110 protein-coding genes, 1 tRNA gene and 2 pseudogenes are annotated in these 108,661 nt (G+C 36.3%); 50 read left to right on the forward strand and 63 right to left on the reverse strand.

Features of this window, described 5'->3' with window-relative positions:
• Together QNJ66_RS04255 and lipA are read left to right on the forward strand one after the other, a co-directional pair.
• A pseudogene (locus QNJ66_RS04255) lies at positions 1-1,843 on the forward strand (hypothetical protein); the annotation flags it as partial.
• A gap of 132 nt (positions 1,844-1,975) precedes the next feature.
• Positions 1,976-2,872, forward strand: coding sequence for a lipoyl synthase (lipA, locus tag QNJ66_RS04260; protein ID WP_300503354.1), 897 nt, complete (start codon positions 1,976-1,978; stop codon positions 2,870-2,872).
• A gap of 110 nt (positions 2,873-2,982) precedes the next feature.
• Here lipA and QNJ66_RS04265 read toward each other — a convergent pair whose 3' ends face one another.
• The 6 genes from QNJ66_RS04265 to QNJ66_RS04290 all read right to left on the reverse strand — a co-directional run bounded on the left by QNJ66_RS04265 (position 2,983) and on the right by QNJ66_RS04290 (position 6,596).
• Positions 2,983-3,417, reverse strand: coding sequence for a DUF29 domain-containing protein (locus QNJ66_RS04265; protein ID WP_300503356.1), 435 nt, complete (start codon positions 3,415-3,417; stop codon positions 2,983-2,985).
• 522 nt (positions 3,418-3,939) lie between these two features.
• Positions 3,940-4,272, reverse strand: coding sequence for a DUF86 domain-containing protein (locus QNJ66_RS04270; protein WP_300503358.1), 333 nt, complete (start codon positions 4,270-4,272; stop codon positions 3,940-3,942).
• Positions 4,269-4,562, reverse strand: a complete 294-nt coding sequence (locus QNJ66_RS04275; RefSeq protein ID WP_300503360.1) for a nucleotidyltransferase domain-containing protein — start codon at positions 4,560-4,562, stop codon at positions 4,269-4,271. The genes QNJ66_RS04270 and QNJ66_RS04275 overlap by 4 nt, the downstream gene beginning before the upstream one ends.
• A 263-nt stretch (positions 4,563-4,825) precedes the next feature.
• On the reverse strand, positions 4,826-5,947 hold the full coding sequence (gene wecB, locus QNJ66_RS04280) for a UDP-N-acetylglucosamine 2-epimerase (non-hydrolyzing) (RefSeq protein WP_300503362.1): 1,122 nt from the start codon (positions 5,945-5,947) through the stop codon (positions 4,826-4,828).
• Positions 5,948-5,984: 37 nt separating this feature from the next.
• Positions 5,985-6,371 (reverse strand): type II toxin-antitoxin system death-on-curing family toxin, encoded by a 387-nt coding sequence (locus tag QNJ66_RS04285; RefSeq protein ID WP_300503364.1) that lies wholly within the window; start codon positions 6,369-6,371, stop codon positions 5,985-5,987.
• Positions 6,372-6,596, reverse strand: a complete 225-nt coding sequence (locus QNJ66_RS04290; protein WP_300503366.1) for a hypothetical protein — start codon at positions 6,594-6,596, stop codon at positions 6,372-6,374.
• A gap of 112 nt (positions 6,597-6,708) precedes the next feature.
• On the opposite strand from QNJ66_RS04290, the gene QNJ66_RS04295 reads away from it, so the two are divergent.
• Entirely contained in the window at positions 6,709-7,137 is a 429-nt protein-coding gene (locus QNJ66_RS04295; protein WP_300503368.1) for a DUF29 domain-containing protein, read from the forward strand.
• Between the two features lie 38 nt (positions 7,138-7,175).
• On the opposite strand, the gene QNJ66_RS04300 is transcribed toward QNJ66_RS04295, so the two are convergent.
• Together QNJ66_RS04300 and def are read right to left on the reverse strand one after the other, a co-directional pair.
• Complete coding sequence (locus QNJ66_RS04300) at positions 7,176-7,508, reverse strand: glutamyl-tRNA amidotransferase (protein WP_300503370.1); 333 nt, start codon at positions 7,506-7,508, stop codon at positions 7,176-7,178.
• Between the two features lie 94 nt (positions 7,509-7,602).
• The gene (gene def, locus QNJ66_RS04305; protein ID WP_300503371.1) at positions 7,603-8,124 is read right to left on the reverse strand and encodes a peptide deformylase; all 522 of its coding nucleotides are present in this window, start codon (positions 8,122-8,124) and stop codon (positions 7,603-7,605) included.
• A gap of 222 nt (positions 8,125-8,346) precedes the next feature.
• Here def and dnaA point away from each other — a divergent pair, with 222 nt between their 5' ends.
• Entirely contained in the window at positions 8,347-9,714 is a 1,368-nt protein-coding gene (gene dnaA / locus QNJ66_RS04310) for a chromosomal replication initiator protein DnaA (protein WP_300503373.1), read from the forward strand.
• Here dnaA and QNJ66_RS04315 read toward each other — a convergent pair.
• The 3 genes from QNJ66_RS04315 to QNJ66_RS04325 all read right to left on the reverse strand — a co-directional run bounded on the left by QNJ66_RS04315 (position 9,705) and on the right by QNJ66_RS04325 (position 12,008).
• A complete protein-coding gene (locus QNJ66_RS04315) occupies positions 9,705-9,974 on the reverse strand; it encodes a hypothetical protein (protein ID WP_300503375.1) in 270 nt (89 codons plus the stop codon). The two genes, dnaA and QNJ66_RS04315, sit on opposite strands and share 10 nt — an antisense overlap.
• A gap of 133 nt (positions 9,975-10,107) precedes the next feature.
• Positions 10,108-10,851 (reverse strand): alpha/beta hydrolase, encoded by a 744-nt coding sequence (locus tag QNJ66_RS04320; protein WP_300503377.1) that lies wholly within the window; start codon positions 10,849-10,851, stop codon positions 10,108-10,110.
• 125 nt (positions 10,852-10,976) lie between these two features.
• Positions 10,977-12,008, reverse strand: coding sequence for a chlorophyll a/b binding light-harvesting protein (locus QNJ66_RS04325; protein ID WP_300503541.1), 1,032 nt, complete (start codon positions 12,006-12,008; stop codon positions 10,977-10,979).
• A gap of 237 nt (positions 12,009-12,245) precedes the next feature.
• On the opposite strand from QNJ66_RS04325, the gene QNJ66_RS04330 reads away from it, so the two are divergent.
• The 5 genes from QNJ66_RS04330 (at position 12,246) to QNJ66_RS04350 (ending at position 15,681) form a co-directional block, all read left to right on the forward strand.
• On the forward strand, positions 12,246-12,674 hold the full coding sequence (locus QNJ66_RS04330; RefSeq protein ID WP_300503379.1) for a hypothetical protein: 429 nt from the start codon (positions 12,246-12,248) through the stop codon (positions 12,672-12,674).
• A 189-nt stretch (positions 12,675-12,863) separates the two neighbouring features.
• Positions 12,864-14,210, forward strand: coding sequence for a 3-phosphoshikimate 1-carboxyvinyltransferase (gene aroA / locus QNJ66_RS04335; protein ID WP_300503381.1), 1,347 nt, complete (start codon positions 12,864-12,866; stop codon positions 14,208-14,210).
• A gap of 87 nt (positions 14,211-14,297) precedes the next feature.
• Positions 14,298-14,516 carry a type II toxin-antitoxin system HicB family antitoxin gene (locus QNJ66_RS04340; protein ID WP_300503383.1) on the forward strand — a complete coding sequence of 73 codons (219 nt, stop codon included), beginning with the start codon at positions 14,298-14,300 and terminating at the stop codon, positions 14,514-14,516.
• The gene (locus QNJ66_RS04345) at positions 14,516-14,734 is read left to right on the forward strand and encodes a type II toxin-antitoxin system HicA family toxin (protein WP_300503385.1); all 219 of its coding nucleotides are present in this window, start codon (positions 14,516-14,518) and stop codon (positions 14,732-14,734) included. Before QNJ66_RS04340 ends, QNJ66_RS04345 begins: the two co-directional genes overlap by 1 nt.
• Positions 14,735-15,024: 290 nt before the next feature.
• On the forward strand, positions 15,025-15,681 hold the full coding sequence (locus QNJ66_RS04350; RefSeq protein ID WP_300503387.1) for a type IV pilin-like G/H family protein: 657 nt from the start codon (positions 15,025-15,027) through the stop codon (positions 15,679-15,681).
• A 101-nt stretch (positions 15,682-15,782) separates the two neighbouring features.
• On the opposite strand, the gene QNJ66_RS04355 is transcribed toward QNJ66_RS04350, so the two are convergent.
• From QNJ66_RS04355 to QNJ66_RS04365, 3 genes are all read right to left on the reverse strand, one after another.
• Complete coding sequence (locus tag QNJ66_RS04355) at positions 15,783-16,406, reverse strand: Uma2 family endonuclease (protein WP_300503389.1); 624 nt, start codon at positions 16,404-16,406, stop codon at positions 15,783-15,785.
• 109 nt (positions 16,407-16,515) lie between these two features.
• A complete protein-coding gene (argJ, locus tag QNJ66_RS04360) occupies positions 16,516-17,757 on the reverse strand; it encodes a bifunctional ornithine acetyltransferase/N-acetylglutamate synthase (protein WP_300503391.1) in 1,242 nt (413 codons plus the stop codon).
• A gap of 43 nt (positions 17,758-17,800) precedes the next feature.
• Complete coding sequence (locus tag QNJ66_RS04365) at positions 17,801-18,346, reverse strand: universal stress protein (protein WP_300503393.1); 546 nt, start codon at positions 18,344-18,346, stop codon at positions 17,801-17,803.
• 152 nt (positions 18,347-18,498) lie between these two features.
• On the opposite strand from QNJ66_RS04365, the gene QNJ66_RS04370 reads away from it, so the two are divergent.
• Positions 18,499-18,765, forward strand: coding sequence for a MoaD/ThiS family protein (locus QNJ66_RS04370; protein ID WP_300503395.1), 267 nt, complete (start codon positions 18,499-18,501; stop codon positions 18,763-18,765).
• Between the two features lie 54 nt (positions 18,766-18,819).
• On the opposite strand, the gene QNJ66_RS04375 is transcribed toward QNJ66_RS04370, so the two are convergent.
• Positions 18,820-19,638: a tetratricopeptide repeat protein gene (locus QNJ66_RS04375; protein ID WP_300503396.1), complete on the reverse strand. Its 819-nt coding sequence runs from the start codon at positions 19,636-19,638 to the stop codon at positions 18,820-18,822.
• A 300-nt stretch (positions 19,639-19,938) separates the two neighbouring features.
• Here QNJ66_RS04375 and chlP point away from each other — a divergent pair, with 300 nt between their 5' ends.
• Positions 19,939-21,159, forward strand: coding sequence for a geranylgeranyl reductase (gene chlP, locus QNJ66_RS04380; RefSeq protein WP_300503398.1), 1,221 nt, complete (start codon positions 19,939-19,941; stop codon positions 21,157-21,159).
• Positions 21,160-21,309: 150 nt separating this feature from the next.
• On the opposite strand, the gene psb28 is transcribed toward chlP, so the two are convergent.
• The gene (gene psb28 / locus QNJ66_RS04385) at positions 21,310-21,645 is read right to left on the reverse strand and encodes a photosystem II reaction center protein Psb28 (RefSeq protein WP_300503400.1); all 336 of its coding nucleotides are present in this window, start codon (positions 21,643-21,645) and stop codon (positions 21,310-21,312) included.
• A 200-nt stretch (positions 21,646-21,845) separates the two neighbouring features.
• Between psb28 and QNJ66_RS04390 the strand changes: the two genes are divergently transcribed.
• Positions 21,846-23,360 carry a helicase C-terminal domain-containing protein gene (locus tag QNJ66_RS04390; RefSeq protein ID WP_300503543.1) on the forward strand — a complete coding sequence of 505 codons (1,515 nt, stop codon included), beginning with the start codon at positions 21,846-21,848 and terminating at the stop codon, positions 23,358-23,360.
• A gap of 39 nt (positions 23,361-23,399) precedes the next feature.
• Positions 23,400-24,749 (forward strand): 2-succinylbenzoate--CoA ligase, encoded by a 1,350-nt coding sequence (locus tag QNJ66_RS04395; RefSeq protein ID WP_300503545.1) that lies wholly within the window; start codon positions 23,400-23,402, stop codon positions 24,747-24,749.
• A gap of 85 nt (positions 24,750-24,834) precedes the next feature.
• On the opposite strand, the gene QNJ66_RS04400 is transcribed toward QNJ66_RS04395, so the two are convergent.
• Both QNJ66_RS04400 and QNJ66_RS04405 read right to left on the reverse strand, forming a co-directional pair.
• Positions 24,835-25,134 carry a ferredoxin gene (locus tag QNJ66_RS04400; protein WP_300503547.1) on the reverse strand — a complete coding sequence of 100 codons (300 nt, stop codon included), beginning with the start codon at positions 25,132-25,134 and terminating at the stop codon, positions 24,835-24,837.
• 109 nt (positions 25,135-25,243) lie between these two features.
• Positions 25,244-25,543, reverse strand: coding sequence for a ferredoxin (locus tag QNJ66_RS04405; RefSeq protein ID WP_300503402.1), 300 nt, complete (start codon positions 25,541-25,543; stop codon positions 25,244-25,246).
• 426 nt (positions 25,544-25,969) lie between these two features.
• Between QNJ66_RS04405 and QNJ66_RS04410 the strand changes: the two genes are divergently transcribed.
• The 3 genes from QNJ66_RS04410 (at position 25,970) to QNJ66_RS04420 (ending at position 28,889) form a co-directional block, all read left to right on the forward strand.
• On the forward strand, positions 25,970-26,962 hold the full coding sequence (locus QNJ66_RS04410) for a Gfo/Idh/MocA family oxidoreductase (RefSeq protein ID WP_300503404.1): 993 nt from the start codon (positions 25,970-25,972) through the stop codon (positions 26,960-26,962).
• A gap of 199 nt (positions 26,963-27,161) precedes the next feature.
• Positions 27,162-28,121, forward strand: coding sequence for a PRC-barrel domain-containing protein (locus QNJ66_RS04415; RefSeq protein WP_300503406.1), 960 nt, complete (start codon positions 27,162-27,164; stop codon positions 28,119-28,121).
• 81 nt (positions 28,122-28,202) lie between these two features.
• A complete protein-coding gene (locus QNJ66_RS04420) occupies positions 28,203-28,889 on the forward strand; it encodes a Uma2 family endonuclease (protein WP_300503408.1) in 687 nt (228 codons plus the stop codon).
• 149 nt (positions 28,890-29,038) lie between these two features.
• Here the strand turns inward: QNJ66_RS04420 and QNJ66_RS04425 are convergent, their stop codons facing one another.
• The 5 genes from QNJ66_RS04425 to QNJ66_RS04445 form a co-directional block, all read right to left on the reverse strand.
• Positions 29,039-29,674 (reverse strand): hypothetical protein, encoded by a 636-nt coding sequence (locus tag QNJ66_RS04425; RefSeq protein WP_300503409.1) that lies wholly within the window; start codon positions 29,672-29,674, stop codon positions 29,039-29,041.
• A 15-nt stretch (positions 29,675-29,689) separates the two neighbouring features.
• The gene (locus QNJ66_RS04430; protein ID WP_300503411.1) at positions 29,690-31,669 is read right to left on the reverse strand and encodes a pentapeptide repeat-containing protein; all 1,980 of its coding nucleotides are present in this window, start codon (positions 31,667-31,669) and stop codon (positions 29,690-29,692) included.
• Positions 31,670-31,761: 92 nt separating this feature from the next.
• The gene (locus QNJ66_RS04435) at positions 31,762-31,995 is read right to left on the reverse strand and encodes a hypothetical protein (RefSeq protein WP_300503413.1); all 234 of its coding nucleotides are present in this window, start codon (positions 31,993-31,995) and stop codon (positions 31,762-31,764) included.
• Positions 31,988-32,785 (reverse strand): uroporphyrinogen-III C-methyltransferase, encoded by a 798-nt coding sequence (gene cobA / locus QNJ66_RS04440; protein WP_300503415.1) that lies wholly within the window; start codon positions 32,783-32,785, stop codon positions 31,988-31,990. The genes QNJ66_RS04435 and cobA overlap by 8 nt, the downstream gene beginning before the upstream one ends.
• Positions 32,786-32,837: 52 nt before the next feature.
• Positions 32,838-33,614, reverse strand: coding sequence for a sirohydrochlorin chelatase (locus QNJ66_RS04445; protein ID WP_300503417.1), 777 nt, complete (start codon positions 33,612-33,614; stop codon positions 32,838-32,840).
• 497 nt (positions 33,615-34,111) lie between these two features.
• Between QNJ66_RS04445 and dxs the strand changes: the two genes are divergently transcribed.
• Positions 34,112-36,022, forward strand: coding sequence for a 1-deoxy-D-xylulose-5-phosphate synthase (gene dxs / locus QNJ66_RS04450; protein ID WP_300503418.1), 1,911 nt, complete (start codon positions 34,112-34,114; stop codon positions 36,020-36,022).
• 113 nt (positions 36,023-36,135) lie between these two features.
• On the opposite strand, the gene QNJ66_RS04455 is transcribed toward dxs, so the two are convergent.
• Positions 36,136-36,474 (reverse strand): hypothetical protein, encoded by a 339-nt coding sequence (locus QNJ66_RS04455; protein ID WP_300503420.1) that lies wholly within the window; start codon positions 36,472-36,474, stop codon positions 36,136-36,138.
• A 146-nt stretch (positions 36,475-36,620) separates the two neighbouring features.
• Between QNJ66_RS04455 and QNJ66_RS04460 the strand changes: the two genes are divergently transcribed.
• The gene (locus QNJ66_RS04460; protein WP_300503422.1) at positions 36,621-38,609 is read left to right on the forward strand and encodes a bifunctional serine/threonine-protein kinase/formylglycine-generating enzyme family protein; all 1,989 of its coding nucleotides are present in this window, start codon (positions 36,621-36,623) and stop codon (positions 38,607-38,609) included.
• A 157-nt stretch (positions 38,610-38,766) separates the two neighbouring features.
• Here QNJ66_RS04460 and QNJ66_RS04465 read toward each other — a convergent pair whose 3' ends face one another.
• The 3 genes from QNJ66_RS04465 to QNJ66_RS04475 form a co-directional block, all read right to left on the reverse strand.
• The gene (locus QNJ66_RS04465; RefSeq protein WP_300503424.1) at positions 38,767-39,099 is read right to left on the reverse strand and encodes a shikimate dehydrogenase; all 333 of its coding nucleotides are present in this window, start codon (positions 39,097-39,099) and stop codon (positions 38,767-38,769) included.
• A 99-nt stretch (positions 39,100-39,198) separates the two neighbouring features.
• On the reverse strand, positions 39,199-39,558 hold the full coding sequence (locus QNJ66_RS04470) for a DUF5615 family PIN-like protein (RefSeq protein ID WP_300503426.1): 360 nt from the start codon (positions 39,556-39,558) through the stop codon (positions 39,199-39,201).
• Entirely contained in the window at positions 39,536-39,835 is a 300-nt protein-coding gene (locus QNJ66_RS04475; RefSeq protein WP_300503428.1) for a hypothetical protein, read from the reverse strand. The genes QNJ66_RS04470 and QNJ66_RS04475 overlap by 23 nt, the downstream gene beginning before the upstream one ends.
• Before the next feature lie 209 nt (positions 39,836-40,044).
• On the opposite strand from QNJ66_RS04475, the gene QNJ66_RS04480 reads away from it, so the two are divergent.
• Complete coding sequence (locus QNJ66_RS04480; RefSeq protein ID WP_300503430.1) at positions 40,045-40,269, forward strand: DUF2281 domain-containing protein; 225 nt, start codon at positions 40,045-40,047, stop codon at positions 40,267-40,269.
• A 56-nt stretch (positions 40,270-40,325) separates the two neighbouring features.
• On the forward strand, positions 40,326-40,664 hold the full coding sequence (locus QNJ66_RS04485; protein ID WP_300503548.1) for a type II toxin-antitoxin system VapC family toxin: 339 nt from the start codon (positions 40,326-40,328) through the stop codon (positions 40,662-40,664).
• Positions 40,665-40,676: 12 nt separating this feature from the next.
• Here QNJ66_RS04485 and QNJ66_RS04490 read toward each other — a convergent pair whose 3' ends face one another.
• On the reverse strand, positions 40,677-42,500 hold the full coding sequence (locus QNJ66_RS04490) for a glycosyltransferase (RefSeq protein WP_300503432.1): 1,824 nt from the start codon (positions 42,498-42,500) through the stop codon (positions 40,677-40,679).
• A 49-nt stretch (positions 42,501-42,549) separates the two neighbouring features.
• On the opposite strand from QNJ66_RS04490, the gene QNJ66_RS04495 reads away from it, so the two are divergent.
• Positions 42,550-44,382: a sodium:solute symporter family protein gene (locus QNJ66_RS04495; protein ID WP_300503434.1), complete on the forward strand. Its 1,833-nt coding sequence runs from the start codon at positions 42,550-42,552 to the stop codon at positions 44,380-44,382.
• Positions 44,383-44,433: 51 nt separating this feature from the next.
• Here QNJ66_RS04495 and QNJ66_RS04500 read toward each other — a convergent pair whose 3' ends face one another.
• The 11 genes from QNJ66_RS04500 to QNJ66_RS04550 form a co-directional block, all read right to left on the reverse strand.
• Positions 44,434-44,700 carry a Txe/YoeB family addiction module toxin gene (locus QNJ66_RS04500; protein WP_300503436.1) on the reverse strand — a complete coding sequence of 89 codons (267 nt, stop codon included), beginning with the start codon at positions 44,698-44,700 and terminating at the stop codon, positions 44,434-44,436.
• A complete protein-coding gene (locus QNJ66_RS04505; protein WP_300503438.1) occupies positions 44,676-44,945 on the reverse strand; it encodes a type II toxin-antitoxin system Phd/YefM family antitoxin in 270 nt (89 codons plus the stop codon). Before QNJ66_RS04505 ends, QNJ66_RS04500 begins: the two co-directional genes overlap by 25 nt.
• A 522-nt stretch (positions 44,946-45,467) precedes the next feature.
• Complete coding sequence (locus tag QNJ66_RS04510; protein WP_300503439.1) at positions 45,468-46,028, reverse strand: Uma2 family endonuclease; 561 nt, start codon at positions 46,026-46,028, stop codon at positions 45,468-45,470.
• Between the two features lie 19 nt (positions 46,029-46,047).
• The gene (locus QNJ66_RS04515; RefSeq protein ID WP_300503441.1) at positions 46,048-47,166 is read right to left on the reverse strand and encodes a DegT/DnrJ/EryC1/StrS family aminotransferase; all 1,119 of its coding nucleotides are present in this window, start codon (positions 47,164-47,166) and stop codon (positions 46,048-46,050) included.
• A 47-nt stretch (positions 47,167-47,213) separates the two neighbouring features.
• Positions 47,214-47,669, reverse strand: a complete 456-nt coding sequence (locus QNJ66_RS04520; protein ID WP_300503442.1) for a hypothetical protein — start codon at positions 47,667-47,669, stop codon at positions 47,214-47,216.
• A 90-nt stretch (positions 47,670-47,759) separates the two neighbouring features.
• Positions 47,760-49,589: a dolichol-phosphate mannosyltransferase gene (locus QNJ66_RS04525; protein ID WP_300503444.1), complete on the reverse strand. Its 1,830-nt coding sequence runs from the start codon at positions 49,587-49,589 to the stop codon at positions 47,760-47,762.
• Between the two features lie 470 nt (positions 49,590-50,059).
• Positions 50,060-50,764 carry a PEP-CTERM sorting domain-containing protein gene (locus QNJ66_RS04530; protein WP_300503446.1) on the reverse strand — a complete coding sequence of 235 codons (705 nt, stop codon included), beginning with the start codon at positions 50,762-50,764 and terminating at the stop codon, positions 50,060-50,062.
• Between the two features lie 403 nt (positions 50,765-51,167).
• Positions 51,168-52,658, reverse strand: a complete 1,491-nt coding sequence (gene pap / locus QNJ66_RS04535) for a polyphosphate:AMP phosphotransferase (protein WP_300503447.1) — start codon at positions 52,656-52,658, stop codon at positions 51,168-51,170.
• Positions 52,659-52,729: 71 nt separating this feature from the next.
• Positions 52,730-53,761 carry an oxygen-dependent coproporphyrinogen oxidase gene (hemF, locus tag QNJ66_RS04540; protein ID WP_300503448.1) on the reverse strand — a complete coding sequence of 344 codons (1,032 nt, stop codon included), beginning with the start codon at positions 53,759-53,761 and terminating at the stop codon, positions 52,730-52,732.
• A gap of 577 nt (positions 53,762-54,338) precedes the next feature.
• A complete protein-coding gene (locus tag QNJ66_RS04545; protein ID WP_300503450.1) occupies positions 54,339-55,880 on the reverse strand; it encodes a pitrilysin family protein in 1,542 nt (513 codons plus the stop codon).
• Positions 55,881-56,018: 138 nt separating this feature from the next.
• Complete coding sequence (locus tag QNJ66_RS04550) at positions 56,019-56,522, reverse strand: hypothetical protein (RefSeq protein WP_300503452.1); 504 nt, start codon at positions 56,520-56,522, stop codon at positions 56,019-56,021.
• 345 nt (positions 56,523-56,867) lie between these two features.
• On the opposite strand from QNJ66_RS04550, the gene QNJ66_RS04555 reads away from it, so the two are divergent.
• The 9 genes from QNJ66_RS04555 (at position 56,868) to QNJ66_RS04595 (ending at position 66,698) form a co-directional block, all read left to right on the forward strand.
• Entirely contained in the window at positions 56,868-58,847 is a 1,980-nt protein-coding gene (locus tag QNJ66_RS04555) for an amylo-alpha-1,6-glucosidase (protein WP_300503454.1), read from the forward strand.
• Between the two features lie 34 nt (positions 58,848-58,881).
• Positions 58,882-60,051, forward strand: a complete 1,170-nt coding sequence (chrA, locus tag QNJ66_RS04560) for a chromate efflux transporter (protein WP_300503456.1) — start codon at positions 58,882-58,884, stop codon at positions 60,049-60,051.
• Positions 60,052-60,357: 306 nt separating this feature from the next.
• Positions 60,358-61,785, forward strand: a complete 1,428-nt coding sequence (locus tag QNJ66_RS04565; protein WP_300503457.1) for an FAD-dependent oxidoreductase — start codon at positions 60,358-60,360, stop codon at positions 61,783-61,785.
• A gap of 216 nt (positions 61,786-62,001) precedes the next feature.
• A complete protein-coding gene (lptC, locus tag QNJ66_RS04570; protein ID WP_300503459.1) occupies positions 62,002-63,171 on the forward strand; it encodes an LPS export ABC transporter periplasmic protein LptC in 1,170 nt (389 codons plus the stop codon).
• 1 nt (position 63,172) lies between these two features.
• Positions 63,173-63,853: a response regulator transcription factor NblR gene (nblR, locus tag QNJ66_RS04575; RefSeq protein ID WP_300503461.1), complete on the forward strand. Its 681-nt coding sequence runs from the start codon at positions 63,173-63,175 to the stop codon at positions 63,851-63,853.
• 217 nt (positions 63,854-64,070) lie between these two features.
• Positions 64,071-64,583 carry a DUF192 domain-containing protein gene (locus QNJ66_RS04580; protein WP_300503463.1) on the forward strand — a complete coding sequence of 171 codons (513 nt, stop codon included), beginning with the start codon at positions 64,071-64,073 and terminating at the stop codon, positions 64,581-64,583.
• Between the two features lie 445 nt (positions 64,584-65,028).
• Positions 65,029-65,244 carry a DUF2949 domain-containing protein gene (locus QNJ66_RS04585; protein ID WP_300503464.1) on the forward strand — a complete coding sequence of 72 codons (216 nt, stop codon included), beginning with the start codon at positions 65,029-65,031 and terminating at the stop codon, positions 65,242-65,244.
• 261 nt (positions 65,245-65,505) lie between these two features.
• The gene (locus QNJ66_RS04590; RefSeq protein ID WP_300503466.1) at positions 65,506-65,751 is read left to right on the forward strand and encodes an HNH endonuclease; all 246 of its coding nucleotides are present in this window, start codon (positions 65,506-65,508) and stop codon (positions 65,749-65,751) included.
• 23 nt (positions 65,752-65,774) lie between these two features.
• The gene (locus QNJ66_RS04595; RefSeq protein WP_300503468.1) at positions 65,775-66,698 is read left to right on the forward strand and encodes a nucleoside hydrolase; all 924 of its coding nucleotides are present in this window, start codon (positions 65,775-65,777) and stop codon (positions 66,696-66,698) included.
• 221 nt (positions 66,699-66,919) lie between these two features.
• On the opposite strand, the gene QNJ66_RS04600 is transcribed toward QNJ66_RS04595, so the two are convergent.
• The gene (locus QNJ66_RS04600) at positions 66,920-68,161 is read right to left on the reverse strand and encodes a competence/damage-inducible protein A (protein ID WP_300503470.1); all 1,242 of its coding nucleotides are present in this window, start codon (positions 68,159-68,161) and stop codon (positions 66,920-66,922) included.
• A gap of 3 nt (positions 68,162-68,164) precedes the next feature.
• Positions 68,165-68,704 (reverse strand): bifunctional pyr operon transcriptional regulator/uracil phosphoribosyltransferase PyrR, encoded by a 540-nt coding sequence (gene pyrR / locus QNJ66_RS04605; RefSeq protein WP_300503550.1) that lies wholly within the window; start codon positions 68,702-68,704, stop codon positions 68,165-68,167.
• A 216-nt stretch (positions 68,705-68,920) separates the two neighbouring features.
• Between pyrR and QNJ66_RS04610 the strand changes: the two genes are divergently transcribed.
• Positions 68,921-69,385 (forward strand): two pore domain potassium channel family protein, encoded by a 465-nt coding sequence (locus tag QNJ66_RS04610; RefSeq protein ID WP_300503472.1) that lies wholly within the window; start codon positions 68,921-68,923, stop codon positions 69,383-69,385.
• Here QNJ66_RS04610 and QNJ66_RS04615 read toward each other — a convergent pair.
• Positions 69,382-69,720, reverse strand: a complete 339-nt coding sequence (locus tag QNJ66_RS04615; RefSeq protein ID WP_300503474.1) for a hypothetical protein — start codon at positions 69,718-69,720, stop codon at positions 69,382-69,384. The genes QNJ66_RS04610 and QNJ66_RS04615 overlap by 4 nt on opposite strands.
• 380 nt (positions 69,721-70,100) lie before the next feature.
• On the opposite strand from QNJ66_RS04615, the gene QNJ66_RS04620 reads away from it, so the two are divergent.
• The 4 genes from QNJ66_RS04620 (at position 70,101) to QNJ66_RS04635 (ending at position 72,457) form a co-directional block, all read left to right on the forward strand.
• Positions 70,101-71,042, forward strand: a complete 942-nt coding sequence (locus tag QNJ66_RS04620; protein ID WP_300503476.1) for a hypothetical protein — start codon at positions 70,101-70,103, stop codon at positions 71,040-71,042.
• Positions 71,043-71,143: 101 nt separating this feature from the next.
• Positions 71,144-71,266, forward strand: a complete 123-nt coding sequence (locus QNJ66_RS04625) for a hypothetical protein (RefSeq protein WP_300503478.1) — start codon at positions 71,144-71,146, stop codon at positions 71,264-71,266.
• Between the two features lie 182 nt (positions 71,267-71,448).
• On the forward strand, positions 71,449-71,934 hold the full coding sequence (locus QNJ66_RS04630) for a hypothetical protein (RefSeq protein ID WP_300503480.1): 486 nt from the start codon (positions 71,449-71,451) through the stop codon (positions 71,932-71,934).
• A 19-nt stretch (positions 71,935-71,953) separates the two neighbouring features.
• Positions 71,954-72,457 (forward strand): hypothetical protein, encoded by a 504-nt coding sequence (locus QNJ66_RS04635; RefSeq protein ID WP_300503482.1) that lies wholly within the window; start codon positions 71,954-71,956, stop codon positions 72,455-72,457.
• Between the two features lie 346 nt (positions 72,458-72,803).
• Here QNJ66_RS04635 and QNJ66_RS04640 read toward each other — a convergent pair whose 3' ends face one another.
• The 3 genes from QNJ66_RS04640 to QNJ66_RS04650 form a co-directional block, all read right to left on the reverse strand.
• Positions 72,804-73,298 (reverse strand): pentapeptide repeat-containing protein, encoded by a 495-nt coding sequence (locus QNJ66_RS04640; RefSeq protein ID WP_300503552.1) that lies wholly within the window; start codon positions 73,296-73,298, stop codon positions 72,804-72,806.
• Between the two features lie 73 nt (positions 73,299-73,371).
• Entirely contained in the window at positions 73,372-74,307 is a 936-nt protein-coding gene (locus QNJ66_RS04645) for an NAD-dependent epimerase/dehydratase family protein (protein ID WP_300503484.1), read from the reverse strand.
• A 106-nt stretch (positions 74,308-74,413) separates the two neighbouring features.
• A complete protein-coding gene (locus QNJ66_RS04650; RefSeq protein ID WP_300503486.1) occupies positions 74,414-74,572 on the reverse strand; it encodes a hypothetical protein in 159 nt (52 codons plus the stop codon).
• A gap of 19 nt (positions 74,573-74,591) precedes the next feature.
• On the opposite strand from QNJ66_RS04650, the gene QNJ66_RS04655 reads away from it, so the two are divergent.
• Positions 74,592-75,155, forward strand: a complete 564-nt coding sequence (locus QNJ66_RS04655; protein WP_300503487.1) for a hypothetical protein — start codon at positions 74,592-74,594, stop codon at positions 75,153-75,155.
• A 17-nt stretch (positions 75,156-75,172) separates the two neighbouring features.
• Here the strand turns inward: QNJ66_RS04655 and QNJ66_RS04660 are convergent, their stop codons facing one another.
• Positions 75,173-75,700, reverse strand: a complete 528-nt coding sequence (locus tag QNJ66_RS04660; protein ID WP_300503489.1) for a phycobiliprotein lyase — start codon at positions 75,698-75,700, stop codon at positions 75,173-75,175.
• Positions 75,701-75,793: 93 nt separating this feature from the next.
• Complete coding sequence (locus tag QNJ66_RS04665) at positions 75,794-76,465, reverse strand: HEAT repeat domain-containing protein (RefSeq protein WP_300503491.1); 672 nt, start codon at positions 76,463-76,465, stop codon at positions 75,794-75,796.
• A gap of 144 nt (positions 76,466-76,609) precedes the next feature.
• On the opposite strand from QNJ66_RS04665, the gene QNJ66_RS04670 reads away from it, so the two are divergent.
• Positions 76,610-76,879, forward strand: coding sequence for an AbrB/MazE/SpoVT family DNA-binding domain-containing protein (locus QNJ66_RS04670; RefSeq protein WP_300503492.1), 270 nt, complete (start codon positions 76,610-76,612; stop codon positions 76,877-76,879).
• Positions 76,876-77,313, forward strand: a complete 438-nt coding sequence (locus QNJ66_RS04675) for a PIN domain-containing protein (RefSeq protein WP_300503494.1) — start codon at positions 76,876-76,878, stop codon at positions 77,311-77,313. Before QNJ66_RS04670 ends, QNJ66_RS04675 begins: the two co-directional genes overlap by 4 nt.
• A gap of 42 nt (positions 77,314-77,355) precedes the next feature.
• On the opposite strand, the gene bchH is transcribed toward QNJ66_RS04675, so the two are convergent.
• On the reverse strand, positions 77,356-81,078 hold the full coding sequence (gene bchH / locus QNJ66_RS04680; RefSeq protein WP_300503496.1) for a magnesium chelatase subunit H: 3,723 nt from the start codon (positions 81,076-81,078) through the stop codon (positions 77,356-77,358).
• A gap of 48 nt (positions 81,079-81,126) precedes the next feature.
• Positions 81,127-82,353, reverse strand: coding sequence for a potassium/proton antiporter (locus tag QNJ66_RS04685; protein ID WP_300503498.1), 1,227 nt, complete (start codon positions 82,351-82,353; stop codon positions 81,127-81,129).
• A 207-nt stretch (positions 82,354-82,560) separates the two neighbouring features.
• Between QNJ66_RS04685 and QNJ66_RS04690 the strand changes: the two genes are divergently transcribed.
• A complete protein-coding gene (locus QNJ66_RS04690; protein ID WP_300503500.1) occupies positions 82,561-82,671 on the forward strand; it encodes an NAD synthetase in 111 nt (36 codons plus the stop codon).
• Positions 82,672-82,740: 69 nt separating this feature from the next.
• Here QNJ66_RS04690 and QNJ66_RS04695 read toward each other — a convergent pair whose 3' ends face one another.
• On the reverse strand, positions 82,741-83,877 hold the full coding sequence (locus QNJ66_RS04695) for a succinylglutamate desuccinylase/aspartoacylase family protein (protein WP_300503502.1): 1,137 nt from the start codon (positions 83,875-83,877) through the stop codon (positions 82,741-82,743).
• A 122-nt stretch (positions 83,878-83,999) separates the two neighbouring features.
• Here QNJ66_RS04695 and QNJ66_RS04700 point away from each other — a divergent pair, with 122 nt between their 5' ends.
• From QNJ66_RS04700 to QNJ66_RS04715, 4 genes are all read left to right on the forward strand, one after another.
• Entirely contained in the window at positions 84,000-84,428 is a 429-nt protein-coding gene (locus QNJ66_RS04700; protein WP_300503504.1) for a peptidylprolyl isomerase, read from the forward strand.
• Positions 84,429-84,545: 117 nt separating this feature from the next.
• Positions 84,546-87,752 (forward strand): PAS domain S-box protein, encoded by a 3,207-nt coding sequence (locus tag QNJ66_RS04705; protein WP_300503554.1) that lies wholly within the window; start codon positions 84,546-84,548, stop codon positions 87,750-87,752.
• A gap of 158 nt (positions 87,753-87,910) precedes the next feature.
• On the forward strand, positions 87,911-89,044 hold the full coding sequence (locus QNJ66_RS04710) for a hybrid sensor histidine kinase/response regulator (RefSeq protein WP_300503505.1): 1,134 nt from the start codon (positions 87,911-87,913) through the stop codon (positions 89,042-89,044).
• Between the two features lie 311 nt (positions 89,045-89,355).
• Positions 89,356-90,570, forward strand: coding sequence for a DUF4912 domain-containing protein (locus QNJ66_RS04715; protein WP_300503507.1), 1,215 nt, complete (start codon positions 89,356-89,358; stop codon positions 90,568-90,570).
• A gap of 6 nt (positions 90,571-90,576) precedes the next feature.
• Here the strand turns inward: QNJ66_RS04715 and QNJ66_RS04720 are convergent, their stop codons facing one another.
• The 3 genes from QNJ66_RS04720 to alr all read right to left on the reverse strand — a co-directional run bounded on the left by QNJ66_RS04720 (position 90,577) and on the right by alr (position 92,936).
• Positions 90,577-91,269, reverse strand: a complete 693-nt coding sequence (locus tag QNJ66_RS04720) for a YdcF family protein (RefSeq protein WP_300503509.1) — start codon at positions 91,267-91,269, stop codon at positions 90,577-90,579.
• Between the two features lie 156 nt (positions 91,270-91,425).
• The gene (locus QNJ66_RS04725) at positions 91,426-91,596 is read right to left on the reverse strand and encodes a hypothetical protein (RefSeq protein ID WP_300503511.1); all 171 of its coding nucleotides are present in this window, start codon (positions 91,594-91,596) and stop codon (positions 91,426-91,428) included.
• Positions 91,597-91,730: 134 nt separating this feature from the next.
• On the reverse strand, positions 91,731-92,936 hold the full coding sequence (alr, locus tag QNJ66_RS04730; RefSeq protein WP_300503513.1) for an alanine racemase: 1,206 nt from the start codon (positions 92,934-92,936) through the stop codon (positions 91,731-91,733).
• A 260-nt stretch (positions 92,937-93,196) separates the two neighbouring features.
• Here alr and QNJ66_RS04735 point away from each other — a divergent pair, with 260 nt between their 5' ends.
• Positions 93,197-95,155, forward strand: a complete 1,959-nt coding sequence (locus QNJ66_RS04735) for a cation:proton antiporter (RefSeq protein WP_300503515.1) — start codon at positions 93,197-93,199, stop codon at positions 95,153-95,155.
• Positions 95,156-95,254: 99 nt separating this feature from the next.
• On the opposite strand, the gene QNJ66_RS04740 is transcribed toward QNJ66_RS04735, so the two are convergent.
• Complete coding sequence (locus QNJ66_RS04740; protein ID WP_300503517.1) at positions 95,255-95,875, reverse strand: hypothetical protein; 621 nt, start codon at positions 95,873-95,875, stop codon at positions 95,255-95,257.
• 78 nt (positions 95,876-95,953) lie between these two features.
• On the opposite strand from QNJ66_RS04740, the gene QNJ66_RS04745 reads away from it, so the two are divergent.
• Positions 95,954-96,244 (forward strand): DUF427 domain-containing protein, encoded by a 291-nt coding sequence (locus tag QNJ66_RS04745; protein WP_300503519.1) that lies wholly within the window; start codon positions 95,954-95,956, stop codon positions 96,242-96,244.
• Between the two features lie 40 nt (positions 96,245-96,284).
• Here QNJ66_RS04745 and QNJ66_RS04750 read toward each other — a convergent pair whose 3' ends face one another.
• The 4 genes from QNJ66_RS04750 to QNJ66_RS04765 all read right to left on the reverse strand — a co-directional run bounded on the left by QNJ66_RS04750 (position 96,285) and on the right by QNJ66_RS04765 (position 98,202).
• Positions 96,285-96,827 (reverse strand): hypothetical protein, encoded by a 543-nt coding sequence (locus tag QNJ66_RS04750; protein WP_300503521.1) that lies wholly within the window; start codon positions 96,825-96,827, stop codon positions 96,285-96,287.
• Between the two features lie 190 nt (positions 96,828-97,017).
• Positions 97,018-97,830 (reverse strand): tetratricopeptide repeat protein, encoded by an 813-nt coding sequence (locus QNJ66_RS04755; RefSeq protein WP_300503522.1) that lies wholly within the window; start codon positions 97,828-97,830, stop codon positions 97,018-97,020.
• 47 nt (positions 97,831-97,877) lie between these two features.
• The gene (locus QNJ66_RS04760; RefSeq protein ID WP_300503524.1) at positions 97,878-98,033 is read right to left on the reverse strand and encodes a hypothetical protein; all 156 of its coding nucleotides are present in this window, start codon (positions 98,031-98,033) and stop codon (positions 97,878-97,880) included.
• A 96-nt stretch (positions 98,034-98,129) separates the two neighbouring features.
• Positions 98,130-98,202 (reverse strand) — tRNA-Ala (locus QNJ66_RS04765).
• Positions 98,203-98,381: 179 nt separating this feature from the next.
• Here QNJ66_RS04765 and QNJ66_RS04770 point away from each other — a divergent pair.
• Positions 98,382-99,269, forward strand: coding sequence for a rhodanese-related sulfurtransferase (locus tag QNJ66_RS04770; RefSeq protein ID WP_300503526.1), 888 nt, complete (start codon positions 98,382-98,384; stop codon positions 99,267-99,269).
• A gap of 2 nt (positions 99,270-99,271) precedes the next feature.
• A complete protein-coding gene (cbiD, locus tag QNJ66_RS04775) occupies positions 99,272-100,399 on the forward strand; it encodes a cobalt-precorrin-5B (C(1))-methyltransferase CbiD (RefSeq protein WP_300503528.1) in 1,128 nt (375 codons plus the stop codon).
• Here cbiD and QNJ66_RS04780 read toward each other — a convergent pair.
• Positions 100,396-100,818: a DUF29 domain-containing protein gene (locus QNJ66_RS04780; protein ID WP_300503530.1), complete on the reverse strand. Its 423-nt coding sequence runs from the start codon at positions 100,816-100,818 to the stop codon at positions 100,396-100,398. The two genes, cbiD and QNJ66_RS04780, sit on opposite strands and share 4 nt — an antisense overlap.
• 464 nt (positions 100,819-101,282) lie before the next feature.
• On the opposite strand from QNJ66_RS04780, the gene QNJ66_RS04785 reads away from it, so the two are divergent.
• Entirely contained in the window at positions 101,283-102,962 is a 1,680-nt protein-coding gene (locus tag QNJ66_RS04785) for a transglutaminase family protein (protein WP_300503532.1), read from the forward strand.
• 257 nt (positions 102,963-103,219) lie between these two features.
• Here QNJ66_RS04785 and QNJ66_RS04790 read toward each other — a convergent pair whose 3' ends face one another.
• Positions 103,220-104,458, reverse strand: a complete 1,239-nt coding sequence (locus QNJ66_RS04790; RefSeq protein ID WP_300503534.1) for a pentapeptide repeat-containing protein — start codon at positions 104,456-104,458, stop codon at positions 103,220-103,222.
• 287 nt (positions 104,459-104,745) lie between these two features.
• Between QNJ66_RS04790 and QNJ66_RS04795 the strand changes: the two genes are divergently transcribed.
• Together QNJ66_RS04795 and QNJ66_RS04800 are read left to right on the forward strand one after the other, a co-directional pair.
• Positions 104,746-104,991: an AbrB/MazE/SpoVT family DNA-binding domain-containing protein gene (locus tag QNJ66_RS04795; protein WP_300503535.1), complete on the forward strand. Its 246-nt coding sequence runs from the start codon at positions 104,746-104,748 to the stop codon at positions 104,989-104,991.
• Positions 104,978-105,367: a type II toxin-antitoxin system VapC family toxin gene (locus QNJ66_RS04800; protein ID WP_300503536.1), complete on the forward strand. Its 390-nt coding sequence runs from the start codon at positions 104,978-104,980 to the stop codon at positions 105,365-105,367. Before QNJ66_RS04795 ends, QNJ66_RS04800 begins: the two co-directional genes overlap by 14 nt.
• Positions 105,368-105,513: 146 nt before the next feature.
• Here the strand turns inward: QNJ66_RS04800 and QNJ66_RS04805 are convergent, their stop codons facing one another.
• The 3 genes and pseudogenes from QNJ66_RS04805 to QNJ66_RS04815 form a co-directional block, all read right to left on the reverse strand.
• Positions 105,514-106,854 (reverse strand): TMEM143 family protein, encoded by a 1,341-nt coding sequence (locus QNJ66_RS04805; RefSeq protein WP_300503537.1) that lies wholly within the window; start codon positions 106,852-106,854, stop codon positions 105,514-105,516.
• A gap of 21 nt (positions 106,855-106,875) precedes the next feature.
• Positions 106,876-108,030 (reverse strand): S-layer homology domain-containing protein, encoded by a 1,155-nt coding sequence (locus tag QNJ66_RS04810; protein ID WP_300503539.1) that lies wholly within the window; start codon positions 108,028-108,030, stop codon positions 106,876-106,878.
• A 211-nt stretch (positions 108,031-108,241) separates the two neighbouring features.
• A pseudogene (locus tag QNJ66_RS04815) lies at positions 108,242-108,661 on the reverse strand (hypothetical protein); the annotation flags it as partial.

The raw sequence follows: 108,661 nt of genomic DNA on the forward strand, positions 1-108,661 counted from the left end.
TATTAATAGTTATTTCTTGCCTCATTTTTCAACAGCATTTATGACGATAGGGATGACTATATTTTGTCGTTCTATTGTGGGTTTAAAAGTTATAGAAATTCTCAAATTACCCACCATTCCTATCTGGATACTAACCGAGAGTTTAACCTTAACTTTGTTCTGGTTAATTTGGAGTTATTTAAAGCAAAAGACTCAACCATTAGCTACTATTTATGCAAAAGTATTTGATACCTATGCAATCATTTTATCTGGGTTTATTTTAGCAGCTTTAACTTTACATTCAATCGCTATTTACTGGGGATATACCACTCCTTCTTTTCTGGTTATAATAACCATACTTCTCTTATTTTTAGGACTTTTATATCGTACTATAAAAAAGCCTAATAATTTTATTTTTTATACATTAGGATGGTCATTAGAGTTATTGACAATTAATATTACAACCAAGTTCAGTCAATCTCTATTTTTATTAGCTATTGTCAATATTATTTTAGGAATTTTATTGCAATTAATTGGAAAATGGTGGCAAAGAAGAACAGGAGAAAGACACTTTTTAAGCAGTTTACAAATTCTACCACTTTTATATGGAGGGTTAGGAACAGCATTAAGATACAATTCATTTAATAGTTTTACAGGATTGACATTTCTTGGTTTTGGTTTAATTATAATTGGGTTTGTTCGCGATAAAAGAAACTTAAAACCTTTAATATATCTAGGAATTGTTTTTATTTCTTTTTCTGCTTATGAACTATTATTGTATCAAATTACTAATTTTTCTTGGGCAGATAAATACTTAAGTATGGCAGCATTAGCAACAACAATAATGTATGCTTATCGTCTTGCCGCACCTTGGTTATCTTCTTATTTTGATTTAACACTAAGAGAGTTGAAAATTATTGCTCATTCACACTGGAGTTTAGGTAGTATTTTTTTAGGATTATCTTTATTATATCCTCCAGCATCACAGCAATTAATTGGATTAAGTGTTGGTTTATTTTTAACCCAATATGCTATTTTAGGAGGACGTAATTCACTCAACAAAATTAAAGGGGAAATTTGGGTTTACTTAGGATTTATGCAAGCAGGAGTAACTTCTATATATGGGTTTTTCATATTTCCTTCTACTTTCTTATCCAATACAATAGGAGCAATTTTTTCTTTATTCAGTATTGTGGTTTATACTCTTCCTTGGAGACAATGGGGGTGGTCAAAAAGACCTTGGAATTTATTAGCTTTCACCCTGCCTTTAATCGGAGTAATTAGCGATTTTAATTCTCTTACTTTGCTAGTTGTTTCTATTAGTTATGCTATTTTGGCTAAACTTTCTAATAAGTCCCGTTTATTTTATCCCAGTTTACTTTTCATTAATATTGCTGCTTATAATTACATAAGTCAATTTAACCAACTATCTCCGTTATTATATTCAATTTCATTATGTTTATCTCTATTATTATTCATTGTGATTGAACCTTACTGTCAAGGAGAAGTAAGAAAATCTCTAAGACATTCTCTCCGTATAATAGCAACAGGAATTTTAGGTACTGTTTCCTTATTGTTTTATCAACAAACAGGTATAATTCCAGGAGTAATAGGGCTAATTTTTATTGCTCTAGGTTTAGGATTAAAAACCCGTGCTTTTCTATTTACAGGAACAATCACTTTTCTAATTACAGTTTTCTATCAATTAGTTATATTTAGTTTTACTTACCCTCTCTTAAAATGGATGTTCGGATTCTTATTAGGTTTAATGTTTATTTGGATTGCTGCTAGTTTTGAAAATAGACGAACTCAAATTAATACTATCATTAATCATTGGATAGAAGAATTTGACAGATGGGAATAAGTTAATAAATTAAAACATTATAACCTCCCAGGAGGGGAAGTTATAATACTGCTAGGATAAACTAGAAAATGTATTGACAAGAAATCAGTAATAACGGATAATCAATAATAATTAATTTGAGTTGGTTAGATAATGAATAAAAATTCTTTAAAAGACGAAATTAATCTACAACCAATACCCTCTTGGTTAAAAAAATCAATCGGAAAAGCAAGTGAAATTTCTACTGTTCAAAAAATTATTAAAAGCCGAAATATTTATACTATTTGTGAGGAAGGTCGTTGTCCTAACCGTGGAGAATGTTATAGTAAGAAAACAGCGACATTTCTATTAATGGGTCAAACTTGCACCCGTGCTTGTGCCTTTTGTCAAGTAGATAAAGGTCATGCACCCATGGATTTAGACCCAAAAGAACCCCAAAAAGTGGCCGAATCTGTTAGTATATTAGGGCTTAGTTACGTTGTCCTTACCTCTGTCGCACGGGATGATTTAGAAGACGGTGGAGCGCAATGGTTCGTTAAAACCATGCAAGCTATTCGCACTCTTAACTCCCAAACTCAAATCGAAGTCTTAACCCCGGACTTCTGGGGAGGTAAACAAAGGGAAATAGCTCAAAAACAACGAGTTAGTACAGTTGTTGCAGCTAAACCTGCTTGTTATAACCATAATCTGGAAACTGTGCAACGTTTACAAGGTCCAGTGAGAAGAGGAGCAAAATACGAGCGATCACTTGATGTCCTGCGATGGGTCAAAGAAATCGATCCAACCATACCCACCAAGTCAGGGTTAATGTTGGGTCATGGAGAAACCGAAGCAGAAATTATCGCAACCCTAAAAGACTTAAGAAATGTTCAATGCGATCGCCTTACATTAGGCCAATATATGCGTCCTTCTTTGGAACATCTATCAGTACAAAAATATTGGACTCCTGAAGAATTTGATAAATTAGGAGAAATAGCGCATTCTCTTGGGTTTTCCCATGTTCGTTCGGGCCCCTTGGTTCGCAGTTCCTACCATGCAGGGGAAGAGTAGGGAGTATTTTTGTGATAACAATAGTCTTTAGAGTCTGACTGGGAGATGGGGATACGGGGGGAAATTTATAGGTTTGAAGAGTTGATGACAAGATTAACAGACAATGAAAGTTAATCATTTACTTCCATATAAGTAATTAATTCATCCAGAGAATAAGGACAATCTTGTGGTAGATTAATATTATATTGTTCTAAAACTGCACGTCTAGCTCTAGTGTAAGGCTTTTTTAGGTCAATTTTATTAAGGATAGCATTGGTTAATTTATCTTCTAGAGCATCAATAAAAGCATTAATTTCACACTTCCAATGATGTCTAGAATAAATATTAGAAGTATAATCAAGTTTTAAACGATGGATAATAATTTGTTTAAGAAGACTATTAACCGCATTAATTTGTTCTCTACCCAAATACTCTATTTCCTCTAATAAATTTTCCCAGTCCAAACCGTCAAGATCACGATTTTTAATTGCGATCGCTTGTTTCTCTAACCATAAAAAATAGTCAGTTTCATACAATGAGTTACTGACTGTAAGAGGTTGATTCATAATATCATTTCTAATATAGAGAGAATAGTTAACAAAAATCCCTATTTTCCAGTTAAAGGAACTTTATTGTCTAATCTAGCAACAATTTCACTATTGATGGTTAACAGTAGAGACATCTTCAGCTTACCTAAATTACTAGGTATTTTAACTTATAACTAACCTCATCCTACCGTTACTTTCTCCATAATGATATAAAAAAGTAGTATGTTTTGTCAACCCCCATTCTTCCGTTTTTTATTGAGAAATATTCTCACACTTTCAGGGTAAAATTCGGGTCTTTTGGTATAAAATGTTACCATTTTGCTCTAAAAATAAATATTTTTAATACAAATATAATACATTTTAATAAATAAGCTTAACTTAATTATCAGACATAATGCTAATTATCTCTACATTTGAGGAGTTTCAGATAATTTTTAGCGTATAACTGTAATTTTTAAAATCTTTCTGGTGTTTTTTGAGATATGCATTCACCGTCTTTAAAAGATTTAATAATCTCTTGTTCTTGTTGACTAAATTGATTCATTTTTCTCCTAAAACCTGTTGAATTTGTTCTTTTAAACTAGGTAAATCATTGGTAATAATTCGCCAAATAATATCTAGATTAACTCTAAAATACTCATGAGCAATAATATTCCTAACATCAATTGTTCCCACCCAAGGAATATGAGGATAACTCTGTCGTGTTTCCTCAGTCATTTTACTTGCTGCTTCTCCAACAATCATTAAATGGTGAATCATCCAAGTTTGAATTAATTCATCCTCTGTAAACCTATCTTGTCCTTGAATTGCGTACTTTTCTATTTGAGAAATAGCTTCTAACATATCTCTCAATCTTTCCCTATCATCCCTCATAATTTTATGGCCTCTTCTAACACCTTTTCGCGAATTCGTTCTTTTAATCCTTCCACGGTAACAATATCAACCTTACGACCTAAAATAGATTCTAAATCTTGCATTAATCCCGAAGGAAACCAAGGACTAATTTTGCTTAAATCATAATCAATCAAAAAATCAATATCGCTTTTTTCGTCATCTTCTTCCCTTGCAACTGAACCAAAAATACGAAGATTATACGCTCCATGTTTTTCGGCAATATTGATAATTTCTTTTCTTTTTTCTAATAGTAGTTGCTTAAGCTTCATTATCAAAAATCCCTTGTATTTTTTGCATACAACTGTAATTGTTTTATTCTTTCTGGTGTTTTTTCAGAAATTCATTCACTGTTTAAACGGTTTTATTACTATTCCATGATATTGTATCTTTAAGAAAAGGAGTAAGTAGTAATAACCGAATAGCCTCTTAGAGATTATTTATAAAGAAAAAATAAAGTCTAATTTGTTTTGTATTATGAGGTTGGTAGAAGTCTTTTATTGCTTTTTAGAGTTGACTGGGGATTGTGTAGAGATTAATTATCCCTAATTAAATAACGTTGTACATTTTCTAAAATGCGATCGCTTGCCTTACCATCTCCAAAAGGATTAACTGCATTAGCCATCTTTTCATAAGCTACTTTATTACTCAATAATTCACTACTATTACTAACAATATTTTGATAATTTGTTCCCACTAATTTAGCCGTCCCTGCGTCCACAGCTTCAGGACGTTCCGTTGTTTCTCGCAAAACTAAAACAGGTTTACCCAAACTAGGTGCTTCTTCCTGTAAACCACCAGAATCAGTCAATAATAGATCACAGCGTTGAATTGCTCCCACTAATTCCCCATAGTCCAAAGGTTCCGTTAAAAATACCCTGGGATGGTTGCCTAATGATTCTTTTATCGGTTCTCTCACCGTTGGGTTGCGGTGCATGGGCAATAACAGGGCTGTATCAGGAAATTTGTCTAAAATAAGGTGAAACCCTTTTAAGATGTCTTCTAGAGGCTTTCCCCAGTTCTCTCGTCGATGAACAGTAGCCAATAGCACCCTGTATTGATTCCAATCTAACCCTTCAACATCACAGTTAGGTTGTTTATCAGCAACGGTTAACAACGCATCTATGACGGTATTTCCGGTTAAATGGACTTCTCCTGTAACACCGGAACGGCCTAGGTTTTCAACGGCCAACCTTGTAGGAGCAAAATGTAACTGGGCCAGTTGAGAAATAAGACGACGGTTAGCTTCTTCGGGGTAAGGATTATAGATATTATCCGTGCGTAAACCGGCTTCTACATGACCGATGGGAATTTGTTGATAAAATGCAGCTAAAGTGGCAGCAAAAGCCGTTGTGGTGTCTCCTTGGACAATAACACAATGGGGTTGTATTCTTTTAAAAATGCCTTCTAAACCCTGCAAACTGCGATAAGTAATATCTGTTAGGGTTTGTTTCGGTTGCATGATATTTAAGTCTTCATCAGCAGTTATCTCAAACAGTTGCATCACCTGCTCCACCATTTCTTTATGTTGTCCGGTGAGGATAACATGGGTATCAAATGCTTCTGAATTACGAAATTTTTGGATTACAGGAGCAAGTTTTATGGCTTCGGGACGGGTTCCAAGGGTGATACAAACTTTATAGGGAGATGAAGTCATAAGTAGAACAGTTGAAGACTTGATCTATTGTACAAGATTAGGTGTTAACATTATTTGCGATCCAAATTGTTAATTCTGATTCTGTTATTTCACTATTTGCTACTTTTAACATAATTGCTGTTGCATCTTTTGGACTAGCTACTAATGTAAACCCATTAAGACGAAGAAATAAACCAATGGCTAAAAAAGCTGTTCTTTTGTTACCATCTAAAAAGGCATGATTCTTGGCTATACCTATCCCATAAACAGCAGCTAATCTAAATATATTTGTCTCATTTTCATAGGCATTAACATTTAAGGGACGGGTCAAAGCAGAATCGAGTAAGCCTTGATCTCTAATACCATTAAGACCTCCATGAAGTCTTATTGTTTCAGAATGTAGGAAGATTAAAGCCTGTTTATTAATCCAGTATATATCAGCCATTTATTCTGCTAGTTCCTGGAAAGTTTCATTATAGTCATTCATAAATTCTAATCCTAATTTTATCTGTTCTTCAACTTCCTCAGAATTCGAGGTTAATAAATAACCGTTAGCAGTGGGAATAATAGTAATTGTATCCCCTTCTTTAAGATTAAGATGGTCTAACATAAATTCTGGTAAGACGGTTGTGTTAGCTTTGTTTCCTCTTGTTACTGTAAGCTTATACATAATTTACTAATCGTTGATTCTGTCTTAAAGGTTGAATCGGACTGTGAAATGATTTTTCTATTATATTATAGTTAGTGATACAGAAAATAATACTTTCTCTGGGAGTTACTTTATGAGTTTATATGAAACTGATATCAATGAATGGGTTGAACAACAACTTAAACTAATTAAACAAAAACAGTATGATCAAGTAGACTGGAATAATGTTATTGAGGAAATAGAAGACTTGAGTAAACGAGAAAGAGATAAATTTTTATCAGCTATTCGTCTAATTGTTCACCATCTTTTAAAATGGGAATACCAACCAGAAAAACGCTCTAATTCTTGGTTGAATACCATTCGCAGAGAAAGAAATAATCTTATTTTTTATCTTGAAGATATTCCTTCCTTAAAAAAATATTGGTCAGGGAAAGAATTTGAGAGAAATTATCGTCGCGCTAAAGCAGATGCAGTCAACGAAACAGGTTTATCAGAATGGAGTTTTCCTGAAAAATGTCCTTATTCCGTTGAAAAAATAAAATCAAATTGGTTACCTGATTAATCAAAAAAACATATTTATTAAAAACAATAATTTTGTATTTAAAATGCTCCTCTGTTTAATTGATTTCCAATCTCGACAATGCGACTAGGGCAAATTTCAGACATTTTATAAGCAACTTCTGTCCCAACTCTGGCCATAGTAGCTTCATCTTTCACCTCTGCCATAGTCAAATTCCCTTGATTTAACCATCCTCCCATCTCCTTGGCCATTTCAGCTATCATTGTTTGCTGAAATTGTTCAGGAGACTGACTGGGAAGTCGACAGATTCTTTGAGCTAATTGATTAATTTGAGGTGAGGTAGGATAGGCATTAACAGACCCAGGAAATAATGCGATCGCTAATGGCATTAACCAGATAAAACGACGAAACATAAAAAAACCATTATCTAAGATACTTTACTTAAAATTGTAAAGTAAATATCTCTCATTTGCATTAGTGTGATTACTGATTATTGCTTAAGAAAAGTTAAGACACTGACAAGGATTTTTTCTCTACTAAATCCTCAGATTTTTCCACCCGATCAATAAACAAAATACCGTTAAGATGATCCAATTCATGCTGAAAAATTCTCGCCACAAAATCCCTTAATTCTTGCTGCTGGAACTTACCATAACGATCCAAATATTCAACTGTAATCATCTTATATCTAGGTACTAAACCCCTTAGTCCCGGAACACTCAAACACCCTTCCCAATCTTTGACTATTTCATCGCTATGGGAGACGATACGGGGGTTAATCATGATGGTAGGTTCCATCATGGGTGCATCAGGATAACGGGGGTTGGGATGAGAACAAATGACAAATAAACGGTAAGATTCAGATACTTGCGGTGCAGCAATACCGACACCATTGGCATCCCTAGCTATGCTTAATAGGTTATCCATGAGTTGCTGTAATTTTTCGTCAGTAATATCCTGCACGAGTTGAGCTTGTTGTCTTAAGATAGGATTACCAACTTGAGCGATTTCTAAATCAAGGTTTATCATAGATTTCTATGTATTTTAAAATTTCTATATCTATTATGACTTTTTTCTTTGATAATTGGGTAATCTTCGTGAAACTGATATAATCTTATTTTTTGAAACCTTCTACATTAAAGGAGAAAATACTTGTGTCCATAACTGTTTTTCAAACCTCTTCCCTTAACCGAAGAGATAATTATCCATTGTCCATTATCCATTATTAGATGCCAAGGTCTTATTTTAAGAATGACTATCTCACCTCAGTATATTTGGAATCAAGTTCTTGATCGTCTTAAAATACGATTAAATTCCACTGCTTATGAAACTTGGTTTGCTTCAGCAACCGTACAAAATTTACAAGATAATTGTTTAATTATTCAAGTAGAAAACAGTTTTATTGTTAATCATTTACGAAAAACTTATTATACTTTGCTTATGGAAGAAGTTGAAGCAATTGTTGGTTACTCTTTAGAAATAAAATTAACCACTACTCAAGAACAAAACCTAAATTTTTTTGATAAAAAAAGTAAAAAATCAACTCCCAAAGAAACTGATTATCAGTCCCTTAAAGACTCACCCAAACTAAGTCAATTAAACCCCAACTATAATTTTTCTCGCTTTGTTGTTGGTCCAACTAATAGAATGGCTCATGCTGCCTCTTTAGCCGTTTCTGAATCACCAGGAAGAGAGTTTAATCCCTTATTTTTATGTGGTGGCGTTGGCTTAGGAAAAACCCATTTAATGCAAGCAATCGCCCATTATCGTCTAGAATTGTACCCTAATGCTAATGTTTTTTATGTTTCTACAGAACAATTCACTAATGATTTAATTGCTTCTATTCGTCAAGATAGTATGGAAATTTTCCGAGAACATTATCGTACTGCTGACATTTTATTAGTCGATGATATTCAATTTATTGAAGACAAAGAATATACTCAAGAAGAATTTTTTCATACCTTTAATACCTTGCACGAAGCAGGAAAACAAGTGGTAATTGCTTCTGATCGACCACCCCAAAGAATTCCAACTTTACAAGATAGATTAGTCTCGCGTTTTTCTATGGGATTAATCGCCGATATTCAAGTACCAGACTTAGAAACAAGAATGGCTATTTTACAAAAGAAAGCCGAATATGAAAACATTAGATTACCCCGTGAAGTAATTGAATATATCGCCACGAATTACACATCAAATATTCGAGAATTAGAAGGGGCATTCATTAGGACAGTTACCTATATTTCTATTTCTGGACTGTCAATGAACGTGGAAAACATTGCCCCTGTTTTAAATCCTCCTATGGAACAAATTACTATTTCTCCTGAGATTATTATCACCATTGTTGCCGACAATTTCCACCTATCGGTCGAGGATTTAAAAAGTAGTTCACGCCGTCGAGAAATTAGTTTTGCCCGACAAATTGGAATGTATTTGATGCGCCAACATACCGATTTAAGTTTACCAAGAATTGGAGAAGAATTTGGCGGAAAAGATCACACAACCGTTCTATATAGTTGTGACAAAATCTCTAAATTACAGAAAAAAGATTGGGAACTTTCTCAACAATTATCCACCTTAAGCGATCGCATTAATCTTGCGAGTCGAAATCAAGAATGACGAATATAGTTTGCTTCCCAATCTTCACAAGTAATGGCCTCTTCTGTAAAAGCTTTATAGGGATGAACAGTACACTTTAAACAGGTTTCTCCTGTATGAAATAAACAGCGATCACAAGGTATTTGATGCAGTCTTTGTAGATAGAGAAATCCATCCTCCATAGCAAAGAAAATAGCACAGAAAAAACATAACAAAACTAACCAAATAAGTAGAGGAAAAATCCAACCAATTTGGATCATCAGAATTTTGGGTAATATCATAAACACTCTCTAGATCAGATAAGAGGAGACGGGGAGATGGGGAGACGGGGGGAAATTAATCAGCTCAACTATTATCAATCAAGGACAATTTGCGACTTTGGGATGCTCCCTTCTCCATAGACAAAAACAATAACTATGAAACCGATTGAACCATTTTATAATCTACCTTTGATTCGTCCAAACTTTGCCAAAATTCTCTAATTTTCTCAGACACTAATTCTGAATTCAGATAATGGAAAAAATGCCGTCCTTGGTCGCATTCCCATAAAATGTCCTCCGACTTTAACCAAGGTTTCCAAGCATTTAATTGATAAGGAGAAATCACCAAATCATCTCGACTCCCCCCAATAAACAAAGGAACAGAAATCAATTCAGGTGTAACACCAACTTGTTCTATCAACGTATTAGGAGAAGGAGAAGACAATAAATCTTGTTCTAACAAATAAATTAATAACTCGTTTTTAAACGGACATTGACGACCAAAAAGCGTAGAAACCATCTGGCTCAAAATAGTATACCGCTCGCAAGGCAAAGTCTTAAACATCGCGTAATAATGACTCTGCCAATCTACCGCTAAATTAGCACCTACCGATAATAACGTCAAAGACTTAACCCTCTCAGGATGACGTTGTGCATAGATCATCCCTAACCACCCACTGGTACTATGACCAATGAGATGTACAGGTTCCTCCAGTTGCTTAAGATAGTCGTGTAACAAGACAAAAGCAACGTCAAGAGTTATTGGTTCATCTGGGGTTTGATTATATTCCCATAAAGCGACCGCATGATCTTGGCACAGTTGACTAATTAAAGGACGGTTAAACCTCTGTAAAACTGGACTGACACTTAACCATAAAGCATTAGGAACAGAAGACATAACAAACTCCAAATTGAGGACAATTTAAGGCACAATGAAAATAGAGTTCAACAGGAAAGTTAAGCGGATGTCTATGTAGTGTCTCTCTAAACGCCTTAGACACCCCTTAACTCCTTTTTATTTACTTACACTTTTTCCAAGTTATTGAGCCCAGTTTCTACTTGTTTAAAGTCAAAACCAATAGCGCGTAAAGCGTGCCATAAATGACCCTGTAAGAAGAAAAAGGCTAAGAAGAAGTGTGTATTAGCTAACCAGCAACGTGCGGTATGAGTCCCAAACTCTAAGGATGCTGTATCAGCAAAATAAGGGGTTACTCCTAACTTCACCTCTAAAACAGGACCGTAAAATTCGGGGGGATAAGCTAAGGTGTTAACTGCACAGAAATAAGCTGCGACAAACCCTGCTAAAGCAATACCGCCCAAAGAGTAGGAAAGAATAGCTTCTCCTGAGAAAATAAGGGATTTTTTTGCCCATGCCATCGGAGGAACAATAATATGCCAAATACCACCAGCAACCAGTAAAGCACCCACATAAATGTGACCACCCACTAAGTCTTCAAGACTGTTAACGGTAGCAAAATGGGTTTGATAGCCATAGATCACTAAGGGATCTAAAGTGGGTTGGGTGACTAAACGAACCCCTTCCATAGTAGAGTCGTATAAACCACCCCAGTACATGGCTTTTCCTGCCAATAACAGCGCACCGATACCCAAAAATAAGAGATGATGACCTAAGATAATGCCTAATTTTTTGGGGTCGTCCCATTCAAAATGAAAGCGACTTGCACGCCCTTCTGTGGTTTTTAGATCCTGTGGGGCCTTTAAAAGATGAAATAAAGCACCAGCACCTAACACCGCAGATGAGATCAGATGTAATACCCCAATAACAAAAAAGGAATATGTATCAATAACATCTCCTCCTTGTCCCACACCAAAGCCTAAAGTGGCTAAATGGGGTAATAAAATTAACCCTTGTTCTCCCATAGGTAAACTGGGATCATAGGTAGAAAGTTCAAACAAAGTGAACGCGCCAGCCCAAAACATGATTAAAGCACCTTGAGCAGCGTGAGCAACGATAAATAAACCTGACTTTTCGGCAAATCGGGCATTTCCTGCCCACCAGTCATAACTGACATTGGGATTGTCGTAAGTTTGCATCATGGTTTTCACTGAAACAACAAAATTATCACTTATTGATAATATATAGCAATAAGCTTACCCTTAATTTATGAAGATTGGCAAGGAAATACTATTAAGAAATGTTTAATTGTAGAATGATAACTCAGAAAAATATTCTGGTAATTTTATAAAGATTTAATTATTTTTCGTTGATTTCTGATGATTTTTCTTTTACATTTAAGCTGTCTTTGCAACATTTTTTCGGAATAACAAACCATGATTAAGGATTTATTAAAAGTAGCAGATTTATCAGTAACAGAGACTCATAGTCCAGGAGATAATGACCATAAAAAGTTAGCGTTTCAGTTAGAAACAGTCGCTGATCGCTTAGAATTAATTATGGAAAATATGACAACAGGTAAAAACTTAGATAAGGAGTGCTTAAGCTTGGAACAGGATTGTAAAAAATTGACCACATATCTCTATAGAGAAACTATCAAAGATAGAATTCCTCGCTATCAGCAAATTCTGACCCTTATATTTGCCAGCAAAGTTGCTCTCTCAGAGATATATTTTGGCTCATCTTTAACAAGTAAGTTCGAGTTGAACCAGGATGATAACAAAAAAGTTCAGAAAAACCTATTAACTGTTAAAAATAATAGCCAGAAAATGAAAACAATTTCAGAAGTTTTAGCAGTTTCATAAACATCACAACAAAACTGTATAGGAGCAGGAAGGAGTCAGTTATCTGTGATTGACAGCAGTTGCCATTTTTTGTATCTTAAAAATGTCATGGCGAGGGAATTGCGAATCTGATGAACCCTCAAACACTGATGGGTATTGCCGTGTGTCAGTATTTTGCCCATCTGACTCCTAACTCCTGAGTCCTAATATATGTCTAAATCGATTATTGAGCTTCAAACGCTAGAAAATCAGCAAATCTTGACAATAACTCCTCCCGAGAGAGGATTATCCTTACAAGGAACCCTACAGATACCCGGGGATAAATCTATCTCTCATCGCGCCTTGATGTTAGGAGCGATCGCAGAAGGAGAAACCATCATTGAAGGATTATTATTAGGAGAAGATCCCCGTAGTACCGCCGACTGTTTTCGGGCTATGGGAGCGAAAATATCTCCCTTAAACAGTCAAAAAGTGACAGTACAAGGTATAGGGTTAGGACAGTTACAAGAACCATCAGACGTGCTAAATGCAGGGAACTCCGGCACCACCATGCGCTTGATGTTAGGCTTATTAGCATCTCACCCCGATCGCCTCTTTTGCGTCACAGGAGATGGTTCCTTGCGATCGCGCCCCATGTCCCGTGTCATCAAACCCTTACAAACAATGGGGGCGCAAATATTGGGGCGCAATAACAACAGTTTAGCCCCCTTAGCTGTTAAAGGACAAACCCTGAAACCCATCCACTATCATTCCCCCATCGCCTCAGCACAAGTAAAATCTTGTATCTTATTAGCAGGGTTAATGACAGAAGGACAAACCACCGTCACCGAACCAGCTTTATCCCGTGATCACAGCGAACGGATGTTACAAGCTTTCGGCGCAACTTTAGATATTGATCCTACAACTCACAGTGTGACCATCACAGGGTATCCTAAATTAACCGGTCAAAAAGTAATTGTTCCAGGGGATATTAGTTCTGCTGCTTTTTGGTTGGTGGCCGCCTCCATTGTAGAAGGAGGAGAATTATTAGTTGAAAATGTCGGTATCAACCCCACCAGAACCGGTATTTTAGAAGCATTAGAAATGATGGGGGCAAATATTAGCCTAGAAAATGAACGGGTGATCACAGGGGAACCAGTAGCGGATCTCAGGGTAAAATCTTGCCAGTTAAAAGCTTGTACTATTGAAGGGGAGATCCTTCCCCGTCTCATCGATGAAGTACCTATTTTAGCCGTGGCCGCCTTGTTTGCTCAAGGGACAACCATTATTAAAGACGCTGCCGAGTTGAGAGTAAAAGAAAGCGATCGCTTAGCCGTCATCGCCTCACAATTAAACAAAATGGGGGCTAATATTACCGAGTTACCCGACGGGTTAGAAATTACCGGAGGAAACCCCTTAAACGGTGCTGAGGTAGATAGTTGTGGAGATCATCGTATTGCCATGAGTTTAGCGATCGCAGCTTTAACTGCAAAAGGGAAAACCATCATTAACGGTGCCGAAGCAGCCGCTATTTCTTACCCTGAGTTTGTGCAAAGTTTGCAAGCGATCGCCGGATGATCATAGTTTGAGATACAGGAGTGTGAGCATCCTGTTCACTTAATAAGAAGCATTTTGCTCACTGGACTAATAATGAGGCAATTTTACATGAAATTTCAGGTTATTTTTACTTATGATTCAGAATATGAGGGTTATGTTGCTGAAGCCGTATCCTTACCTGGTTGTGTTAGTCAAGGTAAAACTATGGATGAGGCGATCTCCAATATAAAAGATGCCATTCAAGGTTATCTTTATGTAGAAGAAAAGCATGGTAATTATAGTTTTTCTGAGGAATCGCAATCATTTATAGGAGAAGTAGTAATTTAATGGGCAGATTGTCTAATATATCTGGGAAAAAAGCTATTAGCATTTTTGGGAAGTTCGGTTATGTTAAAGATCATCAAACTGGAAGTCATGTAATTCTCTGGCATCCAGAAAAATTAACATTATCAGTCCCTAATCACAAAGAATTAGCTCCTGGTTTACTCAGAAGTTTAATTCGACAAGCAGGAATCACAGTTGATGAGTTTTTGAGTTATAAGTAACGAACCGTTCAAAACATCTTCCCGTACCTTCTACGCTTAACACTCCAAAACCTTATCAAATCAACCTTTTAACCCTTGCCGAAAGAAAAAAATATAGCAATAGACAGGCTAGTTAGGACACATAAATTATATTTTAAGGGAACAGGCAACAGAAAAATATCCTAATAGCCTTGGCGACTGCTATAAAAAAAATTTTTTCCAAAGTGATATGTTTTTTGAGCCAGGTGGGTATGTTCCTTCTAGAAGCAAAAAAACACATTGACCTCTACCAAACAAGGAACATTCGACCAATGAATAATACATTTAAAGCTAACCTCATCAAAACTCTCGCTAACAAAAAAGGAAACAAAGGTTTCACCTTAATCGAATTATTAGTTGTTGTAATTATCATCGGTGTATTAGCAGCGATCGCTCTTCCTAACCTCTTAGGACAAGTTGGTAAAGCTCGTGAATCTGAAGCTAAGAGTACCCTTGGTGCAATGGTTCGCGCTCAACAAACCGTCTTCGCTGAAAGAGGTGGATTTGCTGACAGTATCGCTAACATAGAAGTACCCGTGGGTAACGAGAAATTCTATGGTATCTTCGTAGATGATAATACACCAGGTATTATGGGAGCTGTTGGTATCACAAGAGACCCTGCTAATGGAAATATTGTCGCTGCTGACGTTGGTGCTGTTGCTAACGGTCGAAATGGAACCCGTGACTACGCCGCCGCTATCAACTATGATGATGTCGATCGTACCTTCTCCACTGTAGTTTGTCGTGCTACTAATGATGCTCTTAACCAGGATGCTCAATATAACCTTCACGGTAATCTTGCTGCAACTGACAAAGTTATTAATCCCGCTCCTGTTGTAGGTATTGGCAGTGGTGGTGTAACCGATGAAGTCACTTTGGCTTCTTGTAACGATACTGCTGGTTTAGGTCAAACCGAAGAAGTTAAGTAATTTCTGAGTCAGATAGTATTCACTTAATTCAAAATAATCTCAGGTGGTTTGATTACGGTTGCCACCTGTTTTTATTGTTTTTGGTATGTTATGGTCATAAATTAACCTTGACCAGCTTTAAAGATTTGATTAGCTGTTTGTTGAAAAGCTGGAAATGTCGGTGAAATAATAATATCATCATCACTAAATTGCTGGATCTGATATTCCCCCTCAATTAATTGATAAATTGACAACTTTGGTTGTTTAGGATTACCCAAAAAGTTCCGCCCTCCTAATGCTGCATAGTCAACGATCCAATACTCAGTAATCCCTAGTTCTTCGTAATCTGCGCGTTTTTTAAAGTAGTCATCGCGCCAGTTTGTACTGACGACTTCCACTATTAGTTTAACTGAGGAAGCATTTTCTATAATTGATTCACTAGCCCAACGGGGTTCAGTAGAGATCGCCTCTTGATCAATAACAATTATGTCTGGTTCATATCCTGATTTGCTGTTACTGGATTTGACAATTGATTCTCTGGGAATTATCCACATTCCCCGTTTGCCCATTTGAATAATTGTGAGGATCAATTCTTCGATCAAAAAACCAGTAACTATTGAATGTTTTCCCTTCGGTTTGGGCATTTCCGCGATTATTCCATCATGTAGTTCATAGCGTCCCCCTGTGTTGGGATATTGGGCAACAAAATCATCAAATGTAATTAATTCTGTTAACGTCTGAATCATAGTACATAATAGTAAAAAGAATTGGGATTGGAAGTTAAATAATGGATAATTTATTGATTATCAATTATCCATTATTAATCGCTTATCAAACAAGCGATCGCTTAATTATCTAAGTGGTATATTCGGCGTTAATCTTGACGTAATCGTAGCTTAAATCACAACCCCAAGCGATACCATTACCAGAACCATTGCCAACACAAACGGTTATCAAAACCGTATCTTCTTGTAAATAAGCACCTTGTGCAGCTTGTTTCATATAATTGCTGGCAGCATTGCGATCATACTCCAAAGGTTGTCCGTTTTCCATCATCACATATTCACCCAATGTAATACGTAATTCTTCTTGACGAAATTTAACCCCGGCACGGCCAGCAGCACCAGCAATACGCCCCCAGTTGGGATCACGGCCAAAAATAGCCGACTTAACCAAAGAAGATCCCACAATGGTTTTAGCAATACGTCTTGCTGCTTGATCATCCGGCGCACCAGATACTTGCACTTCCACTAAACAAGTAGCACCTTCTCCATCTCTGGCGATCGCTTTAGCCAAATGTTGACAAACCGCAGTTAACATTTTCTGCAAGGTTTGAGCATTTTTACTATTGAGATCCGTAATGGCCGGAGTACGGGATTGACCATTAGCCAAAGCGATTAAACTATCATTGGTACTGGTATCCCCATCTACGGTAATCTGATTGAAACTTTCATTGGCCGCTTTGCTCAACATTTCTTGCCATAACCCGGTTGATACAGCAGCATCACAGGTAATAAAGGCTAACATAGTAGCCATATCAGGATGAATCATCCCCGATCCCTTGGCAATACCTCCAACCCTAACGGGACGGTTATCGATCATGGTTTCTAGGGCAATTTCTTTGGTCACTAAATCTGTGGTAATAATGGCTTTAGCGGCTGCTTCGTTGCCATTTTCTGCTAAATTTTCCACTAAGGGAGCAATTCCTGCTCGCAAACCCTCCATTTTTATCCTTTGTCCGATCACCCCAGTAGAAGCTAAAAGAACCGCTTCTGAGGGGATGTTTAAGGCTTCGCTTACTAATTGGGATGATTCTAGGGCATCTTGCCACCCTTGTTCCCCTGTTCCTGCATTGGCTTGCCCTGCATTACAAAGGATGGCTTTAGCGATGGCTTTTTCTTGTAGTTTTTGACGGCAATAATCAACACAAGCAGCCCTGACTTGAGATGTGGTAAATACTCCGGCTGCGATCGCTTCTACTTCTGAGACAATTAAGGCTAAATCAGGTTTTCCTGAAGGTTTTAAACCTGCTGCTATCCCCGACGCTTTAAACCCTTTGGCGGCGGTTATTCCCCCCGCAATTTTTACATAATCCATAAATTAGATGTTCCTGTTTCCTCAGACAAATTCTTTACAGAGGTCATTGTACTACTAAGATAGAACAGGGTGCATGATGAATTATATAGTTACTGACACTACCTAATAATAGTTCTGATAGTCCACTACGACCGCGACGACCAACAATAATTAAATCAGCACCCCATTCCTTAGCCGTAGCACAGATTTTTTCTCCTGGTTTTCCATAAGTATAGTCTGATTGTGCTTTAATACCCTGATCAATGGCTTTCTCGGTTAATCTTTTCAGCCAAATTTGCAGGCCTTCTAAACTTTCTTGGATTAATTTTTCTTCTAATTCCACCATTTCTTGAGTACAAATTGAACCGTATCCCGATATTTCTGAGCAAATGGGTAAATCCAATGTTCTTGTTAGATTTTCCTGAATGACTGTTATAATCATTAACTGACTATCTTGCCCTTTTGCTAGGTTTAAGGCAGTTTCAAAAACCTTTTGGCTGCTATCTTCTTCTGCTATCCCAACTAAAATTTTTTGATATGTGGTAGTAAGTGTATTGGTTTCTAAAGCTGCGGAATTCAAGACTTGTTGACTTTCAATTTGGTTTGTCATAGCCCACCCCGTTTTTATAAATTATCCTTCTACTCTAAGCTTGACATATTTTTTTGTATATGGCTCAATTTTGATAGAAAAGTTAATATCTTAAGAGTATAGGTAATAATTAATTTATTTTCTAGAAAACCAATATCCAGGGTTTAATGTTTATGATTATGGCTCAAGGTTCTATTAATGTTACGATTAAATTGTTTGCTATTTATCAAGAAGTTTATGGAATTACTGAATTGATACGACAGTTTCCTTTGGAAACAACGGTTAGTGAGGTTTTATCTCTTATTATTGAAGAACATCCTCAATTACAAAAATGGCAAAGTATTACTCGTTTCTCTGTTAATTATCAATTCGTAGAAGCTGATACAAAATTACAAGATGGCGATGAATTAGTCTTTATTCCTCCTGTTAGTGGTGGGTAATTTTTTAAGATTGTAGGGTTCAACGGCCGTTGAACCCTAGGAAAATGTGTGGCATTAGTAAAGTTTCATAGTTAATTCTTGTTGATATCTTTTTGTTAAAGGATGAGTATTACCCAATATTTGAAAAATAGAAATCATGGCTTTTCTAGCACCATCATTTTTATATTCTCTGTTGTTTTCAACAATATTTAAAAATAACTTTAAAGCTTCTTCGTATTCTTCGCATAATGTATATTTTGCACCTTGAGAAAATTGCTGTTCTAACTCATTTTCTCCATCAATACTAGCCATTCTTTTGAACTCAATCAAACTTTTCATACCTTGTGCCTTGGCATAATACTCTTTTTGTTCAACACCAATAGTCGACAACATTTTATCAGCATCTTCGAGACGATTAAGACGGATTAAAAAGTTAACTGTTTCCAGAATAAGTTGCGGATGTTCTGGATATTTTGCAAATAATTCATCTAATATTTCTTTGGCTTTAGGGACATTTTTTTCTGCCATAGATTGGTGCATTTGCTCAAGTTTATGTTCTAAATCAGAGGTTAAATTAAATTGTTTAAGTAACTCCTTAATTTCGGCTTCTGATACAACTCCAACAAACCCTTGATTAATTTTACCTTCAAAAGCAATTTTTACGTCTGGAACACCCTCAACACTAAACTGTTTAGCTAAGTCAGGATGAGCATCGATATCAATAGTTGCCAAAATAAAATCATATTCTTGCAGTAATTTTTCTAAGATTGGTTTTAATAGTTTACAAGGACCACACCAAGTGGCAAAAAAATCAATAACTACTGGTTTTTTATAAGAATTTTCAATAACTTCTTGTTGAAAATTACTCGGCTCAACAACAACAGCGTAACCCACAATCTTAACTCCTTACTGTGATGATTTGCATAGCCATAAGTCTATACATCTTGTAATTTTAGCTGTGAATAATCCCTTATCCCCTCTTACTTATCATTTTCTTTAACAAATTAACTATCTAGATTTATAAATCATGCTTATTGAAAATGAGTGATTGTTCTCATAGTTTGTAAAGCAATGTAACGATATTTGTTAAGGTCTGTTGCAAAAATCACTAATTTTGAGAAATTAGCCCCATAAAAGCAAACGTACATGATACGATGCAACCCGTAATCCTTTCTGGAAATTAGGAGAATAGCCTTGGTTTTACGGGTAGCTGTTGTCGGTTCAGGGCCGGCCGGATCTTCCGCCGCCGAAACATTAGCAAAAGCTGGCATAGAAACATATTTATTTGAAAGAAAATTAGATAACGCTAAACCCTGTGGGGGTGCTATTCCCCTATGTATGGTAAGCGAATTTGATTTACCCCCCGAAATTATCGATCGCCGGGTGCGGAAGATGAAAATGATCTCCCCATCCAACGTAGAAGTTGATATTAACCTCGATCGCCAAGACGAATATATTGGTATGTGTCGTCGGGAAGTTCTCGATGGGTTCCTACGCGATCGCGCTGCCAGGTTAGGAGCTAACCTAATTAATGGCACAGTTTATCAATTAGACCTTCCCAAAACTAACAACGGTGCTTACACCCTGCATTATGCGGATCATTCCAACGGGAACTCTGTAGGAGAAAAGAAAACCCTACAAGTAGATGTAGTGATCGGTGCAGATGGTGCTAACTCTCGGGTTGCTAAGGCCATTGATGCTGGAGACTATAACTATGCGATCGCTTTCCAAGAGCGTATCCGCTTACCCCAGGATAAAATGGCCTACTATGAAGACCTAGCTGAGATGTATGTAGGGAAAGATGTTTCCCCCGACTTCTACGCTTGGGTATTCCCCAAATACGACCACGTGGCCGTAGGAACGGGAACCATGAAGGTTAATAAGTCTCTCATCAAAGAATTACAGGCCGGAATACGCACTCGTGCAGCGCGCAGACTAGAAGGTGGTGAGATCATTAAAGTAGAAGCTCATCCTATACCCGAACATCCCCGTCCCCGTCGTGTAGTGGGTCGTGTGGCCTTGGTTGGAGACGCTGCTGGTACTGTTACTAAGTCTTCTGGTGAAGGTATCTATTTCGCCGCAAAATCAGCCCGTATGTGTGCTGAAACCATTGTGGAAATGAGCAACGCTGGTCAACGCATTCCCACTGAAGATGATTTAAAAATCTATCTCCAGCGTTGGGATAAGCAATATGGCATGACTTACCTAGTATTAGATATCCTACAACGGGTATTCTATCGTACCGATGCCACTCGTGAAGCGTTTGTGGAAATGTGTTCTGATAAGGATGTACAACGGATGACCTTTGATAGTTATCTCTACAAAACCGTTGTCCCTGCTAACCCCTTAGTACAAATGAAAATTACCGCTAAAACCATCGGTAGTTTACTAAGAGGTCACGCTTTAGCTCCATAGTTTTTCCTCAGATTAAGTCAAGTGTTGGGGTGAGTTAAGCTCACCCTTTTTTTTAACCTTTTTTGGGGAGTTTCGGGAGATGGGGAGACGGGGGAGTGTGGGGAGAAAATAGCTTAATCCCCTACTGACTCAGAGAATAGCTGAAAAAAATTAAGATTTAACGAATTCCAACCCGTTTTCTTTGCCATATCGTTCCATGAAGCGCATAAAACGATCCCATTCGTCTTGTGAGTTCATAATCAAAAAAGCTTCGATGGATGTGGGTTTTCCGTTAACAAATTTTCCTTTGACTTCACTGGTAGTGATCTCTCCTTCTTCATCTACTAAATACATTCCAGTAATATCATCGGTACTTTGAGCATCAAAAATTTTGGGAGAGTCAAAGCGAAAGGTTGCAGTACCAGTGTCACCCTTTTTACCACGAGTTAAACGGATGTCGGGAATAACGGTTTCTGAAACGCCACGAGAAAATTGAATTTGAGCCATGCTTGTTATCCTTTAATTAAATCTACATGATCATTAATTTATCATTTCATCAACTCCCAGGTATAGTGATCATTGCTTGAATGCTATGGCAAGACGGAACAGTACGAAAATTGGTTAGGATATTTTTAGCAACTTTTCAAGCTTATCTGATCAGTATTGTAATATCTTGTGCTATATCTATCTATCCCCAATCATTGCCTATGACTCTCTTAGAAGCAGAAGTTCACATCTCCTTACGAGAATTTTTACGACATCAGGGACAACCTATATGGGACCACCATTTAACTATGGCACGTTTGGTGTCTCGCGCGTTACGCTTGGATCGATCGGCTTTAATTCAAACGGGAAGCACTTTTTCTCGTTATGCGTTAAGTTATTTAGTGCCTTGTTTATTGAGCGATCGCCCTATTTTATTAGTGGTTCCTTTCAATATCCAACAAAAATTAATAGAGGAGGATATTCCTTATCTTCAGGGATGGTTAAATACGAATAAAGCGATCGCTACTGAAACGCAAGAGGTTGATTTTACAACGTTTAAGGGATTGTTTCTGGTTTCTCCTGATGTTTGGTTAGGCGATCGTTTAGATAATAGAGGTGGCTTTCCTGATGATATTTTAACTTTAATTGATCAAGCTGATTATTTGGAAGAATGGACAAAAAATCATTTAACTTTGACTATTTATCCTGATGATTGGCAACAATTACAACAAGAGTATTCTTCTTCTGGTAATTTAATTCAAGAAGTTAAGTTATTCTTGGAACAATCTATTTTTAGCCGTCCTAATAATCCTTATCAATGTTGTTTACTAGACAATGAAGAAAGAGAAAGTTTAGCTTATCTCTGTGATACCATTAATCATCATCCTTTATTACAAGGTTTTGCTGAATCTTTTAAGGATAATAATCAACTTTTATGGGCATCAATTAATCAAGATGATAAAACTTTTTTAATTAATTCTAGTCCTCTGGATGTTTCTGATATTTTATCACCCCATTTAGATAAGTCTACTATGGTTTTGATGGGAGGGTTTCTTGATAATCAAAAAATGGCTCCTATTTATCGAAAAACTATTGGTTTAAATCAAGATATTTTATGTTTAAAATTCTTTCCCCATCGTCAAAATGAATTGATTAATTTATATATTCGAGATCGTTTACCGATGCCGAATACTCCAGAATTTCATCAAGTATTAATTGAAGAGGTTAAAAAGCTTGTTTTTGGTTGCTATGAAAGCTTAAAACCTATTACTATTATTGTCGATGATGTTCCAGCAAAAGCTCAGGTTGCTACTTTTTTAGCAGCAGAATTTGGTTCACAAGTCAAGGTCGAAAATACAACAATTGATGAAGATAGTATTTTGATTAGTGGTTGGAAATTTTGGCATCAAAATCAAGGAAAATTACCCAATCCTCAATTATTAATTATTGCTACTTTACCAATACCTTCTCTAGAAAATCCTTTGGTTGCTGCTCAAGTTAATTACTGCAAAAAACAACATAAAGATTGGTTTCGCTTTTATCTTTTACCCACTGCTTTGACAGAAATACAAAGAGCAGTTATGCCTTTGAGAGAGTCTCAAGGAATTGTAGCATTGTTAGATAATAGAGTGAATTATCGTAGTTATGGAAATCTCATTTTAACGGCATTAGAACCCTATGCTAAACTTGATTATATTGATCTAAATTGGTTAGAAGATAAAATAAATATTTATTAATATTATTTAGTGTTTAATTATTGATAAAAAATGAACAAAATTAACAAAATTTTAGATATTATTACAGCTAGATTAAACGAAGAATGGATAATAGGCTATGATTCTCAACAGTTTTATAAACTCACTCAAAACTATCTGAAACAATTTACAGACTTAAAACAGAGTATTGATAATCCTAGAATTATATTAGTTAATAATAATAATAATTTTGAATTCCTAGCTGCTTTTTTAGCTAGTATTATGAGTGATTACCACGTTTTTTTGTGCGATAAAAAATGGCAAGAAAAAGAATGGAAAGAAGTTTTAAATTTAGTTAAACCCAATTTGATATTAGGATTAAATATTGATTATAATCTAGACAAATATACAAATAATTGGCAATTACCTAATAAAAACCTAATCATGATTCCCACAGGAGGGACATCAGGAAATATTCGTTTTGCTATCCATACTTGGGAAACTTTATCAGCATCGGTTCAAGGATTTATTGATTTTTTTGAGCTTGAAAAAGTAAACTCTTTTTGTGTATTACCCTTACATCATGTCAGTGGTTTAATGCAGTTTATGCGCTCTTTTTTAACTCGCGGTAAAATCATAATTTATCCATACAGCAATCTAAAAAAAGAAATATTTCCATCCTTAAATTTTGCAGACTATTTTATCTCATTAGTTCCCACACAACTACATTTTTTGTTAACTTTCAATCCAGAATTTTTAAAACAATTTAAAACTATTTTATTAGGAGGTGCGTCTCCCTGGAATTCTTTATTGACAAAAGCAAGAGAATATAAACTAAACCTTTCTCCTACTTATGGAATGACAGAAACAGCATCACAAGTTGTTACCTTGAAACCAGAAAATTTCCTACAAAATAATAAGAGTACAGGACAAATTTTACCCCATGCTCAAATTAATTTAACCAAAGAAAGACTGATTAAAATTAAAGCAAAATCTCTTTATTTTGGATATTATCCTAATTACCAACTAAAAGAACATTTAATAACCGATGATTTAGGTTATTTTGATGAAGAAAACTATTTATATATTTTAGGGAGAAACAGTCAAAAAATAATTACAGGAGGAGAAAATGTTTTCCCAAAAGAAATTGAAAATGTTATTTTAGAAACTAATCTAGTTCAAGATATTGCTATTATTGGAGTAGAAGATGAACAATGGGGAGAAGTAGTCACAGCCATATATGTCCCCCAAGATGAAAAAATAAATGTTAATCTTATTAAAAAGATAATCAAACAACAATTGAGTCCCGTTAAACAACCAAAATATTGGGTTCAAGTACAAAAATTACCACGAAATCAACAAGGTAAGTTAAACTATCAAATATTACAAAAAATTGCTAAAACCTACCTTAATCAAAAAAATCCTCTATAATCAGAAAAACAAAGCAGAGACTGCTAACTTCAGCCCCTGCCGTAACTGTCTATAAAATTCAGGTATTGTAATTAAATATCTGAATTTAATATATAGCTTCTTCTTGGTGGGTTTCGATGGTGCAATCAGAAGTAGGATAAGCAACACAGGTTAAAACAAACCCTGCTGCAATTTGGTCATCATCTAAGAAAGACTGATCGCTTTGGTCTACAGAACCAGAAGCAACTTTACCGGCACAGGTAGAACAAGCACCTGCACGACAAGAATAAGGTAAGTCAATTCCTTGTTCTTCTGCTACATCAAGGATGTACTCGTCTTCAGGTACATCGATGGTTGTGTTAATTCCTTCGGCTTCATTAACGAGAGTAACCTTGAAAGTTGCCATGATTGTGTCCTCTTCTAGAATAAAATAGGTTGCTTGAATGGGATAAGGAGCATTGCTCAGCATAACTATCTATACTGTGCTGAAACTCCTTAATCCTTAAGGAAAAAATTTAATACAATGCTTCTTCTTGGTGAGTTTCGATGACGCAGTCAGAGGTGGGATAAGCAACACAGGTTAAAACGTATCCTGCTTCGATTTGATCGTCATCTAAGAAAGACTGGTCGCTTTGATCTACGCTACCACTGATGATTTTACCAGCACAGGTAGAACAAGCACCTGCACGACAAGAATAAGGTAACTCAAGACCTTGTTCTTCTGCTACATCAATGATGTACTCATCTTCAGGTACTTCAATAGTTTGGTCAAGACCTTGCTCTGCGTTTTTTAAAGTAACTTTGTAAGTTGCCATGTTTCGAGTGTCCTCTTATCAAGTGATCGGATGGTGGTGTTCGTTTATGAAGCTTAAATAATTAAGCCTCAATAATAAGCTTCTGATCTGATAGTAAAACAAAAACTCCTCTAGTCAATAAGGCATTAGTAATGAGATTCTTAAATAAAGTTAAAATAAGTTTTGCTTATGTGTTGAAAGTAAGGCGTAAGTCTAGATTTTTTCAGGGTTGCATAGTCTATAACCTATAGTTAATAGTCCTTACACCTACATCTCCTCACTAATTTTTTATGGGATAAACTCTGACTTATTAGCATTAGTTATATTTATAATAGTGATTGATGACTTAAGTGGATATCTCAGTCATCAGTGATCAGTTTTTTAGTCTCTCCAACGCCTCCAGAAAAGTGAGATAATCAGTTAAGTATTTTACAGGGTAGGATAAGGATGTCTCTCACTTCTCAGCTTTCTCATCCAATTAAAGTTGGTATTGTCGGTACCGGATATGCAGCGAAACGACGGGCCGAAACGTTGATTGAAGATGAGCGATCTCAACTTTGTTCTGTGACTGGATATACCCCAGAAAATGTGGCTGATTTTTGTCAATCCTATCATGTTTCTTCTTATGAAAATTGGCAAGATTTAGTTACAGATAAAAGTTTAGATTTGGTGGTGATTTCTAACGCTAATCAATTACACGGAAAAATCACTAAACTTGCTTTAGAAAATAATAAAAATGTCATTATCGAATATCCTTTATCTTTAGACTATAAAGAAGCATTTGAATTATTAGAATTAGCTAAGAAAAAAGAGAAATTATTACATATTGAACACATCGAAATATTAGGAGGGATGCACCGAGCAGTTCAAAAACATTTATCGAAAATTGGCAAGGTATTTTATGGACGTTATACAACTATTGATATGAAAAATCCTGCACCCATAAGATGGACTTTTAATAAACAATTGTTTGGCTTTCCTTTCAAAGCAGCTTTACCGAGGATACACCGTTTTACGCACTTATTTGGAGAAGTAAAGAGCGTAAATTCTCATTTAAAGTATTGGGATAGAGAAGATAAAGATTATTATAATGGTTGTTTATGCACGGCTCAATTATTATTTGAAAATGAATTGACAGTGGACTTATTATATGGTAGAGGAGATATTTTTATGGTAAGCGATCGCACCTTTGAATTACATGGAGAAAGTGGTCAAATTATTTTTGAAGGAATAGAAGGAAAATTAATAACTTCAGAGGGAACCCAACGGATTGAATTAGAAAGTCGTCGGGGTTTATTTGCGTTAGATACGAGGATAGTTTTAGATCATTTATTTGACAATAAACCCCTATATATTAACCCAGAATCAAGTATTTATGCCCTAAAAGTTGGGGAAACTGCTTATCAATCTGCTATTTCAGGAAAGAGTGTTTATGTCTAAAACCGGTCAACTACCCTGTCATCCATCTCTTAAAAGAAGATGACTGTCATCTTTCCATATTATTTAGGTAAAATGAATGACTAAACCTGATGGTCAGTAAGATTAAGCTATGATTATAAATTATGCTTGATCATCAGACCGAACTGCCTGTTATTTAATTCTTCTATTGCTAGACAGTCAAAATCTAACCTAAGACACAATGACAACAGATAACATCCGACTACGTAACGAATTTATTAATACACAAGTAATCACCCGTGAAGGGGGTAAAAAGCTCGGGGTTGTTAAAGACATTTTAGTGGATATCGATCAACGAGAAGTTGTCGCTTTGGGACTACGGGACAATATGCTTTCTTTGTCTGGTATGCCCCAGTATATGTACATTACCAGTATTCGGCAAATCGGTGATGTCATTTTAGTTGACAATGAAGATGTGATCGAAACCGTTGAAATTGATCTTTACTCTCCTGTGATTAACTCAGAAGTTATCACAGAAGCAGGAGAACCCCTGGGCCGTGTGAGAGACTTCCAGTTTGACCTAGAAACCGGTCAAGTTTCTTCCATCATTATTGCTTCTCTAGGTTATCCACAAATTCCCGATCAAGTTCTCAGTACCTACGAGATACCTATGGAGGAAGTGGTTAGCAGTGGTCCCAACCGTTTAATTGTCTTTGAAGGGGCCGAGGAACGTTTAACCCAGTTGACTGTAGGTGTGTTAGAAAGATTAGGATTAGGTACTCCTCCTTGGGAAAAAGAAGACGAGGACTATCTCTATTCTCCCCCAACGGCCAAACCGGAAAATCAACTAGGAACTGGTATTCCCATCAAAACCCCCATACAAGCAAAACAACAGGTTGTTGAAGAACGTTGGGACGAAGACACCTGGGAACAACCTATTACCCCACCTCCTCCCAGACGACGCGAGGAGTCCATTCGTTATGAAGAATACGAGGATGACTACGAAGAGGATAACTGGGGAGAAACCCAACGGGAAGAACCTGTTTCTTATGAACCTCCCGTTCAAGAAAAAGAATACGAATATGATGATGTTCAAGGGGATATTTGGGACGACGATGTTGAACCGGAACCCTATAACCCCCGTCCTGTAAATATTCCTCAAAAACAAAAACAACCGGAATATTACGAAGAAGAAGCTTAAAAATTGTTAATCTAAAAGGTGGGTATTCCCACCTTTTTTGATAGTTTTATTCAGTATTTTGAGGTCAAATAAATTAGTAAAATGCTATTAAATTATAATCCTCGTCATTGTTTACCTTCTGCCGAAGAGTTACCAGACTCTGATGATACACCCGTGGATAATCAATTACAACACTTAATTCCTGGACTGTTAGAAGCTATTCTCGCTATTATTTGGTCAGAAAGAATGGACTGGTATTTTGGGGTAGATATGGGTATCTATTACGACCCCCAACAACCCACTGATGTTATTGTACCGGATGGTTTTTTAAGTATTGGAGTTCCCCGTATTATTGATTCAGACTTACGGTTATCCTATGTATTATGGGATGAACAGGTTATCCCGACAATGGTGTTAGAAGTGGTTTCTCAAACTAGAAGGGGAGAATATTCTAAAAAGAAAGAAGATTATGCAAAAATGGGGGTTTTATATTATGTGATTTATAACCCTTTACGGAAAAGAAAACCCCGTTTAGAAGTTTATCAATTAAATAATCAAGAATACGATTTATTAGAGGGAGAACCGGTTTGGTTATCAGAAATAGGTTTAGGTATTGGTAAAGAAATAGGAGTTTATCAAGGGGTTGAAAGAGAATGGTTATATTGGTATGATCGAGAAGGTAAGCGGTATTTTACTCCTGAAGAAAGGATTATAGAGGCTGAAGAAAAGGCTAAAAAATTAGAGGAAAAGTTAAGAAGTTTAGGGATTGATATTTCTGAGTTATCTTAAATAGTATAGTTGAAGAAGATAAGATAATCAATTTTAAAATTGGTTAACTGACTAAAATTTAAGCATCCAAAGATGATGTTTATTGAATAATTTGTTTTCCTATCTTTCCTCTTTTAACTGTTCATTGGTAACTGATAACTGATAACTGTTCACTGTTCTTTCCATCCTTCGATCGCACCTGCAACAAATGCACCAATAGTATTACTTTTCATTGCTTCTAATAATCCTTGTTTACAAGCTTTTATGGCTTTTTGTTTCCAAGTTGGATTAGTTTCAATTTGTTCTATAACAATACTAGCAATTTTCAAGCGATCGCTGGTATTATTATTAGGGTTAGTTTGGGAATTTTGTTCAATTAATCGATTGATTTTGTTAACTATTTCTTCTAAGTTTGATGATGATTCATTATTAATAACATCTCTTCCTGTATAGCTTTCTCCTATTGTTACATTATCTAATTGATTATTAGTATTATCACCGCTTCCTAAACTGGTTTGATTAATATTAGACATATTTCCTCCTGGAGATTTGATATTATATTGATTATACACTTGAATTAATTTATTTTCTCTATCTTCGATGATCATCTCTAAATCACTAATAATACTTTTTAAGTTAACTATAAGCTTCTTTAAAGACTCATTTTCTTGTTTGTCTTCTTTTAAGGTATTTATATGATCTTTGAGACTCTCAATAGTTTCATCTTTACTATGAATAGTTAATTTAATTTCTTTAATTTGTTCTTGATAAAGTTTGATAAGTTCTAGGTAATCATTAGGTTCCATTCTCTATCAATCACCTTATTCGTTTACTGTATCATTATTTTGACCAAAATTCATATTTAGACGTTCTTTATTATACTTATTTGTTAAATCTTCAAAAAATTCCAGTTGTTCGTTTAAATTATTAATTTGTTTTTGTTTTTGCTCAATTTGCATTTGTTTTGATTCGATAATTTCTTCTTTAGATTCTAGAATCGCCTCATATTTTTCTTCTATTAATTTTCTAGTCTTTTTATATTCTTTTTGTAGTTCCCTAATCATCTGACTAGAAACTTGATTTTGTGTAATATTCTGTTCTTCTTCTATTGTTTCAATTCCTTGTCCATCGGGTAATAATTTAATAGTTTTAATTGGTTGAGATTGATCGGGAAGATTAGCCAAAATGTCAACAATATTATCTAGACTGTTGATTTGTTGGTTACTAATATCAATTTCTTTCTCTTTCCCTGCTAATTTTTTTTGATAAGATGCTTCTATTTCTCTCAGGTTAAATTGATAATCTTGGATAAAATCTTGATGTATTTTTGCTTTATTTGCATCAGGAGAAACTTTAACTTTAATAACAACCATTCCTTCCCCTTTGTTTTCAATTGTTTCAATTTCTAAAGGTGTTTCTTGATGTTTAACTTGCACTTCTTTAAACGCAGATGCAAATGCTTTCCAGTTAATACCATTCTGAAAAATTAAAACAATACTATCTAAAACTTGTTTAAATAATTTACTAAATTCTCCTAGTTCAAAATCGCCACTACTGGGACGACGTTCTTGTTTATTGTTGAGAAAATAAACATATTGACAATCAATCTTATCTAAAATGGTACTCTGATCAATATTCCAGCCTTCTATACAAGCACCGGTTAAATAAACATGGGTTAAATTAGTATTAATAGCGTTTACTTCCGTTAAATTACTGTCTCTTAAATCAGCATTTTTAAAAGTAGCTTCGCTTAAGTCTGCTTGGGCAAAATTTGCCCCTTTTAGATTAGCATTATCCAAGTTTGCTCCCCGTAAATTTGCTTTAAAATAGTTCTTTTTATAGCCCATATTGGGGTTAATTAATAATTCTCTAACATGGGGTTGAGATAACAGGTTTTTACCTACTCTTGCTAAGTCCAGGTTCTTAACTCCTTGAAAACGAGTCCTTGTCAAAGATTTTGCCCGTAAATCGCAATTTTTCAGGGTTGCACCTGTAAAGTCTGCATCGGTTACTGTTGCGCTATAGAAACTTGTTCCTCCCCAGGAAGCAAAAGCAAGGGCAAACTCCCTTAACCAAGCGTCTCTAGGGTCTCCTTTTATGGTACGATAGGAGATAACACAGGCAAGAAGGGTTAACGCTACGGCTACGGATACGGCAAAGGCTACGGCTCCGGCTACGGCTCCGGCAAAGGCAAAAGCTACGGCTCCGGCAAAGGCAAAGGCTACGGATACGGCAAAGGCTACGGCTACGGCTCCGGCTACGGCTCCGGCTACGGCTACGGCTCCGGCAAAGGCAAAGGCAAAGGCTATGGCTCCGGCAAAGGCTACGGCAAAGGCCACGGCTACGACTCCGGCTACGGCAAAGGCTACGGCTCCGGCTACGGCAAAGGCAAAGGCTATGGCAAAGGCTCCGGCCGCCAAACCCTTACGATAAGATGTAACACAGAAGATGAAGAGAGAGGCAAGGGTTAATCCTCCCGATATTTTATATTCTATACCAGAACCATCAAAAATCCAAGAAATATAATATCCACTCCATCCCGATAAAAAGCCAGATAAAGCAACTAAAATCATGGCAGCTAATAGTAACAATATTTTAGATTTTAGTGTTAATCCTCCCTTAGCTTTAATAAACTTTGTTTCGGTTAAATTCGCTTCTTGAAAATTAGTTCCTCGGATATCACATTCACTAAAATCACACCCAGATAAGTCCTTTCCTCTAAAGTTTTGACCTCTTAAGTCTTGTCCTTTAAAGTCTCTTATTCCTTCTGTATATTGTTTGAAAATTTCAGTTGATTTCATAGTTATTTGTGATAAATAATAGTTTTTAGGATGTAGAAAGTCTTGACTCAAGAATTATTAAAAAAACTTTTGACTTCTGACTTCTGACTTCGTTAACCTCCCCATTCTTCTTGTCTTAATTGACGAACCCATTGAGAACTATCAGCTAAATCTTCTCTATCTTGCCACATTCCCAGAAAAGACTCATCTTCTAAAGGAGTTAAGCTTGACTTTTCTTCTTGTTCATTAGGAATAGAATGCAGTAATTTTTCCAAAAGTGCTTTTTGTTCATCCTCTGTTAAAGAATGAATAATTTGAACTAAAGAATCTAATAATTTACTATTCATTTTCACTACCTTCCTCTTCAACTGCACCATAACCTAATAAAATTGAACTCAACTCAACGACGTTACCAATAATAGCGATCGCAGGTGCTTCAAAATTAGCTGTTTCTACTTGTTCAATAATAGTTTCTAAAGTTCCTATTAACTGTTCTTGTTCGCTTCTTGTTCCCCAACGAATTAAAGCAATAGGAGTTGCAGAAGTTAAGCCACCTTTTTGTAATTTTGTAATAATATTAGGGAGGTTATGAACACCCATATAAATAACAATAGTTTCTGAACCTTGAGCGATCGCTTCCCAATTAATTTTAGGCCGATATTTTCCTACTGCTTCGTGACCGGTGACAAAAGTAACAGAAGAGCTATAACCGCGATGAGTGACAGGAATACCAGCATAAGCAGGGGCCGCAATACCAGAAGTAATTCCCGGAACCACTTCCACCGGAATACCTGCATTAACTAAGTCTTGCATCTCCTCTCCTCCCCGACCAAACACAAAGGGGTCACCACCTTTGAGACGAACCACCACAGGATATTGTCGCGCTTTTTCCATTAAAATTTGAGTAGTTTCTGCTTGTAACTTGGAGTGACGGCCGCGACGTTTCCCTGCGTGGATTTTAATCGCTTTTTCACCGATCATATCCAGTATGGGAGGGCTTACCAGCGCGTCATAAACCACCACATCAGCGTGTTCAAGCAAAGTTTTGCCTTTTATGGTCATTAACCCAGGATCACCCGGCCCTGCCCCCACTAAATAGACTTTACCTAAACAAGTTTCGCTGATATTTTGCGTCATTACGCGATTTCCTCTATTATTCAGTGATCAGTTATGAGTAACCAGTGATCAATTATGTTTTTATCCACTGATTTACCATCATTTGAGCGAGTTCTGGGGTTGCGCCTAAAGGTTGTCCTAAGTTAAATTGAACTTCGGGTAAACTTTCTTGTAATTGTTGAACTTGTTGGGCGATTATATTGGTAATGCCTCCTGTAAAGAGAAAATAAGGCACAATGGTGATTTGTTTTTTACCTTGTTTCACCAAGACGTTAACTTGCTCTGATAAACTAGGTTTGATACTCCAGTAAGCAACCTTAGCCTTTAATTTAGTTGCGATCGCTTCAACGGAAACATTTCCCCCTTGACGACGACTCCCATGAGAGATAATAATTCTAGCGTCTTGGGGATAGATTGATAACTGATGAGAGATAATCTTAATCAACCCTTCATAACTTCCTAAATAGGGACATAACTCTATTTTTATTGTAAGGCCAATTTTTTCTTGCGCTATAGCTATTTCTCTAGGGATATCTTCCCGAACATGAACCCCTGGTAAGAGAAATAAAGGAACAATTTTCAGGGTTTTAATGCCTACTGTTTCTAGTTTAATGGCAAATTGTTGAATTTTCGTAGATAAAGGAACCTCAGATAATTCTAGAGATGCTGTTTGTACCATCGTTACAGGAGATAATACCGCGCAATGGCCGTCTTTATCTGGGTTGTTTGTTTTATTGGTAGAAAATTGTAGTTGTTCTTCTACTAAATAGGATAATCGTTCTAAAGCAATTTGTGGCCGAGGATCACGACTACCGTGGGAAACAAGGAGATAAGCTGATGTTAAAGTCAAGGGATTTATAGATATTTGTCTATGTTTATTAGTTTAGTTTAATCCCATTTTCATGAACTTAGGCTACAGATATGTACATTGTAGGGCTTAACTGCCGTTGATCTCCACAAAAATTGGCATAAGTGATGAAAAAGCAGAGCCTAAGATGTCAAAATAGTATACAACGATCCAACGAAGATGGTAAAAAGCAAACCATTTTCACCAACCCTGCACTTTTACTTTTAGGGCAGGGATTGCCTAGACCAATCTAAGTGACGTAAGAGGTGAATACCGCATTGAGACACAGCTTGGTACACACTTCCGAATGCTTCCCTAGTTCGGACTATCTGTAAACCTAATTGGTGAGGTGCTATTGGACAGGACATCTTAGTTGTGTTGCGGGAGGGGACTTAAACGAGTTAGGGGGTTCTCGGCCTTATCGGCATACTAAAACCCCCTCCCGTAAGGGATATGTAAAGCCGTCCAAATAGGACGGGGTTTCAAAGCCAAAATTTCTGATGAATTTAAGCGATATTACTCATCCTAACCAGCTACACGGTTTATCAATTCGACAATTAGAAGACGTTTCCCGTCAAATTCGAGAAAAGCATTTAGAAACCATTGCTGCCAGTGGAGGACACCTTGGCCCAGGGTTAGGGGTGGTAGAATTGACCGTTGCCCTCTATCAAACCCTCGATCTCGATCGCGATAAAGTGATCTGGGATGTGGGCCACCAAGCCTATCCCCATAAAATGTTAACCGGTCGTTATCACCGTTTTCATACCCTACGGCAAAAGGATGGCATTGCTGGCTACCTAAAACGCTGCGAAAGCGAATTTGATCATTTTGGTGCTGGACACGCTTCTACCAGCATTTCTGCCGGCTTAGGGATGGCATTAGCGAGAGACGCAAAGGGAGAAGATTATAAAGTTGTCTCTATCATTGGTGATGGCGCGTTAACTGGTGGTATGGCCCTGGAAGCTATTAACCACGCCGGACATTTACCCCACACTAATTTAATGGTGGTGTTGAACGATAACGAAATGTCCATTTCTCCCAACGTTGGGGCTATTTCTCGCTATCTCAACAAAGTTCGTTTGAGTGATCCGGTGCAGTTTCTCTCCGATAACCTGGAAGAACAATTTAAACATTTACCCTTCTTTGGAGAGTCTTTAACCCCTGATATGGAACGGGTTAAAGAAGGTATGAAACGCCTGGCCATGCCTAAAGTTGGGGCTGTGATCGAAGAATTGGGCTTTAAGTATTTTGGCCCTATTGATGGTCATAACTTAGAGGAACTGATTTCTACCTTTAAACAGGCCCATAAAACCCCTGGCCCTGTGTTTGTTCATGTAGCTACTGTCAAAGGTAAAGGCTACGAACTTGCAGAAAAAGATCAGGTGGGCTACCATGCTCAAAGTCCTTTTAATTTGGCTACCGGTAAGGCTATTCCTTCCAATAAACCCAAACCCCCCAGTTATTCCAAAGTTTTCGCCCATACCCTGACAACCTTAGCGCAAAATAATCCCAAAATTATCGGTATCACTGCAGCTATGGCCACAGGAACCGGTTTAGATAAACTCCATGCTAAACTCCCTAAACAGTATATTGATGTGGGTATTGCTGAACAACACGCGGTGACTTTGGCTGCCGGGTTAGCTTGTGAAGGTATACGCCCTGTAGTTGCAATTTACTCCACTTTCTTACAACGGGCTTACGATCAGGTTTTACACGATGTTTGCATCCAAAACCTTCCCGTTTTCCTCTGTTTAGATCGCGCCGGTATTGTTGGGGCCGACGGACCAACTCACCAAGGATTATACGATATTTCTTATCTGCGTTGTATTCCTAATTTAACCATCATGGCCCCCAAAGATGAGGCGGAGTTACAGCGTATGGTGGTAACAGGGATTAATTATACCGATGGACCCATTGCTATGCGTTATCCTCGTGGTAGTGGCGTGGGTGTTCCTTTGATGGAAGAAGGTTGGGAACCCATTCCTGTGGGCAAAGGAGAAATTCTTCGCAACGGTGATGATGTGCTTCTCGTTGCTTATGGAACTATGGTTCATCAGTCTTTACAAGTGGCTGAACTACTGAAGGAACACGGTGTTGAAGCAACGGTAATTAATGCCCGTTTTGTTAAACCTTTGGATACCGAGTTAATTGTACCTTTAGCGCAACGCATTGGTAAGGTAGTTACTTTGGAAGAAGGTTCTTTAATGGGTGGTTTTGGTTCAGCAGTTGCTGAAGCTTTACTGGATAATGATGTGGTTGTCCCCATTAAACGGTTTGGGGTTCCTGATAAATTAGTTGATCATGCTAAACCTGATCAATCAAAGGCTGATTTAGGTTTAACCAGTCCTCAAATTGCTGAACAAATCAGACAACTTTTCTTTAAGGTAGCACAACCTTCTGTGGTGGTTTAACCTTACATAATTTTTATGGGGGGAGTTTCTTAATTCCTCCTATTTGTTCAAAACCCTAGCACTAGGGTTTTTTGTATCTTTAAACCTGTCATTCTCAGGAACTCCGAATCTCTTTAAGGTTTGAAAGTTCCTCCTCGAATAAACCAACCAATAAACCCACTAAAAACAGCAGTCACAGTAATAATTAAAAACTGTCTCCAGTTTTTTAACTCTCCTACTTTTTCAGCTAAGTCAGGAATCTTATCAATGGGAGTTTTCCAGTCTTCTAAACGGGTTTCTACAATAGCTAATCTTTTATCAATACCTGTTAATTTCTCTGTTAAGTGTTCTTTTAAATCAGCTTGACCTTTTTCTAACACTTTCTGATTATTTATGATCATTTCCAATGTTTTATTATTATCGATGATCAGATTTTTTAATTCTTTGAGGTCATTTTCGGTGACTGTTGACATTATGCTAGAGTCAAATTAGTTATAGTTTATGTTACTTATATCTTATCCTATTTTTAGTAAGGTGGGCAGTGCATAAGCCTACAATCTATAATATTAATTAATCAAAAAACTGATCACTGATCACCGGTAACTGATAACTGAAAAAAATGCTATATTGTCTCAACCCTAGTTGCAATAAACCAGAAAATCCTGATAACAATATAAAGTGTCATGGATGTGGTGAAAACTTACGTCAAAGCAGTCAAGAATATATTTTTCAACTTCACTATAAAATAATCAAAAAACTTGGAGAAGGTGCTTTTGGGAGAACATATTTAGCTGAAGATCAGCACTTAATGGATGAAAAAAGAGTTATTAAAAAGTTAGTAACTGTCATGCAAGGTGGTGCTTTACAGAAGGCAAAAGAACTGTTTAAACGGGAAGCAAAACGTCTCTATGAATTAAACCATCCCCAAATCCCTAAACTTCATGCTTATTTTGAACATCAAAATGATTTTTATCTGGTTCAAGAATTTATTGAAGGTGACACATTATTTGATGAAGTTTGGCAAAAAGGGCGGTTTAGTGAAGGAAAAATCAAACAATTTTTAAGAGAATTATTGCCTATTTTGGACTATCTTCATAAACAAAAAATATTACACCGAGATATTAAACCAGAAAATATCATGCGTCGGGTTGCACCTAATAATTACGGCGCGGAAAAAACAGCAGAATTAGTATTGATAGATTTTGGTGCATCAAAACAAGTAAGTACCACTATGAAGTCTGTCCCAGGAACCCAAATATATACGATGGGTTATGCAGCAATGGAACAAATGCAAGGTAGGGCAAAACCTTCTAGTGATATTTATAGTTTAGGGGTAACAGCAGTTAGATTATTAACTAAATGTTTTCCCGATGATGAAGATGAATATGGCAATACTATTGATAAATTATTAGATGAAAATCATATTAATTGGCGATGGAGAGAATACGCACAAGAACAAGGAATAACTATTAATCAAGGTTTAGCAGATATTTTAGATAAAATGTTAGCTCAGAATATAACAAACCGCTATCAAACAGCAGAAGCAGTATTAAATGACTTAAATAGTTTAGATACACCTCAAGTTACAACTTCACCAACGGTTACACAAACTACGCCTAAACCTCCTCAGAAAAAAACTACAAATCCCCTTTTAGTAACTCCTCCTTCTCCTCAAATATCAACACACCAAACTACACCAGACCCATTAGAAAAATATTTACAAACAGTTTCCTTTGAAACAGTAAAAGTTAATGCTAGAGGACAGATAATAAACCGTGAAACCAGACAAGCAGAATGTTTCACAGAAATGTTACCTGGAGGAGTGAAACTAGAGATGATGAAAATACCAGGAGGTACGTTTATGATGGGGACAAATGATGCAGAAATAGAAAGACTATGTAAGGAGTTGAGTTTGGGAGGGTCTAAAAGAGAAAGTCCTCAACATCTCGTGACCATTCAACCATTTTTTATGAGTAAATATCCTATTACGCAAGAACAATGGAAATTGATAGCTTCTGATACGACCCTAAAAGTTAATCAAGATTTAGATTTTAATCCTTCATCTTTTAAAGGTAATAAAAATCCTGTTGAGCAAGTAAGCTGGTATGACTGTGTAGAGTTTTGTGACAGACTCTCTCAATTCAAAAAACACAATAGTAAGATACCGAGAACCTATCAATTACCCAGTGAAGCACAGTGGGAGTATGGTTGTCGTGCAGGAACAACAACCCCCTTTTATTTTGGGAAGACAATCACAACAGAGTTAGCTAACTACAATGGTAACCATCTTCCCTATGCACAGGAAAACAAGGGGTCATGTAGAAGAAAAACGACCCCTGTAGGGTCTTTTCCACCCAATGGGTTTGGGTTATATGATATGCACGGTAACGTCTGGGAATGGTGTCTTGATGATCGCCATTATAACTATGAAGGTGCGCCCAATGATGGTAGTGCTTGGACTTTCAATAACAAAAATACTACAAAAATATTACGCGGCGGTTCGTACGGCTCTCCTCCGCGCGATTGCCGGTCTGCGTATCGCTACTGCAGCTTCGGCGCTTACGACTATGGTTTTCGTGTTGTGTGTATTTTCCCCAGGACTTCTTAACCGTTTGTACTCTTGCCCTTTTGCCCTCTTTTTTTCCGCCTGATGGCGGATGGATTTATTTATTATTATTTTTGTACTAAATATTTAGTACAGTAGGGGTCAACGGCCGTTGACCCCTACAAATAGGTTTTAGTTTCGGTTTAATGTAGGGTTTGGGTTAAGGTTTCAACAACAGATAAGGGAGTCTAAACAATGCCGTTACTATTCCCCCAATAACGGCACTAATACCACCAACGATTAAAGGGAGAATCAGAGAGCGAAAACCTTTTAGGTCAGATACTTCTTTAACTACAGTATTTTGAACAGTTTTAAGGTCTCTAACGTCTTCCTTGAGGTTTTTTACTTCTGTCTTTATTTCTGCTAAGTCAACCTCGATGGTTGTTAGTTTTTCTGATTGTTTATCTAGCTTGGTGTTTACTTCTTTAATATCCTGCTTAAGTTCTTTCAGGACTTCTACCAGGTCATCCCTAACTGTAACAGGGTCATTCATGAGTTAAAATCCTAATAGTATTAGTTTTATTTAGTCTCCTTGGTTACCGCTAGGGGACTGCTTTTATTTTAGAGGTTAACTCGATTTAGTTGAACAGTTTTAGTAATTCCAATGATTAAGAGAAAAGAACTGATTAGCCAAGGGAATTGAAGAAGCTTCGAGATTCGCTATGGCTTTAAGTATCTCTTGACGACTCATATTTTTAGAGTAATTATAATCATTCCGAATAACAAAAATACCTGAGTGTGCTATATTTTCCTCATGAAGCTCCTCAAAATCTTTACAGTTGTGGGTAACGATAATGCGTCCTGTTTCTATTGCATAATTTAAAACAATCAAATCACTCTTTCCACTCAAACCTACTTCATTTACGGTTACTACATCATGACCAGCTTTTCTCAAAAGTTTAACCAAAGGTTTAGATAAAGAATCTTCATCAATTAACAACTTTAGGCTCAAGGGATATACCTCGCTCTTCTAAATAACGACGTTCTGAATCAGCTTCAGAAGTGATAAGTTCTTGATGAGTTTCACAATATTCAATCACTTCTTGTAGAGCATCAAGTGTAATATCCCAATTATCAGCAGTTTCTTCTAGAGTATCACCATTTACCATCATGTCACTCCATACTCCAAAAGCTGTTAATTTCCGACCCTTAATATAAAGCTGCTTTCGCCAAGAGTCAGGACGGGTTTCAAGATATTGCCACTGTGTTTTTGTTGGCTGGTTTGTCATATTTTTGACTCAAATTATTTCTTATTCTATTATTATAGCAATCAGGTTTCAGTTGTGAGAAAATTAGGAGAAGAATTTAACAATGTTAAATCCCTACAAGGGTGTATTCTTAGGGACATAATAGTATTATGTCCTGATATGTTTTCGCTTCTCACATATCATTACTGACTACTATAGCTCATTGTCTTTAATTAAATGCTCAAAAAATCATGAAAATAGAACTAAAAGAACTTCCAGAAAATCAGGAAATATTAGAAGTTTTATCCAGAGAAAACCAAGAGATAATTATTACAAAAAATGCTCAGGCAATTTATAAACTAACTAGAATCAATCAATCAACTACCAAACGTCGTAATCGTGGCAGTGCCAAAGGTTTAATAACAATGAGTAGTGATTTTGATGAACCATTACCCGAATTTACAGAATATATGTAATGAAATATTTATTGGATACTCATACTTTCCTCTGATTTGTTAACGATAGTGACGAAATACCTGAACAACTTTTTAATTTACTAGAATCCGATGTTGATTTATTCTTAAGTATTGCTAGTCTGTGGGAAACAGCGATTAAAGTTAATATTGGTAAATTAACTTTACCGAAACTATATGCCAATTTTGTTAGTGAACAAATCAAACTAAATGATATCGAAATTTTGCCTATTTCGTTAGAGCATTTAAACGTGATTTCGACTTTGCCTCTATATCATAAAGATCCTTTTGATAGATTCATTATTGCCCAAAGTTTAGTAGAAAATTTGACAGTTATTAGTAAAGATTCTGCTTTTGATGCTTATCCTATTACAAAACTATGGGAAGTTTCCCCATAGTGAAGATATTTTTTAGTTACAAATATATCTTTTATATCCGTAACCATCAATATAAGGATAATTTGTTGTATCAAGAGTACAATTATTTAACTCAATTTCTGCATTAAAATTGACTGTCCAAACGTCTAAAGGTTTAGATAAATTATTAACTGTTTCTTGTAGCTTTATGGTTGATTGTGGATCATTATCTATTGTTTGATGAATGAATAAAAAGGAGAGATTTTCTAATTCATTTTGATTATTTTGTTTAACTATACCTTCTGTCTCCTGCCTTCCGTTTCCTACTGCCTTCTTTAATTCTAATCCTATTCCCATCATTTCTCCTACTTGAACTAAACTTTTATGAGTGGTAGCTATAAGAACAGGTTGGGATGAATTTTCTTTAATAACTGATATTAATTGTTCGGGACGATAATATTTTTGATATCCTAAATTAATCATGACGGTTACTGCACCTAAAAATCCCATAAACCATACTGCATAAAAGGCTAATTTACCGTTACAGTTCAATTGATCATATATTTTACTCAGTAAAATTAAGGGATTAATTGTTTCTTTTGCTTGCAATTGTTCATTTTCTTGTTTAATTTCGTGCCAGAAAATTCCTAAACTTGTTCCTACTAATACTATCACCGCAGGAAAATAAGTAAAACTATAACGAGCAGCACGAGTTAGGTCAACGCCAACTCCATAAGTTATGATTAAAAATAAAGCAATAACTCCACCAATAAACGTCATTAAAATTAACAGTGAAAGACGAAATTGATTTAACTGTAATCCTTTTTTAAGACCTCTAATACTGTAAGGAATTAACCAGATAAAAAATAACAGTAAAATTAAACCAGAAAGAATAACAATAGGAATAGAATCAGATTCAACTGGTAATAAAGAAATCATCGGAATCCAAACCGCTAATAACTGTAATGGAGGACTAATTGCATATAAAATATGGCTCAAAGGATGAATCCAAGTAATCATATTATTACCGTAACCATGAGAAATAGCTAACAACATCCAAACTAAACCCGTAGCAGATGTTCCGAGAATAGCTGCCAAAATACGGATAATATTTCTCTTACTTAACTGTGAAAAATTGTTTTTATATTTAACATAAATAAGGACAGCTAACGTTATAATTTCTCCAATGAGAGTTAAAACAAAGAAATAATGAACCGATAAACCCAAACTATTAACTAAAATCCAGCTAAATACTAACCATAAAGGAATAATCGACTGTTGATAAAGATGTCTGATTGTCAAGATTAAACATATTAAAGAAGCAATCACAAATAAAATACTTAAAGTGTAATGACGGGCTTCCTGTGCCAAGAAAATACCAAACGGAGAAACCGCCATTAAACTAGCACTAATTTGCCCAATTAAACGAGAACGAAAAGCAATTTTTCCTAAAAAATAAACCCCAGGAATTGATAAAACTCCCAATAAAACAGGAAGCGATCGCATCACTCCCACATCCACATATTCTCCCACATTTTGCCACAAATGAACCCATAAATGAACTAAAACGAAATATAAAGGAGGATGATTATCTTCTTGTAGCAATAAGGAAACAACATTACCTATTCCTACGTCGCCACTAACACGAAGTGGTTGCAAAAGGGTATCTAATGAAATAACCTGATTCAGAGGAACTGATCGGAAATCATTTCCTAAACTAAACACCATTGTGGCAAATTCATCAGTCCAAGGCGGTTTAGCGTCCAAATTTGTAAATCGGAGAATGCCACCAAAAACCATCCATAACCCTAATAAGACCCAATCATTGACTTGGGAAAGCTTATTTATCCACTGTTTAGACGACTCAACTTTTAACACAGAAAATCCTCACAACCAAACTTTAAATAAAATAACCTAAATTTACACTATGCAACTTATAGATTGGATTATTGTCTTAATATATCTCTTTGGGACGATGGCCTTAGGGTTATTGTTGTCCCATAGAGAAACAAAATCTTCAGAAAATAAAAATAACGGAAAAAAAGGGCAAAATCCCCTTGATTTGCTGATTGCTGGCAGAAACCTTCCTTGGTGGTTAGCCGGAACCAGCATGGCCGCAACTACGTTTTCCATCGACACCCCTCTGTATATTTGCGGTGTGGTTGCTAGTCGGGGTATTGCAGGAAACTGGGAATGGTGGAGTTTTGGTATCGCGCACATTGTTCTAATTTACGTCTTTGCAGGGCTGTGGAGACGGTCGGAAATGGTCACGGACGCTGAATTAACAGAATTGCGCTACGGTGGGCGTACAGCAGCTATTTTGCGGGCAACCAAGGCATTTTTATTCGCAGTTCCTATCAATTGTATTGGCATCGGTTACGCTATGTTGGCTATGGTTAAGGTGGTGGATGCGTTACAGTTATGGCAAAGTTTGGGTTTTGATCCGGGAGAAGCAACTAAACTGTGGACAGTTATTGCTTTAAGCGTTTTTGTTTTAATTTATACCGGAGCTTCAGGACTTTGGGGTGTAGTTGTTACGGACTTTTTCCAGTTTTTCTTAGGATTATTTGGGGCGATGTTAGTAGCAGTTATTGCTGTTAGTGATGCCGGTGGAATGCGTGAATTAATTCCCAACGTTCAACAAATTACTGATTTTGATGTTTTGTCGTTTATTCCTATCACCAATAATGGCGGTTTAAACTTTACTTGGAATGATGCTGCTGGTATTACAGCAACTACATTTTCAGCTTATATTTTTGTTCAATGGTGGTCTTTTCGTCGTAGTGATGGGGGTGGAGAGTTTGTACAAAGATTATTAGCAGTAAGAGGAAAAGGAAAAGAAGCAGAAAAAGAAGCAGAAAAAGCAACTTGGTTTTTTAACATTCTCCACTACATTGTTAGAACTTGGCCTTGGATTATTACTGCTTTAGCTGCAATAGTTTTATTACCTAATTTAGAAGATGCAGAATTAGCTTATCCTACTCTGATGTTAACCTATTTACCTTCGGTAGTTTTGGGGTTAGTGGTAGCTTCTTTAATTGCTGCTTTTATGAGTACCATTTCTACGTCTATTAATTGGGGTGCGTCTTATTTAACTAATGATTTATACAGTCGTTTTTTCCGTCCTGATGCGACAGATCAAGAGTTAACTAATGCGGTGAGATTAGCATCTGTTTTAGTGACGGTTTTAGGTTCAATTGCTGCTTTTTATGCGACGGATGTTCGGACTGTATTTCGTTTAGTAATTGCCATTGGAACCGGTCCAGGACTTGTGTTAATTTTACGTTGGTTTTGGTGGCGAATTAATGCAGCAGCAGAGTTATCTGCGATGATTGCAGGATTTTTAATTGGTTTAGTTACAACTATTAATCCTGATATTAATAACATTTTCCCTGACTTTGGTTGGCGGTTACTATTTATTTCTGTTTTAACAGCTTTGGTGTGGATAACGGTTATGTATTTAACTCCTCCTGAAGATGAAGAAACCTTGTTAAACTTCTATGAAAAGGTTCGTCCTGGGGGAATAGGTTGGCAATATCAACAATACAAAACGGGTTTAGAACCAGCACAAAATTTACAAAATGATATCTTAAAAGTGGTAGCAGCTACTTTAGTTATGTTTGGCAGTATGTTTGCTATTGGGGGATTTTTACTGCTACAATCTATCACTGGTTTTGTCTCATTAACTATTGCTATTATTGGGGGATTTTGGTTACGAAAATTGAGTAAAAAAAGAGTTTATCTTAAAGATAACTTATAATCAATAATAGGAATATTCTGAACTTAGATTATAACGTTTAACTATTTTAAGTTATTCATAATGTGACCACATCATTAAAACTTTAATTCTCTTGTTTTCCTCATCTACTTCATAAACTAAGCGATGTTGAATATTTATTCTTCGTGAGTACATTCCAGCTAAATCCCCTGTCAGTTTTTCATAGGATGGAGGATTTTGATAAGGATTTGTTCTCAAAATTTCTATTAACTTTTCAACTTTACTTTTTAATCCTGAACCACTAATCTTTTTAGCATCTTTTAATGCTCTTTGAGTTAAGGCGATTTCCCACATTCCCATTCTATTTCTTCAAGAGGGGTACAGTCTTCCCAATCTGTATTTTTTCCTTCAATTAAATCATGCTTTACTCCAGGGATTGATAGTAGATAAAGGGTTTCTTGAATTGAATTCCATTCATTAACTGAAACTAATACAGCTTGTTTCTGATTATCAACTGTAATCATTGTCGCTTCATTAGAGTCGTTGATATTATCAATTAATTCTGAAAGTAGTGAATTATTTTCTTTAATATTTATCTGTTTCATTTTAGGTAAGTTCTTGATAGGGATGCAAATATAACGTTTCTGATTGATTGAACGTATCTCTATCATTATTATAATAGGTATTGCTATAATAGAGCTAGTAGCTCTTTTAAGAAGTTATGACTTTTTAGCTTACAATCCAAGCAAGTAAAATCCGAATAATGCAGTGTGAGAAAATAAAAACAACTTAAAAACATTATTACTGCTGCAAGAATGGACAGATTTGTATTGAGTAAAGTGCCAGAAATTAAAAGAATTCCACTTGTTAAAAACGTGAGTTCGGAGTTCGGAGTTCGGAGTTATAATTTTGTTAACGAGAGAATGAAGGTTTGAGACTTCTGATTTGAGTCAGTTTTCTCTAAATTTCCTTATATCGAACTCAGGTTAAAAAGCAAATTGGATACCAGTAAGAGCTTGATACATTCATTTTGCAAACTACTAGGTTTAAAAGATTAGTTAACTTAACAAAAGCAGGCGAGTATTTCTAATTTTTTTAAGGTTAATAACATGATTTTTGTAGGTTTATTATAATAACCAAGCAAACACATCTTGAACAGTAAGGTTAATTTTTTCACCAAAAGAAGGCGTAGGAAGTTTTAAATCTAGCCGATCAAATACTTCTATTTCTTGTTTAGGACGATAAATAAATATAGTTTGCTCATCAGGATCAATTAACCAACCCATTTGTGTCCCATACTGAAGACAATAGAGGATATTTTTAGTTACTTTGGTTTGACTTTGATCAGGTGATAAAATCTCAATTGTCCAATCTGGTGCGATGGGAAAAACATTAGCAATTTCTCCATTTTCATCACGGGGAATATGATCCCAAGTCATCACCACAATATCAGGAACAATGGATCGATCGCCAAAAGTACAACGTAATTCAGGGAAAGCACGGGCGATCCGTTTCGGTTTTATGATACTATTAATGGTAGCAGTAAATTCCCCTTGAATGGCACTATGTTTCCCTTGTGGCATGGGTTTATCAATAATTTGACCGTTGATATATTCCCTTGCAGGTTTCTGTTCTGGTAGTTGCAGAAACTCCGCTAAGGTTAAACTTTTAGAGGGCGTTTGTACCATTATTATGTGTAGCTAATTGTTAGTTAAACACTTCTTTTACAGCGATGACAACTTGTTTCATTTGTTCTTCTGTTAAAGCTAAACCACTGGGAATATAAAAACCTCGACGGGATAACCTTTCTGCTACTGGACAAGAAACGTCTTTTAATAATCCCATTTTATGAAAAACAGGTTGTTCGTGCATTCCCCAGAAAAAGGGACGGGTTCCTATTTTTTTCTCCCGTAAACGTTGCATTGCTTCTGCTGCATCGAAGGGAACATCATCCTTGATAACCATCCCATAAACCCAATAAATACTATCAGCATAATCTGTTTTTACTAAAGGTAATTCTAACTGAGAAATATCTGCTAAAAGTTCCGTATAAATAGCCCCCATTTTACGCTTTCTTTGCACAAATTCTGGTAATCTTTCTAATTGTGCTAAACCAACAGCAGCTTGTAAATTAGTAAAGCGTAAATTCCAACCTAACTCTTCATGAATAAAACGTCTTTGTGGTTGAAAACAAAGGTTGCGTAAAGAGCGACATTTTTCCGCTAAACTATCATCATCAGTAACAATTATTCCCCCTTCTCCTGTGGTAACGTGCTTGTTAGGATAAAAGCTAAAGGTACTAATATCTCCAAAACTACCGCAGGGTTTTCCCCTATAGGTTTGACCGTGCATTTCTGCTGCATCTTCAATAATTTTTAAACCATATTTATCTGCAATTTCTAACACAGGGTTCATGTCCACAGGTAGGCCATAAATATGCACCACCATGATCGCTTTTGTCTTAGAAGTAATCTTAGCTTCTATTTGGCTAACATCCATATTCCAGGTCACAGGGTCGCTGTCTACCACCACAGGAATAGCACCTGCTCTTACAATAGCTGCACCGCATGATATAATAGTGAAGGTAGGTAGAATGACCTCATCTCCTGCTTGAATGTCTAAAGCAACCACCGCAGCATCTAAAGCAACCGAACCATTACAGACAGTAATTGCGTGTTTTCTGCCGATGGTTTCTGCAAAATCTGCCTCAAACCTTTTGACAAAAGGTCCTTCTGAAGAAATCCAACCGGTATCAATACATTCGTTTAAATATTGCTTCTCATTGCCATTAAGTAAAGGTTCATTAACAGGGATAAAGTCTGCCATAAGAGTTATATTCTCAAGATAAATTTTTATTGAGTTAATTGCTGTTTTTATTTTACATCTGCTTGACTTGCATCAATACCAGTAAAACGAACTTTATCGTTATCTCCAACATAAGGACCTTGTTTAACTTCAATCATTTCTAATTCTTCTAATACCTCAAAACCATGACCTCCTTTAATTAAGAGAATAACATCTCCTGCTTGTAAAATACGACTTTCTAAATAATCTTGCTCATCATTATAAAAATCAACCCGTAGTTTTCCTTTTTTAATTAATAAGACTTCTTGGGTATAAAAAACCTCTCTACGAACTTGTCTATGAATGTGAGGTTTAATAATTTTTCCCTCTGGGTGTTTCATGTAAGCAAGTTGCTGAGAATAACTATCCGGGGTAAAAAAATGGATTCCTGGTTGACGAAACTCAAAGGGAAGAATAATGGCTAATACTTGACCATTATAACTAATTTCCTCGATCATGTTTTGACTATTGGTTTGTTGAATCATTATATTAAGTTTAATGGGGCAAAAACTCGCTTCAACTCTAAATTGTATCAGCTTGTTTGGTTAATGTCGAATTAAGTGAGCAATTTTATCTTAGTTAACTTGATTTTTAGGCATTACTTTTGCTTCGTATAGGGTATATTTTCCTTTTTTTCCTAGAGGATTAAATTGCACCTGAAACAGCGAATTACTATTATCTTCTAGGGTAAATGTTTCAGAGGGAGAAGTCGGAATTTCACAAGCACGAAAAGGATAACAAACATATACAAAATCTGACTGGTTATTTTCGGTTAATGTTTGACCTAGCTTGATTAAACTTTCTGGTTGATCAACACGGAAAAATAGTTTATCTTTACGCAAAGGAGACTCTAATATTTGCGCTGCGAACTGATGAGAAACTGCCACAATTTGACGACTATCATTATCTAAAAATTCGATGGCTTCTGTAACTCCCCGATGATTTTTCTGAAAAAAATTAGTTCCTAAATACATATTTTTGTATATTCCAATGATCACAAATATGGAGAATAAGAAAATTGTATAATATTTGATGATAGATTTTGAATTGTCCAGAAAAACCTGCAATTGATGAACAATCATAATTGAGAAAAAAGGTAGCAAGATTAATAAATATCTCTGTCCCCATTGTTTCCCACCAACTGCAATTTCATCGGAACCAGAATCTACTAATAAAGCGACTCCCGCAGTAAACAATAACCCCAGTACATAAACTAAAGCCATTCTTTGAGTAATATTTATTTCTTCTTTCCAAGCCAAGAACAACCAAACTAATGATAAAATAATCGCAACCGCATAAAGTCTAAGAAAAAGTCTGATTTCGTCTGTTCCATGAGTATTATACCAATAGACACTTGTTATTAAAGAAAAGACAATAAACGATATCAAAATGATTCTTGGTGTTTTTTCTTGAAAGCTTTTTTTGACCAGAAATAGCAACAAATAAAGTAAAGAGAAACAAGCAACAGGAAAGAACTCAAAAAAGGTAACAATAATTTCCAGAAAACTCTCCCAAGCTTCCCTTAAACGCCTAGCTATGGTGAATCCTTCGACAATTTGTAGACCATGAATTCCCAAAATATGACCATAAATTAGTTGATTACTGATAAAAAATAATCCAACAGTAACATACATAACTAAAATAAAAATCCAGCCCTTATCCCCTAAATAAGAAAGTTGATCTAAATTCAATTTCCGAGGCAAATCAACATTATTTCCTGACCTCATATTAGACAAATATCTGATAATTATCATCACTCCTACCAGAAAAGTTAAAGTAGCAACCATTGCCAAAAATTCTGAGCGTATCCAAGCAGATAAACCAACAAAAAAACCACTTAAAATTGCTTCTTTTATGGTTATGGATTCCCTTGGGATAAATAAAATTATCATACCAATCAAACAAAAGAGAACCGCTAAAGTATGCTCCCAATACATCCCCGAATACAAAGTTAAATTAGAAGCAAAAATCAAGAGAAATATAGATAAACATTGCTGGAATTGTGTTAACTTTAAACAACGACAATAAATATTAAACCCAATCCAAATTAACCAAGTAGAAAGCAAAGGAATAACATATAAACCCCGTTCACCAAATAAAGTATAAAAAGGAGCAGTAATCAAAGAAAAAGTATAAGGAAAAGTGATATAATATTTATCATTCAAATAGTAAACAAAAGGTTCTTCATAAGGGTATAAACCATTCTCCCAGAGTTGATGAACCCACTCAGCATCAGGGGTGACTAAATCAATTTGAAAAATACCTTCCCCTAATTGTTGAGCTAATAAAGCCTTCAAACCACCATCACCACTAAAATATACTCCATCAGGAACTATAGCTAGTAAATACAAAGAAAAAGCAATACCAGAGGCTATGATAAACCAAGATAATCCATATCTAATCATTTTTATTTAATGGCATTTATGTTATTAATTTGTCAAGCTGACAGCCAACTACAAGTCAACCTAACATATTTATTTTGACTTGACTATATATGACTATATTTGTGTTGAATATTTATAATAGCACGTTCAAGTATCCTCCATCATTTCTTGATAAGTATCCCAGGATTTTCGGTTTCTGATAATAACACAGTCGGCACTATAGCAATGTAAAGTACCCCAACTAATAATGAACTGACAAGTTTACTGGCTCATAGGAAATATTCTAGACATTATGTACAGGTATGTCTAGAATTGTACAGGTTTTTGTTTTCTAGAAGAAATTCCAACTATACAAAAAATATCCCTATCTTACAGAAAGATAGGGAGGAATAGAAAACATTAGGATAAAAGAACTAAAAAATAGATAGTTAAACCCCTAATGATATAAACAAGTCACTAAAAATAGTTGCCTATATTAGTTTCTATTCTTATTAATGAGAATTTTTGCGACGACGACTAATTAAACCAGCCCCAGCAACTGTAGCAAGACCTAAAATCATTCCAGGTTCAGGAGTTGATTGTGCTACTGTTTCAAATTCGTATCTGATTCTGACTGTAACATCTGAATTACCATTGTTACCTGTAGTAACATCACTAGGTACAGAACCTCCTTGTGAACCCACGGATGAGAGCAGAATACTAACTGCGTTAGTTCCACCGATTAATGAGGAAAGGTCATCTCCATCAGCAGTAGAATAGGTTTCCGAGTCAGTTTGACCAACTACTGAATCTGTTCCTACAATATTAACAGCCCCATTATCTGGAACATCCCCAACAAATCCAGGAGTAGATAGTGAGTCAGATACACTTAGACCTAAAGCTCCAGCTACTGCAGCAGTTAAAGTTGCAGTGGCAGTTAGAGGAGTAGGACTTCCAACAGCCTGATCACCAGAGCCTATAGGGAACACTAAAGCTGTATTATTCAAAGTAGCATCAAATTCGAGTGAGATCTCGAAACCAATTAATTCACCTAAACTAGAATCAAATCCATCGAAATCTATTGTTTCATCACCGTCTAAACTGTCAAAGACAACAGAAGCTTCTTGAAAAGGTGTAAACGACATTGCACTGGCGGTACCAGCAAATACCATTGTGGTTAGGGAACTGACTGCAACAGCCTTTAGGATAGAAACCATACGTAACTCCTCGTTATGTTGATAATTACTAAGAATGATAAGTATATCATTAGCAAGATTACGCACATAGTATATACGTGAAACTTTGTAAATGTCAAGGTCAATTTCTGTAAAACTTATACACTTATGTTAATAATGCTTAAAGGGTAGATTGTTATTGTTTCTGTTCTGGTTGAGTCTGGTAGTTTATCCCAGATTTCTCGGAAAATCTGCCCATTGCTGAGACGGTATTTTCCAGATCATTAATCGAGTAATATTTCACTAATTATCCCGCATTTCTCACAAATTCTGCGATCGCTAAACCTAAAACCATTATGTAATATGAGTTTGACCTTGATTTGAGGAGCGAGTTAAAAATAGCAGTGTGCTATTTTAAGCGATCGCTGTTTATTGTAGTGAAAGGTCACCGTTTTTTTAACTCAGTTTCAATCGCATTAATTACCGTTTCTAAAACATGAACACGGGCATAATACTTATCATTGCCAGGTACAATCGTCCAGGGAGCATAAGGTGTGTTGGTACGGGCAATCATTTGGTTAACTGCCACATTATATAACGGCCATTTTTCTCTGTTTCGCCAGTCTTCATCCGTCAATTTATAGGATTTAAACGGGTTGTCTTTTCTCTCTTCAAACCGTCTCAATTGCTCTTCAAAACTAATATGTAACCAGAATTTAACGATAACACAACCAGAAGTAGTTAACTGTGCTTCAAACTCATTAATTTCCTTGTAAGAACCTCGCCATTCTAGCTCCGAAGCAAACCCTTCTACCCTTTCTACTAAAACTCTTCCATACCAACTCCTATCAAAAATACCTATACTTCCTTCTCTGGGAATTTGTCGCCAAAACCGCCATAAATAATGATAGTTTAACTCTTCTGTTGTTGGGGCAGCAAAAGCATGGACTTGATAACTTCTCGGGTCTAAAGTATCAGTTAAACGTTTAATCGCACCACCCTTACCAGAAGCGTCCCATCCTTCAAACAAAGCTAAAACAGGAATATTTTTTTGAAAAATTTGTAACTGTAACTGTCTTAATTTAACCTGTGCTTCCCTTAACCGTTGTTTATAATCGTCCTTGAGTAGATGTAAACCTAAATCTATTTTGTCCAAAAAATCCGGTTCTGTGGGTTGTAACTCCGTTTGGGGGGGTAAAGGGGGAATATCTGTTTTCGGCAGTTTGAGACGGTCTAAAGCTTGGGTAATGGTGGCTACAACTTGAGATAATACCTTAACTCTAGCCCAACGTTGACAGTCCCCTTCCACCAGGGTCCAAGATGCGTGGCCGGTACTGGTATAGGTTAACATTTCCTCAGCAAAGGCAGCATAGCGATCGTATTCCTTGGCCTGTTGCCAATCTTCTGGGCGCACTCGCCACGATTCTAACTCATCGGACTCATATTTTTTCAATCGCTTCTTCAGTTCTTTTTTACTCAAATGTATCCAAAATTTTGCCATCGCTACGCCATCATCTACTAATTGACGCTCAAACGAGTTAATATCTCGCATTAACAAAGGAATACTCCCATCAGTTTCTATATCAAACAGACGATCTTCTAAAACATGGGTGTACCAACTATGGTAAAAAATTCCAATACTGCCTTTTGGGGGTAATTTATGCCAAAATCGCCAAAGAAAGGGATATTTCTGCTCTTGTTCCGTAGCTGATAAAATAGGATGAACCTTAAAGCCACGGGGGTCCATATAACCGATGGTTTTCTGTAATAGCTTTCCCTTACCAGCAGCGGCCCACCCTTCCAAAACGATAATAACTGGTAGCTTATGATCCCAACAGTCTTTTTGTAGCGATCGCAACTGTTGCATCAATGCTTCTATCTCGCTGTTGTAAGTTTCTTTATCTAAAGTTAATTTGAGATCCAGACTATCTAACATTTCTAGTTTAAGATTTTTCTTTATTATACATCTAATTTCTTGGTAAGGTGGGCATTGCCCACCTTACATTTTTAAGCGTTCCAGTTAACCCAATCTTGAGGTTTTAAGAAGGTATTATATAATTCAGCTTCGGGGGTGTTTGTTTCAGGTTTATAACAGTATTCCCAACGAACTAAAGGAGGTAAAGACATTAAAATAGATTCTGTACGACCATTAGTTTGTAACCCGAAAATTGTGCCGCGATCGTAAACTAAATTAAACTCAACATAACGTCCCCGACGATACAATTGGAACTGTCTTTGTTTGTCATCATATTCCGTGTTCCGACGCTTCTCAACAATAGGAAGATAAGCAGTTAAAAAAGCCCTTCCACAGTCATTAACAAAAGCAAATAAATCTTCCCAAGTACGGTTTTCTTGAGGGGGTAACTCATTACTATATTGTGCTGCTGCCTTATCAGCATGGGGACCACGATATAAGGGGTCGGTTCCATCTTGATAATCAAAGAAAAGACCGCCAACTCCACGGGTTTCTTGACGATGTTTGAGATAGAAATATTCATCACACCAAGGTTTAAACACAGGATAATATTCAGGGTGATGTTTATCGCAAGTTTCCTTTAAAGTTTGATGAAAATGTTTTACATCTTCTGCAAATGGATAATAGGGAGTTAAGTCAATACCACCCCCAAACCACCAAACTGGCCCCGCTTCAAAATAGCGATAGTTGAGGTGAACCGTGGGAACATAAGGGTTACGGGGATGTAGTACCATAGAAGTCCCTGTGGCGTAGAAACCGTGTCCTTCTGCTTCAGGACGCTGTTTTAAGATAGATGGGGGTAACTGTTTTCCCCAAACTTCCGAAAAATTTACCCCACCTTGTTCTAATAAATTACCGTCTCTAATCACACGAGAACGGCCACCACCACCTTCTTCTCTATCCCAACTATCCTGACGAAAGGTACTACCACCATCTGCTTTTTCAAGTCCCTGGCAAATTTCATCTTGAAGGGTTTTCATGAACTCACTAACCCTTGTTTTAGCGTCTGAGGGGGGTAAAGAGGTTTGTTTAGGAGTAGTAACGTCTGTTGTTATCGGGGTCATAATCTCGTTTTAGGACTTTTAGTGAAACATTCAACAGTAACTTGTCCATGACAGTGAAAAAGTTACTCTTAGATCAATCTAAAGCTTGATGGGTCAGAAGTATCATTAAGTTTATTGACATACTCCACTGGCTTGCATCCGAGTGGATTCTCTAAGCATCACTGCATAAGATTTCTGACTCAACGAGTTCGCTTACATTAAAGTCTTCTCAGTCCTTAACCCAGAGGCGATTCTCTCCTCAGACTTTTACCCCATTTCAGAGGTCTGTTTGCGTATGCCCTACGCTACAGTTCAAAACCGAAAACTTGGTTTGTCTGGTACTTGATGCTGAAGGCTTTTACCTGTACAAGCTTTTCTGTACAGAACCCCATAGCCTGAGTTTTCAAGGTGCGTTGCCATTAGGCCACTGGGTTTTTAGAGCGGTTGATTACCCTGTCCGCTATACTCTAATTATACATAATAAAAGCCCTCCTAAAAGCGCACCGCCCCGTCTGAGGTTCCCTCAGACATAGGGACGGAGCAAGAGGGACGGGGCTTTAAACCCAAATTTTCGGTAATTGTCAATGTTATTATGGGATTAAGAATTAGGTAAAATGCGTCCAATAGTCAAGTTTTCAGGGACAAAAGTTGCTTTTGCTACTCGTTGAATATCAGCAGCAGTAACTGATTCGATCGCCTGGACTTGCTCAAACAAATTCCTCCAACTACCTGTTTTTACTTCGTATTCAACCAACGCTTTACCCATGCCTAAATTAGAGTCAAGGGAACGTAATAAACCGGCTCGTAATTGATTTTTAACCCGTTGTAATTCCTTTTCAGAAACAGGTTCAGTTTTCAATCTTTCAATTTCTAAAGATAAAGCTTGATCTACTTCTTCTATGGATGCTTGGGGAGAAGTTTGAGCGTAAAATAACATCAAGTTAGGGTATTTATCCGAAGGAAAACCATTAAATCCTTGGGCCCCTAAAGCCACTTGTTTTTCCTCAACTAAAGACTTATATAAACGAGAAGTGCGACCGGAACTTAATAGGGTAGAAATCACTTGATAAATGGCATTATCAGGATGACTTATAGCAGGAATATGATACCCTTCCAAATACCAAGGTTGAGAGGCTAATTCTAAAGTAACTTCTCTAGTTTCTCTTTGTTTTGGTTCTACTTTCGTCACTTTAGGAGGTTCTAGTTTTTTGCCATAGCGACCAAAATAAATTTGTGCTAACTGTTTAACTTTTTCGGGATTAACATCACCTACAATAGAAACTGTCAGGTTGTTTGGTCCATAATAAATGTCAAAAAAGTCTCGAATATCTTGACGGGTTAAGTTGCGTATATCTTCGTTATAACCAATAGTCGGCCGTTTATAAGGATGTTCGGTAAAAGCAGTTCCTAAAAAAGCTTCTACCATTTTACCGATAGGATTATTTTCCGTGCGTAAACGTCTTTCTTCTAAGATAATATTTTGCTCTTTATAGAATTCTCGAAAAACAGGATCTAAAAATCTTTCTGATTCTAAAGACATCCATAACTCTAATTTATTGGAGGGAAAACTATAAAAGTAAAGGGTTGCATCTGGGCTAGTTTGTGCATTAATATTAACACCTCCTGCCGTTTCTACAATACGTCCAAAGGCATTTTGTTGGACATAACTAGATGCTTCAGCTTGTATTTTTTCAAAAGTTGCTGTTAATTTTTTTATTTCCTCTTCATTGCCTGCTTTCTTGGCAGCTTTTAATTCCATTGAAACTTTATCTAAACGACTTAAAATTTCTTGTTCTTCTTGATAGTTATTAGTGCCAATTTTTGTGGTTCCTTTAAACGCTAAATGTTCTAAAAAATGAGCTACTCCTGTTTTTCCATCCGGTTCGTCGGTTCCCCCAACATCAGCATAAGTAACAAAAGAAACCACCGGCGCATCATGATTTTCCTTGATAATAAATTTCATGCCATTATCTAAAGTAAATTCTGTTATGCGTTCGATCGCACGATTCAAATAAGGAGTGATAGAAGAAGATTGGGTTTGTGCCAAAGCTGGAACATTTGTCCCTAGAACTAAGACAAGACAAATAAGGCTAATCGCGTAACGAATCAAACGAGATAAGTTGAACAACTTAATGACCATAGGAATAAGACAAGTTCTCAAAAATTAATAGATTCTTTCCTAGCATATCAAAAACTGACAGAGAGACTTTGAGAAAGTGAGACAGGTTTACTAACTTGTTCCTTAACTTGACAATATGTAGTTTAGATGAAAAACAGCTTAGAAAATGCTATCAATCGCAAAAATACTAATAGCAATATATCCTATAAATGGAGAATTAAATAACTCTAAGCATAGCCAATAGACTGCAGGAAATACTAAAAAACTAATAAAAACCGAAAAACTGCGTATTGCTGTGATTGATGTAACCCAAGGACTAACTAACATAAACCACCATCGGGCTAAGATAAAATAGAGTGGTGGATGAACATCTTTGGATAAGCTTTCCAACACATGACCTAAATTTTTCTCAGGAACTACATTTTGATATTTTCGCTGTAAATCTTCTGCTGTAATAATCCCATTATTAAAAACTTCCTGAGATAGTACCTGCTGAGAATTCCCGGATATCCTTAATAAACTATCGGTTTCATCTGGCCAGAAGACTTTTGTATCAATATTGAATAATCTAAAAAATATTCCAATAATTAAGACAGCTAAAATAAAAAAATGCCACCACCTTGAGATAGGAGGAAAAAATTTTTTTAAATTATCTTTATTCATAACAATTAATACACAAAATATACACATTACTTATATCACAAAATTTCATCCAAGGAAAGACAAAGTTTAATTAGCCTCAACTATGGAGTTTTTTAAGATTGAAGTAGATTTCATAATCACCCATCTGGGGCAAAAGTGTTTTTTATCAAGTTACCCAAAAAACACTACTGTAAAATTCAGACAGCTACAAGAACTTGAAAAGGTCTGATCGTCCTAAGGGTGAGACTGTCAAACGAACTAATTGACTCAATTAACACAATAAGAAAACATAGTTAAATAATAGAGTATTGGGGAAAAAATTTTATACAATCTTGCTAACCAGGAGAGTTCACCCATTGAGTATTCATGACCTTTAAGTATGGACGGGAAATTTGCGGTAATTTAAGCACAGCCCAATCAAGGGAATGGTTGATTACAAACGGCATTGGAGGCTATGGTTGTGGTACAATCTCAGGGGTGATTACCCGTTGTTATCATGGGTTATTGATCGCTGCCTTAAACCCACCCCTCAAGCGTACATTACTACTGTCAAAACTGGATGAAACCATCCAATATGACTACCAAACCTATTCTTGCTTTACAAACCGTTGGTTTGATGGGACAATCTCTCCCCAAGGCTATCTAAACATGGAGAGTTTTCATCTAGAAGGAACGATCCCAGTCTGGACTTTTGCTTGCGGAGATGCACTGATTGAAAAAAGAGTTTGGATGCAGCAAGGAGAAAACACAACCTATACCCGTTATACCTTCAAACGGGGCAGTAAATCTCTCCAACTATCCATTAAAGCCCTAGTTAATTACCGTGACCATCATGGTACCACTCAATCAGGACAGTGGAAAATGGGAGTGGAGGAAGTTCCTCAAGGTTTATGTGTTACCCCTTATCCCGAAGCAACTCCCTTTTATTTGTGGGCCCAAAGCGCAGATGTAACCTTAAATTATCATTGGCATTTAGGTTATGATTTATCCATGGAAAGGTATCGGGGCTTATGGGATCGAGACGATCACTACAACGCAGCTACTTTTAATAAAACCCTCGAACCAGGAGAGTCTCTAACCCTTGTTGCCAGTACCAACCCTCGACCCTCTTTAAACGGCAAACAAGCATTACAAGAACGCTACGAATACGAACAAGGGTTACTGAAACGCTGTTCTCATTTTTCAGTTCCTTGGATCAAACAATTAGTCTTAGCTGCCGATCAATTTATTGTCGATCGCCCTTCCACCCATAACCCAGAGGGAAAAACCATTATTGCTGGTTATCCTTGGTTTGCTGACTGGGGACGAGATACCATGATCGCTTTACCCGGGTTAGCCTTAACAACAAACCGCCCCGATATTGCCCACGACATCCTCAGTACCTTTGCCAAATATTTAGACGGGGGAATGTTACCCAATGTCTTCCCCGATGATAACCAAACCCCTCAATATAATACCGTTGATGCCATCCTCTGGTATTTTGAAGCCATTCGCACTTATTACAGTCTGACTAAAGATATTACCTTATTAAAAGACCTTTATCCCCTACTGCAAGAAGTAATTGAATGTCACCGTCAAGGAACCCGTTATAACATTCATCTCGATAGCGATCACTTGATTTATGCTGGACAAGAAGGCACTCAGTTAACCTGGATGGATGCCAAAGTAGGAGAATGGGTAGTAACTCCCCGTCACGGTAAACCTATCGAAGTCAATGTCCTCTGGTACAATGCTTTGACCATTATGATCGAAATTGGGGACATTTTGGGACAACCTACGGGAGAATATAAAACCATGGCCCGTAATAGTCATGCTGGTTTCCAACGATATTGGCATCCTTCCCTAAAATACTGTCAAGATATCTTAGATAGTCCCAACGGCCACGATAAGTCTATGCGGCCTAATCAAATTTTTGCCGTTTCTCTACCTCATAATAAAACTACTCCCCCGTTACTTAAACCGGAACAACAAAAGTCGGTGGTGGATACCGTCGCCAAAATGTTAATTACTTCTCATGGATTGCGATCGCTTTGTGCTACCCATCACCAATATCAAGGCCGTTACGGTGGAGATCAAGTATCTCGGGATAAGAGTTACCATCAAGGAACAGTCTGGGCTTGGTTAATAGGCCCATTTGTGGAGGCCCATTGGCGAGTTTATGGCGATCGTGCCTTAGCTAACAGTTTTCTCGAACCCATGGCCAACCATCTCAATGATGCTTGTATTGGCAGTATTAGCGAGATTTTTGATGGTGATGCACCGATGATCCCTAGAGGTTGTTTCGCCCAAGCTTGGAGTGTGGGGGAAGTTTTGAGGGTTTGGGCAAAAATTAATGATCCTTCTTAGCAGTTATCAGTGATCAGTTATTTAGCACTAAACTATGAAAGAGGATTTAAAGCAACGTTTAGTCTCTATAGCGTCTGTTTTTCTCAAACTGGGAGTGATTGGTTTTGGGGGACCGGCTGCCCATATCGGTATGATGGAAGCAGAAGTGGTGAGAGATCGTCGATGGCTTGAGCGATCGCAGTTTTTGGATCTTTTGGGGGCAACAAATTTAATTCCGGGTCCTAATTCCACGGAAATGGCCATTCATATTGGTTATCTTTATGGAGGTGTCTGGGGGCTAATTATTGCAGGAGTGTGCTTCCTATTCCCTGCCATCACTATGACTGCTATTTTAGCCATGATTTACACTCAGTTTGGCAGTTTACCGCAGATTGCGCCTTTATTATTCGGCATCAAACCGGCGGTTATTGTAGTTATTATTGCGGCCTTGTATCGGTTGGCAAGAAAAGCGATTAAGCAGCGCAAATTTTGGTTGATTTTTCTGTTAGTAATAGTTTTAAATTTATTGGGTTTAAATGAAGTTATTTCTCTACTTTTAGGAGGATTATTCGGTATGGTAGGGTTAATTTTAATCGAAAGTAACGCCAACATCATTCCCCTACTTGTGTTCTTCATTAGCAATAATATTGACAAAGCGACAAACGATAATCAGCTTACCCCGTCTTTATGGCAGTTAGGTTTATTTTTTCTGAAAATTGGTAGTATTTTATTTGGTAGTGGTTATGTTTTAATTGCTTTTTTAGAAGGAGAATTAGTTGATCAATATGGTTGGTTAACTCAACAACAACTTTTAGATGCGATCGCTATTGGACAGTTTACCCCAGGTCCGCTTCTTTCTACTGCTACATTTATAGGATATATAATTTTGGGAATACCTGGAGCGCTCGTCGCTACATTGGGGATATGTTTGCCTTCTTTTTTCATTGTTTTGGCTGTTAACCCTATTATCCCAAAATTACGCAGATCAAAATGGACAGCAGCTTTTTTAGATGCAGTAAATGTTAGTGCAGTTGCTATCATGGCAGTGGTAACATTAAACTTACTTTATCAAATTCTTTGGGTTCCAACGGATGGACTTCCTGTTAACTGGGAAGCAATATTTATTCTTATTGTGGCCGGTGTTGCTATTTTTAAGTATAAATTAAATACAGCTTGGGTAGTCTTGGGATCTAGTATTATAGGATGGGGTTTATCTTATATTTAGTAGGGGTTTAATAATATTAAACCCTCGGATATTAGAGAATATCTCATAGGGTTTATCGGCTTTAGTATAACTCCTAAAACCAGAAAATTCTGTACCTCAAAAATATGAGAACTATTGCCGCTACGCGAAAGTCAAAAGTAAAAATGCAAAAGGCAAAAGTTTCGATTGATAAGGATTTGAGGCTTTTGTGACTGTTGTTTTATTTCCACCAAGCTGCACTACTATAGTTCATTTTTGTGTTATTGTAACTGAAAAACCTGATAACTTTTAACTGTTCACTGTTCACTGTTCACTGATAACTTACTTATGAGTTTAGATTATGATATTGTTATTATTGGTAATACTTTAGAAGCTTTTTTTGCTGCTTCAGAAGCTATTAAATTTAACCCTAGAGTAGCTTTAGTTTTAGGAGATTTTAATAATGAGTATTGGCAAGAAATTGATAGTTTAATTGTTAACTATTTGACTTATATTGAACGTCATTGGCACAATTTAAACAATTGGTATTTAAACATTAATCTAGATTCTTGGTTAGATTTTAATCAACTCAAAAAATGGAAAAATGAAGTAAAAGAAGATATTAAACAAGCTAATAATTTAGAAAAATTAGCAAATTTAGGTGTAGATATTATAGAAGAATCAGGGGAATTTTGTCGATTGCCTAAACTGGGTTTTGTGCTTAAAAATAGGACTTTGCGATCGCGTCGTTATTTATTGGCAATGGGTTCTATATCTAACATTTCTGACATTCAAGGATTAAAAGAAGTTGGTTATATTACCCCTGAAACATTAGATATAGATAAACTTCCTGATAAATTAGTTATTTTATCACAAAATGCACTAGGAATTGAATTAGCACAACAATTAAACCGTTTAGGTAAAACAATTACACTTATCATTGAAAAATCTAGTATTTTACCCCAAGAAGATCCAGATATTACACAACTAATTCAAGCTATATTAGAAGCAGAAGGTATAAACTTATTAATTAATTGTCCTGTTACTCAAATTAGAAAAATAGAAGGTAAAAAATGGATTCAAGCAGGAAATGAAGCCATAGAAGGCGATGAAATTATTATTGATAATCAAACACAATTCAAGATAAAAGAATTGAATTTAGAAGGAGTAAAAGTTAAGATAGAAGGCAATAAAATTAAGACAAATAATAGATTGCAAACAACTAACCCAAATATTTATGCTTGCGGTCAAGCTATTGGTTCATATAATTTATCTAATCTAGCTTGTTATGAAGCTGGTATTGCCGTTAAAAATGCTATTTTTTATCCCATTTTTAAAACAAATTATGAACATTATCTTATGCGAATGTTAACCAACCCAATGTTTTCCAGAGTTGGTTTAACGGAAACACAAGCAAAACAATTTTATAAAGAAGATCTAATTATTATCAAACAAAATTATAAAAGCTTAGTTAAAGCAAAAATATTAGATGAAACCACTGGATTTTGTAAAGTAATTACTCGGAGAAATGGCATAATTTTAGGATGTCATATTATAGGTTATCAAAGCGACGAAACTATTAACTTAATCGCTTTAGCTATACAAAATAAACTTAAAATTCAGAAAATTGCTCAATTATTTCCTCTCTACGGAACAACATCAGAAATGTTATCCCAAATTTCTCAAAAATGGCAAGAACAAAAACAGCAAAAGAATACATTAATCAATAACTGCTTAGAAACTCTACTATTTTGGCGTAGAAAATGGAATAAATAGACACAATCTAATTAATATATGTATGAAATTAAACTTGAATAGTAGTTAAAAGTAGTTTTTATTTGCATAGATTAAACATAAAAATGTCAACACTCCCCACACTTCCCACCCCAGACACAGTGAATTGAAAACTGGTATAAAATGCTGAATAGCCAAAAGAAGCGTTATAATTATCCCCGTTAGGATCGGCAGTAACCAACCATCATTATATAAAGAATGAACCAACAGCATCAATTCAGACAAGTGAAATATTTGCCCTTAAAATGGTTTAAAGGGGTGATTTTGCTGTTACTATTAAGCCTAGTTGCTTGTCAATCGAGTCAACCTGGGTCCCAAAACCTAGAAACTTCAGGGGAAACGAGAGACGAAACCAACTTAACCCTACAAAATGCAACCCTAGAACAATCTAACGCTGAAGGAGAAATTCTCTGGAAAATACAAGTTGATGAGGCAAAATACAGTCCAGACCGCAAAACAGCCAATTTAACCGCAGTTAAAGGTAATATTTTCCAAGATGGTCAAATCGTATTACAAGTTAAATCTGATTACGGAGTTATTCAACGAGACGGGGCCGAAATTTTTCTCAAAGATAATGTAGTCGCGGTTGATCCCCGTAACGAAGCAGTTCTTCGTAGCGAAGAAGTGGAATGGCAACCCGAAACCTCCCTATTAACCGTCCGTAGAAATGTACGGGGTTCTCATCCTCAACTCGAAGCATCTGCCAATGAAGGCAAATATAACACCCTGGAACAAAAATTAGAATTAACAGGGAAAATTAAAGCTACCTCGGAAGCAAGACAGTTACAATTAAAAACAGAACATTTAATCTGGCAAATTCCCAAACAAACGATTATCGGCGATCGCCTTTTAACCATGATTCGGTTTCAAAATAAAACCATTACAGATCGCCTCGTAGCTAACAAGGCCAGAGTTCTTTTAGATAAAAAACAAATCATTATTAAAGAAAATATTGAATATAAATCCCTTCAACCTCCCCTACAAATAGCCACCAATGAAATTATTTGGCACTATCAAACCCGTCAAGTTTATTCGAGTCAACCGGTTCAATTGATTCAATACGCCCAAAATGTTACCGTTACTGGTAATGAAGGTCATGTTAACCTAGCAGAAAATATCGCGTATCTTAAAGGAGGAGTTCAAGGAGTCAGCACAATGAATGATAGTACATTGTACTCCAATAATTTAACCTGGAATGTTGTCGCCCAAACCATAGAAGCCTATGGTAATGTCATTTATGAACAAAATCAAGACCCGAAGTTAAATTTAACTGGAGAAAAAGCCGTTGGTACTTTAGTAGATAACAATATTATTGTCACTAATAGCGATCGCCAAGAACGGGTTGTTACCGAAATTTTCCCTGAATAAAATGAGTTTAAATCCTTCGATTCTTCTCGTAAAACTTGATGATTTGTTTAATAATCGTATTGGTCCTGAGTTAAAAGAAGCAGGTTATACACCGATTATCATTAATGATAGCCTTCAAGTGCTGGAAAATGTCAAAACCCATCAACCGGCCATGGTAGTAATTAATTGTCAGCCTAACGATAACACAGGATTTACTTTGTGTACTCAGTTAAGACAGCTGCAAAAGTCTCTGATCCTAATTATGATGATTAATACAGAAACAGTGGAAGAAAGAGTTGCTTGTTTAGAAGCAGGGGCCGATGATTATCTGGTAAAAACGGATTATAGTCCAGCACTATTAAAATTAGTTTGTTTTTATTTAACTCCTCCCAAAATTGTCAAAGAGCAATTACAATATAGTGACATTATTCTTGATTTGACAACCCGAAAACTTGTTGTTAATAATAAACCAACGGACTTAACAATGAAAGAATTTGAGTTACTTAAATATCTGATGTCTCATCCCCAAGAAGTTTTAAGTCGAGAGAAGATTTTAGAAAATGTTTGGGGAGATGAATTTCAAGGCGAATCTAATGTAATTGAAGTTTATATCCGTTATTTACGTATCAAAATAGAAAATGAAGACCATAAACGTTTAATTCATACCGTTCGAGGTGTGGGTTATGTTTTGCGAGAAGGATAAGCAATCTAGCATCCTAATTTTTGTCGAAAAAATATCCTTGCCATTTGACGGGGAGACGGGGAGAGGGGGGGAAGGGGAGACGGGGAGACGGAGGTAAATTTCTCCAATAAACTATTATTAATAAAGGACAATAGATAATTGTCATTGGTGACAAACTCCTAATCTCTCGAATCATTTATAATAATTAGAAAAAATCAATTCTAAATTCTAAAAAGTTATGTTAAGACAAATCAGTTCAATTCTTTTAATTAGTCTTTTTTTATTGGGATGTTCCCCTTCAACACAAGCAGAATATTCTAATGATGTGAACAAGGAAATTACAGAAAACGGTCAACAACTGCCCATTGAAGCTACAGTTACTATCAAGGAAACCCTGATAGAATTGGAAGTAGCAAAAACCACCGAAGAACAACAAATAGGTTTAATGTATCGTCAATCCTTAGACAAAAATAAGGGGATGATTTTTGTATTTGAAGAGTTACGTCCTCTTAGATTTTGGATGAAAAATGTTAACATTTCTCTAGACATGATTTTTTTAATCGATGGCAGGGTAAAAGCTGTTTTGTCCAATGTTCCCCCCTGTACCGTTGATCCCTGTCCAACTTACGGACCTGAAAGTTTGGCTAACCAAGTAATTGAACTACGAGGAGGAAGGGCTAAAGAGTTAGGGATCGAAGCAGGTGATCAACTGGAAATTGAATTTACAGAAAAGACCTCCTTGAACCCTTAAAATATAAGACCACGTCGTAAAAGACGGGGTTTAAATAATAATAAGTTTTATTAATTTAGACCTTGACAAATATCTATAGATTTTCTAAATTGTTTATAATGCGAGCTGCACATAAGATGAAATGAAGACCTTATCTTCTACAATAAAAAGCCTTCAAGTCCTAATAGTTGTTTGACTGATGGTTATCAGTAAAGTAATTGATGGTGTGAAGAGAAAAAGGAAACATAAGGTAATTATTGGAATTAAAAAGTAGTTGCTTTGATTATGTGAGGGGTTGAAAAGTAAACAGAAGATCAACAGTAACTCAGAATTTTACATTCTCTGGGAAGGTTTTTTCTGGATAAATCAATTCAACGATTAATGAAGTCCCACCACAAATCAAGATCATGAACAACTTTGAAAACCAAAACCATTATTTCTGATTCATTCTCGAGGTAAGATAATTATGCCACACACCACATATCAACAATTTTTGCGTTTTCTCCACGAAGAACTATGTTTATCGGCTGATTCTATTGCTATTGCCCAACGTTCTATGAGTGAAACTAAAGGGCCTTTGCCTATGTTACTCTGGCAATATGGTTTAATTAATTTGAACGAGTTAGAGAAGATTTATGATTGGTTAGACGCTTCAGTTTACACTGGTAACCAAGAATTATAGTTGATTGCGATTTCTTAAATTGAGAATTTTCTAAGGATACGGGGAACACTAAAATAAACGACCTTTTGGACTTTTAATATGATTCCCCCATCTGAAAATTTGCCTATCTATGTTAATTAATGCACTCTTAGAACGATAATTATTATACAGTCCGGCAAAACTCAGAAAAAAGGAAAAGTAAAAATTAATATACAATTATAATTTATTCCCGATGAACCGAAAATAAATGACATACAATCACCTTTAGATAATATTCTTCAAATGATTAAGAAAACTCCAAAAATAAAAATCCCAAAATCCGTTAAAGATTATGTTTTTAACAAAGATAACTATCAATGTAAAAGTTGTGGTAAAAAACAACAAGAAACCCAGTTAAACATCTATCATATTATTTCCTTAGCAAAAGGAGGAAGTAACAATATCAGTAACCTACAAACCCTATTTCAAACTTGTAACCAACACAAAAAACATCATTTTGATCCTCGGTTTCGTCGTCATTTTACCTAATTTAAAAATTATAATTAATAACCATGACTAAATTAGTATTATTCGATCATGATGGCGCAATTGATGATTTTTTGGCAACATTATTATTAATGACCATGCCTAATATAGAAATTTTAGGCATTATTGTCACCCCTGCTGACTGTTATATTAAAGCAGCTTTAAACGTAACTCGAAAACTACTTGATTTAATGGGATGTGATCATATTCCCGTAGCAGAAAGTACCGTCAGAGGAATTAATCCTTTTCCAGCTTTATACCGTCGCGACTCTTTAATAATAGATAATTTTCCTATTCTTAACCAAGAAAATACCATCAAAACCCCCTTAGTTTCCCAAACAGGACAACAGTTTATGCTGGAAACCTTGCACCGTGCCTCTGAATCGGTTACATTGATGGTAACAGGCCCATTAACTACCGTTGCCACAGCTTTAGAAATTGACCCAACCATCGAAACCAAGATTAAAGAAATAGTTTGGATGGGAGGTGCATTAAACATTTCGGGGAATGTAGAAAAAGAGTTTGCACCCGAACACGATGGTAGCGCAGAATGGAATGCTTATTGGGATGCCATCGCTGTTGAGAAAATTTGGCAAACTAACATTCCCTTGATAGTTTGTCCCTTAGATATTACCAATAAAGTCCCTGTTACCCCTGAGTTTATCGGTAGGTTAGCCAAACAAAGACAGTATCAACTGTCAGATTTAGCCGGATTATGTTACGCTTTAGCTATACCTCAAGACTATTATTGTTGGGATGTTTTAGCTACTTCCTATTTACATCGTCCAGATTTATTTTCCCTTAAATCATGGCAAACCGAAGTAATAACAACAGGAACATCTCAAGGCAGAATTAAAGTGGTTGAGAAAGGAAGAAATATCTTAGCAATGGATACAATTGATAAAGATATATTTCATGATTATATTCTCAAACAATGGACAAAGTTTTAGGATATATAGTAATCAGTCATAATATTTGAGAAATGAGATAAGATAAAAGCTTACTCAGCACATAAGTACATAAATATAGCACTTCTCATACTTGTGAGGTACAGAGTTTTCTAGTTTTAGGAGTTCGGAGTTCGGAGTTCGGAGTTCGGAATTCGGAGTTAGATATTAAGTGTACCTCATGAGTCCGAGAAAGGCTATATATAGCGAGCAAGATGCTTGCACTACATTAATTTTCGTCTTAATTTATCCAAAGCAGTACAACTGCTCAGATAACGAATAATCTCCCGACTGCGATCGCCAAAAGTACATTTAATACTCTCCACCTCATCATTGGGACCAGCAATACCAAGATAAACCAAACCCACAGGTTTAAACTCCGTTCCCCCTCCAGGCCCAGCTATACCAGTAATACTAATACCCCAATCAACCCCTAAACGTTTTTTAACCCCCAAAGCCATCTGTTGCGCTACAGTATCACAAACTGCCCCACGTTCCTCCAAAACCTCTGCACTAACCTCTAAAAGAGACACTTTCACACGGTTATCATAAGCTATCACCCCACCCCAAAAATAGTCCGAACTGCCGGCAATATCCGTTAACATCGCCCCCAAACCACCACCAGTACAAGACTCAGCTACCCCGACAGTTTGTTTTTTGTTGCGCAACAACTGCCCCACAACCTTCGCTAAAGTATCATCATCCTCGCCAAAATAGTCCTCTCCAGCGATTTTAATGATCTCTTGAGCTACTGGTTCAATAATAGTATTAGCTTCCGTTTCAGAGGTAGTTTTGCAGGAGATACGTAAACGAACCTCTCCCAAAGAAGCATAGGGGGCCACAGTTGGGTTAGTCAAATCAAATAAATGGTTCACCTTCGCAGCCAAACCAGACTCACCAATACCCCTAAAACGCAGCATTCTGCTAAAAATGATTTCTTTGCCCCAACCTTGGTTTTTCAGGTACGGAACAGCCGTTTCTGCCCACATCCGCTTCATTTCCGAAGGGACTCCAGGGAAAGTCATAATAGTTAAATTGTCTTGAGGTTGCCAGATCATACCGGGGGCCGTTCCTGTGGGGTTAGGTAAAATGGCAGCACCTTCAGGAATTAAAGCTTGTTTACGGTTATTTTCGGTCATATCTCGTCCCCTAGCTTGGAACTTGCGTTGAATATCCTCCATAACCTCTGGTTTTTCCACTAGGGGAGTATTAAACTGTTGCGCTATAGTTTCCGTGGTTAAATCATCGGGAGTCGGTCCTAAACCCCCAGTAAATAGCAGAATAGAGGATCTTTGACTAGCAATAGTGATGACTTCTTGGAGACGAGTCGGGTTATCCCCCACCACAGTTTGATAGTAATGGGGAATACCTAAAATAGCTAATTCTTCGGCCAAAAATTGAACATTGGTGTTAACAATGTCCCCTAATAAAAGTTCTGTACCAACGCAAATAATTTCTGCACTCATTTTTTATTTAGCAGTAGGACCATTCAACAATTCTACGGCATCACGGCCATCGATTTCGTTTAAGTAAACCTTGACTTGTTCATTGGAAGAGGTAGGTAATTTTTTTCCTGTAAAATCAGGATGAATGGGTAATTCACGATGACCCCGATCTACTAATACCAATAAACGGATCATTTTTGGTCTTCCATACTCGGTTACTGCGTTTAAAGCAGCGCGAATAGTTCGTCCTTTGTAGATGACATCATCCACTAAAATAACTGTCTTTCCTGTCAGATCGAAAGGGACTTTTGTTTTAGCCGGGGTACGGGTTTTAATGCGATCTAAATCATCTCTATAAAAGGTTACATCAATGGCACCCACTGGTACTTTAATATTTTCTAATAACTCAATTTGTTGAGCTAACATATTAGCTATAGGAACCCCTCTCGTGTGAATTCCTAATAAAATAATATCCGATAAATTACCAGATTTTTCAATAACTTGAGAAGCCAAACGAGTTATTACTCGTCGTATTTTTTCAGATGATAGTATTTTTTTGACCATTCTGATATCAACTTTAATCATTATCTAAACCTCGCCGTTAACAACGGGGTCTTATTTCAAGCTAACACGCATTTAAACTCCCCACACTCCCCACAATCCTCACACTCCCCACACCCCCAATCTCACCCGATGGTATCACCCTTTTGGGTGAAGATTTTAACACCAGATTATCCTTCAATAATGGGGTAAACTCCTAGAACAAATAAAGGATACAACTTGGAAAGTCGAACCGCAATCAGGCGATCGCCAAAAAAACAGACGCAACCTGTTTGTCTTCATGCTAAAAACTGTCCTACTCTTAAGGCCATGAAGGAAAAGGAAGACATTGAGAGGTTGTTCAACGAAAAGGATCATCAAGATCAAGAAACGCATTTTGTGCGAGATTTTTTAAGTTATCTAAGCTTGTCTGCCCTTTGTATTGTTTTGGGGCTTTTGATTGGGGTTTTAGGTTATCATTGGACAGCCCGACTAACTTGGTTAGATGCGACGGTGGAGGCTTCGATGATTCTCAGTGGCATGGGTCCAGTCAATCCCTTAATGACCAATGGTGCTAAATTATTTGCTTCCCTTTATGCCCTATTTAGTGGTTTAGTTTTTGTCTTAGCGATGGGTGTGGTTTTATCCCCTTTAATTTATAGTTTGATGAAACAGTTACGCCCCAAAAAATGTCAAAAAGACTAGATTTTCAGTAACGCTTCATATCTGGTTTCTACTTGGGCAATTAATTCCCGCAAACTGGAATCGTTCTCTAATCTTTCCCACACTTGAAAAATATAATCATCGGATACTGCTTCTAATGGACAGTTGCGCTTCGGTAGTAGAGATAAATATTGTTCTAATAAAATAGTTGTTCCTAATAACCATTTTCCTTTGTTTTCGTCTTCTATTTTTGCATAGAGTTTTTTCCCATTTTTTAAAGCAGTTTCAATACGGGTTAATTTAGTTTTTTCCTGTTGAACCATCCATTGTTGCATATCAGTGGGATATTGTTGAAATTTTTCTCTAATTTTCATCATCAAGTTATTTATTTATCTAAACCCCGACGTTAAGCACAGGGTCGGCACTTGCTCATTTTAGCTTCCATTTTATTCAAAGCGATAAAAACAGCAGGAATAATTAAGCTTTATTCTTTACTTTTGCATGAGTGCTTTTTTATTTTTGCCTTTGACCAAATATTGAACATTGAACATTGAACATTAAACATTTTGGTTTCAAGCCTCTCCCTTTAGAGAGAAAGAAGTTTGGGGGAGGTTTCAAGCCTACTTCCAAACGAATGTTAAATGATACATGAAATGACCGAAGGGTGCGGTAATTAGCACATTCTGAATTCTGAATAGATTATACTTTCAAAATCTGAGATAGACTAAATGAAGAAAGACAAAATCATCTTCTAACCATGACTCATCCTAAACACTCCAACTCCTCTTTTCGTTACCTGATTGCAGGACTCAAACCCTTAGCTAGTGTAAAACTTTGGGGTTCTCTGGGAATTATGGCACTGGTTGCTGTAGCTCTCTGGCAATATTCCCTTAATCCCCAATTGTTAGGAAATGACCCAGAAACTGCTTCGAGTATTGATGGAGAATTTGAGGGAGAAGTTGGCAATAATGTGGATATTGGGGTAACAGTACAGGATTTAGAACAAAACCGCCTTAATTCTCAAGGAGTTCCTGTAGTCCCTCCCGGAGTCGAAAATAATCCTTTCTTGTCTCCCTCTGTGGATGGAAATAATCCAGAATTGCAACAAGAACAACGTCCCCCTATTAAGTTTGAACCCTTAATGCCTAATGTCAAAAATTTGGGTTCTTTGTTTCCTCCTCTACAACCTTCTAAAAATGGAAATAAACCCATTGAAATACCTGATGATTTAGAAAATGTCGGGGAATACACTGAAAACACGGCCTTAGAAAATGCTTTAGAAGAAGTTTTTTCTGAGGACTTGCCCGAGGTTAACCCATCCAATACATCCCCTAAAAATAATCAACAACCTAATAATCTTAACCCGAATCCCTCATCACAGCCTAACTCTCAAACAGCACCCAATACAGTAAGAAACACCCCTTACTTTAACCAACCTTATACTCAACCCAATAATTCTCCCCAACCCTTTAATAATCCTTATACATACAGTAATCCTCAACCCTATAGCCAACCTTATGGTAATGGAACCGCCCCTGCACCTGTTCCGGTTTCCCCTCCTTCTGCTCAATCACCTAATAATTATCCCACTGTAAATTCTAATCCTAATTATCCGAGTTCCGCTAACCAGAATCAAACCACTCCTAACTATGGAATTCAACCCCCTCAAGTTGATCGATATGGAAATATGCGGAATTAGCTTCCCTACAAGAACCTATTTTATTTTAAACAGATTTTTTATCCGCAACCACTGATCTCCCTTTCAATAATAGGTATAATTTATTATTTAATAAAGAAAACATGACCTTAGAGGTAGATGGTGGTAAAGATACGCTACCATCGGAGTTAACTATAATTGATATTCTGAGGGTGATTAAAAATATCAGCCCTGAAGAACAAACCACCTTAGCTCAGGAATTTTAACTAATTCCTGAAATGGTTAATCTTATTCTCAAAGCGATCGCTGATAATGTTTCTAAAGCTCATGGGGCTTGATTCTGTTGACAAAAACCGACTTAATCTGACCCAGTCTGGTTCATATCAGTAGAAAAAATCAGGAAATAGGAAAATACTCAAGATTAACGTTTATAAACGTAGAATTTTTTATGTATTTAGACGAACAATTACAAATTCTCATTAATGAAGCCCCTCAGCATGGGGTACCCATTCCTGTGATGGAAAAGGCTGTTGCTCCAACCCTGAAATTTTTTGCGAGTCAGCTTCAACACGAGAAATATTACGTTTTACACGGTACAAATAGGTCTTGGTTAGTGACAACTTTGAGTAATAGAAGAAACCCCAAGGAAGAAAAACGGGTTATTTATGCTTTTTCTACTAAAAAAGACGCACAAACATTTCAAGGAATTATTAATCCTGAAATTCGGATTATTTCTGTTCCTGTAACCCATTTACTGTTTCAGCTTTTCTCCATAGAATCTATCGATAGTCTCATATTTCGAGAAGTTCCTGGGGACAAACAGCAACAAATAGAAATTGCCCGTGCTAAATTGCAAAATATTATTCAACAACAATTACGTCGTTTGAAATTAAAACCACCAAAAACTAACACCATTCCCCCTAATTTTGCTTAAGTTTATCGTATTTTTATCTATGTTATACTCCCGTCCGTCACCAACTGTATTAGACTATTATAGTTCTTATTACTGTCCTGTCTGTCATCATGGAGAAATCTCTACATTACCACTGATGGAGGCCTTTTCTTGTAATTTTTGTCATCATATTTTTACGGCTAATCTAGATAAACAAGCTATTACTATTGTTGATAGTCAATTGCCTCTGACTTGGTATTGGACTGGCAAACGCTGGCAAAATGTTCGTGCTGTTAAAGTGTTTCAATGGGGTTATGGTTTCTTGGCTTTGGGTTTTATCAGTTTACCGACATTAGTTGTGGCGGCTGGAGCTTATTTATTTCCTGTTTTACCCCATAGTCCTTTGGCTTGGTTTCCCTGGTTTTGGGTAGGGTTAACTTTTTTCTGTCATCTCAGTTGTTTATTTTGGTTATTCCTGGAATATTATCAGTTTCCTTTATGGTTATATTTTGAAGCATTAAGGGATAATTTATTATCTCGTTTGTTAAGACGAACTATCAGCTAAAAAGGCGGAAAAAATAAATGTTTTTTGTTTCAATCGAAGCCCACACCCGAAAGTTGGTTAGATTTATATACTAATGAAAAAAAACCTGGCCATCGGGTGCAGTAAAATAAACAGTGCGTTTGGTTTTTCTTAGTTCTTGATTGTTGTTCTCTAAATTAAAAAGAGAACTAATGTCTAAGCCCATCAGATATGAATTTTAGGCATTGCTTCTCATATCAACTTTTCTTGGTGCAAGATGTGAGTTAGATAGACTTGGATAGAATTCGACAGCTTCGTACCAGTTAACTTTTTCTCTCGGTCTAAGCCCATCTTTCTCTGGTTTCTTGGTCTTTTTGAACCGTAGAATTTAAGGACAGTATAAAGTATCTTTAGTATTTCTTCCTGTAATGGGGTTAGTTCCTTTCGCGATCGTACATAAATATTTTTCAGTTTTGGGATCTAACAATACATCGGTAAAATCTGCCCCATCAATAATTGCTCCTTGTACTAAAATATTGGTGGCAAATGCTCCTTCTAAAATTGCATTAGTAAAGTTAACATTGGTTAAACGAGCAACTTCTAAATCCGCATAGCGAAGATCCGCTCCTTCAAAATTTGCTGAGTCTAAGTTAGCACTAAAAAATCGAACCCCTTGCACATTAGCATGACTAAAATTACTATCTCGTAGGTTAGCATGGTCAAACAAAGCTTCTTCACGCAAATCTTGACCGGAAAAATCCACTCCTACTAAGTTAGCTCTATTGTAATCTACTGCCATAACAGGCAATATCGGATTAGCGAAAAATAAGGTAGCTATTAAGGTTAACAATAACAAAAGTCGTCTAAAATTGGCGCGAATCATACTTTTAGTCTCCATAAATTTTATTATTCTATATTAATTCTAAACTGTAAGGTGGGCAATGCCCACCTTACTATTAAGACGCTGATAAAATTTGTTCGTCTAAACTAAAATCAATGTCAGCTTGCTCTCGTTTAGAGGCTAAATAATCGTTTTCAAAGGAGTCTTTTAACCCACTAATTAAATCATATTCAGGCTGCCAATTTAATTCCTGTAATGATTTATTAATATCAGCAAAAAAGTGCTGCATTCTTAAGGGAAAGGCTTTCTTTTTACCAAAGTCAAATTGTTTGGGATCATAGTGAACAATGTTGATGTCATCACCAGCTTTCCCAGCAGCAACAGCGCAAGCTTTAGCTAACCCATCAAAGGTAACATAACGTTGTCCTGAAATGTTATAAATTTCTCCAATAGCTTGATCATTTCCTAATACCGCAGCCATACCTTTAACTAAGTCTTGGATATGACCAAATTGGGTAAAATGTAAGCCATTACCAGGAATAGGAATGGTTCTATTTCTGACAATTCGATCAAAAAACCAAGCTTCTAAATCGTTATAATTTTGTGGGCCATAGATATAAGTGGGACGAATAGAAGTCCAGGGAATACCCGATTTTTCTAAGTAGCTTTCTGTGGCAAATTTGCCTTTATGACGACTATTGGGATCAACTTTATCTCCTTCAATATGAGGCATTTGATCGGACTTTAAATAAACTCCGGCTGAACTTACATAGACAAAATGTTTAACTTTATCATTGAAGATTTCTACTAGGGGTTGAGTATCGCTTAATTCTCGACCATTGTTATCAAAAATTGCGTCAAAACTTTCGGATGCTAACTTTTCTTTTAACTGTTTTGCATCTTTACGATCGCCGTGAATTTGTTTTATCCCTTCAATGGGTGCTGGTTTATTGCCTCTGTTGAATAATACTACTTCGTGGCCTTGTTTTACTAATTCTTTGGTGAGATAAACCCCAATAAAACGGGTTCCCCCCATGATTAAAATACGCATATTTTCCCTCGATTTTTTTAAACTACTTTAGATTAGAATACTACAGTTTTGAAGTGATTTTAATTTTATTTTGTGATCGGTTAAAAAAAATAGAAATAAACTATCATCATCTTAAGTCTAAATCAGGATAACTATCAGGATAGTCTAGTTTATCTTGATTAGACCAATACAAATCTTCTGCTTCTTTAATAACTTCACCCAAAGTTGGCCAATGGTCTTCTCCAACCCATAGAACCCATTTGGGATCTATACAGCCTGACCTCAAATCTTTGAGGCTTCTGACTATGTATATTAATGATGATCAATTAAACAACAAATCGCAAGCTGTAGCTTCCACGGATTTGTCTTTGCTAGTGTCTGATGAAAATTTGCAGTTAGACGACAATACACAAGATGAAGACAATCAAACTGAATCTAGTATTGACTCAAGTTTAGATCCTGTTGGTATTTTCATTTGGGAAATTGTTGAAAATCTTCTTGAACGCAGAGGTCAGATTACAACAAAAGAAGTTTTAGAAGTAATAGAAGAAAGAGAAGGTAGCATTAAGCCAGGAGATTCTGCTGTTAGAGAAAGATTAAGTCAATTAACTGATTTAGGATATCTTGAGTGTGTTCCAGGGAGTGGTCGCCGTCCATCGTACTATTTTTTTGCTGGAGATGAAAGGCTAGAAAACCATACTATAGAACCAAGCGATACTGAAATTCTTGATAATATCAAGCAACAGCAATCTAAAATTCGACAACAGATAGATGATTTACAGCAACAGCTTGAAGAATTGTTAACAGATCAAGAAGAAATGGAAGAAGTAATACAAAAAAGGCAGAAACTCAGAAGTAAATACCGTTAGCTTCTAACCCAAATAGTTTAAGCTGCTTGTTGTGGGGGAAGTCGGCGAATTTCTGAATAAAAAGCTGTACGACTATAACCATTATTTCCTTTAATTAAACTGGTACGCAGTCGTAAGTTATCACTAGCAAACCAGATTCTTTCTTCCATAGAAAAATCTCCAAGTTCTAGGGTTAAAGTTAATGCCTCATCTTCTCCTAAACTGTAGCTTCCTGGGGATGCAGGTTGAGACTGAAAAGTTTGTATAATTTTTCCTACTTCTGGTTGGTTACTATCAGGAATTAAAATTATTGTTGCGTTTCCTGTTTGCTTTTTCTGTCCATAGTCACTGGAACTATTCCAGCTAATTTTTTGACCGCCGATGGCCTGATTAGGATCGATACGATATTGTTGACAAAGAGAGACAACTAAAGAATCGTCACTGTTTAACCATTCTACTGTTAATTCTGATTTATTACTTTCGGCTTTTTCAGTATTAAACTGATAGCTAGTTCGCTGAGAAAACCATTGACCAACACATAATTCTAAAAAGGCTTGTATGTCCATGAATACTGTTTAATTCTCTGCTTAAAATAGGGTGATGGGTTAAATTTCGGCTATCCCATAACCCTAATTGTATCATGAGAGTTACCGTACTTCTTAACTATTAGTTTGCAGGAGGTTTAGGGAGAATAAAGCTGCTTCCCTGACTTGGGGTTGAGAATCTTTGCTTAAAAATTTGAGAGCTGCAACACTCTTTTCTATGTTAAAATTCCCTAAAGCTTGTGCTAGACGTTGACGCACTAACCAATCTTCTGAGTTGGCAAAGCGTAAGATATGGTCAATAGCATCGACGGCCTTGATCTCTCCTATGGCTGCTATAGCTGCTTGGTGCATCACGGTTTCTTTGCTGTCTAAAGCTTGTAACAAGAGGTTTTTGGCGCGAATGTCCCCTAAGTTCCCTAAAGAAACAGCAGCACTAAAACGGACTAACCATTGCGTGTCTTCGTAGAATGCTCTAGCTAAGGGTTCGTAGGCCCGAGGGTCTTCTAGATAGCCTAAAGCACCAGCCGCGTCAGCCCGAATGCCATAGTCTGGGTCACTCTCCAACAGTTTAACTAAAATGGGATAACATTCGTCTGTTTGTTTGACTCCCAATGCAAAAACAGCCATTGACCTAACTTGTAATATTTCATCGTCTAAGACTTTTTTGATTAAAGGGACTGCTTCTTCTGCTGAGACTTCCCGTAAAGAGGCTAAGGCTAAGAGGCGATCGCGGGAGTTTTCGCTTTCTAGTTGCAAGGATATCTGTTGGAGGTCAGCATTAATCATTTTTGTAACATTTCTTCATAACTTCTTGCTTTCATTGTAACGATTTTTTACAACGAGAGCACAGATCGCCCATATTCTGTTATGGACGTAATCATTAATTATCTTTCTCAGTTAAACTAGAAGCATAGATATTTAACTGGGATTATGAAATCATTTCCTATTCGCTTACAACAAGATGGAACTATTACTGTTCCTAAAGTGATTCAAGATAAACTCAATCTTCATGAAGGAGATTATCTAAATTTATTAGAAATTGAGGAGTTAATTATATTAACTTCAAAACAAACTAAAGTTCCTCAATTAAATGAGCAAATTACTGCTATTAGAGAACAAGAAAAAGTTAGTTTAGAGGAATTATTAGAAGGATTGGAAGATGAAAGAAAGATCATATATAAAGAAAAATATGAATCATGAAATTAATTTTTGCTGATTCTAGTATCTTAATTGCAGGGTCTGCATCTTCAACTGGTGCAAGTCGAGTCGTCTTAACTATGGCAGAAATAGGTTTATATAAGCTATTAATTTCAGAACAAGTGTTAGAAGAATGTCGAAGAAATCTTAACAAAAAACTTCCCAAAGTAATTCCTATTTTTGATGACCTCATTAATAATATAAATGTTCAAATTTTGCCTAACCCTTCTCTAGAAGAATTTGCAGCCTATATTGATATTATTGAAGCTAAAGATGCTCCCATTTTATCTGCTGCTTTATTAGCTAAGACCGATAGATTACTGAGTTTAAATACTAAGGATTTTACTCAAAAAGTTGCTGAAAGAACAAGGATAAAAATTCAAACTCCCTCAGAGTTTATTCAAGATATCCGTTCTATTGTTACTCAGGAATTGTAGCAGAACCGAGATTATTGTTACAATTATAAACCTCTAGATTATTTAATTAGTAACTCCTTCTAATTCTTCCTCGGTTAACTCATATAAATTACGTAATTTTTCTAAGGTTTCGTCATCAGCATCCCAGAAACCTCTTCCATTCGCTTCGATCATTCTTCCCACAATATTGCGAAACGCTTCGGGGTTTGCTTTGCGTAATTTTTCCGCCATTTCTGGGTCTAAAGCGTAGGTTTGTGCAGCTTGATCATACACCCAATTATCCTGAAAATCTGTTGTTCCTCCCCATCCTATCAACGCTGTCATCCGTTGGGACACTTCATACACACCCCCTGAACCCTGATTAACCATTGCTTCGGCCCATTTTGGATTTAGTAACTTTGTACGATATTCTAGTCTTAATAAGTCTTCTAGTTTTCGGGGGTTGGTATCATTGGAAAAGCTTTCAATAAAACTTGCAGTTACTTTTTTACCGCTTTGTTTTTCGGCAGCTAATTTTAAACCTCCTGTGTTGCCATAATATTCTTGAATATCGGTTAAACCGTATTCTACTGAATCAATTTCTTGGACAATTCTTTCACTGGTTTTTAAGAGTTGATTTAAAATTTCTGGTCTTGCTTGTCCTTTATCTTTACGTCCGTAACTAAAGACATTTCTTTTTTCCCAAGTATTCGCTAATTCGTCGCTAGATTCCCAGTTACCGTCAACAACTTGATCGTTAACTAAGGAACCAAAATCACCGGCAGGGTTAGAAAAGAGTCTGGCTGAAGCATTTTCTACTCCTTGTTCTTTTAACTGTAAATAATGTTTACGAATAAAGTTATTTTCGGGGTCTTCTTCTATTTCTGCTGCCCTTTGGAATAAGTCGTCTAATAGTTCAATAATATTGACAAAAGTATCACGAAATATTCCTGATAAATTAGCTAAAACATCGATCCTCGGATGTTCTAATTCTTCTAAGGGTTTCAATTCGTATCTGACGATGCGTCCAGTACCTTCTTTAATGGGTTCTGCGCCAACTAATTCTAATAAAATACCTAATGATTCACCTTTAGTTTTGATTGCGTCTAAACCCCATAATAAAACTGCAATGGTTTCGGGATAACTACTATGTTCTTCTAGATGTTGTTGGATGGTTTTCTTAGCGATTTCTCGACCTCGTTCATAAGCTGCTGGAGATGGCATTCTATAAGGATCTAAGGCGTGGATATTTCTTCCTGTTGGTAAGACTCCTGTGCCATCTCTGAGTAAGTCTCCTCCGGGTGCAGGAGGGATATATTCTCCATTTAATCCTCGTAATAAGTTGCTTAATTCTTCGGGAGTTTGTTTAAGCAAGTCTCTGATATAAATTGCTTCTTTAATAGTTTCACTTCGTCCATTAGCTGAGTCTAATATATATTGTAATTCTGGCAATTCAGAACTAATTGCTTTTCTTTCTCTGTCGGTTAACTTCTCCCCAAAATAAGCCTCTAAATAAGAGTCTAATTGTTCTTGATTGGGAATTTCACCCAAGGTATGTAAACCAGAAGAGAATAACCTTTGTTCTACAATTTGTAAATATTCATAGACCTTGACAAAATACTCATTTAAAGCTTTTTTACTGAACAATTTTGCATTTTCTACAGTAAAATCAATGCCTAGTTTTCGGCCTTCTTCAAACTTACAGTCAGCAGCTAAACCAGAGTCTACAATTTTCTGAATAATACCTTCTCGCAAAATCTCATTTTTATTAGTATCTTCTCGATATTCTGCAATTAATTCTCGTAGTGCCATTAATTCTTTATATAACCCTGCCCGTCCATAAGGGGGTACATTATGAGAGATTAACACTCCATATCCTCGACGTTTAGCTAAGATAGATTCTGAGGGGTTATTTGCAGCATAAATGTATAAATTAGGGATATCTCCTAATAAAATATCTGACCAAGAATAACCTGTATTTCCTAATGGTGAACCTGGTAACCATTCAACGGTTCCGTGCATCCCAAAATGTACTATAGCATCGGCAGAAAAATCGTTTTGTAACCACTTATAAAAGGCCGCATATTGAGGATGGGGAGTTAAATCTTTTTCAAACATTAACCTCATGGGATCACCAGAAATACCTAACGGTGGTTGCACCCCTATCCAAATATTTCCTAGTTGAATACCTCCGATTTGATATTCGTCTCCATAAGTTTTTATTCCTGTATCTGTTAATGATTTCCACTGTTTTTCAATACGAGTTTTTAATAAGTATCCTAACCATTCTTCGAGTTTTCTCACATTAACCGTTGCTTGACCCTTTTCAGCATTATTTGGTGTAATAATTGCTTCATCTGCTTCTTTAACTTGATTAATAATCATTTCTCCATCTTCGGGTAATTCTCCCACATCATAGCCTTGCTTTTCTAATTCTTGTAATAATTTTAGTAAGCTCCGGGGAACATTTAATAATGCTGCGGTTCCTGTTGCTCCATAACCTGGGGGAAAGCCATACAAAATAATAGCAAGTTTACGATTTTTTACTTCAGTTTCACGCAATTTTATCCAACTTTTTAACCTTCCTGTTAAGCGTTTAACTCGCTCAGGAATAATATAAATATCATTGCCAACTAAACCACCCAAAGGGACGGTATCAATGGCACCATCTAACTCAGGAAGGGCATATAAAACCACACTTTGTAAACCACCTATTCCTTGTCTCGTCCAAGAAGAAATATCTTGAATTAACAGAGGTGCAGCAACAATATAGGGTATATTTTTCGCGGTTAAAATTCGTTTTGCAACCTCAACTTGTCGTCCAGCTTCCATTGAACCAGCAGGACCACCCACTAGAGGAAAACCGATGGTAGAGACAATAGAATCTACTTCAATGGCATCTTTTGCTAAAGAACGTATTTCTTTATTGCCTAAGTTCCTTTGTTGGGTTTCGTAAGTAGTAGTTAACCAATCTCTAACAATCACATGACCTTCAACTCCATTGATAAAAATTGGGATAGGAGTTAATCCTTGTTGTTCAAAAGAACGAATTAACTGGGGAATATAGGGTTGTTGTGTGATAACGTGCTTACGGTATAAAAGAACAGCAACCAAAGGATTATCAATAGATTTGTGTTGTTGATACCAGTTTAAATAGTCACGGGGAGAAGTAAAATAACCCTCATATTCAGGATGAAGTAATCCCATATTTGGTGTTTCTATAGGTTCGGGAATTTCTCCTACTTTGATATCTAAATATTTCTCTGCTATTGTCCAACACATAGCAGCAAAGTTTTCATTTCCTCCTGCGTTCCAATAGCCATATATAATTAACCAGTTGCGTAAATCTTGGACTTTTTTGGCAGGAATAAACTTTAATAATTTTGGTCCCGTTTTCAAGAAACTTAAATAACCAGCAAGCTTATCTTCTTCCTTCCCACTGGAAAATTTACTTAAAATAAACTTAATAGGTTTGGGCATTCCTTTAGGTTTCTTCCCAATAACAAATTTTCCTAAACGAGTCAAACTCATTAATTCTAAAGCTGATTCAAATACTAAACGAATAGGGATATTTTCTACCCGTTCCCTTAACCAAATTACTTGGTCATAATCAAAGATTAAACTAGCAAAAAAAACATCCGCATCCTTGAGGACATTCTCAATAATCTCTGGTTCTTGAGAAAGACTGCGATCGCTATATATTTGTATATCCAAGTCCGGACAACGAGATTGCGCTAACTGTGCAGCTTGTCGATACAAGTCCAGATTAAATGATTCAAACCCAGTAATAACAACGATGCGTGACATATCCCTATTCCGTAAAGTTTTGTAACAGTATTATTTCTATTATAAGCTTTATTCCTTATTTTCCAGTTTCAACCATCGCGCCGTTGGACCCAAAGAAAAGCCCTGTATAGACACAGAAATTAAGACGATGAAGAATACCACATTAAAGAGAGTTGTGGCATCAGGAATGCCCACTGCGATGGGGCTAATGGCTAAAATAATAGGGACTGCACCCCTCAACCCAACCCAGGAAATAAAAAGTTTCTCAGAATTATTATAAGGACTAATAGCTAAACCAATAATCACACTCAAAGGACGGGCAATAAACATTAAAAATAAAGCAATAATAACAGCAATGGGAGCAACTGTAATAAGTTGGGAAGGAAACACTAAAAGTCCTAATAATAAAAACATTCCTATTTGCATTAACCAAGAGATACCATCATGAAAATCAAGGATAGTTTGTTTATAAGTAAAGTTACTATTTCCTAATACAATTCCTGCTACATAAACACCCAAAAAACCGTTACCCTGCAAAAGAGTTATGACACTATAAGTTAATAATACTTGTCCGAGACTGATAACAGGATATAAACCTTGTGCATCGACTTTAATATTATTAATTATCCAATTCATCAGACGACCAAACCCATAACCACCGATAATTCCTATCAAAATTTGAGCAATTAAAGTAATCCCTAAATTAAGAAAAGAAATATCTCCAGTTTTGACTATATTAACTATAGTTGTTGTTAATAATACAGCCATAGGATCATTACTACCAGATTCTAATTCTAATAAAGGCTGTAAGTTACCTTTAAGCTTTAAATTACTAGATTTAAGAATAGAAAAAACCGCAGCAGCATCGGTTGAAGAAATAATCGCCCCTAACAGTAAACCATCTACCCAGTTAATGCCATCAAATCCCACCATTAAATAAGAAAAAGAACCCAACATAAACCAAGCAAAAGTTCCTAAAAATAACATAGTTAAAGCCACACCAACGGTAGACATGATTAACCCTTGTATCAAAACCGGACGAATACTTTTCCATTCCGTTTCTAAACCCCCAGTAAATAAAATAAAAATTAGAGCTAAATCCCCTATAGTTTTAGCAAGTTTATAATTCTCAAAATTTAAACCCCCTATTCCCTCAGAACCAGCTAACATTCCAATCAATAAGAATAAAAGCAACGCAGGAACACCAAATTTATTGGCTATTTTACTAGCAAAAGCACTAATAAGTAATAACAATCCTGCCGCAATTAAAATATATTCAAAATACAAAATAAACATAGTATAATAAACATCTCCATAATTAAAGAAAATTGAACAATCTAAAAAAAATCAACTATTACAAAGATGATTTTATCTATTTATCGGCAACTGAGCAACTGCAACTTTTCAAAGGCAAAAAACTTTCCCTGATCGAAATGCTATTCACACAGTGTATAATTACGATCAACAGGGATTTAAAGAATATGCCAATCATCGTTAACAAACATGGAACCTAACACAACACTAGACTGGATTTTAGGCGGTATTGCCATCACTATTTTAATTGTAGGAATGTTGATGTTATTAGGAGGGATATCAGAGATGAATAAAAAATAAGTAATGGTTATTAACGAAGTGAAAAGTAAGTAAGGACTAATTATCCTATAACTGGCTCTGTGGTAAGTATTAATCTACATTAGGGCTAAAAAGAGCTAAAACATATTCTCCTTGATTAACTGAATAATTAGTGGAAACATCAAAAATAAATCCATCTTTTTCTGCATGAATATTGATCACCTCTGGTAAATTACCTTGCTTATTAAAACTGAGTATTTCATAAAGTTTATCTCCTTCTTTTACTGGGTTTTGTAAAGATAATCTATTTTGAATCATGCCACCAGTTGGTGCATAATAACTTTTTATATTTTGACGAGAAACTAAAGTTATATCTTGACTTGTTAAAGCATAATTAGGTAGATGTAAAATCCCTTTTTTAACCAAATAGTTTATAATTCCCTGAACACCAGTCTTAACAGAGTTGGGATTCATCGTCATTCCTGAACCTAACTCTAATGTCCAAGATTCTCTATCTACTATTATTTTTCTTCCCGCTTCTTCAAACTTTTTTTCTAATGCTAACCAAGGTTTCATAAACGCTTCATCAAATGCGTCCCCATCATAAGTATCCATTAAAATACCATAATCTATCTGAAAATATTTTGCACTTTCTTGCTGTTGTCCAGGAAAACAAAAAAGATAATCAATACATTTATTACTAGAACTATGAATATCAATCAGATAATTAGCATCCATAGAAAGTGATTGTAATTGATAACGATACTGTTCAAATAAAGGCGCACCACTGGGTTTATTAATTTTTTCTAGTTGTTTAGCAAATGCCGTCTTTTGTTGCTGTAAAAAGTTTTCTTGAATCGTTAATAAATCAAACTTGATATTATTGTTAACCAACTCATCTAAATCTTGACAAACTTTTTCATAATTCCAAAAAATTCGATTCCAATCTTTTCCATCATAACTATTATAACGTCCCGATGAAAAGAAATGATTTCGCTGATTTGTTCCCAAAGGATTACAAATAGGAAGCAAGCAAATCTCTCCATCTATTTGATTATTTTTAAGACCAGATAAAAAATTAATTAGTTGATAAATAACAGCATTGCCAACAATTTCTGAGCCATGTAAATTAGATTGAATATAAACCTTTTTACCTCTTTTATTACCCAAAAACTTATAGAGTTGTAAAAAAAACTCATCACCAGAAGCAAGTTTAAATAAATTTAATGTTTCAATAGTTGGTTTCATAGAGATGGGGATTGTTCAAAATAAACTTTTAACAATAGCACAAAAAGTTGACAAAACTGCTAGAAAAAACTACCGTAAAAAAGTCCCTTCATTCAATAGATAAATTTAACAGGTAATCCAATATGGTACAAGCAAAACTTGGAGATACAGTCAAAGTCAACTATACAGGTAAATTGCAAGATGGGACAGTTTTTGACTCCTCTGCAAATCGTGAACCCTTACATTTTTCCCTTGGAGAAGGTCAAGTTATCGCAGGTTTTGAACAAGCAGTGGTGGGAATGACTCCAGGAGATAGTAAAAGTGTTACCATTCCTTCAGAACAAGCTTATGGTCCTTATCAAGAAGAATTAGTGATTGTAGTCGATGAAAAGCAAATACCATCAGACTTATCCGTAGAGGTGGGACAACAGTTACAAATACGTCATAAAGATGGTCAAGCGGTTCCTGTTACAATTACTAATATTACTGATGATAAAGTTACTTTAGATGCTAATCATGCTTTAGCTGGAAAAGATTTAACTTTTGAAATTGAGTTAGTAAGCATTCAGTAAATAGTTAAAAGTGAACAGTGAACAGTGAACTGTTTGCTGTTAAGAATTATCCCGTAAGAACAATGTTTAAATCTTCTCAGTTGTTTAGAACTTTAAACATAACCTAAATCAAAGATGATGGAACAGATTCAATCACACACAGAAAAAGATCAACTTATTGAAAAATTACAAGCAGAAATTACTCGCTTAAAAGCTGACAAAAAAGCCACTTTAATCATGCAAGAAAACTTGCGAGAAAGTGAGGAAAGATGGCAATTAGTATTACAGGGAACAAATGAAGGAATTTGGGATTGGAACCTAAAAACCGATGAAATGTTTTTCTCCCCTCGTTGGAAAGAAATGTTAGGTTATGGTGATCAAGAATTACCTAATCATATTGATACTTGGAAGAAATTACTTCATCCTCAAGATACAGAAAGGGTGATGAAAATTTTAGCTGATCATTTTGCTAAAAAAACCGATCATTATAGTGCAGAATTTCGTTTAAAATGTCAAGATGGTAATTATAAATGGATTCTTTCTCGCGGAAAAGCGTTATGGGATGAAACAGGAAACCCATTAAGGATGGCCGGTTCTCATACAGATATAAGCGATCGTAAAAACGAACAAATTTTATTAGCATCACTGATAGATTGTATTCCCGATCTCGTCTTTTGTAAAGACTCTAAAGGAGTCTATAAAATGTGTAATAATGCCTTTGAAAAATTTGCAGGGCGAGATAGAAAAGATATTCTTGGTAAAGATGATTTTGAACTTTTTTCAAAAGAAGAAGCGTTAGGATTTCGCAAACAAGATCGCTTCATGATGCTACAAAAACAATCCCATCGTAACGAAGAATGGATCACCTATCCTAATGGGAATTGTCGCCTAGTAGATACCTTAAAAACCCCCTTTTGTTGTCCCGAAGGTAAGTTAATGGGAACCATTGGTATTAGTCGAGATATTACTGATCGTAAACAAAAAGAAGAAGCTATCAGAAAACAAGCAGAAAGAGACGCTTTACTCAGTAATATTGCCAGACAATTAATCGATCAAGACTTAAATACAGCAGTTAATTTTATTTTAGAATCCATCGGAAAATTTACCCAATGCGATCGCAATTACATTATTCGTTATTTTCCCCAAGAAAAGGTTTGGAGTATGATCCATGAATGGTGTAATGAATATATCCCTTCAACTATCCATGATTCTCAAAATATTTCCCTAGAAGTATTCCCTTGGTTTTCTCAACAACTCATAGAAGGAAAATCTATTTGTATTAACAACTTAGAGGATTTCCCCCCGGAAGCAACGCCAGAAAGAGAAGCCTATAAAAACAGTTTAAGCCCCAACTTATTAGTAGTTCCTATGATGACAAGATGTCAAACAGTGGGCTATTTAGGAATTGATACTAATGTATATAGAAGTTGGACAAAAGATGATCTAAATCTCTTGAAACTAGTAGGAGAATTAATGGCAATTGCAGAAGCAAGAACTATTGCAGAAGAAGCTAAAAAAGAGTCACAGGCAAGGTTTGCTGGTATTTTAGATAACGCCAACGAAGCGATTATTTCCATCGATGAAAAACAAAAAGTAACCCTTTTCAATCATGCTGCTGAACAAATATTCGGCTATACTTCTAATGAAGTATTAGGCAAGCCTTTCAATCTCTTAATTCCCCCTCGTTTTACAAATAACCATTATCAACACATTAATAGCTTTAAAAATACCCAAGAAACCGCTAGAAAGATGGGTGGTCGTCGTCCTGTTTTTGGAAAAAGAAAAGATGGTACAGAATTTTTAGCAGAAGTGTCTATCTCTAAAATAAAGCCACGGGGAAAAACAATTTTTACAGCAATTATTAGAGATATTACGGAACGAAAACAAGCAGAAGAAGCTTTAAAAACAGCCAAAGAAAAAGCCGATGCTGCTAATTGTGCAAAAAGTGAATTCTTAGCCAGCATGAGTCATGAATTACGAACCCCTTTAAATGCTATTTTAGGCTTCACTCAAGTGATGCAAAGAGATACAACTTTAAACGAAGAAAATAAACAAAACTTAGAAATTATTGGTCGCAGTGGAGAACACTTATTAGAATTAATCAACGACATCTTAGAGATGACCAAAATTGAAGCAGGAAGAACTACATTTAATCAAACTCAATTCGATCTTTATCGTCTGCTTGACAACTTAGAATCTATGCTACATCTAAAAGCAGAACAAAAAAACTTACAACTTCTCTTTGAAAAAACAGAAACCCTACCTCAATATATAGAAACAGATGAAAGTAAACTGCGACAAGTATTAATTAATTTACTAGGAAACGCCATTAAATTTACACAAGAAGGTGGAGTAATTTTACGCATTAAAACTAATGAAGTTATCAGAGAAAATCAGGGAATTATCTTAACCTTTGAAGTTGAAGATACCGGGCCTGGTATTGCATCCGAAGAAGTAGATCAACTCTTTGAAGCCTTTGGACAAACAGAAACAGGCCGTAACTCCAATGAAGGCACAGGGTTAGGGTTGCCCATTAGTCAAAAATTTGTGCAATTAATGGGAGGAGAAATTAGCGTTAGTAGTATATTAGGCCGAGGTAGTTTATTCACCTTTACTATTAAAGCAAACATCGTTGATGCTAATGCTATTAAAATCAATAAAACCCCTCGTCGTATTATTGGTTTAGTTCCCGGCCAACCCAACTATCGTATTTTGGCCGTCGATGATCGCCTCGAAAGCCGTATTTTATTAGTTAAATTATTATCATCAATGGGCTTTAATGTTCGTCAGGCAAGTAATGGACAAGAAGCCTTAGAAATTTGGAAAAGTTGGCAACCCCATTTAATTTGGATGGATATGAGAATGCCCATCATGGACGGTTATAACGCCACTCAACGCATCAAAGCAAACGCCAAAGGACAAGAAACCGTTATTATTGCTTTAACAGCCAGTGCCTTTGAAGAAGAACGAAATTTAGTCTTATCGGCAGGATGTGATGATTTTATGCGTAAACCCTTCCGAGAAGAAGTTTTATGGGAAAAAATAGCTCAACATCTCGGTGTTAACTATGTTTATGAAGACTTAGACGAGCAAACATTGTCCTCCCAACTCAACCAACAAGCAACCCCACAAACCAGATATCAATTACAATCGCTTTTAGAAAAAATGCCCCCTCAATGGATTAACTCACTCCATCAAGCTGCCTTAGAATGTAGTGATGATGGCATCTTAGAATTAATTCAGGAAATACCACCCCATAGTCAACCCCTAGCGATCGCCCTTCGAGAATGGTCCGAAAATTTCCTCTTTGATCCTGTGATCGAATTAACTGAAACTATTATATGACACGGTGTAGGGGTGTAGGGGTGACGGGGTGTAGATATAGGATAATTTTTCAAGAGTCTCCCACACTCCCCACACTCCCCACACTCCCCACCCTCTCCCACCCAGTCCCCAGTATCCCAGTATCCCAGTCTCCCAGTCTCCCAGTCCCCCAGTACCCCATGACCTCCGATTCTAGTAATATCTTAGTTGTCGATGATACCCCGGATAACCTGCGCTTACTCTCAGCAATGTTATCAGAACAAGGTTATAAAGTTCGCAAAGCCCTCAATGGAAAAACTGCTTTAAATACCATTTATCAAGTTCCTCCAGATTTGATTTTATTGGATATTAATATGCCATCAATGAATGGCTATCAAATTTGTCAAAAACTAAAAGAAAATACTAACACCAAAGATATTCCCGTTATTTTTATTAGTGCTTTAGACGATGTTTTAGATAAAGTTAAAGCCTTCGATGTAGGGGGAGTCGACTATATTAGTAAACCATTTCAAGCAGAAGAAGTTATAGCGAGAATTGAAAATCAATTAACTATACAAAGACAGAAAAAAAGACTACAACAAGAAATAACAGAAAGAGAAAAAACAGAACAAACCTTAAAAGTTTATCTCCACGCCGTTTCCCATGATTTAAGAAATCCCGTTATTGGCTTTTCCTTAATTTTGAAAAATTTTTTGCAACAAGAACAAGATTCCTTAGAAATTTCCAGAAAAGTTTTAGAACAAATGGCCAAAAGTTGCGATCGCCAACTAAATTTAATTAATTCTTTAGTAGAAAGTCAACAATTCGACATAGGGGGTATTAACCTAGATACCAAACCTTTAAATATAGCACAATTAAGTCAACAATTGGCCACAGAATGGCAACCAATGTTAACAGAAAACAAAGCTAGATTGTTCCTAGAAGTACCTCAAAATTTACCAATGGTACAAGCAGATAGCGATCGCTTGTGGCGAGTTCTAGAAAATTTGATGGCCAATGCTTTAAAACATAATCAACCCGGCATCCAATTAACCCTCAAAGTAGATATAATAGTAACAGAACAACAGGACTTAAAACCTCAAAAAATTCGCTGTAGCCTAAAAGATAATGGAATAGGGATTAACTCTAAACTAGCAGAAACCTTATTTGAAAGGTACAACCGAGGAGAAAAATCCCGAAAAACTTTAGGCTTAGGATTGGGATTATATCTTTGCCGTCAAATCATTGAAGCTCATGGTGGAGAAATTGGGGTAGTCACAGAACCAGGTCAAGGGGCCAAATTTTGGTTTACCTTGCCCATTTCAGATTCCTAAAGAGATAACCTATGAAGAGAAATCTCAATGCTGAAAACCTAATCTATACCAGTGGGAACTGAAATGGAAGGGTAAAATGTCAGAGATTCATAACATATTGATCCCCGAAAAGTGGTTAATGCGTAAATTTCTGATAAATTCCTGGAGAGACCCCTTGACCATAAAGACTTATGTTTTGTTACATAAGATAAATAATTAAGTCCTTAAGACAAATCCTAAGAGCCATGAAGTCTCCCGTAAGCATTTATGGAAAGGACTCATGACCCAATGCCAGGAGCAGTTAACCGTAAAAATGATCGGAGAGTGATCTCATGGCACCAGAAAGCCACCCCCTACTAGAAGAGATGACCTTACGGCAGCTACGAAAAGTAGCCAGCGAATATAACATCTCCCGTTATAGCCGAATGCGTAAAGCGCAACTCCTAGTTGCCATTAAGCAAGCAATACAATCACAAACGCCCCAAATAATCGAAACTGAGGCGAAGATTAAGGTCGACTCCAGTATTCAAGAAGCCCAAAAAGTAGAAGCTTCTAAGTTTGAGGTAGGACAGAAAAATAACATCAGCCCCAAGAAAACCCAGATTAAACCCCAACTCCAAAACGTTTGGGAAGATTACCACAGGAATCGCATTGTCCTTTTACCCCGCGATCCTCAGTGGGCTTATGCTTACTGGAATGTTTCCCAAAAATCCAAAGAAGCTTTAAAAGCCCAAGGGGGTGAACAATTAGCCCTACGGATCTATGATGTCAGCGATATTGACCTAAACTATCAGAGTCCTCATAGTGTACAAGAATATATTTGTGACGATATCACCCAAGAATGGTATATCCCCATTCCCCTCAGCGATCGTGACTACGTTGTTGACATTGGCTACCGTAGTATTGATGGTCGTTGGTTAGTTTTGGCCCGTTCTGCTGAGATCCATATTCCAGCCCTTTATCCTTCCGACTGGATAGAAGATATTTTTACCACAGTCAATTGGGACGAGGAAATAGAAGACAATTTTGTTGAACCGTCACTACCTCCCAACCCCGTTCAAAAAAGATTTGCCGTCAGCGAACAAGTAGCAGAGGCCGCCCGAGTTGCCAGATCCAGCTTTGCCTCTCTACAACATTTAGGCGGATCGCTCACAGGTTCTTCCACAGAGTCCGTTGTCTTTGCCTCTGAGATGGGAATATGGAGTGTTTCTAGTCCATCGGGTCAAACCTTGTCTGATATTGGTTTTGGCTCACAAGAGTTGGTTCCTTCTCGGAAGTTTTGGTTAATGGCTGATGCTGAATTAATTGTTTATGGTGCCACCGAACCAGATGCCACCGTTTTGGTAGGCGGTAATCCTGTTAAACTCAATCCTGATGGAACTTTCCGCTTTCAAATGTCATTCCAAGATGGCATCATAGATTATCCCATCGTAGCGATCGCTGCAGATGGACAACAAACCCGTTCTATCCACATGAAGTTTGAAAGGGAAACCCCCTTTAGTCAGACCAATAGCAAAGAGGATGCAATGTTAGAAGCATTAGGTTGAGAAAAATCAATTCCAAATTCCCCCCTCATGTTCGCATTGAAATCCTTCCTCATACCACTGAGAAAGGTCAACCTCTTCTAAGGGAGTTACCTGGGAACAAGGAGGTTGTATAAATTGACTAACAACCGCCCACATCAAACTACGAGTAACATCTAAAAACGTTTTTAAATCCGATTCGTGATTACCAGGAACACCCTTTTCATTGGGAGTATCCACTTCAACTGCAATACCTCTGGCCCCGAGATGAATTTGTGCTAAAAGTTTAGCCCTGGGGAGATGGTTTTGTGAAGTGATGACCTTGACTTTATGAACCCGATGTTTTTGTAGCAAGGGGACGCAAAAGAAAAAATTATCAAAAGTTGAATAAGCGCATTGCTCAACCCAAACATTATCCATACGCGTTTGTTCCCGTTGGAAAATAAGCTTAATACAAGGAGGTTTTGAGCCTTGGGAAATAATAAGAGGAACATCTTGATACTCAGAAGCAATTTGAGCAGCATAGATTTCCCGTCGAATGCTCCCACCCAAAACTAAAATACCGTCCACCTTGTGATTGGCGTTAACCGGTAATCTCACCAAAACATTGAAAGCTAAACTGCCGAAGATAAAACCAATTAAGGCTAACAAAAGCAGCTTAAATCGTTTTTTCCATTTTCTTTTAGTCAAACGGGCTGTTAAATCAAATTTTGACCTGCTCACTATATTTCTCCGCTAAATAAAACGTGATGAGAATCTACTCTTGAAGAAGGCAGGGGGCAGGAGGCAGGAGGGTTTTCAATTTGTAAGCTATGCAATTTAAAAGGGGGTATGGCAAGGGAATTTGGTATTAAGATATGTAGTAATCGGGTTTTATTGTCAAGAGTTGACATAACTTACAACAGCAGAACATAAAACTTCTTGGCGAAAATAAGAACTCAAATCTTCTGGGGTTCTTAAATCAACTTTACGCTGAAAAAGATGAGACAACTCTTTGATTTCTTTAATCGGAATATTTATATTGACAATGATGGGAGAAGACATAATCATGTTTTGTATCTTAATATATTTCTTGAGAAACCTACGACAAATCTCTAAATTAATATTACTTGACTTCCGAAAAGTTTTTGGTAGGAGTTCAAGCTTCTTCTAAAAAGAATCCTCCTGCCTCCTGCCTCCTGCCTTTAAACTCCTGCCTCCTTTGAATTCTTTTGAATCCTTGGCAGTCTATGTTTGAACCCACAAAGAATTTCCCAAGAAATCGTTCCCAACATTTTCCCCCAGTGATCAGCCGTAATTTCTTGGTTTCCATCTTTACCAATTAAGGTTACAGTATCTCCCACTTTAAGATTACGAAGATGGCTGACATCTAACATCAACTGATCCATAGTAATCGCTCCGATTTGACAAGCTCGCTGACCGTGAATTAATACTTGTAAACGATTGGATAATTGACGGGGGACTCCATCCGCATAACCAATCCCCACCACAGCTATTTTCATCGGGCGATCGCTGACAAATTGATAACCATAACTAACCCCTGTATTAGCCGGTATAGTCTTAATTTGCGTGATTTTGGCCTTAACTTGTAAAACAGGCTTTAAAGGGACTATAGAGCGCAAATGAGGGGCAGGATAGAGACCATATAAACCTAGTCCCACCCTGACTAAATCGTAGTGTAACTGGGGCGCGATGAGAGTGGCCGCAGAATTGGCAAAATGAAGACGAGGTGGTTTAATTCCTTGGGTCTTTAACTGGGCGATCGCCGTTTTAAACCGTTTATGTTGTAGATACATATTAGTGCGATCGGGATCATCGGCGGTGGCTAAATGGGAATAGACACTACCCAACTGTAAATAGGGTAACTGTTTAACTAAACTGGCAAATTCCGTTCCCTGATGCCAAGGTATTCCTAAACGAGACATTCCCGTGTCTAATTTGAGATGAACTGATAACGGTTTTTCGTATTGGGATAAGGTTTGAGAAAAAATTATGGCCTGTTCAGGATAACAGAGGGTCGGTTCGATATTCCAATGAGCGATCGCTGCAATTTCTTCTGGGGTGTTAATTGCCCCCAAAATCAAGATAGGTGCAGTGATACCAGCTTCCCGTAGTTCGATTCCTTCCCCTAAAGTCGCCACCGCCAAAGCATTGGCCCCTGCTTCTAGGACTGTTTGGGCAACGGCGATCGCCCCGTGACCATAAGCATCGGCTTTAACCACAGCCATTAATACGGTTTTTGGTGACAATAGTTGTTTAATTTGCACCACATTATGAGTTAATGCCGATAAATCAATTTCTACCCACGCCCGTTGGCGAATAATCTCAGAAAGATGATAATTATAGCGATTACGAGCAACAAGACCGCCTAGAGACTCTTGAGTTACCACTTTTTTCCACTCCTACACACTCACCCATCATTTAACATGATTGATGTTATGGTAGCAGACGTAGAAATTGAGATCGATGATTCCAGGAAAATCAGAACATCAACTATAATGAATGATGTCTGTGCGATTTTTATTAAACTATAAGGAAACAGAATTTTCGAGAACCTTGTTCCCACTCTATAGCTAACCGTAATTTTTAATTAATTGTGGAGGTTATTGGCTATTACATTCTGTACAAGTTTTTTGCCATCAATAAGCCTATGGAATCATCCTTTGAAATTACTCTGCAAATTGTTATGGCTGTTCTTGCAGGCATCAGCGCGCAAGTCATTGCCGAATTTTTTAAGGTTCCTAGCATTGTCTTTCTGCTTCTATTCGGTATTATACTCGGAGCCGATGGCCTTAGTATTCTCAATCCCCAGAAATTAGGAGTAGGTTTAGAAGTCTTAGTGGCTCTTTCTGTAGCCATTATTCTCTTTGAAGGGGGCTTAAACCTGGAATTAAAAGATTTGGGAAGAGTCTCAGGGAGTCTTCGTAATTTAGTCACCTTTGGGACTTTAATTACCCTGGTGGGTGGTGGTATGGCTGCCCACTGGTTAGCAGAGTTTCCTTGGTCGATCGCTTTTCTCTATGCAGCTTTGGTGGTGGTTACAGGACCGACGGTTATTGGACCACTTCTCAAACAAGTGGAAGTGGAACGCAAAGTGGCCACCCTCTTGGAAAGTGAGGGGGTTCTTATCGACCCTGTGGGAGCTATTTTAGCGGTGGTGGTTCTCGATACCATTCTCAATAGTAATGCCACACCTGTAGAAATTTTTAGTGGTTTACTACTACGATTCACCATTGGGGCTATTATTGGGGGCGTTAGTGGGTTTTTACTCGGTTTTCTGCTCAAAAATACCCTTTTTCTCTCAGAAGAACTGAGAAATTTAGTGGTATTGGCCGGGGTTTGGGGATTATTTGGTTTATCCCAACTCACCCTGAGTGAATCCGGGTTAATGGCCACTGTGGTGGCAGGAATTGTACTGAGGGCTTCATCTATCCCCGATGAACGCTTATTAAGACGGTTTAAGGGACAGTTGACTGTTTTATGTGTCTCCGTGTTATTTATTCTCTTGGCGGCGGATCTCTCTATTGACAGTATTTTTGCTTTGGGATGGGGTAGCGTTTTAGCTGTTTTGGCTTTGATGTGGCTAGTACGTCCCATTAGTATTGCTTTTTGTACGATCAATAGCGATCTCAATTGGCGAGAAAAGTTCTTTTTAGGTTGGATTGCTCCACGGGGAATTGTCTCTGCTTCGGTTGCTTCTTTATTCGCTATTTTACTGACTGAAAAGGGTATTAATGGCGGTGATTCTATTAAGGCTTTGGTTTTCTTGACTATTATGATGACGGTGTTTATTCAAGGTTTATCAGCCCGTTGGGTGGCTAAAGGATTAAGAATTACGGCAGTAGAAGCGAGAGGGGCGGTGATTGTTGGCTGTAACGCCTTGGGACGGCTATTAGGACGATTATTTGAGCAGCAAGGAGAGTCTGTGGTATTAATCGATACAGATCCCGAAGCCTGTCAACAGGCTGAAGCTCAAGGCTTATCGGTGTTTCAAAGTAGTGCGCTTGATCCTGATGTCCTGGAAGAAGCGGGCATTGAATCGATGGGAACGTTTATGGCCTTGACTAGCAACGGTCAAGTTAATTTAGTCTTAGCTCAACGGGCCACAGAAGAGTTTAAACCGCCCAGAGTGTTTGCTATTTTTCCTAGTAATGCCCCTCAAGACAATAACGCGAATAAAACCGGCAATGCGAATAAAACCAATATTAGTCCTGCATTTGTGGATCAACAATTGATTAAAATGTGGAATCAATACTTAATGGAAGATCAGTTTAAGTTAGGAATTACCGATTTTCAAGAACAGGGACTCTCTTTTAAACAAGCCCACTTTCAAGCATTAATTCGGGAAGGAGAGGTGTTACCCCTTTTGATTAAGCGACAAGGAAGTTTACAAGTCGTTCAAGCTGCTCAAACTTGGCAAGTTGGGGATGAAGTTACTTATCTTTTACACGATCCTCGTCCAAAACTTCTCAAACGTCTCTCAGGGGGAAATAAAACCTCTAAAGAATTAACAGCAGAACGTTTATCTGAGGTAGAAGAAGTCCCTCTAGCTGATCCTGTTGATGATTCTCTTTCGGAGTCTCCTAAGTTAAAAAGTCAAAATAGTTAGAGATTTAAAAGTTAAATAATCCTATTTTTAATGTTTTTTATCCTTTCTGCCTCCTGCCTCTAATCATTAAGTATTTTTGTTCTGATGTAAGATGTGAGTCTACTGAGGTTGTTTCCATGTTTTTAAGATTGTTTGATAGCAAACTAGACAAAAATAAAGGGTAAAATTAATCATCCCCAAAAGTTTGGGTACGCCTTCAATTAAAAAAGACCTAATGTGAAAATACGGAGAAAAATAATCAATTAATACTGCTATTATAATCAATAAAGATCCAGTTAATAGAATTCCATAATTTGTTTTCCTAAGAGTTTTCCAAAATAATAATAAATAAAGAATTAAAATAACTCCATAAACCCTAATCGTGGTTAATTTAGGAATATCAAAATATTGTAAAATAATATGAATACGATAAATTTCGTTGAAAAAAAATCCAGTAGTTAAAATCGTAGAAACTAATAAGAAAAATTTATTACTATTGTTAGGATTTATCCGTCTGATAATAACAAGAGTAAAGCCACATATTACAGGAGGAATAGAACATAATATCTCAAATGTATGGGTTAATAACCCTGCCGTTGGATAACGAGGTGTTGCCGGAGGAATGAATAAACCATCTACAGGTGGAGCAAATTTTTGAGCATAAAGCATCACCAAAATTAACAACAGGATACTAATGCTATTGCAAATTATAAATGGAGGAGGAATTTTTTTCAGTAGCATTAATATTCTATTTTTTAGTCTTGTCAACAAAACTCATTTCCTCCATAATAGATAGTGGCACAGTATTAGAGATACAACATGGCAAAAGCAATATGGAATGATGTTATCTTAGCAGATAGTCAACAATGCGAAATAGTCGAAGGAAATTACTATTTTCCTCCCGATTCCATTAATACAGAGTATTTTAAAGAAAGTAGTACCCGTACGAATTGTTTCTGGAAAGGAGAAGCAACTTACTATACCATTGAAGTCAATGGACAAGAAAATAAAGACGCTGCTTGGTATTATCCTACTCCCAAAGAAAAGGCACAAAATATTAAAAATTATGTTGCTTTTTGGAAGGGAATAAAAGTTGAAAAATCATCTTAGTTTTTTTCATAATATCCCGTCGTTAACGACGGGTTTTAAATTAGATATTCATTGCTGTCCAAATTGTCCAGCTATCCATTAACAATAAAAAGAAAGTACAAACCAATAAAATTAAATACATCCAAGGTTGAGAAAGAGGACGAATATCAGTTGTATCAATCCCTGTTTTTTCAGTGACAATATTGACTAAATAGGAAAATCCAGCAATACGCATAGGAAGTAAATAAGCTTGCTGAGAATTTTCGCTAATAAAATAATAAACTAAACCTCCTTGTCCCGTAGTCCGTAATTTTAAATCCTTAATCTCTGACCAATTTAATGACCATCCTTTGCGGAAAAAAGAAGGAAACCAAACAGGATAAACCACTTTAATTTGATTTTCATTAACAAGAACCCGTTCACTCAACGCCCCTACTAAAACCAATAAACCCAAAAATATCCCTATCCATAACATAGTAGAAGGAATAGGTGCATTTGTTACCTCCGCTAAAAACGGTAAAGGAACTGTCAAAGCAATATATAAACTAATTAATGTGATGCGAATTAAGGGAGAAATACGAAAACTAGAACGATCTAAACTCATGATGGTTCAATTTGTAACAAGAATCAGCAGTTTTACAACAATTTATTATATTTTATCCTGATGCCGCAAGAGAAGAAAGCAGCCAATTATGATTTACAGACTGCTTAAATAAGCAAAATTAAGACATTTGCCCATCAATCAGTGCAAAAAACTTTAGGAGTTCATCAATTGATGAACTCCTATTTTGGTCTTATTTTAAATTAAGAAATTTATCCAAAGCTGCAACCATTTGTGGTGGCCAACGACGGATATTTTTCACCCAGTTGAGATCCTGATAACGGTTATCCATACCAACAGCAGCCACCCAATGGCTTTCTGCTTCCCCTTGTTGGCCCATATTCCATAAAACTGCTGTTAAAGCTGCCCTCACATCGGGAAACATCGGATATTTACGGACTAAATTACGCATTTCTGTGACAGCTTCCCCTGTTTTTCCAATTTGATAATAAACGAGGGCTGCATTAGCCCTGGCAAATGCAAAATTGGGGGCTATTTCTGATGCTTTGCGATAATCGGTTAAGGCTTTTTCCCAGTCACCTTCGCCACTTTCAGCATTACCCCGATTATTATAAGCCATTGCATCCTCAGGGTTGAGTTCTAAGACACGATTATAATCAGCGATCGCTGCTTCATATTTTCCTTGAGCTTCCAGGGCAGTTCCTCGGTTGAGATAGGGATCGGGGGCATCTGGCGCGAGTTCAATGGCTTGGTTAAAGTCAGCAATGGCTGCTTCTAGCTTATTTTGACTGACACGGGCATTGCCTCGGTTACTCCAAGCTGCCGGGTTGGCGGGAAATGTCTCAACTAACTGAGTCCAATAGGTTTCTGCTTTGGCAAAATCTCCATTTTCTGTGGCTACTATAGCTTTGTTGGCAATGGATTGACCTTCTTCTAATTGTTCTTCTGTCAGAGGAGGATTATCTTGAGTTTGCGCTAATCCCGCAGTTGTTACTCCTGTCCAGGTTAATAAAATAATCAGTAAACTTAAAATCCAACGAGTCATTCTGGTCTTGAGTCCTAGTATCTTTTACTTGATTATAACTACTCTTACTATCCACAAATCTCTGAGGGTTGCCATCCCAAACTTAAAATCAAATCATCACTATCTCTATCCCTCTCTCTATCATCATAAAACCCTGATTGTTGATGTTCCCCAGTGTTAGTAAGAGACTGTCTTTGGCCAATTTTTATTGTGATCTCAATCATAGTCAAGATTTAATCATACTCATAACTATTATGATTTACTGGTAATAGAAAGAATGTGCTGTTTCCAAAGGTAGTCCCAAAGAACTTTTTTTCTCATGGAGAGTAGCGGACTTGAACCGCTGACATCCTGCTTGCAAAGCAGGCGCTCTACCAACTGAGCTAACCCCCCAAGTAAACTAACCGACGGTTTATTGTGTCGATATTTTACTCACTCTCCCTACTATACATATATTTATCTAAAATAGTCAAGGGGTGAAAGAAATTTTTTTTCCTGTACCCTATTGCTCTTAATATTGCATGGGCTTAATCATTAAGCCTTACTGATTATCAACTGCTAAACTACTGAACATGACTTATACTGTTGCTACGTTCTATAAGTTCTTTTCTTTTGCTGACTATGCTGAAAAACAGGGCTTATTGTTGGAATATTGCCAAAATTGTCACATCAAAGGAACCATCTTATTATCCCTCGAAGGAATTAACGGAACGATCGCCGGAACGGATGGTGGTATTGAGGCAGTGATCAACTATTTACGGCAGGACAAACGTTTAGCTGACTTAGAGATTAAATATTCTACTGCTTCTGATATTCCTTTTGAAAGGATAAAAATACGTTTAAAACGAGAAATTGTTACCCTTGGAATACCAGAAGTTAAACCTAGTGAAGAAGTTGGAACTTATGTTACTTCTGAACAATGGAATGACTTGATTAAGGATGAAGAAACTATGGTTATTGATACCAGAAATAGTTATGAAGTGGATATAGGAACGTTTGAAGGTGCTATTAATCCTACAACTCATTCTTTTCGAGAATTTCCTGATTATGTGCAGCAAAATTTAGACCCTAAAAAGCACAAAAAAATAGCTATGTTTTGTACTGGAGGAATACGCTGCGAGAAAGCAACATCTTTTTTATTGAAACAAGGATTTTCTGAAGTTTATCATCTTAAAGGTGGTATCCTAAAGTATTTAGAAGAAGTTCCAGAAAAAGAAAGTTTATGGCAAGGAGAATGTTTTGTTTTTGATGAAAGAGTCGCCGTTAAACATCAACTAGAGATAGGCAGTTATGAGATGTGTTTAGGTTGTGGCCATCCTATTTCAGAAACTGATAAAACATCGCATAAATATGAAGAAGGTGTTTCTTGTCCCCATTGCTATGATAGTTTAACTCCTGAAAAGATTGCTAGACAAAGGGAAAAACAAAGACAATTATTACAAAAGAAAAAAATACAGTAAATATGACTAAAAATATCTCTGGTTATACCTTACCAGTCTTTGCCTGTGCATCGGCGATCGCAGCTTTGTGGCATTTACAAAATAAAGAAGATGTTGATACAGTTTCCCTAGATTTAATCGAACCGGTTCAAACTGTAACTATTCCTATTCAACAAGTGGCAAAAATCAACCGAAATATTGCTTTAGCTATTACTTTAAGTGATCCAGGAGCTAATTTAGATTTAACTAGAAATACCCCGATATGGGCAATAGTTGAACTCAAAGAAAATAGTGAAAAAAATGAGAATAAACAAATTATTATCAAAGGAGGAGAAGGAATAGGTAAACAGATAAATAATAATAATAAATCTGCTATTTATTCCTACGCAAACCGATTATTAATAAGTAATTTAAAACAATATTTAAAACCAGGAGAAGTCATAATTGTCACAATTATTTTACCGGAAGGAAAAAAGTTAGCAAAACGAACATCAAACGAAGCATTTGGGGTGATTGAAGGACTCTCTTTGTTAGGAACTTCTGGTATATCTCAACCTTTGAGTTCCCCCGAACAATTAGAGAGTTATCAACAAGAATTAAGGGAAAAGGCAAAAAAATTTGATACCTTAGTATTTTGTATAGGAGAAAATGGTTTAAATTTAGCAAAAAAAATGGGGATAAATGACCAGCAATTAATCAAAACTGCTAACTGGTTAGGTGCATTATTAGTAACAGCAGCTATGGAAAAAATAGAATCTATTTTATTATTTGGCTATCATGGAAAATTGATAAAATTAGCAGGAGGAATTTTCCATACTCATCATCATTTGGCCGATGGAAGACTAGAAATATTAATCACTCATGGGGTAAAAGTAGGATTAGAAAATGAAATTTTACAACAAATATTAGATTGTGAAACCACAGAAGATGGATTACAATTTTTGAGAAAAGTAGATACAGAAACAAACAATAATTGGACAGAAAAAATTTATAAATCTTTAGCCCAAACTATTGACAAAAGAAGCAAAATATATATTCAAAAATATGTTGATTTTGACGTTAATATTGGCTCAATTCTGTTTGGACGCGATCGCCGTATTATTATGGCTAGTGAAACAGGTAAATTGTTGCAGAATAAATTAACCTTTTAATCAGGAAACCAGTCATCTGAAAGCGCATCTTCAAGAGAAATATGATTATTATCAGGAATAGAAAAAAGTTCTCCCATGATAGAAATGCGTACAGGATAGATTTCTTTCCAGATTGGTTCTAACTTATTCTTTAAAGCAGGATTTTTGCGAATAATTTTTTTAATTTGCGCTCTAAAATTTCTAATTTCAGCCTTCCAACCTCTAGTACAATATTCTTTTTCAGATTCCCAGTAAGATAATTTTAGAAGATGTTCTAAAAGACGTTCTAAATAGCTTTCCAAAGCGTTTTCACGACTCTTACCCAAATCTTCTATCTCCTCAATTAAATTGTCCCAGTCAACTTCTTCAAATTGTTTCAATTTGAGTAGTTTAACTTGTTCTTTTGTCCATGTATAATAATCCGATGAATAGCTAGTCATTAGCTTGACTCATTTTTGTCTGATTCAGTATTATTATTATACCAATTCCCTACAGTCTGACTAAAAATTTGCTTAGACGTTAACAGCAGTTAAACCCTACAATATAGACATCTGTAAGTGGTTGGACAAATTTAAAGTTATCTGTGAAAAAAGAGAACAGGGAACGGAAAACAGTTAACAGGTAAAGGTTATAGCCTTTTTAACATAAGTTAATACAGTGCTGTTTACTTATGTCCAACTACTTAGTCTAATTGGGAAGATTTCAGTACAGGTATCTATAGTTTCTATAAAATAATTAAAAAAAATAAAAGATTTTAAGCTAATAATTGGTTCAAGATAAGCATTTTTTAAGGGTTGATTCTGCTACACTTGGTAAACTAGAAGAAGCCAATGAGTCATGAGCAAGATAACTGTTCACTGGTAACTGCTAACTGTTCACTGATAAACATCCTTAAGCATCAAAGATGATTTCTGATACCCTTTTATCTGTCTCCCCACAACAACAGTTTAATGCTGCAACTATTCGTCCCATTGCAGCCTCAGAAATTCATGGAATAGCATTCTATAATAATAAATTATATGCCTTAGATAATCGCAATGGTTATCTTTTAGAAGTTGACCCCATAACTCATAATACAAAAATTCTGAATACCAATAACTGGGAAGATTTTATCGGAGTTACTGGACTAGCGATCGCCGATAATCAACTGTGGTTTACATCCCGTTATAGTGTTTATTATTGTAACTTAGACGATCCCGATTTCAAATGTGAACTATTCATCCGACTTGCTGATCGTGTGGACGGGGTAGCTATCTGGGAATCAAGCGTTTATATTTCCTCACAAAAAGCAGGAACAATCTCTGTTTTTGATAGAGAAAATGCCCAAGAAATAACCCATTTGTACGCTCCAGGAATTGGCATTGAAAATATTACAATTAAAGGAGAAGAATTATGGGTTAGCGATACCCTAGAACAAAGTGTTTATTGTTTAGATCGGGCTACAGGAACACAGAAATTTAGTTTATTAACCCCTTTTGAATGTCCCACAGGATTAACCTTTTATCACGATCCAGACACAGATCAAGACATTTTATATGTCTCTTATGTGAATCATGAACCCTACATCCGAGATAATCCTAACGCCGATCCTAACCATGAATTACTGTATCGCATAGAAACCTTTATCCATCCTTTATATTTTCGCTACTATCCTAAAGATCATTATGCCCTCTCTAATGGTTATCTAGTGGAAATGACTTATGTAGAAGAGTTGGCCCCCCTTGATCCCATCGAATTAAACAACTTAGAATGGCGCATGGCCTTACCGGCCGAAACCCATAGACAAAAAGTCCGTAAAGTAGAACCTATCGGCCTACCCTTTACCGAAATAACCGAAAATGGTCAGCGCGTGGCCGTGTTTAAATTTGATACCCTAACTGAACATACCCGTTGCATTTTCGGCTGGAAAGCTTTAATCGAAGTATGGGGAATCAAATATAATTTAACCCCTCCTGACTGTGAAAATCTCGCCGAGATGCCCCCAGATTATGGCGATCGCTATTTAGTGGATAATGATAATTTAGCGATGGATACAGATATTATTAAACGGGCCGCCGTTGAAGCAGTGGGACGAGAAACCAATCTATTGAGAAAAATTTATAGTATTCGTAACTATGTTTACGATCGCCTTTCCTATGGTATTAAACCTCATATTGATACCCCCGATATTGCCCTAAGACGAGGGGTAGGATCTTGTGGGGAGTATGTGGGGGTATTACTAGCATTATTTCGTTTAAATGGCATTGCTTGTCGTACCGTTGGCCGCTACAAATGTCCTGCCACTGCTTTAGTCAATAATATCCCCTTAAAGCCAGATTATAATCATGTTTGGTTGGAATTCTATATTCCTGGGATCGGTTGGTTGCCGATGGAATCAAACCCTGATGATATTTACGAAGGCGGCCCATATCCCACACGGTTTTTCATGGGGTTAGCTTGGTATCATGCAGAAATGAGTAAAGGGGTTCCCTTTGAACGGTTAATGATCGATGGGGTTGTTTTAAATAAGCAACAGGTATCTATCGGTAACTTAGCTATTAACCATGTACAGTTCACCATTTTAGAAGAGTGTTCCCCCTCCTGAATCGGAGCATAATTCATGATTGGCTGATATTTTGCCCGAAGATTATTTAAAAAAATCCTTAGAAAAATTTGCCGTTGCACTATTGCGGGATGATTTTTGATGAAAGTGCGATCTCCTTTTCAACTATTGCGCAACAGTAAGACTTCTTAAATAGAGCGATCGCCTAACTTTAGAAATTTTAGAGTCGGATAAATGCACTTATCCAACTCTAAAAACAAAAAAATCCTCTACATCTAGCATAAGTTTGGTATCAAGTTTTACTTATTCTTAGTTTTTGCCAATTTATTCCTAATTTTTTGGATTTCCATATCATTTGCTTTTTTTTCTTTTGGAATCCATTTGATGTCAGCCCAATTAAATTCTGCTTCTGTATAACTTGCTTTTTCCCAATTTTCTGCTAATTTTAATTCATTGATATTTGATATATTTATTTTAAATAGATTGGCTCCAGATAGATTGGCTCCAGATAGGTTGGCTCCAGATAGGTTGGCTCCAGATAGATTAGCTCCAGATAGATTGGCTCCAGATAGATTGGCTCCAGATAGGTTGGCTCCAGATAGGTCGGTTAATCTAAGGTCGGCTCCTTTGAGTTTAGCTTTAATAAGTTTGGCTTTAATAAGGTCAACTCCTTCGAGTTTCGCTCCAGATAGATCGGTTTCAATCAGGTACTGTCCAGAGAGATCGACTCCAGAGAGACTTGTTTCAGATAGATTGGCTGTAGATAGCTTGGCTCCAGATAGGTAGGAAAAATTGAGGTTGGCTCCAGATAGATTAGCTCTTTGAAGTTTTGCTCTTTGAAGGTTCGCTCCAACGAGGTCGGTTTCTTTGAGGTTGGCTCTATAGAGATCGGCTCCTTCGAGGTTGATTTCAGATAAATCTAAATTATTAAGTTTATCTTTTAAACTCATTACTAGCTCTTTTGTTTCCTTTATTATGTCTGCATCTATCTCATCTTTTATTAAAGAAAAAATTATGGTTGGAGGATTCCATATCTCAGGCTTTTTAGGAATTTCTGCATTTTGTGTTCTTATAACACTTCTAAAAGCTCCTTTTCTGGCCTCTGTAGTTAATTGTGTACCAATAATAGCTAATCTTGTTTCAAGACTATCTTTTCTATTTTCATACCGAGAACTGGAAATACTAAATGTTGCAAAATAAATTCCTAAAAACCATAAAAAAAAAGTAGAAGGTTCTTTTTTACTATAGGTTTTTATCTCTGGTTTGATTTTTGAATAAATAAATTTTAATGAACTAAAATCCCAAAAAAACCAAATTATAGGTTTCAATTCTTTTTTTTTAAAAAATTGATTAAAACGCCATCTAAAAACTTCAATAGGATGTAATTTTAAATATTTTCTTGCTTCTAATAAATTTTGGCAATGATTGTCTTTTAAGATTATAATTCCTTTATTAAGTTTATCTTCTTTAATTTGTTGAGCTTTAAGTTTAACCAAAGCTTCAGGAAGATTTGAACAATTATTTTTTTGTCTAAACATTGTAAATAGAATAAAGTCATTATCTTATTAGTTTAAAATATACAGGAATAAAAAGTAAATAGAAAATAATTAGATAGAGTAACCTTAACATTGAAAAATAGTTAAAGAAATCAAGTTTATCTTGAAAATCTCTGTTTTCAATAGCACTTCAAACCCTTATATAGTCAAGATTTTAGTCTGCTTGATTTTTGTAACTAATAGCCTTGGCGACTGCTATAAATAAACCATTGATAATCTGCTGAAAATTCCTTACAATAAAGTAAGGAGTAAAATAAAGGAAAAAAGTAATGGCAAGTGCCACAATCACCAGTAAAGGGCAAGTAACAATCCCGAAAGAAATTAGAGACTATTTAAAACTAGAAACGGGAACCAAGGTAGACTTTGTCATCACAGAAAGTGGAGAAGTGAAAGTTATCCCTCTCGTTGTCAATGCTCAAACTTTATCAGGAATTTTAAAGCGAACTGAAAAAAAAATCGTCACATTAGAGGAAATGGAGAAAGCCATCAGGAAGGGAGCAAGTGATTGGACTTGATACAAATGTCTTAATTCGTTACTTAACAAAAGATGATGAAGCTCAATGGCAGCAAGCACGACAAATAATCGAAAGTGGACAACGGTGCTTTATTGCTAATATTGTTTTATGCGAAATAGTGTGGGTGTTAAAAGGGGAAGCCTATCAATATACTAAGCAAGATATTCTCAAAACCTTAGAACTCATGCTTTCTTGTGAGAGTTTTGAGTTTGAAAATCGTTCAGCTTTTTATCAGGCTTTACAACGGACAAAACAAGGAAACGCCGATTTTTCGGACTATCTAATTGGTGCTATAGCTATTCAATCAGGCGCATCACATACCACCACCTTTGACCGTAAACTTAAAAATGAAAAAGGTTTTAATTGTTTATCCTAAAGATTATTGGATTAACTTTACTTTAAAAAAGAAAAAATATAGGTTTTCTCGGACTCACGAGGTACATCTAAATCCTGCCCCCTGCCCCCTGCCTCCTGCCTCAAAGCGATAACCTCTGTACCTCACAAGTATGGGAACTGCTATATTTAACATCCATTATATTGAAAAGCATTATCCCAAACATAGTCTAGAATCATTTTTGAGTCTTCTAGGGATAAAATATTTATATTTCCTTGCTGGTCATAAGATAATAAAGAAACTTCTTTTATTTCATCTTCGTTGTTATCTTCATGAACAATTTTTCCCCGAAGTTTCTCTAAATTATTCAGTGGTCCTTGTATATCAAAATCCATGTCAATACCTAATTTTTCTGTCATCCACTGTTCAATTTTTCTATCCAATTTTTCAGGATTTAATTTTTCTTTACTGGTTAAAATATGATAATAAACTAAAATAATCTCCTTACATTCTTCCTCTTCCGCAACATCTACCAATGCTTGAAAAACACTAGCATTATTAGCTAAATTCTTAAAAAATAAGGTGTCACTGACTTCTTTTTGAAACTTAATTTCCTTACTTTTATATTTAGTATATTGCTTAAAAGCAAATCCTCCTAATGTCATAGTTAAGGATAAAGTTGCTACTAAAATAGGCATCAGATCCCTAACTTTTTCCTTATCAACTTCGATAGATTGTACAACAGAATCGGCTTTAAGTAAGATAAGAATAGCGACAATAATCAGTAAAATGTTAGGAACTGCTCGCAATATTAAAGGAATAGCAGCGCCGATTGCAGGAACACCAAAAAATAATTTATCTTTCCATGTCATGCTAGTTTCAATATTAGGAAAAAGCAGATCAATATCGAGTTTTGGTATGTTTTTATAGAAATAAAGATACATTTTCCCCGGTATAAAATTAAGGTTTTTATATTGCTTATCTTTTTTCGCTTTTGCTTGAAAATATCCTGGCCCTTTAAATTTAATTAATAAAACAACTCTTTCTAAGATATCAATAATCCTTTCTTTTTTAAAAAACTTGAATTTTTTAACAGTAATATGTTCATCAATATCGCCACGATAATAACAGTAGAACTCGTCAAAATCATCAAAATCAACATCTGTTTGTAGATTAATTAAAGATTTTGCTTCCAATGATTGTTGTACAATTTCATCAGAAAGTTGAATATAATTTGCTCTTTCTAAAATATATTTAAACCCTTTAATTACCTTATCCTGCATCTCCTCATACTCTTCTAAACTGGGTTCTTGTAATGCTTTAACATCAGAATTAGGATTAAAAATAGTATAATTATCCTTGATAGTTTCCAAAGTAGAATGAAATCTAAAATGGAAAAAAGCAACTAAAATATCACAAAATTCTTGGAATAACTTGACATCTTTACCTTGAAGTTTCCCATCTTCAAGACAAAGATTAATGATATCTGTACGACGAAAAGGAATGAATGATTCTCGAATATTGGACATAAAATATTGAAACTAGAATGATTAATTGATAGATAATACATCTTGAGCAGAAAGTCCATCACCTTGATAACCAAAGTACCATAAACTAGCTGCCGCTTCAGCTAAAGTAACCCCTTTTTTGGGTTGAAATAGTGTGGTATAACCGAAAATACGCCTAACATTAGATTGTTCTCCATTTTGAAAATCTGCATATAATGCTCGTATAGCTTTTGTATCAATTTGTGTCGTATCTTGGAACCCCCAGGTTTCTTTTATATTATCAAGAGAAGCTTTTGGTAAACCTTTTCCCGTGTCTAAAGGAACTTTCCAAGTAAGCAAATCTTCTCGATTTAAAGGGGTGTCAGGACGAAATAAAGACGCACTACTATTTCCGGTTAAACGAGAAGGAATTATCCCTGCTTCAGCTAACCCTTGAATGATAGCAAAGTCAGGATCATTGGTGCTAACATCAGAGAAAGCCGGTTGAGAGGTATTAACCCCTAATCTCAGTTGTTTAGCTGAATTATTTTCATGAAATTTATTGTAAGTTTCTACTAACCATCTTGCGTAGGTTCGACGGTTAATAATAGTGTTACCATCAATGGTTTTATTTTCACTATTATTAAAGTTTATTGTTCCTAATTGACTAATATCTTTTACGTAGGATGTTAATGATTGAGGAATATTATTGATATTTTTACTATCATTATTTTTTGTTTGAGAAGATGTTACAGGTTCTTCGGTTGTGGATGAATTTGAAGCATTTAAGCTTTGATAATTAATCGTATAATCTGTATTACCATTATTAGCAGCAAGAAAGGATAGTTTAACTTCTAATCCTTCTTTCTCAGCTATCAATGTATTATCTTCATTATTAAAAGGTTGAGTGATTTCCCAAGTATTACTTTTAAATTGTTCTTGATAAAATTTATTTATTTGCTCAAGAGAATCAGAAGATGACCAACGAATTAAACCTTGTTTGTCACTTAAGTTATCAGAAATTTCTTGTAATTGTGAATTAGAATATTGAGGAATTATTTTAGGAAAATCTTGAGGTATTTCTAAAGCAGACGGGGTAATATTTTCCTGCTTATCAGTTAATTCTGGATTAGGAGAAAAACGATCTTCTAAGCCATCAATATTACTACAAGCAGTAATAAACGGGAACAGTAAACTAAGAATAAAATAACGATACATAGTTAATCAAAATGTAGAATATTAGGGACACTGGGAGTGTGGGGAGACGGGGGGACTGGGAGACTGGGAGACTGGGAGAATAGGGAGAAATTGTATTTGCTCAAATATTATCAATAAACTATAGGAAAGTAACTTTGGGATGCTTCCAATATTTTTGTTTTTATATACTTGAAAATAGAGGTTGAAAACCATTTTTTATGTAATATAACAGTTAACCTTGTTTATTATTTTGCGGTTCTAGGGCCGCTTTTGGATAAACAATTCTTTGATGATGAAATTGTTGCCAAACCTTCACAAATACCTCAGCAATAATCGGTAATTCCTCATATTTAATACCACTATCTTTTAACTGATGATCTCGCCAACGGGCCTTAAAAATCTTTTGAATCATAGCTAAAGCTGTTTCTGGAGTCGCCTCTTTTAAAGAACGTAAAGCAGCCTCACAACCATCTGCTAACATAACAATTCCGGTTTCTCTTGACTGAGGAATTGGACCTGCATAACGAAACTCTTCTTCAGCAATCATTTCTGTGCCATTTCGTTCCGCTTCTTGCTTAGCTTGATAATAAAAATAGGAAATTAATAAAGTACCTTGATGTTCAGGAATAAAATCACGAATAACTCTGGGAAG

It is taken from the genome of Crocosphaera sp. (assembly GCF_030064895.1).
Classification (GTDB): Bacteria; Cyanobacteriota; Cyanobacteriia; order Cyanobacteriales; family Microcystaceae; genus Crocosphaera.

Excerpts from the sequence above, each read along its gene's own strand:
- QNJ66_RS04300 (WP_300503370.1), bottom strand. The coding sequence starts at position 7,508 with ATGTTTCGTCGTTTTATCTGGTTAATGCCATTAGCGATCGCATTATTT.
- QNJ66_RS04315 (WP_300503375.1), bottom strand. The coding sequence starts at position 9,974 with ATGATATTACCCAAAATTCTGATGATCCAAATTGGTTGGATTTTTCCT.
- aroA (WP_300503381.1), top strand. The coding sequence starts at position 12,864 with ATGTCTAAATCGATTATTGAGCTTCAAACGCTAGAAAATCAGCAAATC.
- QNJ66_RS04500 (WP_300503436.1), bottom strand. The coding sequence starts at position 44,700 with ATGGGAATGTGGGAAATCGCCTTAACTCAAAGAGCATTAAAAGATGCT.
- QNJ66_RS04595 (WP_300503468.1), top strand. The coding sequence starts at position 65,775 with ATGACTAAATTAGTATTATTCGATCATGATGGCGCAATTGATGATTTT.
- QNJ66_RS04805 (WP_300503537.1), bottom strand. The coding sequence starts at position 106,854 with ATGTCCAATATTCGAGAATCATTCATTCCTTTTCGTCGTACAGATATC.
- cbiD (WP_300503528.1), top strand. The coding sequence starts at position 99,272 with ATGACTAAAAATATCTCTGGTTATACCTTACCAGTCTTTGCCTGTGCA.
- psb28 (WP_300503400.1), bottom strand. The coding sequence starts at position 21,645 with ATGGCTCAAATTCAATTTTCTCGTGGCGTTTCAGAAACCGTTATTCCC.
- QNJ66_RS04265 (WP_300503356.1), bottom strand. The coding sequence starts at position 3,417 with ATGAATCAACCTCTTACAGTCAGTAACTCATTGTATGAAACTGACTAT.
- QNJ66_RS04625 (WP_300503478.1), top strand. The coding sequence starts at position 71,144 with ATGACCTTAGAGGTAGATGGTGGTAAAGATACGCTACCATCGGAGTTA.
- QNJ66_RS04700 (WP_300503504.1), top strand. The coding sequence starts at position 84,000 with ATGGTACAAGCAAAACTTGGAGATACAGTCAAAGTCAACTATACAGGT.
- QNJ66_RS04340 (WP_300503383.1), top strand. The coding sequence starts at position 14,298 with ATGAAATTTCAGGTTATTTTTACTTATGATTCAGAATATGAGGGTTAT.
- QNJ66_RS04510 (WP_300503439.1), bottom strand. The coding sequence starts at position 46,028 with ATGGTACAAACGCCCTCTAAAAGTTTAACCTTAGCGGAGTTTCTGCAA.
- QNJ66_RS04495 (WP_300503434.1), top strand. The coding sequence starts at position 42,550 with ATGCAACTTATAGATTGGATTATTGTCTTAATATATCTCTTTGGGACG.
- QNJ66_RS04760 (WP_300503524.1), bottom strand. The coding sequence starts at position 98,033 with ATGATTGAGATCACAATAAAAATTGGCCAAAGACAGTCTCTTACTAAC.
- QNJ66_RS04465 (WP_300503424.1), bottom strand. The coding sequence starts at position 39,099 with ATGAATGACCCTGTTACAGTTAGGGATGACCTGGTAGAAGTCCTGAAA.
- QNJ66_RS04295 (WP_300503368.1), top strand. The coding sequence starts at position 6,709 with ATGAGTTTATATGAAACTGATATCAATGAATGGGTTGAACAACAACTT.
- QNJ66_RS04755 (WP_300503522.1), bottom strand. The coding sequence starts at position 97,830 with ATGACTCGTTGGATTTTAAGTTTACTGATTATTTTATTAACCTGGACA.
- QNJ66_RS04475 (WP_300503428.1), bottom strand. The coding sequence starts at position 39,835 with ATGACAAACCAGCCAACAAAAACACAGTGGCAATATCTTGAAACCCGT.
- QNJ66_RS04435 (WP_300503413.1), bottom strand. The coding sequence starts at position 31,995 with ATGAATAGTAAATTATTAGATTCTTTAGTTCAAATTATTCATTCTTTA.
- QNJ66_RS04350 (WP_300503387.1), top strand. The coding sequence starts at position 15,025 with ATGAATAATACATTTAAAGCTAACCTCATCAAAACTCTCGCTAACAAA.
- QNJ66_RS04735 (WP_300503515.1), top strand. The coding sequence starts at position 93,197 with ATGGAATCATCCTTTGAAATTACTCTGCAAATTGTTATGGCTGTTCTT.
- QNJ66_RS04455 (WP_300503420.1), bottom strand. The coding sequence starts at position 36,474 with ATGTCAACAGTCACCGAAAATGACCTCAAAGAATTAAAAAATCTGATC.
- QNJ66_RS04630 (WP_300503480.1), top strand. The coding sequence starts at position 71,449 with ATGTATTTAGACGAACAATTACAAATTCTCATTAATGAAGCCCCTCAG.
- QNJ66_RS04645 (WP_300503484.1), bottom strand. The coding sequence starts at position 74,307 with ATGCGTATTTTAATCATGGGGGGAACCCGTTTTATTGGGGTTTATCTC.
- QNJ66_RS04745 (WP_300503519.1), top strand. The coding sequence starts at position 95,954 with ATGGCAAAAGCAATATGGAATGATGTTATCTTAGCAGATAGTCAACAA.
- argJ (WP_300503391.1), bottom strand. The coding sequence starts at position 17,757 with ATGGATTATGTAAAAATTGCGGGGGGAATAACCGCCGCCAAAGGGTTT.
- QNJ66_RS04795 (WP_300503535.1), top strand. The coding sequence starts at position 104,746 with ATGGCAAGTGCCACAATCACCAGTAAAGGGCAAGTAACAATCCCGAAA.
- QNJ66_RS04670 (WP_300503492.1), top strand. The coding sequence starts at position 76,610 with ATGAAATCATTTCCTATTCGCTTACAACAAGATGGAACTATTACTGTT.
- QNJ66_RS04410 (WP_300503404.1), top strand. The coding sequence starts at position 25,970 with ATGTCTCTCACTTCTCAGCTTTCTCATCCAATTAAAGTTGGTATTGTC.
- QNJ66_RS04505 (WP_300503438.1), bottom strand. The coding sequence starts at position 44,945 with ATGAAACAGATAAATATTAAAGAAAATAATTCACTACTTTCAGAATTA.
- QNJ66_RS04530 (WP_300503446.1), bottom strand. The coding sequence starts at position 50,764 with ATGGTTTCTATCCTAAAGGCTGTTGCAGTCAGTTCCCTAACCACAATG.
- QNJ66_RS04705 (WP_300503554.1), top strand. The coding sequence starts at position 84,546 with ATGGAACAGATTCAATCACACACAGAAAAAGATCAACTTATTGAAAAA.
- QNJ66_RS04675 (WP_300503494.1), top strand. The coding sequence starts at position 76,876 with ATGAAATTAATTTTTGCTGATTCTAGTATCTTAATTGCAGGGTCTGCA.
- QNJ66_RS04725 (WP_300503511.1), bottom strand. The coding sequence starts at position 91,596 with ATGATTATGTCTTCTCCCATCATTGTCAATATAAATATTCCGATTAAA.
- QNJ66_RS04590 (WP_300503466.1), top strand. The coding sequence starts at position 65,506 with ATGATTAAGAAAACTCCAAAAATAAAAATCCCAAAATCCGTTAAAGAT.
- hemF (WP_300503448.1), bottom strand. The coding sequence starts at position 53,761 with ATGACCCCGATAACAACAGACGTTACTACTCCTAAACAAACCTCTTTA.
- QNJ66_RS04520 (WP_300503442.1), bottom strand. The coding sequence starts at position 47,669 with ATGATTCAACAAACCAATAGTCAAAACATGATCGAGGAAATTAGTTAT.
- wecB (WP_300503362.1), bottom strand. The coding sequence starts at position 5,947 with ATGACTTCATCTCCCTATAAAGTTTGTATCACCCTTGGAACCCGTCCC.
- chrA (WP_300503456.1), top strand. The coding sequence starts at position 58,882 with ATGAAAGAGGATTTAAAGCAACGTTTAGTCTCTATAGCGTCTGTTTTT.
- QNJ66_RS04355 (WP_300503389.1), bottom strand. The coding sequence starts at position 16,406 with ATGATTCAGACGTTAACAGAATTAATTACATTTGATGATTTTGTTGCC.
- QNJ66_RS04400 (WP_300503547.1), bottom strand. The coding sequence starts at position 25,134 with ATGGCAACTTTCAAGGTTACTCTCGTTAATGAAGCCGAAGGAATTAAC.
- QNJ66_RS04685 (WP_300503498.1), bottom strand. The coding sequence starts at position 82,353 with ATGTTTATTTTGTATTTTGAATATATTTTAATTGCGGCAGGATTGTTA.
- QNJ66_RS04325 (WP_300503541.1), bottom strand. The coding sequence starts at position 12,008 with ATGCAAACTTACGACAATCCCAATGTCAGTTATGACTGGTGGGCAGGA.
- QNJ66_RS04715 (WP_300503507.1), top strand. The coding sequence starts at position 89,356 with ATGGCACCAGAAAGCCACCCCCTACTAGAAGAGATGACCTTACGGCAG.
- bchH (WP_300503496.1), bottom strand. The coding sequence starts at position 81,078 with ATGTCACGCATCGTTGTTATTACTGGGTTTGAATCATTTAATCTGGAC.
- lptC (WP_300503459.1), top strand. The coding sequence starts at position 62,002 with ATGAACCAACAGCATCAATTCAGACAAGTGAAATATTTGCCCTTAAAA.
- QNJ66_RS04640 (WP_300503552.1), bottom strand. The coding sequence starts at position 73,298 with ATGATTCGCGCCAATTTTAGACGACTTTTGTTATTGTTAACCTTAATA.
- QNJ66_RS04550 (WP_300503452.1), bottom strand. The coding sequence starts at position 56,522 with ATGAATAAAGATAATTTAAAAAAATTTTTTCCTCCTATCTCAAGGTGG.
- QNJ66_RS04785 (WP_300503532.1), top strand. The coding sequence starts at position 101,283 with ATGATTTCTGATACCCTTTTATCTGTCTCCCCACAACAACAGTTTAAT.
- QNJ66_RS04365 (WP_300503393.1), bottom strand. The coding sequence starts at position 18,346 with ATGACAAACCAAATTGAAAGTCAACAAGTCTTGAATTCCGCAGCTTTA.
- QNJ66_RS04320 (WP_300503377.1), bottom strand. The coding sequence starts at position 10,851 with ATGTCTTCTGTTCCTAATGCTTTATGGTTAAGTGTCAGTCCAGTTTTA.
- QNJ66_RS04660 (WP_300503489.1), bottom strand. The coding sequence starts at position 75,700 with ATGGACATACAAGCCTTTTTAGAATTATGTGTTGGTCAATGGTTTTCT.
- QNJ66_RS04585 (WP_300503464.1), top strand. The coding sequence starts at position 65,029 with ATGCCACACACCACATATCAACAATTTTTGCGTTTTCTCCACGAAGAA.
- QNJ66_RS04390 (WP_300503543.1), top strand. The coding sequence starts at position 21,846 with ATGACTCTCTTAGAAGCAGAAGTTCACATCTCCTTACGAGAATTTTTA.
- cobA (WP_300503415.1), bottom strand. The coding sequence starts at position 32,785 with ATGACGCAAAATATCAGCGAAACTTGTTTAGGTAAAGTCTATTTAGTG.
- QNJ66_RS04695 (WP_300503502.1), bottom strand. The coding sequence starts at position 83,877 with ATGAAACCAACTATTGAAACATTAAATTTATTTAAACTTGCTTCTGGT.
- QNJ66_RS04580 (WP_300503463.1), top strand. The coding sequence starts at position 64,071 with ATGTTAAGACAAATCAGTTCAATTCTTTTAATTAGTCTTTTTTTATTG.
- QNJ66_RS04750 (WP_300503521.1), bottom strand. The coding sequence starts at position 96,827 with ATGAGTTTAGATCGTTCTAGTTTTCGTATTTCTCCCTTAATTCGCATC.
- QNJ66_RS04270 (WP_300503358.1), bottom strand. The coding sequence starts at position 4,272 with ATGAGGGATGATAGGGAAAGATTGAGAGATATGTTAGAAGCTATTTCT.
- dxs (WP_300503418.1), top strand. The coding sequence starts at position 34,112 with ATGAATTTAAGCGATATTACTCATCCTAACCAGCTACACGGTTTATCA.
- QNJ66_RS04330 (WP_300503379.1), top strand. The coding sequence starts at position 12,246 with ATGATTAAGGATTTATTAAAAGTAGCAGATTTATCAGTAACAGAGACT.
- QNJ66_RS04635 (WP_300503482.1), top strand. The coding sequence starts at position 71,954 with ATGTTATACTCCCGTCCGTCACCAACTGTATTAGACTATTATAGTTCT.
- pap (WP_300503447.1), bottom strand. The coding sequence starts at position 52,658 with ATGTTAGATAGTCTGGATCTCAAATTAACTTTAGATAAAGAAACTTAC.
- QNJ66_RS04275 (WP_300503360.1), bottom strand. The coding sequence starts at position 4,562 with ATGAAGCTTAAGCAACTACTATTAGAAAAAAGAAAAGAAATTATCAAT.
- QNJ66_RS04710 (WP_300503505.1), top strand. The coding sequence starts at position 87,911 with ATGACCTCCGATTCTAGTAATATCTTAGTTGTCGATGATACCCCGGAT.
- QNJ66_RS04615 (WP_300503474.1), bottom strand. The coding sequence starts at position 69,720 with ATGATGAAAATTAGAGAAAAATTTCAACAATATCCCACTGATATGCAA.
- def (WP_300503371.1), bottom strand. The coding sequence starts at position 8,124 with ATGATAAACCTTGATTTAGAAATCGCTCAAGTTGGTAATCCTATCTTA.
- QNJ66_RS04370 (WP_300503395.1), top strand. The coding sequence starts at position 18,499 with ATGATTATGGCTCAAGGTTCTATTAATGTTACGATTAAATTGTTTGCT.
- QNJ66_RS04430 (WP_300503411.1), bottom strand. The coding sequence starts at position 31,669 with ATGAAATCAACTGAAATTTTCAAACAATATACAGAAGGAATAAGAGAC.
- QNJ66_RS04620 (WP_300503476.1), top strand. The coding sequence starts at position 70,101 with ATGACTCATCCTAAACACTCCAACTCCTCTTTTCGTTACCTGATTGCA.
- QNJ66_RS04690 (WP_300503500.1), top strand. The coding sequence starts at position 82,561 with ATGGAACCTAACACAACACTAGACTGGATTTTAGGCGGTATTGCCATC.
- QNJ66_RS04420 (WP_300503408.1), top strand. The coding sequence starts at position 28,203 with ATGCTATTAAATTATAATCCTCGTCATTGTTTACCTTCTGCCGAAGAG.
- QNJ66_RS04425 (WP_300503409.1), bottom strand. The coding sequence starts at position 29,674 with ATGGAACCTAATGATTACCTAGAACTTATCAAACTTTATCAAGAACAA.
- QNJ66_RS04780 (WP_300503530.1), bottom strand. The coding sequence starts at position 100,818 with ATGACTAGCTATTCATCGGATTATTATACATGGACAAAAGAACAAGTT.
- QNJ66_RS04480 (WP_300503430.1), top strand. The coding sequence starts at position 40,045 with ATGAAAATAGAACTAAAAGAACTTCCAGAAAATCAGGAAATATTAGAA.
- lipA (WP_300503354.1), top strand. The coding sequence starts at position 1,976 with ATGAATAAAAATTCTTTAAAAGACGAAATTAATCTACAACCAATACCC.
- dnaA (WP_300503373.1), top strand. The coding sequence starts at position 8,347 with ATGACTATCTCACCTCAGTATATTTGGAATCAAGTTCTTGATCGTCTT.
- QNJ66_RS04460 (WP_300503422.1), top strand. The coding sequence starts at position 36,621 with ATGCTATATTGTCTCAACCCTAGTTGCAATAAACCAGAAAATCCTGAT.
- QNJ66_RS04810 (WP_300503539.1), bottom strand. The coding sequence starts at position 108,030 with ATGTATCGTTATTTTATTCTTAGTTTACTGTTCCCGTTTATTACTGCT.
- QNJ66_RS04770 (WP_300503526.1), top strand. The coding sequence starts at position 98,382 with ATGACTTATACTGTTGCTACGTTCTATAAGTTCTTTTCTTTTGCTGAC.
- QNJ66_RS04600 (WP_300503470.1), bottom strand. The coding sequence starts at position 68,161 with ATGAGTGCAGAAATTATTTGCGTTGGTACAGAACTTTTATTAGGGGAC.
- QNJ66_RS04415 (WP_300503406.1), top strand. The coding sequence starts at position 27,162 with ATGACAACAGATAACATCCGACTACGTAACGAATTTATTAATACACAA.
- QNJ66_RS04665 (WP_300503491.1), bottom strand. The coding sequence starts at position 76,465 with ATGATTAATGCTGACCTCCAACAGATATCCTTGCAACTAGAAAGCGAA.
- QNJ66_RS04285 (WP_300503364.1), bottom strand. The coding sequence starts at position 6,371 with ATGGCTGATATATACTGGATTAATAAACAGGCTTTAATCTTCCTACAT.
- QNJ66_RS04290 (WP_300503366.1), bottom strand. The coding sequence starts at position 6,596 with ATGTATAAGCTTACAGTAACAAGAGGAAACAAAGCTAACACAACCGTC.
- QNJ66_RS04545 (WP_300503450.1), bottom strand. The coding sequence starts at position 55,880 with ATGGTCATTAAGTTGTTCAACTTATCTCGTTTGATTCGTTACGCGATT.
- QNJ66_RS04790 (WP_300503534.1), bottom strand. The coding sequence starts at position 104,458 with ATGTTTAGACAAAAAAATAATTGTTCAAATCTTCCTGAAGCTTTGGTT.
- QNJ66_RS04740 (WP_300503517.1), bottom strand. The coding sequence starts at position 95,875 with ATGCTACTGAAAAAAATTCCTCCTCCATTTATAATTTGCAATAGCATT.
- nblR (WP_300503461.1), top strand. The coding sequence starts at position 63,173 with ATGAGTTTAAATCCTTCGATTCTTCTCGTAAAACTTGATGATTTGTTT.
- QNJ66_RS04565 (WP_300503457.1), top strand. The coding sequence starts at position 60,358 with ATGAGTTTAGATTATGATATTGTTATTATTGGTAATACTTTAGAAGCT.
- QNJ66_RS04655 (WP_300503487.1), top strand. The coding sequence starts at position 74,592 with ATGTATATTAATGATGATCAATTAAACAACAAATCGCAAGCTGTAGCT.
- QNJ66_RS04405 (WP_300503402.1), bottom strand. The coding sequence starts at position 25,543 with ATGGCAACTTACAAAGTTACTTTAAAAAACGCAGAGCAAGGTCTTGAC.
- QNJ66_RS04555 (WP_300503454.1), top strand. The coding sequence starts at position 56,868 with ATGACCTTTAAGTATGGACGGGAAATTTGCGGTAATTTAAGCACAGCC.
- pyrR (WP_300503550.1), bottom strand. The coding sequence starts at position 68,704 with ATGGTCAAAAAAATACTATCATCTGAAAAAATACGACGAGTAATAACT.
- QNJ66_RS04345 (WP_300503385.1), top strand. The coding sequence starts at position 14,516 with ATGGGCAGATTGTCTAATATATCTGGGAAAAAAGCTATTAGCATTTTT.
- QNJ66_RS04515 (WP_300503441.1), bottom strand. The coding sequence starts at position 47,166 with ATGGCAGACTTTATCCCTGTTAATGAACCTTTACTTAATGGCAATGAG.
- QNJ66_RS04525 (WP_300503444.1), bottom strand. The coding sequence starts at position 49,589 with ATGATTAGATATGGATTATCTTGGTTTATCATAGCCTCTGGTATTGCT.